Origin of the sequence: Pseudokineococcus basanitobsidens, assembly GCF_037482545.1 — a bacterium.
GTDB classification, from domain to species: Bacteria; Actinomycetota; Actinomycetes; order Actinomycetales; family Quadrisphaeraceae; genus Pseudokineococcus; species Pseudokineococcus basanitobsidens.
The window spans coordinates 37418-145580 of sequence record NZ_JBBIAA010000006.1; the positions used below are offsets into that span (position 1 = coordinate 37418).

General features: G+C 76.5%; 90 protein-coding genes, 8 tRNA genes and 1 pseudogene. 42 read left to right on the top strand and 57 right to left on the bottom strand.

Annotated features, from left to right (window positions below; translation table 11 throughout):
- The 6 genes from WDZ17_RS07745 to WDZ17_RS07770 form a co-directional block, all read right to left on the bottom strand.
- Positions 1-1188, bottom strand: a 1188-nt coding sequence (locus WDZ17_RS07745; protein WP_339574572.1) for an ABC transporter ATP-binding protein, incomplete at its 3' end; no start/stop codon positions are given.
- Positions 1185-2396, bottom strand: a complete 1212-nt coding sequence (locus WDZ17_RS07750) for an ABC transporter ATP-binding protein (protein ID WP_339574573.1) — start codon at positions 2394-2396, stop codon at positions 1185-1187. The genes WDZ17_RS07750 and WDZ17_RS07745, both read right to left, overlap by 4 nt.
- A complete protein-coding gene (locus WDZ17_RS07755; RefSeq protein ID WP_422631892.1) occupies positions 2396-3247 on the bottom strand; it encodes a carbohydrate ABC transporter permease in 852 nt (283 codons plus the stop codon). Before WDZ17_RS07755 ends, WDZ17_RS07750 begins: the two co-directional genes overlap by 1 nt.
- 16 nt (positions 3248-3263) lie before the next feature.
- Positions 3264-4214: a carbohydrate ABC transporter permease gene (locus WDZ17_RS07760; RefSeq protein WP_339574575.1), complete on the bottom strand. Its 951-nt coding sequence runs from the start codon at positions 4212-4214 to the stop codon at positions 3264-3266.
- 4 nt (positions 4215-4218) lie between these two features.
- The gene (locus WDZ17_RS07765) at positions 4219-5661 is read right to left on the bottom strand and encodes an ABC transporter substrate-binding protein (protein WP_339574576.1); all 1443 of its coding nucleotides are present in this window, start codon (positions 5659-5661) and stop codon (positions 4219-4221) included.
- Between the two features lie 192 nt (positions 5662-5853).
- Positions 5854-6933, bottom strand: coding sequence for an alcohol dehydrogenase catalytic domain-containing protein (locus tag WDZ17_RS07770; RefSeq protein WP_339574664.1), 1080 nt, complete (start codon positions 6931-6933; stop codon positions 5854-5856).
- 299 nt (positions 6934-7232) lie between these two features.
- Here WDZ17_RS07770 and WDZ17_RS07775 point away from each other — a divergent pair, with 299 nt between their 5' ends.
- The 3 genes from WDZ17_RS07775 (at position 7233) to WDZ17_RS07785 (ending at position 11934) form a co-directional block, all read left to right on the top strand.
- Entirely contained in the window at positions 7233-8240 is a 1008-nt protein-coding gene (locus tag WDZ17_RS07775) for a sugar-binding transcriptional regulator (protein ID WP_339574577.1), read from the top strand.
- 34 nt (positions 8241-8274) lie between these two features.
- Entirely contained in the window at positions 8275-10911 is a 2637-nt protein-coding gene (gene valS / locus WDZ17_RS07780; protein WP_339574578.1) for a valine--tRNA ligase, read from the top strand.
- A 150-nt stretch (positions 10912-11061) separates the two neighbouring features.
- Positions 11062-11934 carry an alpha/beta fold hydrolase gene (locus WDZ17_RS07785; protein WP_339574579.1) on the top strand — a complete coding sequence of 291 codons (873 nt, stop codon included), beginning with the start codon at positions 11062-11064 and terminating at the stop codon, positions 11932-11934.
- Positions 11935-11976: 42 nt separating this feature from the next.
- Here the strand turns inward: WDZ17_RS07785 and clpX are convergent, their stop codons facing one another.
- From clpX to WDZ17_RS07810, 5 genes are all read right to left on the bottom strand, one after another.
- On the bottom strand, positions 11977-13263 hold the full coding sequence (gene clpX / locus WDZ17_RS07790; RefSeq protein WP_339574580.1) for an ATP-dependent Clp protease ATP-binding subunit ClpX: 1287 nt from the start codon (positions 13261-13263) through the stop codon (positions 11977-11979).
- A 184-nt stretch (positions 13264-13447) separates the two neighbouring features.
- Entirely contained in the window at positions 13448-14137 is a 690-nt protein-coding gene (locus tag WDZ17_RS07795) for an ATP-dependent Clp protease proteolytic subunit (RefSeq protein WP_339574581.1), read from the bottom strand.
- 13 nt (positions 14138-14150) lie between these two features.
- Positions 14151-14789 (bottom strand): ATP-dependent Clp protease proteolytic subunit, encoded by a 639-nt coding sequence (locus WDZ17_RS07800; RefSeq protein WP_422631893.1) that lies wholly within the window; start codon positions 14787-14789, stop codon positions 14151-14153.
- A 274-nt stretch (positions 14790-15063) separates the two neighbouring features.
- Complete coding sequence (tig, locus tag WDZ17_RS07805; protein WP_339574582.1) at positions 15064-16455, bottom strand: trigger factor; 1392 nt, start codon at positions 16453-16455, stop codon at positions 15064-15066.
- A 199-nt stretch (positions 16456-16654) separates the two neighbouring features.
- Positions 16655-16728, bottom strand: a tRNA-Pro gene (locus tag WDZ17_RS07810).
- A 147-nt stretch (positions 16729-16875) separates the two neighbouring features.
- Between WDZ17_RS07810 and WDZ17_RS07815 the strand changes: the two genes are divergently transcribed.
- A tRNA-Gly gene (locus WDZ17_RS07815) sits at positions 16876-16946 on the top strand.
- 63 nt (positions 16947-17009) lie between these two features.
- Here WDZ17_RS07815 and WDZ17_RS07820 read toward each other — a convergent pair.
- The 5 genes from WDZ17_RS07820 to WDZ17_RS07840 all read right to left on the bottom strand — a co-directional run bounded on the left by WDZ17_RS07820 (position 17010) and on the right by WDZ17_RS07840 (position 20586).
- Complete coding sequence (locus WDZ17_RS07820; RefSeq protein WP_339574583.1) at positions 17010-17216, bottom strand: hypothetical protein; 207 nt, start codon at positions 17214-17216, stop codon at positions 17010-17012.
- A gap of 137 nt (positions 17217-17353) precedes the next feature.
- Positions 17354-17662 (bottom strand): hypothetical protein, encoded by a 309-nt coding sequence (locus WDZ17_RS07825; protein ID WP_339574584.1) that lies wholly within the window; start codon positions 17660-17662, stop codon positions 17354-17356.
- 92 nt (positions 17663-17754) lie between these two features.
- The gene (locus tag WDZ17_RS07830; protein WP_339574585.1) at positions 17755-19056 is read right to left on the bottom strand and encodes a PP2C family protein-serine/threonine phosphatase; all 1302 of its coding nucleotides are present in this window, start codon (positions 19054-19056) and stop codon (positions 17755-17757) included.
- Between the two features lie 104 nt (positions 19057-19160).
- Positions 19161-20078: an Fpg/Nei family DNA glycosylase gene (locus WDZ17_RS07835; RefSeq protein WP_339574586.1), complete on the bottom strand. Its 918-nt coding sequence runs from the start codon at positions 20076-20078 to the stop codon at positions 19161-19163.
- Position 20079: 1 nt separating this feature from the next.
- Positions 20080-20586 carry a ribose-5-phosphate isomerase gene (locus WDZ17_RS07840; protein WP_339574587.1) on the bottom strand — a complete coding sequence of 169 codons (507 nt, stop codon included), beginning with the start codon at positions 20584-20586 and terminating at the stop codon, positions 20080-20082.
- A gap of 61 nt (positions 20587-20647) precedes the next feature.
- On the opposite strand from WDZ17_RS07840, the gene WDZ17_RS07845 reads away from it, so the two are divergent.
- Positions 20648-21406 carry a DUF429 domain-containing protein gene (locus tag WDZ17_RS07845; RefSeq protein ID WP_339574588.1) on the top strand — a complete coding sequence of 253 codons (759 nt, stop codon included), beginning with the start codon at positions 20648-20650 and terminating at the stop codon, positions 21404-21406.
- Positions 21407-21435: 29 nt separating this feature from the next.
- On the opposite strand, the gene WDZ17_RS07850 is transcribed toward WDZ17_RS07845, so the two are convergent.
- Positions 21436-25053: an ATP-binding cassette domain-containing protein gene (locus tag WDZ17_RS07850; protein WP_339574589.1), complete on the bottom strand. Its 3618-nt coding sequence runs from the start codon at positions 25051-25053 to the stop codon at positions 21436-21438.
- A 247-nt stretch (positions 25054-25300) separates the two neighbouring features.
- Positions 25301-25951: a mycothiol-dependent nitroreductase Rv2466c family protein gene (locus tag WDZ17_RS07855; RefSeq protein WP_339574590.1), complete on the bottom strand. Its 651-nt coding sequence runs from the start codon at positions 25949-25951 to the stop codon at positions 25301-25303.
- Positions 25952-26091: 140 nt separating this feature from the next.
- Here WDZ17_RS07855 and pepN point away from each other — a divergent pair, with 140 nt between their 5' ends.
- Entirely contained in the window at positions 26092-28647 is a 2556-nt protein-coding gene (pepN, locus tag WDZ17_RS07860) for an aminopeptidase N (protein ID WP_339574591.1), read from the top strand.
- Positions 28648-28753: 106 nt separating this feature from the next.
- Here pepN and WDZ17_RS07865 read toward each other — a convergent pair whose 3' ends face one another.
- Positions 28754-29266, bottom strand: a complete 513-nt coding sequence (locus WDZ17_RS07865) for a GNAT family N-acetyltransferase (protein ID WP_339574592.1) — start codon at positions 29264-29266, stop codon at positions 28754-28756.
- A gap of 79 nt (positions 29267-29345) precedes the next feature.
- Positions 29346-31499, bottom strand: a complete 2154-nt coding sequence (gene malQ / locus WDZ17_RS07870; RefSeq protein WP_339574593.1) for a 4-alpha-glucanotransferase — start codon at positions 31497-31499, stop codon at positions 29346-29348.
- Positions 31500-31747: 248 nt separating this feature from the next.
- Between malQ and WDZ17_RS07875 the strand changes: the two genes are divergently transcribed.
- The 7 genes from WDZ17_RS07875 (at position 31748) to WDZ17_RS07905 (ending at position 41499) form a co-directional block, all read left to right on the top strand.
- Positions 31748-33157 carry a sensor histidine kinase gene (locus WDZ17_RS07875; protein WP_339574594.1) on the top strand — a complete coding sequence of 470 codons (1410 nt, stop codon included), beginning with the start codon at positions 31748-31750 and terminating at the stop codon, positions 33155-33157.
- Positions 33158-33234: 77 nt separating this feature from the next.
- A complete protein-coding gene (locus WDZ17_RS07880; RefSeq protein ID WP_422631894.1) occupies positions 33235-33915 on the top strand; it encodes a response regulator in 681 nt (226 codons plus the stop codon).
- 227 nt (positions 33916-34142) lie between these two features.
- Positions 34143-34991, top strand: coding sequence for an ABC transporter ATP-binding protein (locus tag WDZ17_RS07885; RefSeq protein ID WP_339574596.1), 849 nt, complete (start codon positions 34143-34145; stop codon positions 34989-34991).
- Positions 34992-34994: 3 nt separating this feature from the next.
- The gene (locus WDZ17_RS07890; protein WP_339574597.1) at positions 34995-37550 is read left to right on the top strand and encodes an FtsX-like permease family protein; all 2556 of its coding nucleotides are present in this window, start codon (positions 34995-34997) and stop codon (positions 37548-37550) included.
- A gap of 88 nt (positions 37551-37638) precedes the next feature.
- On the top strand, positions 37639-38412 hold the full coding sequence (locus WDZ17_RS07895; RefSeq protein ID WP_339574598.1) for a GNAT family N-acetyltransferase: 774 nt from the start codon (positions 37639-37641) through the stop codon (positions 38410-38412).
- A 56-nt stretch (positions 38413-38468) separates the two neighbouring features.
- Complete coding sequence (locus tag WDZ17_RS07900) at positions 38469-39122, top strand: pyridoxamine 5'-phosphate oxidase family protein (RefSeq protein ID WP_422631886.1); 654 nt, start codon at positions 38469-38471, stop codon at positions 39120-39122.
- A 148-nt stretch (positions 39123-39270) separates the two neighbouring features.
- Positions 39271-41499, top strand: coding sequence for a prolyl oligopeptidase family serine peptidase (locus tag WDZ17_RS07905; protein ID WP_339574600.1), 2229 nt, complete (start codon positions 39271-39273; stop codon positions 41497-41499).
- Between the two features lie 14 nt (positions 41500-41513).
- Here the strand turns inward: WDZ17_RS07905 and WDZ17_RS07910 are convergent, their stop codons facing one another.
- The gene (locus WDZ17_RS07910; protein WP_339574601.1) at positions 41514-42017 is read right to left on the bottom strand and encodes a hypothetical protein; all 504 of its coding nucleotides are present in this window, start codon (positions 42015-42017) and stop codon (positions 41514-41516) included.
- A complete protein-coding gene (locus tag WDZ17_RS07915; RefSeq protein ID WP_339574602.1) occupies positions 42014-42499 on the bottom strand; it encodes a hypothetical protein in 486 nt (161 codons plus the stop codon). Before WDZ17_RS07915 ends, WDZ17_RS07910 begins: the two co-directional genes overlap by 4 nt.
- Before the next feature lie 115 nt (positions 42500-42614).
- On the opposite strand from WDZ17_RS07915, the gene WDZ17_RS07920 reads away from it, so the two are divergent.
- The 4 genes from WDZ17_RS07920 to WDZ17_RS07935 all read left to right on the top strand — a co-directional run bounded on the left by WDZ17_RS07920 (position 42615) and on the right by WDZ17_RS07935 (position 48043).
- On the top strand, positions 42615-44351 hold the full coding sequence (locus WDZ17_RS07920) for an SDR family oxidoreductase (protein ID WP_339574603.1): 1737 nt from the start codon (positions 42615-42617) through the stop codon (positions 44349-44351).
- A gap of 117 nt (positions 44352-44468) precedes the next feature.
- Positions 44469-44870, top strand: coding sequence for a globin (locus WDZ17_RS07925; RefSeq protein WP_339574604.1), 402 nt, complete (start codon positions 44469-44471; stop codon positions 44868-44870).
- Between the two features lie 78 nt (positions 44871-44948).
- Positions 44949-46745: a glycoside hydrolase family 13 protein gene (locus WDZ17_RS07930; protein WP_339574605.1), complete on the top strand. Its 1797-nt coding sequence runs from the start codon at positions 44949-44951 to the stop codon at positions 46743-46745.
- A gap of 182 nt (positions 46746-46927) precedes the next feature.
- Positions 46928-48043 (top strand): sugar-binding domain-containing protein, encoded by a 1116-nt coding sequence (locus tag WDZ17_RS07935; protein ID WP_339574606.1) that lies wholly within the window; start codon positions 46928-46930, stop codon positions 48041-48043.
- Between the two features lie 9 nt (positions 48044-48052).
- Here the strand turns inward: WDZ17_RS07935 and WDZ17_RS07940 are convergent, their stop codons facing one another.
- The gene (locus WDZ17_RS07940) at positions 48053-48553 is read right to left on the bottom strand and encodes an acyl-CoA thioesterase (protein ID WP_339574607.1); all 501 of its coding nucleotides are present in this window, start codon (positions 48551-48553) and stop codon (positions 48053-48055) included.
- Between the two features lie 55 nt (positions 48554-48608).
- On the opposite strand from WDZ17_RS07940, the gene WDZ17_RS07945 reads away from it, so the two are divergent.
- A complete protein-coding gene (locus tag WDZ17_RS07945; protein WP_339574608.1) occupies positions 48609-49634 on the top strand; it encodes an acyl-CoA thioesterase in 1026 nt (341 codons plus the stop codon).
- A 67-nt stretch (positions 49635-49701) separates the two neighbouring features.
- Here the strand turns inward: WDZ17_RS07945 and ettA are convergent, their stop codons facing one another.
- The 6 genes from ettA to WDZ17_RS07975 form a co-directional block, all read right to left on the bottom strand.
- Positions 49702-51384 carry an energy-dependent translational throttle protein EttA gene (gene ettA / locus WDZ17_RS07950; RefSeq protein ID WP_339574609.1) on the bottom strand — a complete coding sequence of 561 codons (1683 nt, stop codon included), beginning with the start codon at positions 51382-51384 and terminating at the stop codon, positions 49702-49704.
- Positions 51385-51394: 10 nt separating this feature from the next.
- Complete coding sequence (locus WDZ17_RS07955; protein WP_339574610.1) at positions 51395-53188, bottom strand: GTPase; 1794 nt, start codon at positions 53186-53188, stop codon at positions 51395-51397.
- Positions 53185-54948 (bottom strand): GTPase domain-containing protein, encoded by a 1764-nt coding sequence (locus WDZ17_RS07960; RefSeq protein WP_339574611.1) that lies wholly within the window; start codon positions 54946-54948, stop codon positions 53185-53187. Before WDZ17_RS07960 ends, WDZ17_RS07955 begins: the two co-directional genes overlap by 4 nt.
- Positions 54949-54976: 28 nt before the next feature.
- A tRNA-Arg gene (locus WDZ17_RS07965) sits at positions 54977-55049 on the bottom strand.
- Between the two features lie 74 nt (positions 55050-55123).
- Positions 55124-56344 carry a Na+/H+ antiporter NhaA gene (nhaA, locus tag WDZ17_RS07970; RefSeq protein ID WP_339574612.1) on the bottom strand — a complete coding sequence of 407 codons (1221 nt, stop codon included), beginning with the start codon at positions 56342-56344 and terminating at the stop codon, positions 55124-55126.
- The gene (locus WDZ17_RS07975; RefSeq protein ID WP_339574613.1) at positions 56341-57648 is read right to left on the bottom strand and encodes a PrsW family intramembrane metalloprotease; all 1308 of its coding nucleotides are present in this window, start codon (positions 57646-57648) and stop codon (positions 56341-56343) included. The genes nhaA and WDZ17_RS07975 overlap by 4 nt, the downstream gene beginning before the upstream one ends.
- A 100-nt stretch (positions 57649-57748) precedes the next feature.
- Here WDZ17_RS07975 and orn point away from each other — a divergent pair, with 100 nt between their 5' ends.
- The 7 genes and pseudogenes from orn to WDZ17_RS17465 form a co-directional block, all read left to right on the top strand.
- Entirely contained in the window at positions 57749-58360 is a 612-nt protein-coding gene (gene orn, locus WDZ17_RS07980) for an oligoribonuclease (RefSeq protein ID WP_339574614.1), read from the top strand.
- Between the two features lie 70 nt (positions 58361-58430).
- A tRNA-His gene (locus WDZ17_RS07985) sits at positions 58431-58503 on the top strand.
- A 168-nt stretch (positions 58504-58671) separates the two neighbouring features.
- Entirely contained in the window at positions 58672-58935 is a 264-nt protein-coding gene (locus WDZ17_RS07990) for a hypothetical protein (protein WP_339574615.1), read from the top strand.
- A gap of 56 nt (positions 58936-58991) precedes the next feature.
- Positions 58992-59067, top strand: a tRNA-Lys gene (locus WDZ17_RS07995).
- 386 nt (positions 59068-59453) lie between these two features.
- Positions 59454-59582, top strand: a complete 129-nt coding sequence (locus WDZ17_RS08000; protein WP_339574616.1) for a hypothetical protein — start codon at positions 59454-59456, stop codon at positions 59580-59582.
- 521 nt (positions 59583-60103) lie between these two features.
- On the top strand, positions 60104-60265 hold the full coding sequence (locus WDZ17_RS08005) for a hypothetical protein (RefSeq protein ID WP_339574617.1): 162 nt from the start codon (positions 60104-60106) through the stop codon (positions 60263-60265).
- Between the two features lie 121 nt (positions 60266-60386).
- Positions 60387-60455: pseudogene (locus tag WDZ17_RS17465) on the top strand (hypothetical protein); the annotation flags it as partial.
- 84 nt (positions 60456-60539) lie between these two features.
- Here the strand turns inward: WDZ17_RS17465 and WDZ17_RS08010 are convergent.
- Positions 60540-61082 (bottom strand): Ltp family lipoprotein, encoded by a 543-nt coding sequence (locus tag WDZ17_RS08010; protein ID WP_339574618.1) that lies wholly within the window; start codon positions 61080-61082, stop codon positions 60540-60542.
- A 949-nt stretch (positions 61083-62031) separates the two neighbouring features.
- Here WDZ17_RS08010 and WDZ17_RS08015 point away from each other — a divergent pair.
- Together WDZ17_RS08015 and WDZ17_RS08020 are read left to right on the top strand one after the other, a co-directional pair.
- Positions 62032-62343: a hypothetical protein gene (locus WDZ17_RS08015; protein WP_339574619.1), complete on the top strand. Its 312-nt coding sequence runs from the start codon at positions 62032-62034 to the stop codon at positions 62341-62343.
- 73 nt (positions 62344-62416) lie between these two features.
- The gene (locus WDZ17_RS08020; RefSeq protein ID WP_339574620.1) at positions 62417-63064 is read left to right on the top strand and encodes a hypothetical protein; all 648 of its coding nucleotides are present in this window, start codon (positions 62417-62419) and stop codon (positions 63062-63064) included.
- 79 nt (positions 63065-63143) lie between these two features.
- On the opposite strand, the gene WDZ17_RS08025 is transcribed toward WDZ17_RS08020, so the two are convergent.
- The 3 genes from WDZ17_RS08025 to WDZ17_RS08035 form a co-directional block, all read right to left on the bottom strand.
- A complete protein-coding gene (locus tag WDZ17_RS08025; protein WP_339574666.1) occupies positions 63144-64580 on the bottom strand; it encodes a cytochrome P450 in 1437 nt (478 codons plus the stop codon).
- Entirely contained in the window at positions 64577-64951 is a 375-nt protein-coding gene (locus WDZ17_RS08030) for a GroES family chaperonin (protein ID WP_339574621.1), read from the bottom strand. Before WDZ17_RS08030 ends, WDZ17_RS08025 begins: the two co-directional genes overlap by 4 nt.
- 71 nt (positions 64952-65022) lie before the next feature.
- Complete coding sequence (locus WDZ17_RS08035; protein ID WP_339574622.1) at positions 65023-65427, bottom strand: DUF3618 domain-containing protein; 405 nt, start codon at positions 65425-65427, stop codon at positions 65023-65025.
- Between the two features lie 177 nt (positions 65428-65604).
- Here WDZ17_RS08035 and WDZ17_RS08040 point away from each other — a divergent pair, with 177 nt between their 5' ends.
- Complete coding sequence (locus WDZ17_RS08040) at positions 65605-66117, top strand: peroxiredoxin (RefSeq protein ID WP_339574623.1); 513 nt, start codon at positions 65605-65607, stop codon at positions 66115-66117.
- Between the two features lie 69 nt (positions 66118-66186).
- Positions 66187-66270 (top strand) — tRNA-Leu (locus WDZ17_RS08045).
- Positions 66271-66360: 90 nt separating this feature from the next.
- On the opposite strand, the gene WDZ17_RS08050 is transcribed toward WDZ17_RS08045, so the two are convergent.
- The 8 genes from WDZ17_RS08050 to clpS form a co-directional block, all read right to left on the bottom strand.
- A complete protein-coding gene (locus WDZ17_RS08050) occupies positions 66361-67089 on the bottom strand; it encodes a fasciclin domain-containing protein (protein ID WP_339574624.1) in 729 nt (242 codons plus the stop codon).
- 269 nt (positions 67090-67358) lie between these two features.
- Positions 67359-68945, bottom strand: a complete 1587-nt coding sequence (locus WDZ17_RS08055) for a molybdopterin-dependent oxidoreductase (protein WP_339574625.1) — start codon at positions 68943-68945, stop codon at positions 67359-67361.
- 131 nt (positions 68946-69076) lie between these two features.
- Entirely contained in the window at positions 69077-69730 is a 654-nt protein-coding gene (gene rdgB, locus WDZ17_RS08060; RefSeq protein WP_339574626.1) for an RdgB/HAM1 family non-canonical purine NTP pyrophosphatase, read from the bottom strand.
- Positions 69727-70539: a ribonuclease PH gene (rph, locus tag WDZ17_RS08065; protein WP_339574627.1), complete on the bottom strand. Its 813-nt coding sequence runs from the start codon at positions 70537-70539 to the stop codon at positions 69727-69729. The genes rdgB and rph overlap by 4 nt, the downstream gene beginning before the upstream one ends.
- Before the next feature lie 53 nt (positions 70540-70592).
- A complete protein-coding gene (locus WDZ17_RS08070) occupies positions 70593-71390 on the bottom strand; it encodes an MBL fold metallo-hydrolase (protein WP_339574628.1) in 798 nt (265 codons plus the stop codon).
- Positions 71391-71434: 44 nt separating this feature from the next.
- Entirely contained in the window at positions 71435-72277 is an 843-nt protein-coding gene (gene murI / locus WDZ17_RS08075; protein ID WP_339574629.1) for a glutamate racemase, read from the bottom strand.
- 34 nt (positions 72278-72311) lie between these two features.
- Positions 72312-72935: a DUF2017 domain-containing protein gene (locus WDZ17_RS08080; protein ID WP_339574630.1), complete on the bottom strand. Its 624-nt coding sequence runs from the start codon at positions 72933-72935 to the stop codon at positions 72312-72314.
- Between the two features lie 91 nt (positions 72936-73026).
- Positions 73027-73365: an ATP-dependent Clp protease adapter ClpS gene (clpS, locus tag WDZ17_RS08085; protein ID WP_339574631.1), complete on the bottom strand. Its 339-nt coding sequence runs from the start codon at positions 73363-73365 to the stop codon at positions 73027-73029.
- A 100-nt stretch (positions 73366-73465) separates the two neighbouring features.
- Here clpS and WDZ17_RS08090 point away from each other — a divergent pair, with 100 nt between their 5' ends.
- Complete coding sequence (locus WDZ17_RS08090) at positions 73466-74740, top strand: nicotinate phosphoribosyltransferase (RefSeq protein ID WP_422631895.1); 1275 nt, start codon at positions 73466-73468, stop codon at positions 74738-74740.
- Positions 74741-74844: 104 nt separating this feature from the next.
- The gene (locus tag WDZ17_RS08095) at positions 74845-75471 is read left to right on the top strand and encodes an isochorismatase family protein (RefSeq protein ID WP_339574633.1); all 627 of its coding nucleotides are present in this window, start codon (positions 74845-74847) and stop codon (positions 75469-75471) included.
- Positions 75472-75522: 51 nt separating this feature from the next.
- Here the strand turns inward: WDZ17_RS08095 and WDZ17_RS08100 are convergent, their stop codons facing one another.
- The 5 genes from WDZ17_RS08100 to WDZ17_RS08120 form a co-directional block, all read right to left on the bottom strand.
- Positions 75523-77892 carry a HelD family protein gene (locus WDZ17_RS08100; RefSeq protein ID WP_339574634.1) on the bottom strand — a complete coding sequence of 790 codons (2370 nt, stop codon included), beginning with the start codon at positions 77890-77892 and terminating at the stop codon, positions 75523-75525.
- Between the two features lie 94 nt (positions 77893-77986).
- Positions 77987-79405 carry a diaminopimelate decarboxylase gene (gene lysA / locus WDZ17_RS08105; RefSeq protein ID WP_422631896.1) on the bottom strand — a complete coding sequence of 473 codons (1419 nt, stop codon included), beginning with the start codon at positions 79403-79405 and terminating at the stop codon, positions 77987-77989.
- An 8-nt stretch (positions 79406-79413) separates the two neighbouring features.
- Entirely contained in the window at positions 79414-81096 is a 1683-nt protein-coding gene (gene argS / locus WDZ17_RS08110) for an arginine--tRNA ligase (RefSeq protein ID WP_339574636.1), read from the bottom strand.
- A gap of 277 nt (positions 81097-81373) precedes the next feature.
- Positions 81374-81445 (bottom strand) — tRNA-Arg (locus tag WDZ17_RS08115).
- A 55-nt stretch (positions 81446-81500) separates the two neighbouring features.
- A complete protein-coding gene (locus tag WDZ17_RS08120; RefSeq protein WP_339574637.1) occupies positions 81501-82952 on the bottom strand; it encodes a GuaB1 family IMP dehydrogenase-related protein in 1452 nt (483 codons plus the stop codon).
- A gap of 181 nt (positions 82953-83133) precedes the next feature.
- Between WDZ17_RS08120 and WDZ17_RS08125 the strand changes: the two genes are divergently transcribed.
- On the top strand, positions 83134-87054 hold the full coding sequence (locus WDZ17_RS08125; protein WP_422631897.1) for a multifunctional oxoglutarate decarboxylase/oxoglutarate dehydrogenase thiamine pyrophosphate-binding subunit/dihydrolipoyllysine-residue succinyltransferase subunit: 3921 nt from the start codon (positions 83134-83136) through the stop codon (positions 87052-87054).
- A 140-nt stretch (positions 87055-87194) separates the two neighbouring features.
- Positions 87195-87842, top strand: a complete 648-nt coding sequence (locus WDZ17_RS08130; protein ID WP_339574639.1) for a GDSL-type esterase/lipase family protein — start codon at positions 87195-87197, stop codon at positions 87840-87842.
- A 55-nt stretch (positions 87843-87897) separates the two neighbouring features.
- Here the strand turns inward: WDZ17_RS08130 and WDZ17_RS08135 are convergent, their stop codons facing one another.
- Entirely contained in the window at positions 87898-88869 is a 972-nt protein-coding gene (locus tag WDZ17_RS08135; protein WP_339574640.1) for a zinc-binding dehydrogenase, read from the bottom strand.
- Between the two features lie 71 nt (positions 88870-88940).
- Positions 88941-89327, bottom strand: coding sequence for a hypothetical protein (locus WDZ17_RS08140; protein WP_339574641.1), 387 nt, complete (start codon positions 89325-89327; stop codon positions 88941-88943).
- 265 nt (positions 89328-89592) lie between these two features.
- Between WDZ17_RS08140 and WDZ17_RS08145 the strand changes: the two genes are divergently transcribed.
- Complete coding sequence (locus tag WDZ17_RS08145; protein WP_339574642.1) at positions 89593-90519, top strand: glycerophosphodiester phosphodiesterase; 927 nt, start codon at positions 89593-89595, stop codon at positions 90517-90519.
- A gap of 30 nt (positions 90520-90549) precedes the next feature.
- On the opposite strand, the gene WDZ17_RS08150 is transcribed toward WDZ17_RS08145, so the two are convergent.
- From WDZ17_RS08150 to WDZ17_RS08160, 3 genes are all read right to left on the bottom strand, one after another.
- Entirely contained in the window at positions 90550-91686 is a 1137-nt protein-coding gene (locus WDZ17_RS08150) for a YhjD/YihY/BrkB family envelope integrity protein (RefSeq protein ID WP_339574643.1), read from the bottom strand.
- A 61-nt stretch (positions 91687-91747) separates the two neighbouring features.
- Positions 91748-92863 (bottom strand): type IV pilus twitching motility protein PilT, encoded by a 1116-nt coding sequence (locus tag WDZ17_RS08155; RefSeq protein ID WP_339574644.1) that lies wholly within the window; start codon positions 92861-92863, stop codon positions 91748-91750.
- Positions 92864-92929: 66 nt separating this feature from the next.
- Positions 92930-93157: a biotin/lipoyl-binding carrier protein gene (locus tag WDZ17_RS08160; protein ID WP_422631898.1), complete on the bottom strand. Its 228-nt coding sequence runs from the start codon at positions 93155-93157 to the stop codon at positions 92930-92932.
- Between the two features lie 187 nt (positions 93158-93344).
- Here WDZ17_RS08160 and WDZ17_RS17470 point away from each other — a divergent pair, with 187 nt between their 5' ends.
- The gene (locus tag WDZ17_RS17470; protein ID WP_422631899.1) at positions 93345-93419 is read left to right on the top strand and encodes a 50S ribosomal protein bL37; all 75 of its coding nucleotides are present in this window, start codon (positions 93345-93347) and stop codon (positions 93417-93419) included.
- 123 nt (positions 93420-93542) lie between these two features.
- On the opposite strand, the gene rsrA is transcribed toward WDZ17_RS17470, so the two are convergent.
- Positions 93543-93818 (bottom strand): mycothiol system anti-sigma-R factor, encoded by a 276-nt coding sequence (rsrA, locus tag WDZ17_RS08165; RefSeq protein WP_339574646.1) that lies wholly within the window; start codon positions 93816-93818, stop codon positions 93543-93545.
- Complete coding sequence (locus WDZ17_RS08170; RefSeq protein ID WP_422631887.1) at positions 93815-94630, bottom strand: sigma-70 family RNA polymerase sigma factor; 816 nt, start codon at positions 94628-94630, stop codon at positions 93815-93817. The genes rsrA and WDZ17_RS08170 overlap by 4 nt, the downstream gene beginning before the upstream one ends.
- Positions 94631-94937: 307 nt before the next feature.
- Between WDZ17_RS08170 and WDZ17_RS08175 the strand changes: the two genes are divergently transcribed.
- From WDZ17_RS08175 to WDZ17_RS08195, 5 genes are all read left to right on the top strand, one after another.
- Positions 94938-95498, top strand: a complete 561-nt coding sequence (locus tag WDZ17_RS08175) for a hypothetical protein (protein ID WP_339574648.1) — start codon at positions 94938-94940, stop codon at positions 95496-95498.
- A 124-nt stretch (positions 95499-95622) separates the two neighbouring features.
- Positions 95623-96945 (top strand): 3-phosphoshikimate 1-carboxyvinyltransferase, encoded by a 1323-nt coding sequence (aroA, locus tag WDZ17_RS08180; RefSeq protein WP_339574649.1) that lies wholly within the window; start codon positions 95623-95625, stop codon positions 96943-96945.
- A complete protein-coding gene (gene rsgA / locus WDZ17_RS08185) occupies positions 96942-98087 on the top strand; it encodes a ribosome small subunit-dependent GTPase A (protein WP_339574650.1) in 1146 nt (381 codons plus the stop codon). The genes aroA and rsgA overlap by 4 nt, the downstream gene beginning before the upstream one ends.
- Before the next feature lie 29 nt (positions 98088-98116).
- Positions 98117-98938: a histidinol-phosphatase gene (hisN, locus tag WDZ17_RS08190; RefSeq protein ID WP_339574651.1), complete on the top strand. Its 822-nt coding sequence runs from the start codon at positions 98117-98119 to the stop codon at positions 98936-98938.
- Between the two features lie 79 nt (positions 98939-99017).
- Positions 99018-99248, top strand: coding sequence for a DUF6480 family protein (locus WDZ17_RS08195; RefSeq protein ID WP_339574652.1), 231 nt, complete (start codon positions 99018-99020; stop codon positions 99246-99248).
- Positions 99249-99369: 121 nt separating this feature from the next.
- Here the strand turns inward: WDZ17_RS08195 and WDZ17_RS08200 are convergent, their stop codons facing one another.
- The 3 genes from WDZ17_RS08200 to WDZ17_RS08210 form a co-directional block, all read right to left on the bottom strand.
- Positions 99370-100905: a glucose-6-phosphate dehydrogenase gene (locus WDZ17_RS08200; protein ID WP_339574653.1), complete on the bottom strand. Its 1536-nt coding sequence runs from the start codon at positions 100903-100905 to the stop codon at positions 99370-99372.
- Between the two features lie 142 nt (positions 100906-101047).
- Positions 101048-101121 (bottom strand) — tRNA-Met (locus tag WDZ17_RS08205).
- A gap of 82 nt (positions 101122-101203) precedes the next feature.
- Positions 101204-104308, bottom strand: coding sequence for a UPF0182 family membrane protein (locus tag WDZ17_RS08210; protein ID WP_339574654.1), 3105 nt, complete (start codon positions 104306-104308; stop codon positions 101204-101206).
- A 227-nt stretch (positions 104309-104535) separates the two neighbouring features.
- Here WDZ17_RS08210 and WDZ17_RS08215 point away from each other — a divergent pair, with 227 nt between their 5' ends.
- Positions 104536-105120, top strand: coding sequence for a PPA1309 family protein (locus WDZ17_RS08215; RefSeq protein WP_339574655.1), 585 nt, complete (start codon positions 104536-104538; stop codon positions 105118-105120).
- Between the two features lie 91 nt (positions 105121-105211).
- Here WDZ17_RS08215 and WDZ17_RS08220 read toward each other — a convergent pair whose 3' ends face one another.
- Complete coding sequence (locus WDZ17_RS08220; protein WP_339574656.1) at positions 105212-106336, bottom strand: YlbL family protein; 1125 nt, start codon at positions 106334-106336, stop codon at positions 105212-105214.
- A 261-nt stretch (positions 106337-106597) separates the two neighbouring features.
- Between WDZ17_RS08220 and WDZ17_RS08225 the strand changes: the two genes are divergently transcribed.
- A complete protein-coding gene (locus WDZ17_RS08225) occupies positions 106598-108049 on the top strand; it encodes a zinc-dependent metalloprotease (RefSeq protein WP_339574657.1) in 1452 nt (483 codons plus the stop codon).
- Positions 108050-108163 lie beyond the last annotated feature (114 nt).

Below are 108163 nucleotides of genomic sequence, written 5' to 3' on the forward strand. Positions count from 1 at the left end.
CAGCCGTCGACCCGACGACGGGTCGAAGAGGTGCACCCGGTCGGCCCGGGCGGAGACGAGGACCCGCTCCCCTCGCCCGTACTGCTGGTCGGGGTCGGTCTGCACGACGACACCGCCGTCCACGCCCGGGACGTCGAGCGTGGCCAGCCCGAACTCGAGGAGGTGCTCGAAGACCCGTACCCGGGCCTCGACCCCGCCGGCGCCGGCCCCACGGCCCTCCCCCGCGCCCTCGCCGGGGCCCCGGTCGTCGACCCGCTCGAGGCGAGCGTCCTGCGGGCGCAGCCCCACCGTGACGCGGTCGCCGTCCGCCACGTCGGCGGCCACGGTCGGGAGCCGGCCCGTGCGCGAGGACCCCGCCTCGCCGAGCACCACCTCCGCGGCCGACCCGCTGCCGACGACCACGCCCTCCACGAGGTTGATCTTCGGCTCGCCGACGAAGTCGGCCACGAAGAGGTTGGCGGGGTCGTCGTAGACCTCGTCCGGCGTCCCGAGCTGCTGGATGACGCCGCCGTCCATGACCGCCATCCGGTCGGCGAGGCTGAGGGCCTCGAGCTGGTCATGCGTGACGACGATGGTGGTGTAGCCCGACTCCCGCTGGAGCAGCTTGAGCTCGCGCCGGACGCGCTGACGCTGGGCGGCGTCGAGGTGCGACAGCGGCTCGTCCAGCAGCAGCACCGGTGGGTTGCGCACCAGCGCCCGGGCGAGGGCCACGCGCTGCTTCTGCCCGCTGGACAGCCCGGCCGGACGCAGGTCGAGCAGGTCCGTCATCTCCAGCCGCTCGGCGATCGCCTCGACGCGGGCGACCGCGTCCTTCGCCTTGCGGGCCTTCAACCCGTACGCCAGGTTCTCGCGGACGTTCAGCGGAGGGTACAGCGCGTAGCTCTCGAAGCCGACGCCGACGTCCCGCTTGCCCGGGGGCAGGTCGGCGATCGAGCGGTCCCCGACGAGGATCTCGCCCGACGTGACCGTCTCGAGCCCGGCGACCATCCGCAGGGTCGTGGTCTTCCCGCAGCCCGAGGGCCCGAGGAGGGCGACCAGCTCGCCGGGGCGGATCTCCATGTCCAGGCCCTTGACCGCCTCGAAGGGCTCGCGCCCGCGCGCCGAGTACACCTTGCGGAGCGACCTCAGGGTGAGGCCCTTCGGCTCCGCCGCACCGGTGGCCCGCGGGCGGGTGTCGGTCTGGCTCATCGCTGCTCCTCCTTGCCGATGCCGGCGCCGGCCGGGACCGCACCGACCGCCGTCGTCCCCAGGGCGGGGGTGTCCTCGTCCGGGGCGCCGGCCGCGAAGACGTGGACCCGCCGCCGCGGGATGGCCAGGCGTACGGCGTCCCCCTCGGCGAGGGGCGCCTCCGACTCGTCCACGGCGATGAGGTGGTGCCCCCCGCCGAGGTCGACCTCGAGCTCCACGGCCCGACCCAGCCGCTCGGCCAGGCGGACCCTGCCCTCCACCTGGAGGACCTCGACGTCGGCGGACTCCTGCAGCACCAGCTGGCCGCGGTCGAGGCTCTCCCCGGCGACGTCCTCGCCGGGGACGAGGGTGAGGTCCCTCGGGCGCAGACCCAGCCGTGCCCGGTCGCCCGCCCGCAGGTCGAGCCCGCGCGGCACCGGGAGACGCACGCCGCCGCCCGCCGCCACAAGGTCGCCGTCGTCGACGACGGCCTCGAGGAGGTTGATCTCCGGCTGACCGAGCGCCTTGGCCACGAACGAGTCCACCGGGTGGTGCCACACCTCCTCGGGGGTCCCGACCTGGACCAGGCGCCCCTCGCGGAGCACCGCGATGCGATCGCCCAGCGCCAACGCCTCCTGGTAGTCGTGCGTGACGTACAGCGACGTCGTGTTGGACATGGACCCGAGCTGCTTGAGCTCGGCGCGCATCGCCGCGCGGAGCTTGGCGTCCAGGTGGGACAGCGGTTCGTCCAGCAGGTAGGCGTCCGCCGGACGCACGAGCACCCGGCCGAGGGCCACGCGCTGGCGCTGGCCGTTGGACAGCTCCCGGGGGAAACGCTCGAGCAGGTGGTTGATGCCCAGCGTCGTCGTCACCGCCTCGATCCGCGTCTGCTGCTCGCCGGCCGAGTAGGTGCCCGTCCGCCCCGAGCGCAGGGGCGACGCGAGGTTCTCCGAGACCGTGCGCTGCGGGTAGAGGGCGTAGCTCTCGAAGGCCATGGCCACCCTGCGGTGGTAGGGCTGGACGCCCGCCATGTCCCTCCCGCCGATGGACACGGAGCCGCCGTCGATCTCCACGAGCCCCGCCACCGCCTTCAGGGTGGTCGTCTTGCCCGCGCCGGACGGCCCGAGCACGACGAAGAACTCGCCGTCGGCGACGTCGAGGCTGAGGTCCACGACACCGCGCTTCTTCCCGTAGGCCTTGGTGACCCCCGTGACCGTGACGCCGGCCATCAGCTCTTCACCGCCCCGAAGGAGAGCCCGCGGACGAGGTAGCGCTGGATCGTGAGGGCCAGCACGAGGGGCGGCAGCGCCCCGATGAGGGCCGCCGCGGCGGTGAGGTTGTAGTACGCCTGCCCCCCGCCGCCGAGGTAGCGGGCGACGGCGACCGTGATCGTGCCGTTGGTCCCTCCGGTGAGGATCAGCGGGAAGATGTAGCTGTTCCAGGCGAAGATGAAGGCGAGCAGCGCGGCCGCGGCGATGCCGGGGCGCACCAGCGGCAGCGCCACCATCACGAAGGCCCGTCGCCGCGTGTAGCCGTCGAGCAGCGCGGCCTGCTCGAGGTCCTCGGGGAGGTCCTCGAAGTAGGAGCGCAGGATCCAGATCACCAGCGGCATCGTCACCAGCTGCAGGACCCAGATGAGGCCCAGCTTCGTGTCGAAGAGCCCGATCTGGTTGTAGATGACGAAGAGCGGCACGATGACCATGAGCTCGGGCGCGAAGCGGAAGGACAAGATCGTGAACATCAGGTCGTCCGACCCGCGGAACCGCCAGCGCCCGGCGGCGTACGCCGCGGGGATCCCGATGACGAGCGAGACGAGGACGGCTCCCCCGCAGGACAGCACGCTGGAGAGCAGCGCCGACAGGAAGTTGACGCTGGTCAGCCGCGTGCCCTCGTCCGAGAGCACGGTCGCGAAGTTCTCGAGCGTCGGGGAGAACGCGAAGTAGGTGCTGGTCTGCTGCGCGCTCGTCTTCAGCGACAGCAGCACCAGCCACAGCAGCGGGAAGAGCGAGAAGACGAACCAGAGCACCAGCAGCACGTCTGCGCCGACCGCCGTAGGGGTCAGCCGTCGCTGGCCCGGCATGAGCTCGCTGGCCACGTCAGTCCTCCGCTCCCGCAGCACGTCGCTGCGCCTTGCCGAGCACGCTCACGAGGTAGCGCGCGGTGATGAAGACCAGGGCCCAGAGCAAGAACATGTACGTCGCACCCAGGGAGTAGTTCGAGAAGACGATCGAGTTCTGGAAGGCCGCGATCTGCAGCGTGGTGGTGGTCGTGCCCGGGCCGCCCGCCGTGAGCACGTACACGTGGTCGAAGATCTTCAGGCAGTCCATGAAGCGGAAGATCACCGCGACGAGGATGTACGGCCACATCATGGGGAGCATCAGCCGCCGGAACATGTAGAACCACCCGGCGCCGTCCACGGCGGAGGCCTCGAACGGCTCCCGCGGCAGGGAGCGGACGCCCGCGAGCACGAGGATGGCCACGAAGGGGGTGAAGATCCAGACGTCGACGAGGATCACCGAGAACAGGGCCGTCGAGCTCCCCAGCCAGTCGAAGGACCCGAGCCCGAGCAGGTAGTTGAGGACGCCGAACTGCGAGTTGAACATCAGCCGCCACAGGACGCCGGCGATGGCCGGCGCGATCATCAGCGGGAGGATCAGCACCTTCTCGAAGATCGAGCCGATGCGGCTCGCCCGGTACAGCAGCAGGGCGATGCCGACCCCGAGGACGGTCTCCACCGCCGTCGTGACGACCGCGTAGATCGCGGTGGTCCGCACCGCGCCCCAGAAGGTGGCGCTGGTCAGCACCTGCTGGAAGTTCTGCAGGCCCACGACGCTGACGTTGCCCGTGTTGCGCGCCGCGTAGTCCAGGAGCGTGTACCAGGCGGACAGCACGAAGGGGTAGAGGATGAAGACGGTGACGAGCAGGGCGGGGACGGCGAGGAAGTAGGGCCACAGCCGCCGGCGCCAGGCGGGGACCGCCGGGAGGTCGCCCGGAGGACGTCCGGGCTGGTCCTGCCTCGTCGTCCGCTCGGTCGTCGTGGTCGCCACGGGGTCAGCCCCCCTGGTTCACGGCGGTCGTGCTGCGGTCCGCCAGCGCGTCCATCTCGCTCTGGGCGTCGGCCCCGTTGTAGATGTTCTGCAGCGAGGTGGCCCAGTCCTCCGTGGTCTGGAAGAAGGCCTGCTGCGGCGTGAACTGGATGGTGGTCGAGTCGATGACTTTCTCGAAGGTCTCCTGGTAGCCCGGGAAGGTGTCGAGCGTCTGCACGAACGAGTCGTTGAAGACGGACTGGCGCACCGGGTCGGCGAAGGCGCCCTGCTGCACGGCCTTGTTCATCGCCTCCTTGCCGGTGGCCCACTGCATGAACAGCCAGGCCGCGAGCTTCTTCTTCGACGCGGAGTTCATGCCCCACGACCACGTCCACAGGTTCGTGGCGTAGCTGCCGTCGGGGCCTGCGGGCCCGGGGTGCCAGGCGAGGTTGCCGGCCTCCGCGCTCGCGCCCGGCTGGTTCTGCGGGTACGTCGCCGAGTCCGCGTCGAAGACCATCGCCGCGCTCCCGTTCCCGAGGTCGCGGGTGCAGTCCGGGTACTCGTACGAGGTCCAGTTGGCCGGTCCCGCGTTCTTGGCCAGGTCCGCCCACTTCTGCGTGAAGGCGACAGCCTCCGGGCTGTTCATGGCCGCCGTCAGCTCGCCGCCCGACGAGGTGTAGTCCTTCGCCCCCTCGCGCGTGTACTGGGTCATGTACCCGGGATGGATGGTCGCCCAGGACTTCGACCCGCGGAAGGCGATGCCGTAGCGGCCGGAGCTGCGGTCGGTGAGGTCGGTGGCCAGCTGGACCAGCTCGTCGAAGGTCTCCGCCGGCTGCACGCCACGCTCGTCGAAGAGCCGCTTGTTGTAGGCGATGACGTTGGTCTCGAAGCCCCACGGCAGCGCCCACTGACCGCCGGTGCCGATCGGGCTCCCGGTCGTGAAGTCCCACTGCGTGGCCTTGCGCAGCCCCTCGTAGATGTCCTCGAAGTCGTAGTCGCCGTTGGTGGCGGACTCGTTCTGGATCCAGGGGCCGAGGTCCTCCATCCATCCGGGCGGGCCGTAGGTCCAGATGAAGTAGGCCCCCGTCATGAAGACGTCGTAGTTGCCGCCCTGGCCCTGCAGCTCGGTGTTCAGCCGGGTGAAGTAGTCCGCCTCGGGCACGAGCTCGGGCTTGACCTCGATGCCCGTGAGCTCGGTGAACTCCCCGAGCAGCGGCTGGAAGCTCTGCTGGTACGGGTGGGGCGTCTGGAGGACGTTGATCGTCGTCCCGGAGGCCTTCTTCCAGTCGAAGGCACCGCTCACCTCGTCGGCCGCGCTCCCGGCCGTCGTGCTCGAGGTGCCGGTCCCGGTGCCGACGCCGCAGGCGCCCAGCAACGGGACGCTGCCGATCCCGGCACCGGCGAGGCCGAGCGACTTGAGGATGCTGCGGCGGCTGTGGTCGCGGCCGTGGGAGGAGCTGGCGTTCATCAGCAGACCCTTCTGGGTACGGGTGGCACCGGGGTGGGCGGTGGGAGGAGCCCGGGGTGGGCGGTGGGAGGAGCCCGGGGTGGGCGGTGGGAGGCCCGGGGTGGGCGGTGGGGAGGGGCACGCGGCGCGCCGGCGCGCCGCGTGCTGAGGACGTCGGGGGAGGCGACGGGTGGGACGAGGAGCCCCGCAGGCTCAGGCCTGCGCGGGGCCGTCCGGCAGCAGGCTGACCTTGACCGAGCGCGAGGAGTCGGCGACGAGGTCGAGGCCCTGCTGGAACTTCGAGATCGGGAGCTGGTGCGAGCAGATCTCGTCCATGGGCAGCACCCCGGACTCGATCATCGAGATGGCCGCGGGCCAGGTGTACGGCCCGAGGTGGGCGCCGAGGACGTCGAGCTCCTTGTCGTCGCTGATGATCGACCAGTCGACGGCGACGGCCTCCTTGAAGACCGAGTACTCGACGTAGGTCCCGCACTTGCGCAGCAGGTTGAGGCCCTGCCCCACGGCGGAGGGGTGGCCCGTGCCCTCGATGTACACGTCGGCGCCGTAGCCGTCGGTCAGGCCGCGCACGACCTCGAGAGGGTCCTCCTCCGCGATGTTGACCACGACGTCGGCGCCGCACCGCTTCGCGAGGTCCAGCTTGGCCGGCACCGCGTCGAGCGCCACCACGTGCGCGGGCGACTTCGCCCGGGCCCCGGCGACCATCCCGAGCCCGATCGGCCCGCACCCGGCGACGACGACGACGTCCCCGAACTGGATGCCCGCCCGCTCCACGGCGTGCAGCGAGCACGCGAGCGGCTCGGCGAAGGCCGCGTGCTGGGGCGGGATGGACGGGTCCACCTTGTGGACCCGGGCGTTCGCGGGGAAGACCATGTACTCGGCCATCGCCCCGGGGGTCGCGCGCTTGAAGCCGAACATCACGTGCGGCGCGCACATGTTGTACTGCCCGCGGAGGCAGTACCGGCACGTGCCGCAGGGGACGATCTGCTCGGCGACGACGCGGTCGCCGACCTCGACGCCCCACCGGGCGGAGGCCTCCTCGTCGATCTCGGTCACCTCGCCGACGAACTCGTGACCGGGGACGACCTCCGTCTCGGCCCAGGCGGGCCTGTCGTCGTCGCCCCAGAACTTCGCGGCGCCGTGGTAGCACTTGAGGTCGCTCGCGCAGATGCCGACGGCCTGGACCCGGACGAGCGCCTCCCCGGGCCCCGCGGTCGGGACGGGCAGCTCCGTGAGCCGGTAGTCCTCGGGGCCGTGGCACACGACCGCCTGCATGGTCTTCTCGCTCACCGTGGGCTCCTCACCGCGTCGCTGCGTCGTCGCCGGCCCGCCGTGCGGACCCGTCGGCTCCGGGGCCGACGGGACGACGCTAGGACAGCGCAGCACGCTTGTCCAGCACACGTGTGCAGCGAAGCGTCTCCGCGCGGCCCCGCTAGTCTCGGCGACATCCTGCCGGGGCACGGCCGCACAGGCCGGGCGCTACGGCGGGGCCCGGCCGGGCTCCGCCCGCCGCGGAGCACCGGACCGACGGCAGCCTGCGGTGCTTCCCACGCCCGCGGCGGGAAGGTGGACCGATGAGCAGCGACGTCGACCCCGCGCCCGCACCGCTGTCCCCCCGCGACGACGGCGCCTCGAGCCGCTTCTCCCCCGACCTCATGTACGCCGCGGCGCAGATGTACTACCTGCAGGACGCGACACAGGCGCAGGTCTCCGCACGGCTCGGGACGAGCCGGGCGACGGTCAGCCGGCTGCTCTCCGAGGCGCGGCGCCAGGGCATCGTCCGCATCGAGGTCGTGCCGCCGGCCACGGCCGACGACGGCGACGTCGCAGCGCGCCTGGCCGCGGCGCTCGGCCTCCGGGGGGTCCACCTGGGCTCGGACAGCCGTGGCGAGCGGGGACCCGACCTCGGGGTGACGCTCGGCCCGGTGGTCGCCCGCGTCCTCGCGAGCACAGGCCTCCAGCCGGGCGACGTCCTGCTCGTCTCCTCCGGCCGCAGCACCTACGAGGTGTCGCAGGCCGAGCTCCCGCACCTGCCCGGCGTGCGGGTCGCGCCGACCGTGGGCGGGACCGACCAGGTCGACGCCTGGTACCAGACCAACGAGGCGACGCGCCGGGTGGCCGAGCGGCTCGGCGCCACGCCGCTCTTCCTCTTCGCCCCCGCCCTGCCGGGTCAGGGCCTCTACGAGGAGCTCCTCGACGACCCGGGCACCCGCCGCGTCCTCACCGCCTGGGACGAGGCCCGCGTCGCGATCGTGGGCGTCGGAGCCCCTCCGCGGACGCGGACATCCCTCGCCTCCTTCGTCGACCGCGGCGACCCCGTCCTCATGGGGGCGTCCGGGGACGTCTGCAACCGGTTCTTCGACGAGGAGGGGCGACCGGTCCCCTTCCGCGGGGCCGAACGCCTGGTGGCCACGACGTTGGAGCACCTGCGCCGGCTGGAGCGCTGCATCGCCGTGGCGGTGGGCTCGGAGAAGGTGCCGAGCCTGCTCGCGGCCGCCCGGGCAGGCCTTATCACGGACCTCGTCACGGACCCCCCCACCGCTCGCGCGCTCCTCGCCGCCGCGCACGCGTCGTCGGGCTGAGCCGGCGGACCTGCGCGTCTGGGAAGATCGGTCCATGCCCGACGCGCGCGCCCCGCAGGTCCCCGACAAGCCCTCCCTCGACGGACTCGAGGAGCGCTGGGCGTCCGTCTGGGAGGCTCAGGGGACCTACCGCTTCGCCCCGGACGGCCGGACGCCGGCCCGCGAGGACGTCTTCTCGATCGACACCCCGCCCCCGACGGCGTCGGGCTCGCTGCACGTCGGGCACGTCTTCTCCTACACGCACACCGACCTCGTCGCCCGCTTCCGGCGGATGCGGGGCGACCAGGTCTTCTACCCCATCGGATGGGACGACAACGGCCTGCCGACCGAGCGCCGGGTGCAGAACTACTTCGGGGTGCGCTGCGACCCCTCGCTCCCCCACGACCCCGACTTCGAGCCGCCCCAGCGGGGCGGCGAGGGCAGGAGCGTGCGGGCCGCCGACCAGGTGCCCGTCGACCGCCGCACCTTCACCCGGCTGTGCGGGGAGCTGACGGCCGAGGACGAGAAGGCCTTCGAGGCCCTCTTCCGTCGCCTCGGGCTCTCCGTGGACTGGACGCAGCAGTACACGACGATCGGGGACCGCGCCCGCGCCGTCTCCCAGCAGGCCTTCCTGGAGAGCCTCGAGCGCGGGGAGGCCTACCAGGCGCAGGCGCCGGGCCTGTGGGACGTCACCTTCCAGACCGCCGTGGCGCAGGCCGAGCTCGAGGCGCGCGACTACCCGGGCGCCTACCACCGGGTCGCCTTCTCGCGCACCGACTCCGGAGAGCCGCTGGTCGTCGAGACGACCCGCCCCGAGCTGGTCCCCGCCGTCGTGGCGCTCGTCGCCCACCCCGACGACGAGCGCTACCAGCCGCTGTTCGGCACCACCGTGCGCTCACCGCTGTTCGACGTCGAGGTGCCCGTCCTCGCCCACCCGGCCGCGGAGCCGGACAAGGGCGCCGGCATCGCCATGTGCTGCACCTTCGGCGACCTCACCGACGTGCAGTGGTGGCGCGACCTGCGGCTGCCCACCCGCCCGGTCGTGGGCCGCGACGGCCGCCTGCTGCGGGAGACGCCGTCGTGGCTCGCCACCGACGCCGGTCGCGCCGTCTACGCCGACCTCGCGGGGAAGACGGCGTTCTCGGCGCGCGAGGCGGTCGTGGCGGCACTGCGCCGCTCCGGCGACCTCGACGGCGAGCCCGTCCCGACCCAGCGCAAGGCCAACTTCTTCGAGAAGGGCGACAAGCCGCTCGAGATCGTCACGAGCCGGCAGTGGTACCTGCGCAACGGCGGCCGCGACGCCGACCTGCGGCAGGCGCTGCTGGACCGCGGTGCCGAGCTCGACTTCCACCCGTCGTTCATGCGGGTGCGCTACGAGAACTGGGTGGGCGGTCTGACCGGCGACTGGCTGATCAGCCGCCAGCGCTCCTACGGCGTCCCCCTCCCCGTCTGGTACCCGCTCGGCGAGGACGGCGAGCCCCGTCACGACGCGCCGATCACCCCCGACGTCGCCGACCTGCCCGTCGACCCGTCGTCCGACGCGCCGGCCGGCTACGAGGAGTCCCGGCGGGGCGCGCCGGGCGGGTTCGTCGGCGAGACCGACGTCATGGACACGTGGGCGACGTCGTCGCTGAGCCCGCAGATCGCCGGCGGCTGGGGCCACCACGGCGGCGACGCCGACCTCTGGGCGGGGGTGGCGCCCTACGACCTGCGCCCGCAGGGGCAGGACATCATCCGCACCTGGCTGTTCTCCACGGTCGTGCGTGCCCACCTGCAGGACGACGCGCTGCCGTGGCGGGACGCCGCCATCAGCGGCTGGATCCTGGACCCCGACCGCAAGAAGATGAGCAAGTCCAAGGGCAACGTCGTCACGCCCGTGGACCTGCTCGAGAAGCACGGCAGCGACGCCGTCCGGTACTGGGCGGCCTCGGCGCGGCTGGGCTCGGACGCCACCTTCGACGAGGCCCAGATGAAGGTCGGCCGTCGCCTCGCGATCAAGGTGCTCAACGCGAGCAGGTTCGTCCTCGGGTTCGGCGCGGCACCGGTCGACGACGTGGCCGAGCCGCTGGACCGGGCAATGCTCGCAGGGCTCGCGGACGTCGTCGAGGAGGCCACCGCCGCGCTCGAGGCGTACGACCACCAGCGCGCGCTCGCCGTCACGGAGACCTTCTTCTGGCGCTTCTGCGACGACTACCTCGAGCTCGTCAAGGACCGCGCCTACGCGGGCGGCGAGGCGGACGCCGGGGCGGGCGCCCGCTCGGCGCGGGCCGCGCTGTCGAGCGCGCTCGACGTGCTCCTGCGCCTGCTCGCGCCGTTCCTGCCGTTCGCCACGGAGGAGGTGTGGTCCTGGTCGCACGACCCCGCCGACGGGGGGGACGGCCGCTCGGTGCACCGCGCCACCTGGCCGGACGCCGCACCGCTGCGCGCCGTCGCGGGCGACGCGGACCCCCGCGTGCTCGCCGTCGTCGCGGGCGCCCTCGCCGGCGTCCGCAAGGCCAAGTCGCAGGCCAAGGTCTCGCAGCGCACCGAGGCCGTGCGGGCCCTGGTCACGGCCCCGTCGGCCGACCTGGCGCTCCTGCGGCCGGCGGCCGACGACCTGCGCGGTGCCGGACGCGTCGGCGACCTCGACCTCGCCGAGGGCGGCGACGAGCTCGTCGTCTCCGACGTGGAGCTCGCCACCGCCGACGCCTGAGCGTCGCCGGCTTCGGCGACGTCCGCGACGGCCCGCTCCAGCGGCACGACGGGGCCGTCGTCGCGCCGCCACGCCGTGCTCACCGCCCTGCTGCGACGCACGCGGACCGGGACCGCACGGGCGGCCCGGTGGACGGACGGAGGAGATGCGGTGCTCGAGGGGTTCACCGACGAGCGGGTCGAGGTCGCGGACGGCGTCGTCCTCCGGGTCCGGGTCGGTGGCGAGGGACCGCCCGTCGTGCTCCTGCACGGCCACCCGCGCACGCACGCCACCTGGTACCGGGTCGCGCCGCTGCTCGTGGCCGCCGGCTCCCGGGTGGTGTTGCCCGACCTGCGGGGCTACGGGGCGTCGACGGCGCCCGCGCCGCGGGCCGACCACGCCCAGGCGTCGAAGCGGGCGATGGCGGCGGACGTCGTGGCGCTCCTGCGCTCCCTCGGCCACGAGAGCTTCGCCGTCGTCGGGCACGACCGCGGCTCCTACGTCGCCCTGCGCTGCGCCCTCGACCACCCCGGGGCCGTGGCCCGCCTCACGGTGGTGGACGGCGTCCCGATCGGCGAGGCCCTGCGTCGCGCCGACGCGAGGTTCGCCGAGGCGTGGTGGCACTGGTTCTTCTACGCCCGCCCGGACCTGCCGGAGCGGGCGATCGACGCGGACGTCGACGCCTGGTACCGGCTCGACGGACGGGCCCGCGCGCAGATGGGCGAGGCCTTCGACGACGTCCGTGCGGCGCTGCACCGGCCGGAGGTCGTCCGGGCGATGCTCGAGGACTACCGCGCCGGCCTCGGGGTCGACCGTGCGCACGACGACGCCGACCGCAGCGCCGGCCGCACGGTGGCGTGCCCCGTCCAGGTGCTGTGGTCGGCGCGCGACGACCTGGTGGACCTGTACGGCGACGTCCTCGCGGTCTGGCGCCCCTGGGTGTCGGGCGCCCTCACGGGTGCCCCCGTCGAGAGCGGGCACCACGTGGCGGAGGAGGCCCCGGAGGAGCTCGCCCGGCTCCTGCTCGAGCACCTGCGGGGCTGAGGACCGCCCGCAGGCCGGGCGCCGGGCTCCTCGGGCTCGGGCTCAGGCGCTCTTCTCGCGCCGTTCGCGCTTGCGGGGCACCGCCGCGCCGCTGCGCGGGACGAGGGTCGGCAGCACGTTCTCGCGCACGACCTCGTGGGTGATGACGACGCGGGCGACGTCCTCGCGGGAGGGGATGTCGAACATCACCGGCATCAGCACCTCCTCCATGATGGCGCGCAGCCCACGGGCGCCCGTGCCGCGCAGGATCGCCTGCTCGGCGACCGCGCGGACGGCGTCCTCCGTGAACTCGAGCTCCACGCCGTCGATGTCGAACATCCGCTGGTACTGGCGGACCAGCGCGTTGCGCGGCTCGGTGAGGATCTTCACGAGGGCGTCGGCGTCGAGCTTGCTCACCGTCGTGATGACCGGCAGGCGCCCGATGAACTCGGGGATCAGCCCGAACTTGGTGAGGTCCTCGGGCATGACCTGCCCGAAGACGTCGACGTCCTCGTTCTTCGTGTGCAGCTGCGCGCCGAAGCCCACCCCGCCCCGGCCGACGCGCCCGGCGATGATCTCCTCGAGGCCCGCGAACGCGCCGCCGACGACGAACAGCACGTTGGACGTGTCGATCTGGATGAACTCCTGGTGCGGGTGCTTGCGGCCGCCCTGCGGCGGCACCGACGCCGTCGTGCCCTCGAGGATCTTCAGCAGCGCCTGCTGCACGCCCTCGCCGGAGACGTCGCGCGTGATCGACGGGTTCTCGCTCTTGCGGGCGATCTTGTCGACCTCGTCGATGTAGATGATCCCCTGCTCGGCCTTCTTGACGTCGTAGTCCGCCGCCTGGATGAGCTTCAGCAGGATGTTCTCGACGTCCTCGCCGACGTAGCCGGCCTCGGTGAGCGCGGTGGCGTCCGCGATCGCGAAGGGGACGTTCAGCATCCGCGCCAGCGTCTGGGCCAGGTACGTCTTGCCGGTGCCGGTGGGGCCGATGAGGAGGATGTTCGACTTCGCGAGCTCGACCGCGTCGTCGCGGGAGCTGCCGGCCGGGGGCGCGGCCTGCACGCGCTTGTAGTGGTTGTAGACCGCCACCGACAACGCCTTCTTGGCGCCGTCCTGGCCGACGATGAACTCCTCGAGGAAGTCGAAGATCTCCCGCGGCTTGGGCAGCTCGACCAGCCCGAGCTCGCTGGCCTCCGCGAGCTCCTCCTCGATGATCTCGTTGCAGAGGTCGATGCACTCGTCGCAGATGTAGACGCCGGGACCGGCGATGAGCTTCTTGACCTGCTTCTGGCTCTTCCCGCAGAAGGAGCACTTCAGCAGGTCGCCACCGTCCCCGATGCGCGCCACGGCCCTGCTCCCTCCAGCTCGCCCGCCGGCGTCCGCCGGGGGCTTGTCCATCACACACCACGCAGGTGCCCCTGTCAGGGCCGACGCACCGCGGTCGCGCCCGTGAGGCGTCCCCCACCGTGCCAGCCGGCGGCGGGACGCCGCCGCCCGGGTCCCTCGGGGGCACCCGGGCGGCGGAGCCGGCTCAGGCCGGGATCTGCACGTTCCCCTTGCGGCTGGGCAGGATCTGGTCCACGAGGCCGTAGTCCAGCGCCTGCGGCGCCGTGAGGATCTTGTCGCGTTCGATGTCGAGCCGGACCTGCTCGACGTCGCGCTTGCTGTGGAAGGCCGTCGTCTCCTCCAGCCAGGTCCGCATGCGCAGCGCCTCGGCCGCGTGGATCTCGATGTCCGAGGCCTGCGCGTAGTCACCGCTGGAGAGCGCGGGCTGGTGGATGAGGACCCGCGCGTTCGGCAGCGCCAGGCGCTTGCCCGGTGCCCCGGCCGCGAGGATCACGGCCGCCGCCGAGGCCGCCTGCCCGAGGCAGACGGTCTGGATGTCCGGCTTGACGTACTGCATCGTGTCGTAGATCGCCGTCAGCGCCGTGAAGGAGCCGCCCGGCGAGTTGATGTACATGACGATGTCCCGGTCCGGGTCCATGGACTCGAGCACGAGGATCTGCGCCATGACGTCGTCGGCGGACGCGTCGTCCACCTGCACCCCGAGGAAGATGACGCGGTCCTCGAAGAGCTTGTTGTAGGGGTCCTGCCGCTTGAAGCCGTAGGCCGTGCGCTCCTCGAACTGCGGGAGGATGTACCGGCTGCTCGGTCCCTGGGGGGCCAGGCCGCCGACGCGCTGGGCGTGGCCGCCCGGTGCCTGCGTCTGCTGCTCGCTCATGGGGTGGGCCTCCTCAGCTCGTGCCGCCGCCGCCGCGGACGTCCGCGGCGTGGGCCTCGACGTGGTCGATGAAGCCGTACTCGAGCGCCTCGGCGGCGGTGAACCAGCGGTCGCGGTCGTTGTCGAGGTTGATCTGCTCGACCGACTTGCCCGTCTGCTCCGCCGTCAGCTCGCTCAGCGTGCGCTTCATGTTGTTGATGAGCTCGGCCTGGATGCGGATGTCGCTCACCGTGCCGCCGAAGCCGCCGGAGGGCTGGTGCATCATGATCCGCGCGTGCGGCGTCGCGTAGCGCTTGCCCTTCGCCCCCGAGGAGAGCAGGAACTGCCCCATCGAGGCGGCGAGGCCCATGCCGTACGTCGCCACGTCGGGGTTGACGAACTGCATGGTGTCGTAGATCGCCATGCCGGCCGTCACCGAGCCGCCCGGCGAGTTGATGTAGAGGTGGATGTCCTTGTCCGGGTCCTCGGCCGCCAGCAGCAGCATCTGCGCGCAGATGGCGTTGGCGTTGTCGTCGCGGACGTCGGAGCCCAGCCAGATGATCCGCTCGCGCAGCAGCCGCTGGTAGATGTGCTCGTCGAGGCCGACGCTGCCGCTCGGCCCCCGTGCCGTGACGACGTCCGTGCCGCCGTCGGCCCGCCCTGGTGTCTGCACCACGCCTGTCGCTCCGTCCTCGCCGGGCACCGGTCGCTCGCGCGGCCGGCGCCTCGGTCGTGTCTTCCGGTGGTCTCGTCCGCCGGCCGCGACGCCGACGACGGTGTCGTCGGGGTGCTCGGCCTGCGGCGTCGGGGCGTCCCCTGAGGTCTGCCAGCGACCCTAACCCTCCGCCCCGGGCGGCCCTTCCGGTGCGCGCCGCGTGTTCGCCGTGGGCGCACCGGGCCCACCCGCACGCACGCCCGAGGGCTCCCACGACGGCGCCGGGAGAGGGTCAGTCGCGGGTCGTGCCGTCCGCGTCGGAGGCGTCGGTCGAGGCGGCCGGCGAGTCCTGCGCGGGGTCGTCCTGGACCACCTCGGAGGCCTCGTCGAGGTCGGTGCGCTCGGGGGCCTGCGACCCGTCGTCCTCCTCCTCGGAGAGGTCCACGCGGTGGCCGGAGGCGTCGGTGATCGTCGCGCCCTCCAGCACGACGGCGAGGCCCTTGCGGCGGGCGACCTCGGAGACCATGGCCTGGACCTGGCCGGCCTCCTGGACGGCCTGGGCGAAGGCGCTGGGCTCCATGCCCATCTGGGGGGCCGTCTGCACGAGGTACTCGACGAGCTCCTCCTGCGAGACCTGCACCTGCTCGGCCTCCACGACGGCGTCCAGCAGCAGCTGCGTGCGCAGCGCCTGGCGGGTCTGGTCGGTCACCTCGGCGCGGTGCTCGTCGTCCTCGAGCCGCCCCTCGCTCTCGAGGTGGCGGTGCACCTCGGCCTCGACGAGGCCCTCGGGCACCGGGACCTCGACCTGCTCGCGCAGGGCGTCCAGGACCTTGTCGCGCGCCTGAACGCCCTGCTCGAGGACCGCGGCCCGGCGGGCCTGCTCGCGCAGGTCCTCGCGGAGCTCCTCGGCGGTGTCGAACTCGGACGCCATCTGCGCGAAGTCGTCGTCGACCTCGGGGAGCTGGCGCTCCTTGACCGACTGCACCGTGACGGTGACCTGCGCCTCCTGGCCGGCGCGGTCCCCGCCCGCCAGCGCCGAGGCGTAGGTCGCCGACTCCCCGGCCTGCAGGCCGGTGACGGCCTCGTCGGTGCCGTCGAGCATCGTCCCGGAGCCGACCTCGTAGCTGATGCCCTCGGCGGTGTCGATCTCCTCGCCGTCGATCTCGGCACGGATGTCGACGGACAGGTGGTCGCCGTCGCGGACCGGGCGGTCGACCCCGGTCAGCGTGCCGAAGCGCGCGCGCAGCGCGTCCAGGCGCGTCGTCACGTCCTCCTCGGAGACCTCGACGTCGTCGACGGAGACCTCGATGGACGCGTACTCCGGCAGCGAGATCTCCGGACGGACGTCGACCTCGGCGGTGAACGCCAGCTGGGTGTCGGCGTCGACGGGGATCTCCGTCACCTCGACCTGCGGCTGGCCGAGCACGCGCAGCTCCTGCTCCTGGGCCGCCCGGCTGTACAGCTGCGGGATGGCGTCGTTGACGGCCTCCTGGAGCACCGCGCCGCGGCCGACACGCTGGTCGATGATGCGGGGCGGGACCTTGCCGCGGCGGAAGCCGGGGACGGTCACCTGCTGCCCGATCTCGCGGTAGGCCTTGTCGAGGCTCGGCTGCAGCTCGGCCAGGGGGACCTCGACGGTCAGCTTGACCCGGGTCGGCGTAAGGGTCTCGACGGCGCTCTTCACTGCGCGGGCTCCGATGCGTTGTGGGCGTGGGTGCGCCTCCGCCCCGCGAGGAGCGGGGTCACCCACCGGGTGGCGGGTGGGGCGCGGGCCAGCGGCCCACCGTAGCCGTCGGCGCGGGCACGGCCGAACCGGCGCCGGCCTGCTCGCGGCCGTGACCGGGCTGCGCCGGGCCCGTGCGCCCGGCGGCCGACGCACCACGTCGGGGTACCCGGATTCGAACCGGGGGCCTTCCGCTCCCAAAGCGGACGCGCTACCAAGCTGCGCCACACCCCGCGGACCGCCGCGCTCCGGCCGCCCGGACCGGAGCGTAGCCGCGGGGGCCCGTCGTCGGCCCCGCCTCGGCGCCGGGGTGCGCACCGGCCTCCGGGGTACCGGCTCCCGGGTGGGTACCCTCACCCCGTCGACGTCCTCGTCGGCGCTGCGGGTGTAGCTCAATGGTAGAGCCCCAGTCTTCCAAACTGGCTACGCGGGTTCGATTCCCGTCACCCGCTCCGCCTCGGCGGCCGGCTCCTCGCGTCGTCGGCCGCACCCGCGGGCGCACCCCCGCGCGAGGCTCAGGCGGCCAGGTCGTGGTCGTCCGGGTGCCCGGCCTCCTGGCTCCGCGCCCGCTCGAGCAGCACGGGCGCCCGGCCGTACGCCGTGCGCGGCGGCGCGACGACGTCGGCGGGCACGGCGCGTCCCAGCCGGGGGGCGAGCGCGGCCGCGAGCAGGACGAGCGTCCCGGTGACGACGAGCACGGCGGTGGCGACGGCGACGAGCATGTCGGCCTCCTCAGGAGCACCGCCGGCTGGTCCGGCGGCGTTCCCACGAGGGTGCTCCTGCGCACCTCCCCCGTCGTCGGCCGACGGTCGGGTCCCCGGCGGCCCGGGGGTCCACCCGCGGCACGACCCGCGGGCCCTCACGGTCGGACGAGGCGCCCGAGCGCCAGGCGCGCGGGCAGGGCGTAGGCCAGGACGACGACGGGGTGGCCGGTCAGGACGAGCGACGTCACCGCTCCCCCCGCCGCTCCTGCCCTGCCCGCCACGGCGTGCTCCAGGTGCAGGGCCACCCGCGGCAGGGCCGGGCGCGCCAGGCGCACCGTCCAGGACCAGGACCGCCCGTCGTGGTCCACGTGCCCGACCTGCGCGTGGACGCGGACCCCGAGCGGGCCGGACACCTCGCCACGGGCGCCGGGGACGAGGACCTCCGGCAGCGAGGTGGCGCGCACCTGCGGCGACCAGGTCGCCCACCGCGCGGTCCGCGCGTAGCGGTCCCAGGCCTCGTCCGCGCCCGCCCCGCCACGGGCCCGCAGCCGGAGCCTCAGGGCGCCGCCGTCCGCGAGGACGGGGAGACGTGGTCGGCACGGCCCCGCCGGCCGGCTGCGGGACCGACGGGGGCGGGGTCGGCGGGCCGCAGAGCGGGCGCCCGCCAGAGGACGACGACCGAGCGGTCGTCGTCCTCGGCGGCGACCGCGTCCACGAGGCGGCGCGCGCTGCCGACGAGCCCGGGGCCCGCCGTCAGCTCGCCCGCCGCGCCGGCGAGCAGGTCGATGCCCTCGGCGAGGTCGCGTCCGGGCGCCTCGACGACCCCGTCGGTGTAGAGCAGCAGGGCGTCGCCGGGCTCCAGCACCCCCTGCGCCGAGGGGAAGTCGACGTCGGGCAGCAGACCGAGCGCGGGACCGCCCTCCACCTCGGTGACCACCCACCGGCCCCCTCCGGCCGGACCGCCGCGGTGGCGCAGCAGCGGCGGGTGGCCGGCGCTGGCCGCCTCGAAGGCGCCGGTCCGCAGGTCGAGCGTCACGTGCAGCGCCGTCGCGAACCCCTCGGTCCAGCGCTGCTCGAGCAGGTAGTCGTTGGCCGCGGGCAGGAGCCGGTCGGAGGGCAGGGCCCCGACGAGCCCGCCGTACGCGCCGGCCAGGAGCAGCGCCCGCGTCCCCGCCGCCGTGCCCTTGCCGGAGACGTCGACGAGCAGGACGTCCAGGCGCTCCTCGCCCGAGCGCCGGGCGAGGACGAAGTCCCCCGCGAAGCCGTCGCCGTAGGCGGAGCGGATCGCGTGCTCGAGGTGCCAGGGCTCGGGCAACGAGGTCACCCGGCTCTGCGCGCGCAGGCGGTCCCGGAGCTCGACGAGCATCGACTCGCCCTGCGCCCCGTGGACACCCAGCCGCTCGCGGCTGCGGGCGATGAGGACGACGACCCCGGCCACCGCGGCCAGCACCCACAGGACGGTCGGGTTGATCGTCGTCGCGAGGGCCGTCGCCACCTCCGGGTCGACGCCGCGCGGCCGGTCGCCGTTGCGGCGCGGCACCACGTAGGCGAGGGCCGTCGCGACGAGGAAGAGCAGCATGGCGAGCTGCCGCAGCCGCAGGAAGTAGCCGCCGAGGACGACGACGACGGACAGCGCAGACGCGGGCGCCCACGAGGGCACGGCGAGGGCGAGGACGACCCAGAGGACGACGAGCGCGGTCGCCACGGACAGCCGGAAGGTCTGCGACGGCAGCAGGCGCAGCTGGAGGAACCAGACGAGCCGTCGGCGCCGCTCGTCCAGCCAGCCGGCGACGCCGCTGGGGACCCACGTCGGCGCGCCCGCGCGCCCGCCGGGAGCGGTGCGGCTGTCGGTGGGCACGTCGGGAGGGTATCGACCGCTCCCCCGCCTCCGCGGCTGGTCGAGGAGGCGGCTGGTCGGAGGGACCCCCGAGGCCGCGGCGCCCGCGCCGCCGCGGGGCGCCGCTACAGAGCGGCGCGCGCCCCGTCGCGGGCGCCCCCCTGGGCGGACGCCGCGTCGGCGGGTGCCTCGGCGAGGTCCACGGGCGCCGGCGCGACGTCGGGCAGGCCCGCCTGGCACACCGGGCACCAGAAGAGGTTGCGGCCGACCAGCTCGCGGGTCAGCACGGTCGCCCCGCACACCCGGCACGGCAGGCCGTCGCGGCGGTACACGTAGTGCGCGTCCTCGCGCCGGACCCGGCCGCGCCGCCGGCCCTCCGGACGGTCCGCGGGCAGCGTCGTGACGATCGCCCCCCGCCGGACGCCGTCGCGGAGCAGGACGACGAGGTCGTCCCAGAGCGCCCGCGCCCGCTCGGCGCCGACCTCGGTGCCGGGCGCGAAGGGGTCCAGGCGCACGCGGAAGAGCACCTCCGCCCGGTACACGTTCCCGACGCCGGCGACGACCTTCTGGTCCATCAGCTGGGCGGCGACGGAGGTCCGGCTGCGGGCCAGCCGGGCGGCGAAGGCGTCACCGTCACCATCGCGCCGCAGCGGGTCCGGTCCGAGGCGCGCCCGGGCCTCCTCCTTCTCGGCCGTCGTCACGACCTCGCAGGCGGTCGGTCCGCGCAGGTCCGCCCAGACGCCCTCGCCGTCGTCGCCGGGCCCCGTCACCCGCACCCGCAGGGCGCCGCGGGGCTCGGGCGGCTCGCCGGTGCCGAACGTCCACCTCCCGTAGAGGCCGAGGTGCACGCGCAGCCACCGCCCGCCGGCGAAGCCGAGGAACATCTGCTTGCCGTGCGCCTCCGTGCGCTGCAGCGCCGTGCCGTCGAGGAGGGCGGCCCCGTCGGCGAAGCGGCCCTGCGGGCTGGCGACGTGCAGCACCTGGCCGGCGAAGTCGCGCCGGAAGACGTCGGCCAGCCGGCGGACGGTGTGCCCCTCGGGCACCTCAGGCGCCGGTCCCGCTGCCGGAGCCGGCGGCGGGACGGGGGGTCGGCGCCGGCGCGCGCCCGTCCCGCTCGTAGGCGCCGACCTGCGCGATGCGGCGCACGTGCCGCTCCTGCTGCGAGAACGGCTCGGCGAGGAAGGCGTCGACGATGGCCGTGGCCTCCTCGACGGAGTGCTGGCGGGCGCCGACGGCCACGACGTTGGCGTCGTTGTGCTGGCGGGCCAGGCGGGCCGTCTCGAGGTTCCACGCCAGCGCCGCCCGCACGCCCACCACCTTGTTCGCCGAGATCTGCTCGCCGTTGCCGCTGCCGCCCACGACGACGCCGAGACTGCCCGGGTCGGCCACCACCGCCTCCCCCGCCGCGATGCAGAACGCCGGGTAGTCGTCCTCGGCGTCGAGGTGGTCCGGCCCGTGGTCGACGACCTCGTACCCCTCCGCCCGCAGGTGGTCCGCGAGGTCGTGCACGAACTCGTACCCGGCGTGGTCGGTGGCGACGTGGACGCGCATGGGCGCGATCACAGCACACGCGGGGCTCGCACCGGCGGGCGAGGCGCGCCAGTCTCCGTCCGTGACCGTGGTGATGGGCGTGGACGGGGCGCGCGGCGCCTGGGCGGCGTGCACGTGGGCGGGGCCGGGCGAGCCGCCCGTCCTGGCGGTCCTCGCGGACCCGGAGGCCGTGCTGGTGGCGGCGCGGGCCGCCGGGGCGGCGACGGTCGGCCTGGACCTGCCGCTGGGGCTCGCGGCCCGCGGTCACCGCGGGGCGGACGTCGCCGCCCGCGCGCACCTCGTCGCCGCGGCGCGCCGGAGCCCGGCGCAGGACGCGCGCGCCGCCGGGTCGCGCCTGTTCATGACCCCCGTCCGGGAGGTCGTCGAGGCGGGCGGCACCTACGCCGACGCCCGGGCGCTCGCCCGGCGGCTGGGCTCACCGACCCCGAGCGCGCAGGCCTTCGCCCTCCTGGGGCACGTGCGCCGCTGGGACGCCCACCTGCCGCGGTGGTCGGGGCCGGACGCCCCCGTCCTCGTCGAGGTCCACCCCGAGCTGTCCTTCACGCGGGCCGCGGGGCCCGTGCCGGCCCCCAAGCGCAGCGCCCGCGGCGCGTGCCAGCGCCTCGACGTCCTCGCCGGCCCGACCGGGCTGGCCTGCGGCCGACGGGCGCTGGACGACGCGCTGCTCGCCGCCCCGACGGACCTCGCGCTCGACGACGCCCTCGACGCCGCCGCGGCCGCCTGGACGGCCTGGCGGGTGGCGGCCGACGACCCCGACGTCCTGCGGCTGCCCGAGCACGAGGAGCGCGACGGCGACCGGCTCGTCCGCATCCTCGTGTGAGGGCGGCCCGGCCAGGTCACCCGGCCAGGTCACCCGGCCAGGTGGCCCCAGCGGCCCTCGAGCTCGGCCCAGGTGCCCGTGGCGGCGAGCCGGCCGCCCTCGAGCACGACGACGCGGTCCGCCCGCGCCAGCGCGGACCGCTTCGACGTCGAGCCGACGACCGTCGTGCCGCGGCTGCGCAGCGCCTCCCACAGCTCCACCTCGGTGCGCGCGTCCAGGGCCGAGGAGACGTCGTCCGCCACGAGCAGCTCGGCCTCCGTCGCGAGAGCGCGCGCGAGGGCGAGGCGCTGCACCTGACCGCCGGACAGGCGGACGCCGCGGTGGCCGACGAGGGCGGAGTGCCCGCCGGCGCGCTCGACGTCCGGTCCCATGCGGGCGTCGGCGAGCGCCCCGTCGGCGGCGCGTGCGTGGTCGAGCACGACGTTGTCGGCGAACGTCCCGGACAGGACCCGCGGCACCTGACCGACCCAGGCCACCTGGCCCGGGCGCAGGAAGACCTGCGGGTCGTCGACGTCGGAGCCGTTCCACAGCAGCCGGCCCTCGTGGTCGACGAGCCCCGCCAGGGCGCCGAGCAGGCTCGACTTGCCGGCACCGACCCGGCCCACGAGCAGCACGAGCTCGCCCGAGGCGAGCTCGAGGTCGACGCCGGCGACGCCGACCGTGCCGTCCTCGTGGACGGCGGACAGGCCCTCCAGCCTCAGCCGGCGCAGCGGCGTGCGGGGCACCTCGGGCGGCGCCGGCGCGGAGCCCGCGACGAGGTCGACGCCGGCGGGGAGGGTCACGAGGTCGCCGCGGCCGGCGAGGGCCGAGGCGGCCCGCAGCCAGCGGCGGGCGACGGGGATCTCCGTGATGGCCGCCCCGGCGACCGTGCCGAACCACGCCGAGCCCGTGACCGCCGTCGTCACGAGCACGGCGGTCGACAGGTCGAAGACGCCGACCAGGTAGAGGACCCACCCGGCGACGACGCCCACCTGCACGAGGACGACCGGGACGCCCTCCAGCAGCGCCTTGAGCCGGTTCTCGTGCACCGAGGCGCGGACCCGGACGTGGTCCACGCCGGCGAGGTGCCGGCGGACGGGGCCGACGGCGGCGGCGAGCTTGACGGTGCGCACGGCGTCCAGCGCCGAGACGAGCGACGAGCCGAAGACGGTGCGCTGGTCGCCCGCGACCCGGGCGGCGCGGCCGACGGCGGGCGCCCCCAGCGCCGACACCAGCGCCGAGCCGACGAGCACGCCCGCGACGACCGACCCGGCGAGAAGGCTCTCCTGCGCGGCCAGCGACGTGACGACGACGACGAGGACGCCGATCGTCACGTCCACCCACCGGTCCGCGTAGATCATCAGCCGGTCGCTGTCGAGGGCGCGGGCGGTCACCTCGCCCGGCGTGGTGCGGGCGAGGCGGCGCTGCTCGGTCTGCCCGCGCAGCACCGCCATCCGCAGGCGCAGCGAGACGGCCACCCACCACAGCGGGTAGACGCGGAAGGCGACCACGAGGCACAGGGGCGAGAGCAGGACGGCGAGCAGCAGCGGCGGCACGAGGGGCCAGGGCGGCCTCCCGGCCTCCAGCGCGGCCACGACGTCCCCCCAGAGCCACCCGGTGACCGCGCCGGCCGCCCCCAGCAGCGACAGCCCGAGGAAGCCCAGCGTCCCCGTCAGCCCCCAGCGCCGGTGCGTGAGCAGGACCCGCAGGACCGTGCGCGGCAGCGAGGTGCGCGGCTCCGGCCCGGACGGCCTCGGGCTCCGGCGGGGTGCCCGGTGGGCCGGCGCGTCCGCCGGCGCGCCCGGCCCTGCGCCCGGGCCCGCCCCCGCGCCCGGTCCCACCTCCGGTCCCGCTTCCGGTCCCGCCTCCGGTCCGGGCTCGCCGGAGGCGCGCAGCAGGTCCCGGAAGGGTCCCGGCTCCCGCGCCAGCACCGCGCGGGGGCCGTGCTGGACCAGCCGGCCGGCCTCCAGGACGGCCACCGCGTCGCAGCGCCGCGTCGTCGAGAGGCGGTGGGCGATGACGACGCCGGTGCGGCCGGAGAGCAGCCGCTCGGACGCGGCGGTGACGAGCGCCTCGGTCTGCGGGTCCATCCGCGCGGTCGCCTCGTCGAGGACGACGAGCGACACGTCGCGCACGAGCAGCCGCGCGAAGGCGACGAGCTGCTCCTCCCCGGCGGACAGGGTCGTCCCGCCGGTGCCGAGCCGCGTGGAGAGGCCGTCGGGCAGCGCGTCCACCCACGCCTGCAGGCCCAGGGCCCGGACGGCGCCCTCGACGGCGCCGTCCGGCACGTCGGCGAAGAGGGTGATGTTGTCGGCGAGGCTCGCGGCGAGCAGCTCGGTGCGCTGGGTGACGACCCCGACCGCGCGGCGCAGCTGCTCGACGTCCGCCCGCACCACGTCGACACCGCCCACGAGCACGCTCCCGGGCGCGGGCTCGACCGCGCGCGAGAGCGCCTTGGCCAGCGTCGACTTGCCCGAGCCGCTGCGCCCGACGAGCGCGCACGTCGTCCCGGCCTCGACGACCAGGTCGACGCCGTCGAGCGCGAAGCCCCCCTCGTAGCCGACCGACAGGCCGCGGAGCTCGACCCGGGCGGGGCCGGCCGGCAGCGGGGCGCCGCCCACCGGCTCCTGGTCCGTCGACAGCAGCTGGCGGATGCGAGCGAGGGCACCGAGCCCCTCCTGGATGTCCGGGAGGTTGTTGCTCACCTGCGCGAGCTGCGCGACGAAGCCGGACACCAGGACCCACAGCGCGAAGAGCCGGGCGAGGTCGAGGTCACCACCGCCCACGAGGGCGACACCGACGACGACGAGGGCCCCGAGCATCGCATGCAGGACGAGGCCCGCCCGCGCCGCGAGGCCGGCCGCCACCCGGCTCGTGGCCCGGACCCGGTCCAGCAGCTCCCGGCCGCGCCGCGCGTACTGGCGGAGGACGTGCGGCTGCCCGAGCGACGTCCGGACGTCGTCCCGCCCGGCGACGGACTCCTCCAGGTGCGAGGAGTGCTCGGACCAGGCGACCTCCTCGAGGACCTTCAGCCGGGCGACCTCCGGCGCGCGCCGGCGGACGGCGAGCCACGCGAGGGCGGCGACGAGCGGGAAGGCGACGAAGGCCGGCCACCACAGGAGCCCGGCCGCGACCCACGAGGCCACGCTGCGCAGCGCCGCGCGCCCGGTGCCCCACCCGACCGTCCGCAGCAGCGACGACAGCTGCCAGGCGTCGTCGTCGACGCGGTCGAAGAGCTCGCCGACCCCCTGCTCCTCGAGCGCGGCGACGGGCTGCCCGAGGACGCGGTCGACGAGGTCTCCCCGCAGGCGGCCCTCGGCGCGGCCGACGACCCCGGAGAACAGGGTGCGCCCCGCCGTGTCCAGCAGGCCGGCGCCCACGAGCACGGCGCCCAGGGCGACGACCAGGGCCGTGGTCGGGCCCTCGGCGGCCCGGCCGGCGAGCACGGCACCGACGGTCTCGGCCACGGCGGCGACGACCGCCGCCCCCAGCGCCAGCCACGAGCTGCGCCCGGCGAGGCGCCGGCCGTCGAGGGGCGCGGGCCCCACGGCCGCGGGCGGGTGCGCGGACGGGGCCGCGGCCCGGGGCAGCCGGTGCCGGTCGTGGGGCGCGGTGGTCGCGGGGCTCCGGTCGGACGCGGCGACCTCCTCGGCACCGGCGCTGCGCACGGCTGTCCCCTCCTCGCCCGCGGACGACCGGCGGCGGCGCCCCGCGGGCGCCCGTCCGGACCGGTCGCGCCACGCTAGCCCGGGGCACCGACGACGGCCGAGGAGTTTTCCCGGGGTCGACGGCCGGGCCCGCCCGGCGTCCGTGACGCAGCAGGGCCCCGGACCTGCCCGGTCCGGGGCCCTGCACGGGGGGCCGGCGCGGCTGCCGCGGCGACCCCTCGCCCGCGCCGCCGAGGGGAGGGCGCCGTCAGTCGAAGACGGGCCCGGAGTCGCGCGTGCGCTTCAGCTCGTAGAAGCCGGGGGTGGAGGCGACGGCGACGACGCCGTCCCACAGCTGCCCGGCGGCCTCGCCCTTCGGGGCGGGGGTGACCACGGGCCCGAAGAAGGCGGTCCCCGCCACCGCCACGACCGGGGTGCCGACGTCCTGGCCGACCCGGTCGATGCCCTCGGCGTGGCTGGCCCGCAGCGCCTCGTCGTAGCGGTCCGTGTCCGCCGCCTCCAGCAGCGACGCCGGGAGCCCGACCTCGGCGAGGGCCTCGGCGACGACCTCGCGGTAGTCCGTGCGGCCACCGGGGTGCACGCGGGTGCCGATGGCGTCGTAGAGCGGCTTGACGTGCTCGCTGCCGTGCTCGACGGCGGCGGCGGTGACGACGCGGACGGGGGTCCACGCGCGGTCCATCATCGTCCGGTACTCCTCGGGCAGGTCGCTGCCCTCGTTGAGCACCGAGAGGCTCATCACCTTCCAGGTGACGTCGACGGGGCGCGCCCGCTCCACCTCCATCATCCAGCGGGACGTCATCCACGCCCACGGGCACACGGGGTCGAACCAGAACTCGGCCTGCTGCCGCCCTTCGTCGGACGACCGGCCGGGGGCCTGCTGCGGGGTCTGCTCGCTCATGCCGGGCTGAGCGCACGGCGGCGTGGCAGCATTCCGACGCGCTGCTGCACCGCGCGCGCACCGGGCCGGGGGCGCGCCGCCGCGGCAGCCGACCAGCCGTGGGCCTCGCGCCCGCACCGACGACCCGCAGGGAGCCCGCCGTGCCCGGCACCAACCTCACCCGGGACGAGGCGCGCGAGCGCGCCGCGCTCGTCGCCGTCGACACCTACGAGGTCGCGCTGGACCTCACCCGGGGCGCCGAGGTCTTCACGTCGACGACGACCGTGCGGTTCTCCGCCCGCGAGGGCGCCGCGACGTGGCTCGACCTGATCGCGCCGGCCGTCACCGAGGTCGAGGTCAACGGGGAGCGGCGCGAGCCCGCGGACGTCGTCGCCGACGGGCGCGTGCGGCTCGACGGCCTCGCCGAGCAGAACGTCGTCCGCGTCGTCGCGGACTGCGCGTACATGACGACGGGCGAGGGCCTGCACCGGTTCACCGACCCCGTCGACGACGAGGTGTACCTCTACAGCCAGTTCGAGGTGGCCGACTCCCGCCGCGTCTTCGCCGTCTTCGAGCAGCCCGACCTGAAGGCGTCCTTCACCTTCACGGTCACGGCGCCCGACCACTGGACGGTGGTGTCGGTCTCCCCGACGCCCGAGCCCTCGACGGCGGGCCCCGGTCGGGCGACGTGGTCCTTCGAGCCGACGCCCCGCCTCGCCTCCTACGTCACGGCCGTCGTCGCCGGCCCGTACCACCGGGTGGACGGCGAGCTCACCAGCCGCGACGGGCGGACCGTCCCCCTCGGCGTCCTGTGCCGGCGCTCGCTGGCGGAGCACCTCGACGCCGCGGAGCTCATGGACCTCACCCGCCGGGGCTTCGCCCACTACGAGGACCTCTTCGACCTCGCCTACCCCTTCGCGAAGTACGACCAGCTCTTCGTGCCCGAGTTCAACGCCGGGGCGATGGAGAACGCGGGCGCCGTCACCTTCCTCGAGGACTACGTCTTCCGCAGCCGGGTGACCGAGGCGATGGTCGAGCGCCGCGCCGTCACGGTCCTGCACGAGCTGGCGCACATGTGGTTCGGCGACCTCGTGACGATGCGATGGTGGGACGACCTGTGGCTCAACGAGTCCTTCGCCGAGTACGCCTCCACCCTCGCCACCGCGGAGGCCACCCGGTGGTCGTCGGCCTGGACCACGTTCTCGATGATGGAGAAGTCCTGGGCCTACCGGCAGGACCAGCTGCCCTCGACCCACCCCGTCGTCGCCGACATCCGCGACCTCGAGGACGTCGAGGTGAACTTCGACGGCATCACCTACGCCAAGGGCGCGAGCGTGCTCAAGCAGCTCGTCGCCTGGGTGGGTCGCGAGCACTTCGACGAGGGCGTGCGCCGCTACTTCCGCGCCCACGCCCACGGGAGCACGGAGCTCGGCGACCTCCTCGTCGAGCTCGAGGCGACCTCGGGCCGCGACCTGCGCTCGTGGTCCTCGCTGTGGCTGGAGCAGGCCGGCGTCACGACGCTGCGCCCCGAGCTCGAGGTCGACGACGACGGGGTCATGACGTCCGTCGCCGTGCTGCAGGAGGCCCCGGCGGAGCACCCCGTCCTGCGCCCGCACCGTCTCGCGGTCGGGTGCTACGAGCTGGAGGGCGGCCGGCTGCGCCGCACCCACCGGGTCGAGCTCGACGTCGACGGCGGGCGCACCGAGGTGCCCGACCTGGTCGGGCACCGACGGCCCGCGCTGCTCCTGCTCAACGACGACGACCTGGCCTACGCCAAGGTGCGCCTGGACCCGCAGTCCCTGCGCACCGCGGTGGAGCACCTGCCGCAGCTGGACGAGGGGCTGGCGCGGACGCTCGTCTGGTCCTCCGTGTGGGACATGGCGCGCGACGCCGAGACCCCCGTCGGCGACTTCGTGGCGCTGGCCCTGCGCGGCGTCGCGTCCGAGACGGACTCCTCGGTGGTGCTCGTGCTGCTGCGCCAGCTCGCGACCGCGCTGCGCCTCTACACGGCGCCGGAGCACCGCGCCGCGCTGCGGGCCGACGTCGCCGGGCGCCTGCTGGAGGCCACCCGGGGCGCGCAGCCGGGCAGCGACCTGCAGCTGCAGCTGCTGAAGGCCGCTGCGTCGCACGCCAGCACGCCCGACCAGCTGTCGGCGGTGCGCGGCGTCCTGGACGGGCGCGCGCCGCTGCCCGGCCTCGACGTCGACGTCGACCTGGCGTGGGAGCTGCTGACCGACCTCGTCGCCGCGGGCGACGCGGACCTCGCCGAGGTGGACGCCATGGCCGGGCGCGACCGGACCGCCCGGGGCGGGCGGCTCGCCGTCACCGCCCGCGCCGCCCGCCCCGACCCCGCGGTCAAGGAGGAGGTCTGGGCCTCCGTCGTGGACCGCGGGGAGGCGACCGTCGCGCTCCAGGCGGCGGCGATCGACGGCTTCTCGCGCGGGCACGACCCCGAGCTGCTCGCGCCCTTCGTCGACCGCTACTTCTCCTCCGTCGCCCGCGTGTGGGACGAGCGCACCAACGAGACCGCGCAGCAGGTCGTCCTGGGCCTGTTCCCCGACCAGGCCGACGGCGCGGACCTCGTGCGGCGCACGACGGCCTGGCTGGAGGCGAACCCGCAGGCGCCCTCGGGCCTGCGCCGGCTCACCGCCGAGAACCGGGACGGGGTCGAGCGCGCCCGCCGCGCGCAGGAGCTGGACCGCCGCTCCCGGGGCTGACACGTCGGCTCGTCCCCTACCTGCACCCCGGTCTGCGGCCACGTCGGGGCTGCGGGCGCACCCTGACCGGGGCGGACGTCGTCGCGGGAGGACGCAGCCCGGCGACCTACGCGCCGGAGGCGGACGACCCGGCGGGTGGGCGGTCGGTGCGCAGGACGGCGAGGAGCGCGACGTCGCGGTACTCACCCCGACGCCACCGGGCGCCGCGGACGACGCCTTCGGGTGCGAGGCCGGCCGTCTCGCAGGTCCTCCGTCCGGCCGCGTCGGCGGCGTCGACGTGCGCCTCCACGCGGTGGGCGGTGGTGTGCTGCCACAGGAGCTCCACGAGGGCCTCCAGGGCGACGGCCCCCGTCCCCCGGCCCCGCGCGTCCGGGCGCAGCCAGACGCCGACGACCGGGCAGCCCGAGGCGGTGCCCGGACCCCAGCGGCGGGTGTCCCAGCGCCAGGTCACCTCACCGGCCACGGCGCCGGCGTCGTCGAGGACGGTGAGCACGCCGGCGGTCCCCAGGTCGCAGGGGCCCGGCTCGACGCGCGGCGACGTCGGGCCGACGTCGTAGGGGCGGGACGAGCCGAGGAGCAGGGGGAGGTCGTCGGGGCGCTGGGGACGCAGCTGGACCATGGGCCGAGTGTGGCGGCGCGGTGGGGACGGGCGTGCCAGGTCAGCGCGTCGGGTCACCGCGTCGGGTCACCGCGTCGGGTCACTGCTCGGGGGCGTCGCCCAGCAGCGCCTCCAGCACCGAGCGCACGCGGGGGTTGCGTGGCAGGTCCTCGAGCAGGACCGGGTCGCCGGCGCCGTCCCCGAGGGGCACGCGCCAGTTGGGGTACTGGTCGTAGGTGCCGGGCTGGTTCTGGGTCCGCCTCTCCCCCACCATGTCCGGCAGCGAGACGCCGAGCAGACGGCTCGGCGAGGCGCGCAGCAGCCGGTGCAGGCCGTCGACGAGCTGCCGCTCGGTCGGGTCCTCCGGCACGAGCCCGCGCTCGGCCAGCTGGGCCAGGACGGAGGCGCGGTCGGCCTCGTCGACACGACGCTCCTCCTCCACCGGACGGGTGAGCAGACCCAGCCGGTCGCGCAGGTCGACGTGCTCGCCGGCGAGGTAGCCGGCCGTCGGCGGCAGGTCGTGCGTCGTCACGGTCGCCATGCACAGCTCGCGCCAGCGCTCCGGCGGCAGCGGCGAGCCGTCGTCCGTGCGTTCGAACCACAGCACCGACGTCCCGAGCACCCCGCGCTCGCGCAGGTGGTCGCGCACCCACGGCTCCACGACGCCGAGGTCCTCGCCCACGACGACGGCACCGGCGCGCTGCGCCTCCAGGGCGAGGATCCCGACCATCGCCTCGTGGTCGTAGCGGACGTACGTCCCGGCCTCGGGGCCGAGCCCCGCGGGGACCCACCACAGCCGGAAGAGCCCCATCACGTGGTCGACGCGGACGCCGCCCGCGTGCCGCATGACGGTGCGCACCATGTCGCGGTACGGCGCGTAGCCCAGCCGGGCCAGCCCGTCGGGCCGCCACGGCGGCTGGCTCCAGTCCTGGCCCTGCTGGTTGAAGGCGTCCGGCGGCGCGCCCACGGTGATCCCCCGCGCCAGGGCCGGTCCGAGCGTCCACGTGTCCGCGCCGAGCGGGTGCACCCCCACGGCGAGGTCGTGGACGACGCCGAGCGCCATGCCGGCCCGGGATGCCGTCCGCTGGGCGGCCTCGAGCTGCTCGTCGACGACCCACTGCAGCCACTCGTGGAAGCGGGCGTCGTCGGCCACGTCCGCGCGCAGCCGGGCGTGCGCGGGCGTGCCGTGCTCGTGCGCCTCCGCCGGCCACCGCGAGGACGGCAGGCCGAAGCGGTCGGCGAGCGCGCACCACGTCGCGTAGTCGCCGAGCCCCTGGCCCTCGCGCGCGCGGAACGCGGCGAAGGCGGCCTCGCGCGCGGCGGTGCGCCCGGCGTCGAAGACGGTCCGCAGCGCCGAGCGCTTCGCGGCCCAGACGGCGTCCCGGTCGACGAGCGCGCCGGCGGCCGACGCCGACCTCTGCTCCTCGGCCGCCCACTCCAGCAGCGCGCGGTCGGTGGACGGCAGGTAGGCCGTCTCGCGGACGTCCTCGACCCGGACGTACATCGGGTTGACGAAGCGGCGCGTCGTCGGCAGGTACGGCGAGGGCTCCATCGGCGCCACCGGCTCGGCGGCGTGCAACGGGTTGACGAGCACGAAGTCGGCGCCGTGCTCGCCGCCGCTCCAGCTCGCCAGCTCGGCGAGGTCGGCGAGGTCGCCGAGCCCCCACGACAGGCGCGAGCGCACCGAGTACAGCTGCACCATGAGGCCCCAGTGCTGCCCGTCGCGCACGCCCTCCGGCAGCTCCAGGCGGGACGGCGTGATGACGAGCGGGGCCGTGGCCGTGGGCTCGCCGCCGCGGTCGGCGCCGACGCGCACGCGCACCTCGTGCCAGCCCAGCGGCGTGTCGGCCGGCACGGCGAACGTCGCCCGCCCGACGGGCGCGCCGTCGACCTCGCGCGGTCCGCCCCAGCGGTCGAGCTGGGACAGCGGGACGGTGCGGCCCTCCTCGAGGACGAGCTCGCAGTCGACCGGCTCCCCGTGCGGCACGTGGACGCGCACCTCGCCGACGCGCCCGTCGCGCAGGACGACGACGGGCGGCAGGGTGGCCCGCCACGGCGCCTCGTCGTGCGCCACGAGCGCTGCCTCGACGGCGTCGTCCCCGTCCGCGTCGACGTCGAGCGCGGCGAGGACGGCGACGACCGTGCTGGCGGGGACGTCGACGTGACGGCCCTGCCAGTCGTCGTACTCGACGGCGACCCCGTACCGCTCTGCGAGCTCGACGAGCCGGGTCGAGGGGGTGGCGTCGTCGGGCACGGTGCTCCATCCGTCGGGGTGCTCAGGTCGTCGGGGTGCTCAGGTCGTCGGCTGCCCGCGCCGCAGGGCGACCGCCGAGGGCGGTGAGGCGCGTCGATCGTGCCAGAGGCGGGCGGGGTGGACCCTGCGCGGGCTCTTCGTACCTGCGGTGGGGGCGCCCGCGACGACGGCCCGGCGCACCGGCGCCCCGTCGCACCTCCGACCGCGGTCTGACGCCGGGGCCGGGTGCCCGCTCCTACAGTCGCGGCGTGGACGGCGTCGACGGTCGTGGGGGCCGGTACGAGGGCCTGGCACCCGCGCGCCGGGAGCGGGCCCGCCCCGGCCCCCGGAGCTCGCAGCGGGTCGACCCGCAGCCGGTCGGCCCGCGGCGGGTCCGTCCGCGGCGGGTCGACCGGGACGGCCGTCGCCGCCCCCCGGAGCCGGAGGCGGCCTTCGACCGCACCGCCGCGTGGCTGCGGGCCCACCCGTTCGCGGTGGACGCGACGGCGGCCGGGGCGCTGCTGCTGCTGCTCGTGCTCCTGGTCGCCGGGCAGGTCTCGGCCGGCCCCGTCCCGCTCGTCGTCCAGCAGGTGCTGCTCGTGGTGCCGCTGGCCTGGCGACGGGTGGCGCCCCGCCTCACGTTCGTCCTGGTCGTCGCCGCCGGCCTCGTCGTGCTCGTCGGCGGGGACCTGTTCAACCCCGGTCTCGTCGCCGTGCTCGTGACCGTGCACGCCGTCACCGCCCGCGGCACCCGCCGGGACGGCCGTCTCGTCCTCGCCGTCGGCCTCGCGGCGGCGGTCGCCGCGGGGATGCGCTTCCTCGGCGGCCTGCCGGTGGGCGGCTCGTCGGCAGGCAGCCAACCGGCCGGGCTGTTCGCCGCCGCGGCGATGGCGCTCCTGGTCCTCGCCGCGTGGTCCGTCGGCCAGCTGAGCCGCACGCGCGTCAGCCACGAGGCCGCCCTGGCCGAGCGGGCGCGGCTGCTCGAGGCCGAGCGTGACCAGCAGGCCGTCATCGCGGCGTCCGCCGAGCGGGCGCGCATCGCCCGCGAGATGCACGACGTCGTCGCGCACTCCCTCTCCGTGGTCGTCGCCCAGGCGGACGGGGGTCGCTACGCGGCCCGGGTGGACCCGGCGGCGGCCGTCACCGCGCTCGAGACGATCGCCGGGACAGGCCGGCAGGCGCTCGCCGACATGCGGGGCCTCCTCGGCGTCCTGCGGCACGACGAGGGCGCGCGACGGACGCCGCAGCCCGGCTCCGGCGACCTCGGCGACCTCGTCGAGGCGGTGCGCGACGGCGGGCTCGACGTCGTCCTGGACGAGCAGGGCGAGCGACGGCCGCTGCCGCCCAGCCCCGGGCTGGCCGTCTACCGGATCACGCAGGAGGCCCTGACCAACGTCCTCAAGCACGCGGGGCCGCGCGCCCGGGCGCAGGTCCGGTTGCGGTGGCTCGACGGCGTCGTCGAGGTCGAGGTCCTCGACGACGGTCGTGGGGCCGGGGCCCCGCCGGGACCCCCCGGCGGGCAGGGGCTCGTCGGCATGCGCGAGCGAGCCGCTCTCGTGGGCGGCCGCGTCGACGCCGGCCCGGCGCGGGGCGGCGGCTGGCGCGTCCGCGCGCTGCTGCCCGACGACGCCCCGCCGGTGGCGCCGCCCGCCACCACCGCCCCCGAGGTGGCCCGGTGACGGGCGGGGACGAGCCCGGTGAGGCGGTCCGCGTCGTCCTCGTCGACGACCAGCCCCTCGTCCGCACCGGCTTCGCCATGGTCATCGACAGCCAGCCGGACCTCGTCGTCGTCGGGGCGGCCGGGGACGGCGCCGCCGCGCTGGAGCTCCTCGCCGACGTCGACGCCGACGTGGTGCTCATGGACGTCCGCATGCCCCGGATGGACGGCCTCGAGGCCACCCGGCGGCTCACGGCGCGGCCGGATGCGCCGAAGGTCGTCGTCCTGACGACCTTCGACCTCGACGAGTACGTCGTCGCGGCCATCGGGGCGGGGGCCAGCGGCTTCCTGCTCAAGGACGCCGAGCCGGAGGAGCTGCTGCGCGCCGTCCGGACCGTCCACGCCGGCGACGCCGTCATCGCCGCCCGGGCGACCCGGGCCCTCCTGCAGCACGTCGGCCCGCTGCTGGCGGGAGGTCGCACCGGCGCCGAGGACGCCGGCGGGACGGCCGCGACCGCGGCGTCCTCCCCCCTGGCGGCGGACGCCGCCGCGCTCGCGGCGCTCACGCCCCGCGAGCGGGAGGTGCTGGAGCTCATGGCGCGGGGCGCCAGCAACGCCGACCTCATGGCCCGGCTCTTCGTCTCCGAGGCCACCGTCAAGACGCACGTCGGCCGGGTCCTGGCCAAGACGGGCTCGCGCGACCGGGTCCAGGCCGTCGTCCTCGCCTACCGCTGCGGCCTGGTCCGCCCCGAGGACCTCCTGCGCGACGCCGCCGACTGACCCGCCCGTCCGGCGTCCGTGCCGGCTCGGGGCTCCGACCGGGGTCCTACCAGGGTCTGACCCCCGGGGCGTCCCGCGGAGCCGGCCGTGCGACCTCAGGAGCACGAGAGCTGCTGCCGGGGAGCAGACCTGAGGGCGACGCGGTGGGACGGCGGCGTCCCTAGCGTCGGAGGCGTCCGCTGCGGCTCCCGGCGAGGGGGTCGCCCGCACCGACCCGGAGGTCTCCCGTGCCACCCGCCCCGCCCCTCCCGACCGACGCCGGCACGGCGCCGGACGGGCGCCCCCGGACGACCACCACGTCGACGACCACGTCGGCCACCGGGAGGACGACCGAGACGACCCCCGAGACGACCACGGCCGCGGTCCGCGCCGAGGACCTCCGGAAGGTGCACGGGCGCGGGGACGCCGCCGTCACCGCGCTCGACGGGGTGGACGTCTGCGTGGCCCGGGGGTCGTTCACCGCCGTCATGGGGCCCTCGGGCTCCGGCAAGTCCACGCTGCTGCACTGCCTCGCCGGCCTCGACACGGTGACGTCCGGCCGGGTCTGGGTGGGCCCGACCGACATCACGCGCCTGCGCGAGAAGCAGCTCACCCGTCTGCGACGGGACCGCGTCGGCTTCGTCTTCCAGGCGTTCAACCTCCTGCCCGTGCTCAGCGCCGGCGAGAACGTCCTCCTGCCGCTGGCGCTCGCCGGGCGCTCCCCCGACCCGGCGTGGCACGACGAGGTCGTCGGGCGCCTGGGGCTGCGCGACCGGCTGGGCCACCGCCCCGCCGAGCTCTCCGGCGGCCAGCAGCAGCGCGTCGCCGTCGCGCGGGCGCTGCTGCCGCGCCCGGACGTCGTCTTCGCCGACGAGCCGACCGGCAACCTCGACTCCCGCGCGGGGGCGGAGGTCCTGTCGCTGCTGCGCAGCGCGGCGCGCGAGACCGGCCAGACCGTCGTCATGGTCACCCACGACCCGGTCGCCGCGTCGTACGCCGACCGCGTGGTCCTGCTCGCCGACGGCCGCCTCGCCGGCGAGGTCCGGGACCCGACCACCGAGTCCGTGCTCGCCGCGCTCGCGGCGCTGGGGGGCTGAGCCGTGCTGCGCGTCAGCCTGGCCCAGCTGCACCACCACGCCGGTCGGCTCCTGGCCGGCGCCACGGCGGTCGTCATCGCCGTGGCCTTCGTCGTCGTGACGCTCGTGGGCGGCGCGACGGCGAGCGCGAGCGTCCGCGCCGCCCTGGCCGCGCCGTACACGGCCGCCGCCGTCGTCGTGAGCGCCCCGACGCAGGTGCGGCCCGAGGACTCGGACGACGAGCTCGCGCAGCCGCCGTCGCTGGCCGGCGCGGTGGACGCGGTACGCGCCGTCGACGGCGTCGCCGCCGTCGCGCCGGACCCCGACGTGTCCGCCGAGCTCGCCGCCGGGGACGGGGGTGGGGCCACGTACGTCGACGTCCGGGCCGTGGAGCCGCCGGGCTCGCCGCTGCGCTGGCAGCGGGTCCTCGCCGGCCGCCTGCCCGAGCGCCCCGGCGAGGTCGCCGTGTCCGAACGCGTGGACGCCGCGCCGGGCGACGTCGTGACCCTCACCCCTCCCGCCCCGTCGACCACCGACGGCGCGGCGCCTGCGGAGGCCCCCGCGGAGGAGCTCGACGTCGTCGGCGTGCTCGACCCGGCGGGGGACCCGCAGGCGGGCGTCACCCCGCTCGTCGCCGTCACCGCGGAGCAGGCGGCGACGTGGGCGGTGTGGCCGCCGTCGGAGCTGCGCGTCGCCGCCACGCCGGGGACGGACCCGGCGGCGCTGGCGGAGGCGGTCGGACGCGCCGCGGGTGACGCCCTCGACGTCCCGGTGACCGCGGAGACGGGGGCCGCCTTCACCGACCGCCTCGTCGACGACCAGACCGGCGGTGCCCTGCAGCTGGTGACGGTGCTGCTCGCCTTCGCCGTCGTGTCGGTGCTCGTGGCGGGGCTCGTCATCGCCAACACCTTCGCGGTGCTGCTGGCGCAGCGGACGCGCGAGCTCGCGCTGCTGCGGTGCGTGGGCGCGCTGACGGGCCAGGTCCGCCGCGGCGTCCTCCTCGAGGCGCTCGTGACGGGGGTGGCCGCGTCCGCGCTCGGCACCGCCCTCGGGGTGGGCCTCGCCGCGGCGGGCTCGGCCGTCGCCGGACGCCTCGGCAGCCCGATCCCCCTCCAGGGCCTCGCCGTGCCGTGGTGGTCGGTCGCGGCCGGCCTCGCCGTGGGCACGCTCGTGACGGTCGTGGCGGCGACCAGCCCGGCGCGCGCGGCGACGCGGGTCGCCCCCCTCGCCGCGCTGCGGCCCCTCGACCCGGCCCCGCTGCGCTCCCGCGGCGGTGTCCTGCGGCTCGTGGTCGGCCTCGCCCTCCTCCTGCCGGGCGCCGCGGTGCTCGTCCTGGCCTCGGTGCACGGCGAGCTGCTCCTGGGCCTGGCCGGCGGGGTCCCGACCTTCCTCGGCGTCGTCCTGCTGTGCCAGCGCGCCGTGCCCGCGGCCGTCGGCCTGGCGGGCCGGCTCCTCGCCCGTGCCGGCGGCGTCCCGGGCCGCCTCGCGGCGCGGAACGCGGTGCGCGTGCCCCGCCGGACCGCGGCGACCGCGACGGCGCTGCTCGTCGGCGTCACGCTCGTCAGCACCTTCCTCGTCGGCGCGGCGTCCACCCGGGCGACGACGACGGCCGAGCTGGAGGCCCAGTACCCGGCCGACGTGCAGGTCGTGGACGACGAGGCCCTCTTCGGCGGGGGCGGCGGGCTGCCCGGCGGCCTGGCGCGGGAGGTCGCCGCGGCCCCGGGCGTCAGCGGCGCGGTCGCCGTGACCGGCGGGCAGGTGGACCTCGGCGGGACCGGCGGCCAGGCCGTGCTCGGCCTGGGCGGCGACGCGGACGACGTCGTGCGGTCGGCGACCGCGCGGGCGCCCGCCGACGGGGAGGTCCGGGTCGGCCCCGGCTACGCCGAGGTGAACGGGCTCGCGGACGGCGACGTGGTGATCGCCGGTGGTGCGGACGGCTCGGCCGACCTCGTCGTCCGGGTCGGGGGGCGCAGCGACCTGCCCGTGGTGAGCGCCGCGCAGCTGTCCGCGCTGGTGGGCGCGCCGCCGGTGGTGCAGGTCTGGGCGTCGGTGGCGCAGCCGGACGGGTCCGCCGCCGGCGACGCGGTCGACGCCGTCACCGACGTCGCGGCGGAGGCCGCGCCCGGCGCCTACGTCGCGGGCGCGGTGCTGGCCCGGCAGGGGCTGGACCAGGTCCTCGACGTCCTGCTGCTCGTCGTCACCGCCCTGCTCGGCGTGGCCGTCGTCATCGCCCTCGTGGGCGTCGGCAACACCCTCGCGCTGTCGGTCGTGGAGCGCCGCCAGGAGCTCGGGCTGCTGCGGGCGCTCGGCCAGCCGGCGAGCGGCGTCCGCCGGACGCTGCTGTGGGAGGCCGGCCTGGTCGCCGGCGTCGCCTCGGTCCTCGGGGTCGCGCTCGGGGTCGTCTTCGGGGTCGCGGGCACGGCCTCCGCCCTGGCGGCGCAGGCGCCGGTCGTCGTCGACGTCCCGTGGCTGCGGGTGCTCGCGGTGGTGGCGCTCGCCACGCTCGCCGGCATGGCGGCCTCGGTGCTCCCGGCCCGCCGGGCCGCGCGGGTCCCGCCGGTCGCGGCGATGGCCGCCTGAGGCAGGGGCGCCCGCCGCCCGGGCGGCAGGCGGCGGGCGGTGCGGCGCAGGGGGCCGCACCGCCGCCGTCCGCCCTACGGTCGGGCCCGTGGCCCCCGACGACCTGCCCGCCGGCCTGCGCACGACGACCCTGGCGGAGCGTCCCGACCTGCTCGCCGCGCAGTGGGCGCTGCCGACGCCGTGGCCGACGTTCATGGAGCGTGATCCCGTCGGGGAGAGGCTCTTCGGGCGCGCGCTGGAGCGCTCGCCCGAGCTGCAGGTCCTCCTGCTCGACGCCGACGGCGCGGTCCTGGGCCGGCTCGTCGCGACGCCGTTCGCCTGGTCCGGCGCGGACGAGGACCTGCCGGCCCGCGGCTGGGACGCCGTGCAGGAGAGGTCCGAGGACGACGCCCGGGCCGGGACGGCCCTGACGGCCGTCTCGCTGCTGGAGGCCCGGCTGCACCCGGACCACCGCGGGCGCGGGCTGTCCGCGCACCTGCTGCGCGCCGGGCGGGACGTGGTGCGCCGGTGCGGCTTCCGTGACCTCGTCGCGCCGGTCCGCCCCACCGGCACGGCCGACCCCCTCCTGCCGCTGGCCGATCACGTCGCCCGCCGCCGCCCCGACGGGCTGCCCGAGGACCCGTGGCTGCGCGTCCACGTCCGCGCCGGCGCCCGCGTCGTCGGGGTCTGCCCGGCGTCGATGACCGTGCCGGGCACGCTGGCGCAGTGGCGTTCCTGGACGGGCCTGCCCCTCGACGCCTCGGGCGACGTCGCCGTCCCCGGTGCGCTCGCCCCGCTGCACGTCAGCGTGGAGCACGACCACGCCGTCTACGTCGAGCCGAACGTCTGGGTGCACCATCGGCTGGCGGCCGAGGAGCCCTGAGCGGCTCTCGCGCGCGCCGTCGAGGAGCGACCGCCGCGCACGCCGTCCGGAGGAGGATGACCGCCGTGGACGAGCGGGAGCACGGGCGGGACGTCGTCGAGGTCGCCGACGAGGCCGAGCTGCGGACGCTGGTGGGCGAGCCGTCGGCGGGCGCCGTCCGCAAGGAGCGGGACCGCCTGCACGACCTCGACCGGCGGTGGCTGGCGGCCTCGCCGTTCTGGCTGCTCTCCACCGCCGGCGCCGACGGGACGTGCGACGTCTCGCCGAAGGGCGACCCGGCGGGCTCGGTGCTCGTCCTGGACGACCGCACCCTCGCCCTGGCCGAGCGGCCGGGCAACCGCCGCGTCGACGGCTTCCGCAACGTGCTGGCCAACCCGCACGTCGGCCTGCTCTTCCTCGTGCCGGGCCGCGGGGACACGCTGCGCGTCAACGGTCGCGCGCGGCTCGTCCGCGAGGCGCCGTGGTTCGGCGAGCTCGTGGTGCGCGGCCACCGGCCCTCGCTGGCGCTGCTCGTCGAGGTCGAGCAGGTCTTCCACCACTGCGCCAAGGCGTTCCTGCGCTCGAGGCTGTGGGAGCCGGAGAGCTGGGAGCCCGACGCCGTCCCGGCGAGGCCGCAGATCGCGCGCGAGCTCGAGCGCCCCGAGGCCACGCCGGACGAGCTGGAGCGCTACTACGGCCCGTCGTACGCCGAGGGCCTCTACCGCGCGTGACCCGGCGCCCTCGGGTCGGGCTCCGCCCGGCGGCGAGGCGACCTGCAGAAGGTCCTCCCGCGGCGCACCAGAGGGCTCTGACCTGCGGGGACGTGGAGCGACCGGTACTTCTGCAGGTCGCCTCGCGGCGCTCGCCTACCGTGCGGCCGTGACCACCCCCGGCGACCTCCCCCGGCACGGCGCCCAGGCGTCCACGACCCCGCAGCCGTACCCGACGGCCCGGCGCGACGACCTCGTCGAGGCGCTGCCGACGGCCGACCCCGTGGCACGGGTCACCGACCCCTACCGCTGGCTGGAGGACGCCGGCACGGACGAGACCCGCGCGTGGTCGGCGGCGCAGGACGCGCTGCTCGCCGAGCACCGGACGGGGTGGACGGGCCGGGACAAGGTGCAGCAGCGGCTCCATGAACTGCTCGGCGCCGGCGCGGTCGGCGTCCCGGTCTGGCGCGGCGCGCGTCGCTTCTCCACCCGGCGCGAGCCCGGCGCCGAGCACGGCGTCCTGCTCGTCCGCGAGCCCGTCGACGCGCACGACCCGGACGGCGAGCAGGTCGAGCGGGTCCTCGTCGACCCCGTGGCGCTCGACGCGAGCGGGTTGACGACGCTCGACGCCTGGCAGCCGAGCGTCGAGGGGGACCTGCTCGCCTACCAGCTCTCCGAGGGCGGCTCGGAGGAGAGCGTGCTGCGCGTGCTCGACGTCGCGAGCGGCGAGGTCGTCGACGGGCCGCTCGACCGCGCCCGCTACTCCCCCGTCGCGTGGCTGCCGGGCGGGGGTGCCTTCTACTGCGTGCGCCGCCTCGCGCCCGACCTCGTCCCCGACGGCGAGGAGCAGTTCCACCGCCGCGTCGTGCTGCACACGGTCGGCGCGCCGGAGTCCGAGGAGGTCGAGGTCTTCGGCGCCGGCCAGGACCTGCGGACGTACTTCGGCGTCTCGGTCTCCCGCGACGGCCGCTGGCTCTCCGTGACGGCGTCCGTCGGCACCGACCCGCGCAGCGACGTCTGGCTCGCCGACCTCGGCGAGGGCTCCGCCGCGGCCACCGCTCCCCCGCTGCACGAGGTCGTCATCGGGGCGGACGCGAGCACGTCGGCACGGGTGAGCCGTGACGGCCGGCTCTACGTGAGCACCGACCTCGGGGCACCGCGGGGCCGCCTCGCCGTCGCCGACCCGCACGCTCCGACGCCCGAGCACTGGCGGGACCTCCTGCCCGAGCGCGACGACGCCGTCCTCGAGGGCTGGACCGTCCTCGACGGCCCCGAGCTCGGGGAGGCCCCCGTCCTGCTCGCGGCGTGGACGACGCACGCCGTCAGCCGCGTCACGGTGCACGACCTGGCCGACGGCACCCAGCGCGCCGAGGTCGCGCTGCCCGGGACCGGCAGCGTCGGGGGCCTGGTGTCACGGCCCGAGGGCGGGCACGAGGCGTGGCTGACGTTCACCGACCCGACGACCCTGCCGCACGTCCACCGCTACGACGCGCGCACCGGGTCCCTCGAGCTCGTCGAGGGCCCGCCCGGGGCAGCCGACGGAGGCGCCGACGACCCCGACGTGCCGACGACCACGCAGCAGCTCGAGGTGACGAGCACCGACGGCACGACGGTGCGCGTGCTCGTCACCGCGCGCACCGACGCGCTCGACGCCGAGGGGGACCCGCGCGCGAGCGCCCCGCTCGTGCTCTACGGGTACGGCGGCTTCGGCATCTCGCTGCGCCCGTCCTGGTCGGCGACGACCCTCGCCTGGGTGCGCTCCGGCGGGGTGTGGGCCGAGGCCGGGCTGCGTGGCGGCGGCGAGGAGGGCGAGGACTGGCACCGCGCCGGCATGGGCCCGCACAAGCCGCGCGTCTACGAGGACCTCGAGGCCGCCGCCGACGCGCTCGTCGACCGCGGCTGGACGACGACGGAGAGCCTCGGGATCTACGGCGGCTCCAACGGCGGCCTGCTCGTCGGCGCCGCGCTGACCCGCCGGCCGGCGGCGTACGCCGCGGTGGTGTGCTCGGCGCCGCTGCTGGACATGGTCCGCTACCAGCTCCACGGGCTCGGGCGGACGTGGGCCGGCGAGTACGGCGACGCCGAGGACCCGGAGCAGCTCCGCTGGCTGCTCGCCCACTCGCCGTACCACCACGTCCGCGCCGACGAGCCGTACCCGGCGGTGCTCTTCACCGTCTTCGACGGCGACAGCCGGGTCGACCCGCTGCACGCCCGCAAGACGTGCGCGGCGCTGCAGGCGGCGACGGCCCGGCCCGTCGAGGAGGCCCCGGTCCTCCTGCGCCGCGAGGCGGACGTCGGCCACGGCGCCCGGTCGATCAGCCGGTCGACGGGCCTGACCGCGGACGTCCTCGCCTTCCTCGGCGACCGCCTGGGGCTGAACGTCGCGCGGGTGCCCTGAGGCGCCGGAGAGCCTCAGGAACCGCAGCCGTCCGCGGCGGGACGGGCGCCGGCGCCCTCCCGTGCGGCGACGAGGCGGCGCTGCAGCTCGCGGGCGTCGTCCGCCGAGAGGCCGGGGAGGTCGGTCGTCTCGGCGAAGCGGCCGCCCGGGAACCGCAGGTGCGACGACGGGTGGAAGGTGTCCGGCGGCCGCACCTCGGCGACGGCGGACCACGGCGTGAGCCGCCCGCGGCCCAGGGCGCTGACCTGGCGCGCACCCTCAGGTGTCAGCGCGAGATGGGCGCGCGGCAGAAGCACGAGCCCCAGGACGCCGAAGACCAGGTAGCCGGTCCCGAGCCCCAGCCAGACGACCCGCGGTTCCATGAAGAGCAGAGCCAGCAGTCCGTAGGCCACGCCGAGGCCGACGTTGCCCCACGCCAAGCGCCGCTGGCCCTTCGTCGTCGGTACCTCGAGACGCTCGGGCAGCCCGTCGACGTCCACGAGCAGCGGGGTGCCCGGACCTGCGGCCCCGTCCGTCACGCCCCCTGCCCCACGCGCGCCCGGGCCTCGAGGAGGCGGCGCTGCAGGTCCGTCGCCTGCTCCGCCGTCATCCCGACGAGGGCGACCGGGACGTCCGCCCCGCGGGTGCCCCGGATCTCGGCGTGCTTCGTCCACGGGCCCGGCGGGCGGACCTCGGCGACACGCGACCACGGGCGCAGGCGTCCTCCCGTCGGGGTGCTCCCGACGCGGAAGCCCGTCGCGCCGAGCCGCACGGCCGAGCTCCTGCCGACCGCGACGCCCACCAGGCCCAGGACCAGCTGGAACACGTAGAGCAGGAGGCGCGTCACGTCGAGGTCTCCGTCGTCGGTCACCACCAGCAGCACCTGGAGGGCGGCGAGGCCGGCGTAGGAACCCCACACCCACGGCATCCACCGCGCCTGCGAGGTCCGCCACGTCGTCGGCAGCCCCTCGAGGTCGAGCACGACGGACGACCCGTCGTCGTCCCTCCCGCCCCGCGCCACGACGCGATCATCTCGGGCGACCGCCGGGGCACCAGGCCGAGGAGCGGAACCCACCCGACCGGGTGACGCCCGCACCGCCGCGCGTGCTCACCCGGTCGGAGCGACCATGGGCGGCATGGCGAGCGCGGAGCAGACCGGCACGAGCACCGACCGTCCCGTCCACGGCCCCGGCGACGGGGACCTCGGGGGCAGCGAGACCCGCGGCGGCGACGTCCCGCACGACGCGACCGCGGTCGACGACGCCGTCGTCGCGACGCCCGGCCCGGACGGGCAGCCGCCGCTCGTCCTCGTCACGGGCGTCACGGGGTACATCGGCGGGCGGCTCGTGCCCCAGCTGCTGAGCGCCGGGTACCGGGTCCGGGCCATGGCCCGCCGGCCGGAGCGCCTGCGCGACCGCCCCTGGTACGACGACGTCGAGCTCGTCGACGCGGACGCGAACGACCTCGAGCAGGTCCGGTCGGCGCTGCGCGGCGTCGACGTCGCGTACTACCTCATCCACTCCCTGGGCTCCGGCAAGGACTTCGAGCACCTCGACCGCTACACGGCGCGCACCTTCGTCACGGCGGCGCGGGACGAGCACGTCGGCCGCGTCGTCTACCTCGGCGGGCTCTACCCCGAGGGCGTCGCGCTGTCCGACCACCTCAGCTCGCGCAAGGAGGTCGGCGACATCTTCCTGGCCTCCGGCGTCCCGTCGGTGGTCCTCAAGGCGGCCGTCATCATCGGCTCGGGCTCGGCGTCGTTCGAGATGATGCGCAACCTCACGGACATGCTCCCGGCGATGGTGACGCCGAAGTGGGTCCGGTCCTGGATCCAGCCGATCGCCGTCCGCGACGTCCTGCGGTACCTCATCGGGGCGATCAAGCTCCCCGAGGGCACCAACCGCGGCTTCGACATCGGCGGCCCCGACGTCCTCACCTACCGCGACATGATGCAGCGCTACGCCGCCGCCGCCGGGCTCCGGCCGCGCGTCATCGTGCCGCTACCGGTGCTCACGCCGGGGCTCGCCTCCCACTGGACCGGCATCGTCACGCCCGTCCCGAAGAACATCGCGAAGCCGCTCATCGGCAGCCTGGTCCACGACGTCGTCTGCAAGGAGGACGACATCAAGGAGTGGGTACCGGACCCCGAGGAGGGGCTCATCGGCTTCGAGCAGTCGGTGCGCCTGGCGCTGACCCGCATCCGCGACTACGAGGTCGAGACGACGTGGCGGTCCGCGAGCCTGCGGGGCGCCCCGAGCGACCCGCTGCCGACCGACCCCGACTGGGCCGGCGGGGCCCTCTACACCGACGACCGCAGCACGACCGTCGACGCCCCGGCCCAGCACCTGTGGGCGGTCCTGCAGGGCATCGGCGGGACGAACGGCTGGTACTCCTTCCAGCTGGGCTGGTGGACCCGCGGGGTCATGGACCAGGTCTTCGGCGGCCCGGGGCTGCGGCGGGGCCGCCGGGACCCGCTGCACCTGTCGGTCGGGGACGCCCTCGACTGGTGGCGCGTCGAGGCGATCGAGCCCGGTCGGCTCGTGCGCCTGCGGGCGGAGATGCGGCTGCCGGGGCTGGCGTGGCTCGACCTGTCCGTCGAGACGGGCGCCGAGGCCAAGGAGGCGGGGCGCCTCGGGCCGGGGACGGCGGACGACGCCGTCGTCTTCCACCAGCGGGCCCTCTTCCACCCGCAGGGGCTGCCCGGCCGGCTCTACTGGATCGGGATCGTCCCCTTCCACGCCGTCGTGTTCGGCGGTATGCAGCGCAACGTCGCCAAGGCGGCCGAGGACGCCTACCGGAGCAACCCGGACGCGCAGGCGCTCCTGCGCGACCAGGCCGCCGCGGAGGGGCGCAGCACGGCCGACGCGGCCTGAGCCGGGCCGGCCTCGCGGCTGGTCCCCCGGGCTCGTCCCTCAGGCTCGTCCCCCAGGGGGCCGCACGCCCGCGCCGGGCCGCTCGGGGCGGTCGTGTGCCTGGGCGAGACTGGGACGGTGCGCATCCAGGGCCCCGGCGGGCAGCAGACGTTCTACGACGCCGTCGGCGGGCACGAGACGTTCGTCCGTCTCGTCGACCGCTTCTACGACGGCGTCGCGACCGACGACGTCCTGCGTCCCCTGTACCCGGAGGAGGACCTCGGCCCGGCTCGCGAGCGGCTGCGGATGTTCCTCGAGCAGTACTGGGGCGGCCCGACGACCTACTCCGACACCCGCGGGCACCCGCGGCTGCGGATGCGGCACGCCGGCTTCGCCGTCGGGCCCGTGGCGCGCGACCGCTGGATCCACCACATGCGCGAGGCGGTCGACTCCCTCGACCTGCCGCCGCTGCTGCACGCCGAGCTGTGGGACTACCTCGAGCGCGCGGCGCACAGCCTGCTCAACACCTTCGACGGCTGACCCCGTCCGGGGCGTCCCGGCGCCCGGTCGGCGGACGGCGCACCGGGGGCGCACGAGGCGCCGGTAGCGTCGTCGCCGATGTCGACGACCTCCGCCCCCGGCCAGACGACCACCGACCAGACCGGCGGCGCCCGGCCGCCGACGCCGCGCGCGGCCCCGGTCGAGCAGACCTCCGGCGCCTCCGCCGGCGACCAGTGGTGGCGCTCCGCCGTGATCTACCAGGTCTACCCCCGCTCCTTCGCCGACGCGGACGGCGACGGGATGGGCGACCTGCCCGGGATCACGGCGCGGCTGCCGCACCTCGTCGAGCTCGGCGTGGACGCCCTCTGGCTCTCGCCCTTCTACACCTCCCCCCAGCACGACGCGGGCTACGACGTCGCCGACTACCGCGCCGTGGACCCCCGCTTCGGGACCCTCGCGGACGCCGACGCGCTGCTCGCGCGGGCCCACGAGCTCGGGCTGCGGGTCGTCGTCGACCTCGTGCCGAACCACACGTCCTGGGACCACGCCTGGTTCAGCGAGGCCCTCGCCGCGGCACCGGGCAGCCGTGAGCGGGCCCGCTACCTCTTCCGCGACGGCCGCGGCGAGCACGGCGAGCTGCCGCCCACGAGCTGGCGGTCGGTCTTCGGCGGCTCGGCCTGGGAGCGGATCACCGAGGCCGACGGCACGCCCGGCCAGTGGTACCTGCACCTCTTCGACGTCTCCCAGCCCGACCTCGACTGGAGCAACCCCGAGGTCCGCGAGGAGTTCCACGACGTCCTGCGCTTCTGGCTGGACCGCGGGGTCGACGGCTTCCGCGTCGACGTCGCCCACGGCCTCGTCAAGGCCGAGGGCCTGCCCGAGTGGGACGCCGAGCTCGAGATGATCAGCGGCACGCTCGCCGGGCAGCACGGCGAGGCGCGCACGCCGCCGCCGATGTGGGACCAGGAGGGCGTCCACGACGTCTACCGCGGCTGGCGCCGGGTGCTCGACGAGTACGAGGGCGACCGCATGCTCGTCGCCGAGGCCTGGGTCGAGCCGCTCGACCGCCTCGCCCGCTACGTCCGGCCCGACGAGATGCAGCAGGCCTTCAACTTCGCCTACCTCGTCTCCCCGCTGCGCGCGGCGGACCTGCGCGACGCCGTCGACGCGACGGCCGAGGCGATGGACGCCGTCGGCGCGCCGCCGACCTGGGTGCTGAGCAACCACGACGTCGTCCGGCACACGACCCGGTTCGGCCTGAGCACCGACGGCGGGAACCCGGACGGGCTGGACGCCTCCGCGGCGGCGCCGGACGCCGAGGTCGGGCTGCGCCGCGCCCGCGCGGCGACTCTCCTCATGCTCGCCCTCCCGGGCAGCGCCTACGTGTACCAGGGCGAGGAGCTGGGGCTGCCCGACGTCGCCGTCCCCGACGACGCGCGCCAGGACCCGACGTGGGAGCGCTCCGGGCACGCGGTGCGCGGCCGCGACGGCTGCCGCGTGCCCCTGCCGTGGGAGGGCGACGCCCCCTCCTTCGGCTTCGGGCCGACGTCGGCCTCGTGGCTCCCGCAGCCCTCCGCCTACGGCGAGCTCGCGCTCGACCGGCAGCGCGACGTGCCCGGCTCCACGTACGAGATGTACCGCGCCGCCCTGCGGCTGCGCCGGGAGCTGGCGCTCGGGTCCTCCCCGTCCCTGACGTGGACGGACGCCGACGGCCTGGCGCGGGTCGAGGACGGCGTCCTGGCGCTGCGGACCGGCGGTGCCCTCGTGGTGGCCAACCTCGGCGACACCCCGGTGCGGCTGCCCGACGGCGCCGAGGTGCTCCTCGTGAGCGGCGACCTCGCCCACGGCGGGGACGGCCGCAGCCTGCCGCCGACGACGACCGCCTGGCTCCGGGACCCGTCCCCGGAGGTCTGACGCCCGCCGCCTCCGGGCTCTCCCCCGCGGTCCGGGCCCCGCGCTCCGGGCCCCGCGCTCCGGGCCCCGCGCTCCGGGCCCCGCGCTCCGGGCCCCGCGCTCCGGGCCCCGCGCTCCTGGCCTCGGCGGTGGTCGGCGCGGTACGGTCAGCGCCCGCTCACCTGAGCGGAGACGACTCACGGATGAGAACCGCGGTGACCCTCGACGACGACGTCAGCACCTCCGTCCGACCGGACGCGCCGCCGCGCGCCGGCACCAGCACCACGCCGGCCGCCCGGGGGCACGAGCACCCGCCGGGACCGACCGGGCTGGTGCTCCTCGGCGAGGTGGCGCGCCGCTTCCACGTCCTCGGCCACAGCAAGGTCCAGATCGCCGCGGCGATGGGGGTCAGCCGCTTCAAGGTGGCGAGGCTCCTGGAGGAGGCCGCCGAGCGCGGCGTCGTCCGGGTCACCGTCGTCGTCCCGGGGGGCGCCGACCCCGCACGCTCGGTGGAGCTCGCCGCGGCGCTGGGTCTCGAGCGGGCCGTGGTCGTCGAGGTGCCGGCCGGGGACGACGTGGCCGTCCGCCGCCACGTCGGCGGAGCGGTGGCCGCCCTGCTCGAGGAGCTGCTCGTCGAGGGGGAGGTGCTCGGGCTCACGTGGAGCCGCACGCTCGCCCACGCCGCCACGGTGCTGGAGCGACTGCCGCCCTGCACCGTGGTGCAGCTCGCCGGGGCGCTGCACGACGGGCGCGCCGGCACCGTCGAGATCGTCCGGCAGGTCGCCGCCGTCGCCGGCGGGCGCTCGCTGCCGGTCTACGCGCCCCTCGTGACGGCCGACGTCGAGACCGCGACGGCGCTGCGTCGTGACCCCGGCGTCGCCGGCGCGCTGGGCCGGGTGCGGGACCTCACGACGGCCGTCGTCGCGATCGGCGGGTGGCGGGAGGACGCCTCGACGATCTGGCCCGCCGTCACGCCCGAGGAGCGCGCCGCCGGTCTGCGCGACGGGGCGGTCGCGGAGATCAGCGGGCGGCTGCTGGACGCGGCCGGGCGCCGGGTGCCGAGCACCTTCGACGGGCGGGTCGTGGCGCTCGACCTCGAGCACCTGGCCGGCGTCCCGGAGGTCGTCGCCGTCGCCTACGGCGCGCGGCGGGCGGCCGCGGTCCTCGCGGCCGTGCGCACGGGGTGGCTCACGACCCTCGTGGCGGACGCCGAGCTCGCCGACGCGCTGCTCGCGCTGCCTCCGGACCAGCTGCCCGGGTCCCTGGGGAACGAGGACGGGGACGAGGACGGCGTCGAGGCGCCGCGCGCACCGGCGTGAGACGCGGCGTCAGCCCCTCGCGGCGCGCTCGCGGGCCCGGCGCCGCAGCTCCACGGGCGGGCCGTCCAGCGCGGCGAACATCTCGCTCTCGGCGGGCGTGAGGCGGCGCGGCCGACCGGTGTCGAGGTCCACGAGGACGACCGTCGACTCGGCCCGCGCGTAGACGACCCAGCCCTCGGCGTCCGCGCGGAGGCCGTCGTCCGGGGCGTCCTGGGCCCGCCCGCGCACCTCGTACCCGAGGTCGAAGCTGGCGCCGGAGTGGCGGCTGATCCACAGGCGCACCGTCACGGGCTCGTGCTGGAACTTCAGCGGCACGAGGTACTCGACCTCGTTGCGCGCCACGATCGTCCCCGAGCGCACCGGCGAGTCCGACGTCGCCTCCCCCGACCAGGTGCGGAAGGCGGAGATGCGCGCCTCCTCCAGCAGCCGGAGGTGCTGGACGTTGTTGACGTGGCCGTAGGCGTCCATGTCGGACCAGCGCAGCGGGACGGGGACCTCACGAGCGGGCATGGCGGCATCGTCGCAGCCCGCCGGGAGGCGTCGGTCACGCCGGTACGGTCGCGGGATGCCGGACGCCGACGGACCGCCGACACCTCCCGACGGCCGGGAGGCACCACCGCCCGGGGAGTCGCTCCGGCGGCTGCTCGCCGTCCTGGACCTGTCGTCGGAGGGCCTCGACGACCGCGGGCAGGACCTCTTCTCCGGCGGGAGCCTCCCCCAGCCGCACGGGCGGGTCTTCGGCGGCCAGGTGCTCGCCCAGTCGGTCGTCGCGGCGTCGCGGACCATCGGCGACGAGCCGGCCGGCGGCGACGAGAGAGCCGACGGGCAGGGCGCCGTCGGGCCCGAGAGCCGGCCGCTGCACTCGCTGCACGGCTACTTCCTGCGGGCCGGGGACTCCTCGCGGCCCATCACCTTCGCCGTCGAGCGGCTGCGCGACGGCCGGTCCTTCAGTGCCCGTCGCGTGCACGCGCTGCAGGCCGACCGGCCGATCCTGTCGATGATCGCGTCCTTCCAGGCACCCGCCGACGGGGCCGACCGGCAGGACGCGGCGCCCGACGTCCCCGGGCCGGAGGACCTCCCGGCGACCGCGGACGTGCTCGGCACCGACGACGCCCCCGCGGCCTGGCGGGCGCCGGACGGCACGCCCGGCGACGCCTCCGGCGCAGACCTGCGCGCCTGGGCGAGGTCGTGGGTGCGCTCGCGCCCGGTGGAGCTGCGCCACGTCCCGGTCGACGCGCTGCCGCCCGGCGACGGCCAGGCCGTGTGGCTGCGCGCGGGCGAGCGCCTGCCCGACGACCCCGTGCTGCACCGGGCCGTGCTCGCCTTCGCGAGCGACGACTCGCTGCTGGAGCCGGTGCTCACGGGCCAGGGCCTCACGTGGGCCTCCCGCGGCGTCCGCGTCGCGAGCCTCGACCACGCGATGTGGTGGCACCGGCCGGCGCGCGCCGACGAGTGGCTGCTCTACCGGCAGCGCTCCCCCAGCGCCTCGAGCGACCGGGGGCTCGCGACCGGCTCGCTCTTCCGTCGTGACGGCGTCCTGGCCGCCACGGTGGCGCAGGAGGGCATGGTCCGCGTCCCGCGCCGTCGCTGACGCCGACGGCCCCTCCCGCCGCGGCGGGAGGGGCCGTCGTCGTCGCGGACGTCGTCCGCGGCGGGCGTCAGTCGCGGGTGAGGCGCCGGTAGGTGACGCGGTGCGGGCGGGTGGCGTCGGGGCCCATCCGCTCGACCTTGTTCTTCTCGTACGCGTCGAAGTTCCCCTCGAACCAGTACCAGCTGGACGGGTTCTCGGGGGTGCCCTCGTAGGCGAGGATGTGCGTGCACACCCGGTCGAGGAACCACCGGTCGTGGGAGATCACCACGGCGCAGCCCGGGAACTCCAGCAGCGCGTTCTCCAGGCTCCCGAGCGTCTCGACGTCGAGGTCGTTCGTCGGCTCGTCGAGGAGCAGCAGGTTGCCGCCCTCCTTGAGGGTCATCGCCAGGTTGAGCCGGTTGCGCTCCCCCCCGGACAGGACGTCGGCGGGCTTCTGCTGGTCGGGGCCCTTGAAGCCGAAGGCCGAGACGTAGGCGCGCGACGGCATCTCGACGTTGCCGACCTGGATGTAGTCGAGACCTTCGGACACGGTCTCCCACAGCGTCTTCCCGTGGTCGAGCCCGGTGCGGCCCTGGTCGACGTACGACATCTTCACGGTGTCGCCGACCTTGACGTCGCCGCCGTCCGCGTCCTCGAGACCGACGATCGTCTTGAACAGCGTCGTCTTGCCGACGCCGTTCGGGCCGATGACGCCGACGATGCCGTTGCGCGGCAGCGTGAACGACAGGTCGTCGATGAGGACGCGGTCACCGAAGCCCTTGCGCAGGTTCGAGACCTCGATGACCTGGCTGCCCAGGCGGGGACCCGGCGGGATCTGGATCTCCTCGAAGTCGAGCTTGCGCGTGCGCTCGGCCTCGGCCGCCATCTCCTCGTAGCGCGCGAGGCGGGCCTTGGACTTCGTCTGGCGGCCCTTGGCGTTGGAGCGCACCCACTCGAGCTCGTCCGCCAGGCGCTTGGCCATCTTGACGTCCTTCTTGCCCTGCACCTGCAGCCGGGCCTGCTTCTTCTCCAGGTAGGTGGAGTAGTTGCCCTCGTAGGGGTACAGCCGGCCGCGGTCGACCTCCGCGATCCACTGGGCGACGTTGTCGAGGAAGTACCGGTCGTGCGTCACGGCGAGGACGGCGCCGGGGTACGCGGCGAGGTGCTGCTCCAGCCACGTCACGCTCTCGGCGTCGAGGTGGTTGGTCGGCTCGTCGAGCAGGAGCAGGTCGGGCTTGGACAGCAGGAGCTTGCACAGCGCCACCCGACGCTTCTCCCCGCCGGACAGGACGGTGACGTCGGCCTCGCCCGGCGGGCAGCGCAGGGCGTCCATCGCCTGCTCGAGCTGGGAGTCGAGGTCCCAGGCGTCGGCCGTGTCGATCTCCTCCTGCAACGCGCCCATCTCGGTCATGAGGGCGTCGAAGTCCGCGTCGGGCTCGGCCATCTCGACGCCGATGGCGTCGAAACGCTCCTTCTTGCGGACGATGTCGCCGAGCCCGTCCTTGACGTTGCCGAGGACGTCCTTGGACTCGTCGAGCTGCGGCTCCTGCTCGAGGATGCCGACGCTGTAGCCGGCCGAGAGGCGGGCCTCGCCGTTGGACGGCTGGTCGAGCCCGGCCATGATCTTGAGAATCGTCGACTTCCCGGCGCCGTTGGGGCCGACGACCCCGATCTTCGCGCCCGGGAAGAACGACATGCTGACGTCGTCGAGGATGACCTTGTCGCCGTGCGCCTTGCGCGCCTTGGTCATGGTGTAGATGAACTCGGCCATGCGCCCCAGGCTAGTGGCCGCGGCGCTCGTCCCCCGCCGCGCTCGCGGCGGCCCCGGCCCGCCGTCGCGCCGTCCTCCGCGGCGCGTCCCTCCGAGGCGTGGTCGCCGGCGGCGCCAGCGACGACCGGACGTGCTCGTGCTCGGCGAGGACCCGGGCCACGGGCCCGAGGACGGCGTCCGCCGCGACCGTGCGCACGGCCGCCTCGAGGCGCTCGGCGGCGCGGCGCCGCTCCCGACGGGCCCCGGCCGCGGCCACGCGGCGGGACACCGCGGCGAGGAGCGCGCCGAGCACCAGCCCCCCGACGGCCAGGGCGGTCGGCAGGGGCAGCACCCGGGTGCCGTCCTCGCGGGCCGGGCCGACCGCGGGCACGGCGGCGTCGGGGAGCTGGAGCCAGGCGGCGACGCCGAGCCCCGCCAGCCACACGAGACCCACGACCGCGGCGACCGCCAGCACCACCTGCGCCGCCCCGGCCACCGCCCACCACCGCGGCGACGTGCGGGGCAGCTCGACGCCGACGACGGCGCGGTCGAGGGCGTCGGCCACCTCGGGGCCGGGGGGCGCGGCGGCCTCGCGGACGGCGGCGGCCCACCGCGGGGGCAGCCCCTGCGAGCACCCCGCGCCGACGCGACGGCCGGCGAGCTCGACGGCGGCGCGCTGGGAGGGGGTCGGGGCGGGGACCGAGCTGACGACGAGCTCGGGCGCCTCGCCGTCCCCGCTCGCACGGCGTCCCTCGAGGCCCAGCCGTCGCAGCGGCTCCCGGCGCAGCCGCGCCGTCCAGCGCAGCGGCGGCCACCCGGTCCGACGGGCCGCCCGGCGGCGGTGGTCGCCCTCCACGGCGTCGACGACGGCGGGCACGCCGGCGGCGCCGGCGAGGGCGCCGACGAGCTGGTCGGCGCCGGGCAGGTCCTCGGCGGCGGGCACGGGCACCACGTCGGCGGCGACCCCGCGCGCCAGCGACGCCCGGACGTCCTCGAGGTCGGCCTCGGTGCGGCGCAGCGCCAGCGCCCGCGCGGCGACCGCGTCGGCGAGCCGCCCGCGCAGCGCCGCGACGCCGGCGCCCGTGCGCGCCGACGTCGTCAGGACGTCGGCGCGGGCCAGGCCGTCCTCGGCGAGCAGCCGGCGCAGGTCCTCCTGCGTGGCGTCCGCGTCGGCGGGTGCGAGCCGGTCCACCTGGTTGAGCACGAGCAGGACCACGTCGTCGTGCCCGGCGAGGCGGCGCAGGTACCGGGCGTGCAGCGCGTCGTCGGCGTACTTCTGCGGGTCGACGACCCACACGAGCAGGTCCACGAGGCGCACGAGCCGGTCCACCTCGAGCCGGTGCGCGAGCGTCGTCGAGTCGTGGTCCGGCAGGTCGAGCAGCACGAGGCCGTGCAGGTCCACCTGGTCGCCGGCGTCGAGGGCGCTCTCGCGATCCGACCGGTGCCGTCGCGGCACCTCGAGCCAGTCCAGCAGCTCCTCCGCGGGCTCGGGGCCCCACACGCACGCCGTCGGGGACGCCGTCGTGGGGCGTCGGGCGCCCGTCTGCGCGAGCGGCAGCCCGGCGAGGGCGTTGAACAGGCTCGACTTGCCGCTGCCGGTGGCCCCGGCGAGCGCCACGACCGTGCGCCCGGTCCCGAGCCCCAGCCGCTCCTCGGCCCGCCGCAGCACCGGCTCGGCGGCGGCGACGGCGTCCGTCTCGAGCCTGCCGCCCCCCGCGTCGACGGCCGCGCGCAGCGCCCCGACGCGCTCGACGAGCGCGCGCCCGTCCACGAGCCCGCCCGCGGGGCCGGACGCGGTGGCGGCCCGCCGGCCGAAGGGGCTCACGCGTCCGCCCGTCGCGCGGCGGCCACGTCGGCCAGCGCGGCGGCGAGCCGGTCGGCCGCGGCGTCGTCGACCCCGGCGGCGTCGAGGACCTCGTCGAGACGACGTCGGGGGACGTCGACGAGCTCGTCGACCCGGCGCAGCAGGTCGGCGCGGGCCCGCGCGGCGAGCGCCCGGACGGCGGCGTCGCCGAAGACGGCCTCGAGCAGGCGCTGCCCGACGGCCGCGGCGCCGAGCCCGACGCCGACCTCGGCGCCGGTGGGGATGAAGGCGGTGCTCGCGAAGACGACGACCATGAGCGCGACGCCGAGGGCGTTGACGCCGAAGGACAGGACGCGCGCGCGGGTGCGCCGGCCCTCCCCCTCGGCGCGCACGAGGTCGAGGACACCGCGCTGCCAGTCGCGGACCAGGCGGGCGACCCTCTCGTCGAAGCCGTCGGGCAGCTCCAGCGCCGGGCCCGCGAGGGCGAGCACCTGGGCGCCGGCCGGGCGGGACGCCCACCGGTCGCGCGTGCGGTCCAGCGCGCCGGCGCACCGGGCGCGGACGAGGTCGGCGACGCCGGAGCGCACGGCCGCGCCGACGGGCTCGGCCCCCGGGGCGGGTCGGCCGCGGACGAGGGCGCCGACCCGGTCGCGCAGCCGGCCGACCGCGGCGTCGAGGGAGCGGAAGAGCTCGCCGGTCCCGACGAACTCCTGCCAGCGGGCGAGGACCTCGCCGCGCAGCAGCGTGCCGTCGGTCAGCTCGGTCTCGAGCTCCTCGCGCCCCGTCGCGAAGGCGGCGACGACGTCGTCGTGCAGCAGGCCGGACGCCGACGCCTGCGCGGACGCAGCACCCGCGACCGGGGCGAGCCGCTCGGGCAGGGAGTCCAGCGCCCCGGTGAGCGTCCGTCGGACGACGAGCGAGCGGCGGCGCGCGTCGCCGGCGAGCCCGTCCAGCCACGACCGCAGCGGCGCGACGGCCGCCTCGGGCAGCAGGCCGTCGACGTCGCCGCCGTCGGCCTCGACCACGGTGAACAGCGGCGCCGCGCCGAGACCTCCGCGCGACAGCATCCCGGCGAGGTCGGCCCGCACCTCCCGCAGCACCGCGTCGTCCCCCGCACCGGCGGGCACCCGGTCGAGGACGACGGCGACGGAGGCCCCGCGGCGCGCCGCGCCGGCGAGCAGGTCCCACGGGACGGCGTCCGCGTAGCGCGCGGCCGTGGTGACGAAGACCCACAGGTCCGCGGCGGCGAGCAGCTGCGCCGCGAGCGCCCGGTTGGCGTCGACGACGGAGTCGACGTCCGGGGCGTCGATCAGCGCCAGGCCGGCGGGGACCGCGGGCGAGGAGACGAGCCGCAGGCCGCTCGCCGCCGGGCTGGTGGCGCCGGCCGGCCCCCCCGGCTCGTCGCCCCCGGTCGAGCGGGCGAGGGCGGGCAGCACCCGGTCGCCCGTGAACCACGGGGCGTCGTCGGGGTGGTGGGCCAGCACGGGCGAGCGGGTCGTCGGCCGCAGCGCGCCGGCGCGCGTCACGCGCTCCCGCAGGAGCGAGTTGACGAGCGTGGACTTGCCGGCGCCGGTGGAGCCGCCGACCACCGCGAGCAGCGGCGCGTCGATCTGCCGCAGGCGCGGGAGCAGGTAGTCGTCCAGCTGGTCGCGGACCGCGGCGGCACCGGCGCGACCCCGTCCGGCGTCCGGCAGGTCGAGCGGCAGCCGGAGACCGTCGAGCTCGGTGCGCAGACGCTCCAGGGAGGCCAGGAGCTGCCCGCCGTCGCCCGCCTCGCTCACGGGGAGCAGCCTGCCAGGTGGGGAGGGGCGCCCCCGGCAGGGATCGAACCTGCGACCGTCAGATTAGAAGTCTGCTGCTCTGTCCGCTGAGCTACGGGGGCCGAGGGCGGCTGCGCCCTGCCGCCGAGGGTAGCCGTGGGGCCCCGGCCGGCGCCCCGGCCCGACCGCCCCGCCGTCAGCCGATGGCGTCGGCGCGGGCGGGGTCGCGGCCGATGCGGCGCTTCTGCAGCTGCAGGGCGACGACGCCGAGGACGGCCGCGAGCGTCGACGAGCACAGGACGGCGACCTTGGCGGCCTCCCGCAGCTCGCCGGGGGGGAACGCCAGCTCGCACACGAGGAGCGACACGGTGAAGCCGATCCCGGCGAGGACGGCGACGCCGCCCAGGTCGCGGGGCGCCTGGTCCTCGGCGAGGCGCAGGCTCGTGAACCGCTCCAGCAGGTTGACGGTGAGCATGATCCCGAGCGGCTTGCCGCCGACGAGCCCCAGCGCGACGCCGACCGCCACGGGGTGGGCGAGGACCTGCCCCAGCCCTCCCGTGCCCGCGACGGTGACCCCCGCCGCGAAGAAGGCGAAGATCGGCAGCGCGACCCCCGAGGACAGCGGGTTGACGACGTGGTCGACGCGGTCGCCGACCGAGGTCTGCTCGCCGGAGCGCCGGACGGCCGGCACGGCGGCACCGAGCAGGACGCCGGCGACGGTGGCGTGGACCCCCGAGCTGTGCACGAGCACCCAGGTCAGGACGCCGAGGACCACGGCGCCGGCAACGAGGGCGCGGTGCGCCCCCTGCGTGGTCGGCCGGCGGCGCACCAGCCAGGCGAAGGCCGCCAGCGGGACGAGCGCGGCGGCGAACCAGCCCAGCGCGAGGTCGTCGGTGTAGAAGACCGCGATCACGGTGATGGCGAGCAGGTCGTCGACGACCGCGAGGGTCAGCAGGAACGTCCGGACGCTGGCCGGGAGCCCCCGGCCCGCGACGACGAGCACGGCGACGGCGAAGGCGATGTCCGTCGCCGTCGGGACCGCCCAGCCGCGCAGCCCTTCCCCGTCCAGCTGCGTCACCGCGAGGACGTACAGCAGCGCCGGCGCCGCCATCCCGCCGACCGCGGCCAGCGCCGGCAGCGCGGCGCGGCGCGGGTCGCGCAGGCTGCCGACCCGTACCTCGCGGGTGATCTCGAGGCCGACGACGAAGAAGAACAGGGCCAGGACCCCGTCCGAGGCCCACGCCGCGAGGTCGAGGTCGAGCCCGACCGCCGCGGGGCCGACGGTGAGCCCGGAGAACGCGGTGTAGACGTCCCGCCAGGGCGAGTTGGCCCAGACGACGGCGACGACGGCACCGGCGAGCAGCAGCAGCCCGCTCGTCCGCTCGTCCGACAGCCGGGCACGCAGACGGTCGCTCACGCGGGCACCGCCGCTCGAGGGGCCCCTGCGTCGGCGGGGGCGTCGGCGGGGGCGCCGGGCGCCGTGGCCCCGGCCACGGCGCCGACCAGGAAGCGCTCGCGCAGCCGCCAGAGGTCGGCGAGCGCACGTCGCTCCTCCTCGCGCGCCGCGGCCGCGGCGGTCCCCCGGCGCAGGCGCTCGCGCAGGAAGGCCAGCTCGCAGGCCCCGTGCTGGAAGTCGGCCATGGCCTCCCCGGCGTCCGGGCCCAGGCCGGCCGCCCAGCGCCGGGCCCGGCGGCGCTCGGGCAGGGAGGCGACCATGGCCGCCTCCGACCACGTCAGCCAGCCGGCGCGGGCGTAGACGTCCAGGTGCTCGCGCAGGAGGCGGCGCTCCCGGCGCCGGGCCACCACGGCGAGGACGACCGCCGCGGTGAAGACCGGGACCTGGAGGAGGACGTAGACGACGGGGAAGCCGCCCGGCAGGAAGGTGGAGGCGTTCCACAGGCCGTGCAGCGCCACCGCCACGACGAGGCCGGCGAGCGGCAGCAGCCACCGGGCGCGCGAGCGCCGGCCGACGGCGACACCCAGGCCCACGCCGACGGCCATGGTGAACAGCGGGTGCGCGAAGGGGGCGACGACGGCGCGCAGCACGAAGGTGACGGCGAGCTGCGCCGTCCCCCCCTGCACGAGCGCGGCGCTGAAGTAGAGGACGTTCTCGACGAGGGCGAAGCCGATCCCGACCATCCCCGCGTAGACGATCCCGTCGACCACGCCGTCGAACTCGCGGCGGCGCAGCAGGAGCACGGCGACGACGCCCAGCCCCTTCGCGACCTCCTCCGTCAGCGGCGCGACGACCGCGAGCGTGAGGAGGCCCGGCGGTCCCCCGTCGTCGAGGGCGACGTTGGCGCGGCCGTTGACGGCGAGGGCGACCGTCGTCGCGACGCCGGCCCCCCAGCCCAGGGCCAGGACCAGCAGCGCAGCCGGCTCCGCCTCGTACCGGTCGAGCCACAGGAAGACGGCGAGGACGAGGAGCACGGGCAGGAGGGCGAGCGCGACGCCCACGACGAGCGCCTGCGGGCCGTCCTCGAGAAGCACGAGAGCGAGGACCCGCAGCACACCGGCCGTGATGACGCCCGCGAGGACGGCGGCGACGAGCGCCCGGCGGACGGTCCGCCACCCGCCCGCCCCCGGACGACCGACCGCGACCGCGCCCGTCGTCGGGAGCACCCCGACGTCCCCCGGCCGCGGTGGTGGTGGTGCGTCGTCCGACGCCGTGGGGACCACCGGGGACCCCTCGCCTCGCCCGGGCGGGCCCTCGGTCGTCATGCGCCGCACGCTAGCCCGGGGCACCGGGCCCCGGCGTCCCCGCCGCCGGCGGCGGTCGCCGCCCGGGACGCGCGCCGGCGGCTCCGCCTACAGTCCGCGGGTGTCCTCCTCCCTCTCCGCCCAGCGCATCGTGTGGATCGACTGCGAGATGACGGGCCTGGACCTCGTGGCCGACGCGCTCGTCGAGGTCGCCGTGCTCGTCACGGACTCCGACCTCCAGGTCGTCGGCGAGGGGCTCGACGTCGTCATCGCCCCGCCCGCCGAGGCGCTGGAGCAGATGCGCGACGTCGTCCGCGAGATGCACACCTCCTCGGGCCTGCTGGAGGAGCTCGCCGCCGGGACGACGCTGGAGGACGCCCAGCGTCGCGTGCTCGACCACGTGCGCGAGCTCGTCCCGGAGGCCCGCAAGGCCCCGCTCGCGGGCAACTCCGTGGGCACCGACCGCGGCTTCCTCGCCCGGGACATGCCCGACCTGGTCGACCACCTCCACTACCGGATCGTCGACGTGTCCTCCGTCAAGGAGCTCGCCCGGCGCTGGTACCCGCGCGCCTACTTCGCCTCGCCGGAGAAGAAGGGCGGGCACCGGGCCCTCGCCGACATCCGCGAGAGCATCCAGGAGCTCCGCTACTACCGGGAGGCCGTCTTCGTCGCGCCGCCGGGGCCCGACACGGCGACGGCCCGCGCGGCGGCCGCACGGGTCACAGGCAGCTGACGCCGGCGGGTATGCTGCTCGCGCCCGAAGGCCCCCGACGCACCGCGTCGTGGGCGCCGTGCGGGCGATGGTGGGTGTAGCTCAGCTGGTAGAGCACCGCGTTGTGGTCGCGGTGGCCGCGGGTTCAAGTCCCGTCACTCACCCCGATCGCCGGGGGCGGCCCGAGCCGGCCGCTCCCGGCAGACCTCCCCGGACGTCCCGGCACCCGAACGGGCGACCTCATCGGCCTCGACCGGCGCTGCGGGGTGGCCGTTCTGCCACACTCCCCCCGTCGCTCTCGGGACCGGGGGGCGAGCGCACGAGGAGGCCCGATGACGTCCCAGGACCCGACGCCCGCCGAGGACCGCGACGCCGCGACGCCCGGCGGCGCGGACGACAGCACCAGCGGCAGCGACCACGTGATGGACATGCTCGGCGAGCACGTCCCCCTGTCCCTGCTCATGGACCTCACCTCCCCCGCCGGGCCCGACAGCGAGACCATCTCCGCGGACGAGGGGCTGCCGGAGGACTCCTGGTGGGACGAGGGCGGCGAGAGCGCCGACGGCTCGCAGGAGCAGCCGGCCCAGGACTCCTGACCGACGCGCTCGATTTCACCCACCGGCGGGGCCGCGTGTAGCGTTGCCCCCGGCACGCGCTGCTAGCTCAATTGGCAGAGCAACTGACTCTTAATCAGTGGGTTCTGGGTTCGAGTCCCAGGCGGCGCACCACGTGGCGGCCCCCGTCCCGACCCTGTCGGACGGGGGCCGTCGTCCGTCCGACCCCAAAGCGCGCCCATGACGACGACGCGACTGCCACAGTGCCCCCCATGAGCGCACCCGAGCCCGTCGACGACACAGCGGGCACCCGCGGGGCCGGATAGCAGCCCGCAGGACAGCGCCGCCTCATTCGCGTTCCGTCGTCATCGGCTCCGACGACCTGACCGCCGCGTGGCTGCCAGGCGTCGGCTACCCCGTCGCCGCCGCGTGGAAGGTCACCGATACGCCCGCGACCGTCGTCGGCGGCACGCATGCGCCCCCCGTCGTCTCCGACATCCGTTCCGGCCGGTCGGAGTACCGCCTGATCCGACGGGCGACCTGACCGTGCCCCACGCCACGTGCTCGAGCGGGTGCGCCTATCGCTGCTGCACGTGCGCCTGGTCACCAACAAGCACGCTGCCGGCTACGCCATGACCGAGACCGTCAGGCCCGACGTCCGCGACGCCGCGGACGAGCACCTCGGCTGACCGCCTCGCCATGGCCGGCGGCCTGCACCCCAAGCGCGGCCCCGGGGTGCCGCTCGGTCAGCGTCCGGCGGGCGACGCAGTCGGCCCGCCGCCCGAGCTGCCGCCGTCGTCGCGGACCTTCGACCGGCTGATGGGCCGTCAGTCCCCGCCGATGCGGTGCGGTCACGTCGACGTGGTCGCCGAGCGGGTCCTTGGGGACGACGACGTCGACGGGCCCCTGCTCGGCCCGTCGCGGGGAGGTCGACGGCGACCTCCTCCGCGTGGTCCGCGCCACCGGGGACGAGGGCGGCTCCCTCGTCGAGTCGCGGCTGCGCGAAGACCAGGTCGGCCAGCTCGCCGGACGACCGCCGTCCGCTGGGCGGCGGACCGTGGCCTCATGACGAGACCGTAGGCCCGCAGCAGTCCAACGGCTTCGCGATCGCCGTCCGGCCGTTGCCGAGTGCAGCGACCAGGTGATGTGCCCGGCGCACCGACGGTCCTGGCGCGGGTCCGGCACTGTGGTGCGGGTAACCCGTCAGCCCGTGAGCGCCCGTCGGCGCGCCGCACAGCTCGCCCTGTCATGGGGCTTCCCGCTCGGGGTGGTCGGCGCCTGCTACGGCTTCGGCGTGCAGGACTGGTGGGGTGCCCGGACGGCCGCCGCGGCGTGGATGGCCGGGCAGATTGCCGTCGCCGCGGGGGGCTGATTGCGGTCGTGCCCTACTCCGGCCGGCCGGTCCTGCGGCCCCTGCCCCCTTCGCGGGTACCGCCGGCCGCGGCGAACGGGCCCGCGCCGGCGCCTACGCCGACGACGGCCTCGTCATCTTCGTGCTCGAGCAGTACGCCGCGGGCCGCTCGCTGCGGGCGATCGCCGAGCTCACCCACCGGTCGCACTCCGCGGTCCGGAACCTGCTCGACCGTCGCGGCGTCCTCCGCCGCGGCCGCGGTGCGCCCGCAGGAAGTGACGACCACGGGCAGGAGTCACAGGCCGGTCTGACTGACCCCGTACTCGGCCTGCTCGGTGGTGAAGCCCTCGTACTCCAGCTGCTCGATCAGCCCGGAGCGAGAGAAGGACGAGTACTCGAGGTAGTTCTTCGCCGACTTGGCGGCCTGCTCGTTCCAGCTGACGGTGATGGCGGTGACCGCGGCCTCGGCGTCCTCCGCGGAGAAGCCCTCGTACTCGAGCTGCTCCAGCAGCCCGGACCGTGAGAAGGACGAGAACTCGAGGTAGCTGTTGGCCGAGCTGATCGCGTTCTGCACGGACACGGAGCCGCCGCTCTCGTCGGCGGCAGGCTCCGGCTCTTGCTCGACGACGGGCTCCGGCTCGGGCACCGCGACTGGCTCAGGCTCGTCCTGGACGACGGGCTCGGGTTCGACGGTCTCGACGACTGCCGGCTCGGCGTCGACGCTGTTGTCCTCGAAGAGGTACGCGTCGTCGTGGTCCCCGGCGGACTCGTCCTCGCCGGTCGGCTCGGGGTCCGGCGCCGGGGCCGTCACCGTGACGGTGGGTGCAGGGGCGGTCACGGTGACGGTCGGCACCGCGGCGGTGGTCGCGCCGCTGCTTCCGCAGCCGGCGAGGGCTGCTGCCGCGACTGCAGCAGTGGCGGTGACGAGTAGTGAGCGGCGCATGGCGGGACCCCCGTGGTCGTGATGTGCGGTGGACAGATCGTGCGCGCCGGGACGGAGCGTGCGCAGCGATGTGACCGGGCCGTGATCTGGACCACCCAATCGAGTCACGCCGCGGTCGGCCACGTCGTGCTCGACGTCGACCAGCGGGTGCCGCCGCGCCCGGCAATGGTCCCGGCGCCAGCTGCTGCCAGGCGGCGGGCGTCGTCGAGACGAGCGTGCAGACCCGCGTGGTCGTGACCTGGGCGTGCCCGTGGAGCTCCCGCCACCGCTCGTAGGTCCCGCTCGATGGAGTACGTCAGGAGGCGCATCGGTGCTGCAACGTGTGCGCCGTCCACCCGGACCCGGTGGCCTCGGACGTGAGCCGCGACACCGCCGGCGGCGGCCAGCCACTCGTCCCAGGCGTCGAGCTGCTGCTGCCACGTCGTCGTGACGGTCAGTCCCCCAAGGGCGCGACGCGAACACCCGTTCGCATCACGGCGCCAGACCTTGAGCCGGCAACCACCCGACGGTGCGCGTGGCGACGTCTCGGTCCCGCATCGTCTCCCCCACCTACCCCGTCCCCCGGCGCCGCGGCGCCGCGGCGCGCGCCGCTCACGCGACGGCTGCGTTCACGCCGCAGCGCCCGTCGGCGCGAGCTCGCGCTCGCCAGGGGGCACGGCGCTCGGCCGCACGGCGGATCGGCGTGACGGTCGCCTCGCTGGGCCAGAACCAGTGGGTTCTGGGTTCGAGTCCCAGGCGGCGCACCACGTGGCGGCCCCCGTCCCGACCCTGTCGGACGGGGGCCGTCGTCCGTCCGACCCCGAACCGTGGCCACGACGACGACGTGACTGCCACAGTGCCCCCCATGAGCGCACCCGAGCCCGTCGGGGACACGGCGGGCATCCGCGGGGCCGGACGGTACGCCGGTGACTCGGCCGACGACCTGACGCTCGGACTCGTCCTGCTCGTGCTCGGCGCCTTCCTCGTCGGTGCGGCCTGGGCCGGCCCGGGAGCTCGCGCCCTGCTCGTGATCGGCGTCGTCCTGGCCGGCGTGGGGGTCGTCCTGCTCGTCCGGGGCGTCCACCGCCTGGCGACGAACCTCGACCGGGTGCTGCGGTCGCGGCTCACGGTCCCCGCGGACGACGAGGGGTCGGCGCCGCGACCGCCGGGCTCGTGATCCGCGCACCGCGCGGCGGGGTCCCTGCGCCCGTAGCGTGCTCGCCGACCCCTCCCCGCTGATCGGAGCCGCCGTGCGCCCCCGCCCCGCCCTGCTCGCGTCCCCCGTCGTGCTCGCCGTGGTGCTCACCGGGTGCTCGGGCGGCGTCACCGACCGCGGCGACGGCATCCCGATGGTCCCCTACCGCGACCGGGTGGCCGCGGGAGGCAGCCAGGGCGACCGGGCGGACGCGGTCGAGGACGCCCGTGAGGACCTCGAGGAGTGCGGCGACCCCGACGACAGCCGGACCTTCGAGGTCTCCGCCTCGGGCGCGCAGGTCGAGCTGCACGTGCCCGCCGACGCCGACGACGACCCGGTGGAGGAGCTCGAGGACTACCGCGGGGACGTCGGCGCGAGCCCGGTCTGCTGGGTCGTCGCCGAGGTGGACGACTCGGACGGCGACCAGGTCGTCGACCTCCCCCGCGTCGAGGTGGTCACCTCCGACGGGCAGGCCGTGACGCTGCAGCGCGCGTCCGACGTCGTCCGCGGGTGGGCCGACCTCCGGCCCGACGACGAGGACCTCGCCGCGCGCGGCGTCGAGCTCATCACCCGGACGGGCGGCGTCGTGGGCCCCGGCGAGGAAGGTGAGGTCGTCCTCGTGGCCGACGTCGACCTGGACGACGCGCGCGCGGCGTCGGTGCAGCTCACCGAGGGCGGCGCCCTCGTCGACGCCCACGACTGACGGGCTCAGCACCGACGGGCCCGGGACCGAGGGCCCAGCAGCCCAGCACCGGTAGCGCCTGCGCCGGAGGGCGGTCCGGTCAGCGCGGGTCGACGCGCAGACGCAGGCCGCCGCGCGGACGCATGGTCACGAGGGCGTCGACGTGCACCCGCTCCCCCGGCGCCGGCCGCACCGTCGACCCGCGCAGCAGCTCGGCGACCAGCAGGGTGGTCTCGACCAGCGCGAAGTCGCGCCCGATGCACAGGCGTGGCCCGGCGCCGAAGGGCAGGTAGGCCGCACGGGCCGCGCGGTCCAGGCCGACCTCGAAGCGCTCGGGGCGGTACGCCTCCGGCTCGGGGAACAGCTCGGGTCGGCGGTGCAGGAGCCAGGGGCTGATGACCGCCGTCGTCCCGGCGGGCACGGTGACGCCGTCGAGGACGTCCTCCGCCAGGGCGCGCCGGCTGACCACCCAGGCGGGCGGGAAGAGCCGCAGCGACTCCTCGACGGCGGCGCGGGTCCGCACGAGCGAGCGCAGGTCGCCCCAGGCGGGCGACCTGCCGCCGCGGTCGTCGGGGCCCCCCAGGACCTCGTCGAGCTCCTCGGCGACGCGGGCCTGGGCCGAGGGGTTCCCCGCGAGCAGGTGCAACGTCCACGTCAGGGCCGAGGCGACGGTCTCGTGCCCGGCGATGACCATCGTGACCAGCTCGTCGCGCAGGCCGTGCGGCGCGAGGTCGCCGGCGTCCACGGCGCGCAGCAGCAGCGCCAGGAGGTCCTCGTCGTCGGGCGACGTCCCGCGTGCACGGCGGCGGGCCACCAGCGCGGCCGACGCCTCGTCGAGCTCCTGGACGGCCCGGCGCAGCCGACGGCGGGCCGGGGTGGGCAGCCACGCCGGCAGGGGCGTCCGCACCCGGCCGACGACGACCTCCAGGGCCTCCAGCACTGCGGTGACCAGCCGCTCGCCGTCCTGCGCCACGTCGGCGCCGAAGAGCGTGCGCCCGACGACCTCCAGGGTCGCCTGCAGGCCGCCCGCGTCCACGTCCACCACGCCGCCCCACGTGGGCCACGCGGCACGCATCCGGCGGGCGGCGGCGACCGACTCGTCGGCGACGGACTCCAGGCCGCGCGGGTGGAAGGCCGGCTGCGCGGTGCGGCGGCGCTCGCGCCAGACCTCGCCGTCGCTCGTGAGCAGCCCCGAGCCCGTCACCGCCGACAGCGCCCCGTACTGGGCCGTCCGCTTGGACCAGCCGCGGTGGTTGTCCACCAGCACGCGTCGGGCCGCCGTCGGCGAGCTGACGAGCACGACCGGGAGCCGGGGCATGGGGAAGGCCGCGAGGTCCCCGTGGCGCGCCTGGACCGACGCGAGGAAGGCCAGCGGGTCGGCGCGGATGCGCGGGACGGCGGCGACCATCTGGTGCGGCAGCGGGCCGTCGGCGTCGACGGGCGTGTAGCGGGCGTTGCGCCGCGGTGGTCGCTCCTCAGGAGCGACGTCGGAGGGCTGCGGTCTGCCGGGGGACCCCGGGGTCGTCGAGGTGCTCAGAGGTACAGCCCCGTCCGGCCGCCGCGCTCGTCGGCCTGGGCGACGGCGTGCAGGTCCCGCTCGCGCAGGAGCAGGTACTCGCGGCCGTCGAGCTCCACCTCCCCGCGGGCCTCCGGGTCGAACAGCACCCGGTCGCCGAGCCGGACCTGGCGCACGTGCTGGCCGACCGCCATGACGACGGCCCAGACCAGACGCCTGCCCACCGAGGCGGTGGCGGGGATGACGATGCCCGCCGACGAGCGCCGCTCGCCGCCGGCGCCCTCGGTGGAGACGAGGACCCGGTCGTGCAGCATCCGGACGCCGAGCGCGCCCGGCTCCGGTCGGCCGGCAGGGGCGGCGCCCCGGGATCCCCCGTCCTCGCTGGTGCTCACCCCTGCGACGCTACACAGCACGGCGCCCGCCCCGGCGACGCCGGGACGGGCGGACGGACGCGAGGACGACGTCAGTCGTCGGCGCGCTTGCGACCGCGCTTCGCCGCCTTCTCCACCTCTCGCCGGCCGCGCCGGCGGCGCTTGCGCGCACCGTTGAGCACGAGGAGGGCGACGAGGCCTGCGGCGCCGGCACCGACGGCGGCCAGGCGCTCGACGCGCGGCTCCCCGCTCGGGGTGAGCACGGCGGCGCGGCCACGCTCCTTGAGGTCCGCGACCGTCCGCTGCGCGACGTTCTTCGGCGAGACCTTGTCGACGAGGGCGGTGACGCTGGAGGCCAGCTGGTTCTGCTGGCCCCGGATGAGGCGCTCGAGCTCGGCGGGGTCCGTGGGCAGGGGCGGCGGGTTCTGGCCACCGGGGTGCTGCGTCCCGGCGCTCTGGCCCCGGTTCCGGGCGGGCGGGCTCGCGGCGGTGCTCATGGGTCCTCCAGGGGTCACGCGGTCACCGGGCAGCCGGCGCAGGTCAGCGGCGGCGACGCTATCGCGACGAGCCCGGGCCAGCAGGTCGGTGCCCCAGGTCGGAGCCGCGCCCGGGTCCGCGGGAGCGGACCCCCGCGCGGCGACCGGAGGACGGCGAGGCCTCGCTAGCCTCCGGCCATGACCGACAGCGGCACCCCCGCCCCCACGACGACGTCCACCGGCCGCCGGCTCGAGGTCGGGGACGTCGCCCCGGACTTCACCCTCCCGACGGCCGACGGCGGGCAGGTGTCCCTGTCCTCCTACCGCGGGCGCTCCGTGGTCGTCTACTTCTACCCGGCGGCCATGACGCCGGGGTGCACGACCCAGGCGACGGACTTCAACGACAGCCTCGACCCCCTGCGCGGGGCCGGCTTCGACGTCGTGGGCGTCTCCCCCGACGAGCCGGCCCGGCTCGCGGAGTTCGCCGCGCGCGAGGGCCTGGCCTTCCCGCTCGCCTCGGACCCCGGCCACGGCGTCCTCGAGGCCTGGGGCGCGTGGGGGGAGAAGAGCACCTACGGACGGCTGTCGCTCGGGGTGATCCGCTCGACCGTCGTCGTGGGCGCCGACGGACGGGTCGTGCACGCCGCCTACGGCGTCCGGGCCAAGGACCACGTCGAGCGTCTCCGGCGGACGCTCGGTGTCGACGCCTGACCCTCCACGGCGCCCGGTCCCGCTCCCGCCGGCGCCCTACGCTGGCGACGGCCGGCCGCGCCGGCCCCCGCGGACGTGGTGGAACCGGCAGACACGCGAGGTTTAGGTCCTCGTGCCCGCGAGGGCGTGCGGGTTCGAGTCCCGCCGTCCGCACGCACGACGAGAGGCGCCGTCCTGGCGGACGGCGCCTCTCGCTGCGTCCGGCCGCTCGTCGCGGACGGTTGCCGGGTCAGAGCCCGACGATCAGTCCTCGGCCGGGGGCATGAGGATCGAGTCGATGAGGTAGACCGTCGCGTTCGCGGTCTGGACGCCGCCGCAGATGACCGACGCCGGGGCGTCGCTGTCGGCGTTGACCATGATGTCGTCACCGGAGCCGGAGACGGTCAGGTCGTCGCCCTCGAGCGTCGTGTACTCGCCCTCGGGCGCGGTCGGGTCCACCGGCTCGGTGACCACGTGGTAGGTGAGGATGCTCGTCAGCGTCTCGGCGCCCTCGGGGCTGGACAGGGTGTCGACCGTGGCCTGGTCGAGGGCGGCGAAGGCCTCGTCCACCGGGGCGAAGACGGTGATGTCCTGCGCGCCGTTCAGGTCGTCCACGAGGTTGACATCGGGGTTCAGCTGTCCGGACACGGCCGCGGTGAGCTGCGTGAGGAGCGGGTTGTTGCTCGCCGCCGTCGCGACCGGGTCCTGCGCCATGCCCGAGACCGAGCCGGCGCCGTCGGGGACCTGCTCGGCGTAGGCCGCGCAGCCCGGGCCGACGAGGTTGGCGGCCGGGTCCATGCCCATGCTCTCGCTGGGCGTCGACATGCCGCCGTCCATGTCCTCGCTCTCCGTGGGGCTCGCCATGGGCGAGCTCATCGAGGAGTCCGGGGTCTCGTCGGCCGTGCCGCCGACGGGCTCGTCGCTGCCGCACGCGGACAGGGACAGGGCGAAGGCCGCGGCACCGGCCGTGACGAGGATCCTGCTGCGCTTCATGGTGGTCTCCTCCAGGAGGGTCTGACGTCTGTGCGGGCGCCGGTCGCGGCGCCCTGCGGTGTCGTGCGCTGTCGGGGGTCCTTCGGCCCGAGCCGGTCCGGCGGATTGCCCTGCGGCAGATCGTGACCCGCCCGTGACGGCGCTGGCCGGCCGCCCCCAGGGGCTGCCGGTGACGCTGCGGCACAGAGCGTCCGGCCGCACCTCGACGGACGTCGAGGTGCGGCCGGACGGGTGACGGCGGGTCCCGCGGGGCCGCCGGCGCTGGCCGGTCAGGCCTCGCTGGTGCCGGTCACGGTGATCGAGTGCCAGCCCTCGGCGCCGTCGGGGATCGGGTCGACCCGCTCCTCGCGCTGCGTCATGCCCGTGCTGTCGGTCGCCCGCACCGTGAGCGAGTGCGACCCCTCGGTGAGCTGGTAGCCGAACCGCCACTGGACCCACGTCTGGTCGTTGTACGAGGCGGCGAGCTCGGCCTCCTGCCACTCGCCGTCGTCCACCTGCACCTCGACCTTCGCGATGCCGCGGCCCTGCGCCCACGCGGTGCCGGCGGCGACGGCGTCCCCGACGGGCTGCCGCTCGAGCGGGGTGGGCACCTCGATCCGGCTCGCCGTCTTGATGGGCCCGCGCTCGGACCAGCCGCGGTCGGTCCAGTAGGCCGTCTTCGCGGCGTAGGTGGTCACCTCGAGGTCCACGACCCACTTGGTCGCGGAGACGAAGCCGTAGAGCCCGGGCACGACCATGCGCACGGGGAAGCCGTGCTCGGTCGGCAGCGGCTCGCCGTTCATCTGCACCGCGAGGATCGCGTCGACGTCGTCGTCCGTGAGCGCCTCGAGCGGCGTGGAGGCGGTCCACCCGTCGGCGCTCGTCGAGAGCACCATGTCGGCGCCGCCCGTGGGGCGCGCCCGCGCGAGCAGCTCACGGATCGGCAGGCCCACCCAGCGGGCGTTGCTGATGAGCCGGCCGCCGACCTGGTTGGAGACGCACGTCAGCGTCACCCAGGTCTCCAGCAGCTCGCCCGAGGTCAGCTCGGCGAAGTCGATCTCCACCTCCTCCTCGACCATCCCGTGGATCTTCAACGTCCACGTCGACGGGTCCACCTGGGGGACGGTGAGCGCCGTGTCGATCCGGTAGAACTCCTCGTTCGGCGTCTGCCAGGGCTCGACGCCGTCGACGCCGACGTCGACGGCCTCGGGGACGGGCGGCGCCGTCGTCGCGGGCGCCGGGACGCGCAGCGCCGACCGGGCGGAGGCGACCCCCCGGCTGGCGGCACCGAGGGCGCGACCGCCGACGAAGGAGGCGACGGCGGCCACGCCGGTGATCCCCGCCGCCGTGAGGAAGCCACGACGGGAGGAGCCCTGGGGCCCACGGGCACCACGGGCGGGCAGGCGGTCCAGCAGCAGGTGCAGGGCGACGAGGCCGGCGACGGCGCCGAGCAGGCTCGGCAGCGGGGCGAGGGCCCCGGCGTCGGGCCGGGTGCCGGCGGCGACGGCACCGACCCCGCCGAGGACGATGACGACGGCGTCGCCGAGACGGCGCTGCACCCGGCCCAGGACCCCGGCCGCGACCGCGAGGACCGCGAGGACGAGTCCGATCCCGACGAGGAGCGCCGTCTTGTCGTTGGTCCCGAAGGTGTCGATCGCGAAGTCCTTGAGCCACCCGGGCGTCAGGTCGACGAAGGCATCGCCCACGGCGATCACGGGTGCGGCCGTCGGCGCGAGCAGGGCGGCGAGGACCTGCGCCACGCCGAGGGTCAGGGCGGCGGCGAGGACGCCGGCGAGCGCGGCGAGCGCGACGTCGCCCCGGGACGCGCGGCGACCCTCGGGGCGGGCACCGGGCTGGGCTGGAGCGGACGTGGTCATGCCCCATGTTCGGCCCCACCGCCCCGCCGGATGCCACCCGAGGGCGGCGGCGGCCCCGGACGGCCCACCCCGGCGGCCCACCCCGGCGACCACCCGGCGACCCGGGGTCGCCTCCGCGGGGCGGCCGGAGCTCAGCGCAGCAGGTCCGGGAGCTGCCGGGCCAGGGTGGCGAAGGCGCGGGCGCGGTGGGAGACGGCGTCCTTCTCGTCGGCGCTCATCTCGCCGAGCGTCCGGTCCTCGCCCGCGGGGCGGAAGGCCGGGTCGTAGCCGAAACCGCCGCTGCCACGGGCGGCCCCGGCGAGGACGCCGTCGAGCCGGCCGTGATGGACCACCTCGCGGCCGTCGGGCAGGACGAGGGCTGCGGCGCAGACGAAGGCGGCTCCGCGCTCCTCGACCGGGACGTCGGCGAGCTGCGCCAGCAGCAGGGCGAGGTTCGCGCCGTCGTCGCCGTGCCGCCCGCTCCACCGGGCGCTGAAGACGCCGGGGGCCCCGCCGAGGACGTCGACGGCGATCCCGGAGTCGTCGGCCAGCGCGGGCAGGCCGGTGGCCGCGGCGGCGGCCCGCGCCTTGAGCAGCGCGTTGGCCGCGAAGGTGGTGCCGCTCTCGACGACCTCTCCCGTCGCGGGCAGCGACGGGTCGTCCAGGGCGAGGAGCTGCAGGTGCGGCACGGACCGGCGCAGCATCCCCTGGATCTCGACGGCCTTGTGCGGGTTCCGGGTGGCGAGGACCGCCCGGACGGCGCCGTCGCCGGCGGGAGGGCCGACGGCGCCCGTCGGGCTGCTCACGCGCCGTCCTGCAGGTCGGCGAGCCGGACGGTCGTGCCGGGCGCGGCCGAAAGCGCCGCCTGCTGCAGGCGGGCGAGGTCGACGCACCCGCCGAGCGCGAGGTCGAGCAGGGCGTCGAGCTCGGACCGGCTGAAGGGCTCGCCCTCGGCCGTGCCCTGCACCTCGACGAGACGGCCGTCGGCGGTGGCGACGACGTTGAGGTCCGTGCCCGCCGCCGAGTCCTCGACGTAGTCGAGGTCGAGCACCGCGGCGCCGTCGGACAGGCCCACGCTGACGGCGGACACGCTGCCGCGCAGGGGGTCCCGCTTGACGAGCCCCTCCCCGCGGGCCCACGCGACGGCCTCGGCGAGCGCCGTCCACGCGCCCGTCACGGCGGCCGTGCGGGTGCCGCCGTCGGCCTGCAGCACGTCGCAGTCCAGGACGAGGGTGTTCTCCCCCAGCGCCCGCGTGTCGACGACGGCGCGCAGCGAGCGCCCCACGAGGCGAGAGATCTCGTGCGTGCGCCCACCGACCTTGCCGCGCACCGACTCCCGGTCGCTGCGGGTGCTCGTCGCGCGCGGCAGCATGGCGTACTCGGCCGTCACCCACCCCTGCCCCGAGCCCTTGCGCCAGCGCGGCACGCCCTCGGTGAGCGAGGCCGTGCAGAGCACCCGGGTGCGGCCGTACTCGACGAGGACGCTGCCCTCGCCGGCGTCCTGCCAGCGCCGGGTGACCCGGACGTCGCGGAGCGCGTCGGGGGCCCGGCCGTCGTGCCGTCGGCCCCCGCGGGAGGGGCCGTCGGGAGCGGTGGTGGCAGCGGGGGGCGTCATGGCCGCGACCCTACGAGGGCCCCGCGGCGGACGCGCCCGACGGCCGGCGGGGCTCAGACCTCGACGACGAGCCCCGGCCGCGCCAGCGCGACCGGACCCCCGTAGCCGCCGGCGGCGGCGTCGGCGAGCACGACGTCGGGGTCGTTCCACGGGGGCAGGTGCGTCAGCAGGAGCCGGCCGACGCCCGCACCGTCGGCCAGCTCGGCCGCGCGCCGCCCCGTGAGGTGCACGCCGCGGGCCGCGTCCCTGCCCTCCTGGAACGCCGCCTCGGCGAGCAGCAGGTCGGCGCCGCGGGCGAGCACGTCCACCGCGGGGCAGGAGTCGGTGTCCCCCGTGTAGACGAGCACCCGCCCGGTGGCGACCTCGCGCACCCGCAGCGCGTAGGCCTCCCCGGGGTGGCGCGCCGGGGCCACCTCGACGGCCAGCGGGCCCAGGCGCACGACCTCCCCCGTGCGCCACGGGCGGACGTCGAGGCTCGCGGCGATCCCCGCGGCCTCGCCCGCGCCGTAGGCAGCAGCCAGCTGCTCGCCCGTGGCCGCGGGCCCGTGCACCGGCAGCGGCCGCCCGGTGCCGCGCGGGCGGCGGGGGTCGTAGGTGCGGGCGACGTGCAGGCCGCAGAGGTCGAGGCAGTGGTCCGGGTGCAGGTGCGACAGGAGGACGGCGTCGAGCTCGTCGAGGTCGACGCAGCGCTGCAGGGGGCCGAGGGCACCGCTGCCGAGGTCGAGCAGGACGTGCCACGTACGCGCCGGGCCGCCGTCGTCGGCCGCCCCGTCCGCCTCGACCAGGTAGCAGGACGCCGCGGAGGACGGCCCCGGCAGGGACCCGGAGCAGCCGACGACGGTCAGGCGCACGAGGAGCCCCCGTCCGTCCCGTGCCCGCGTGCCACGGCTCGTCCTCAGCGGCGCGCCGGCGCGCCCAGCACGCCCCCGGCGGTCGGCGTGAGCAGGCCCGCGCTCTCCGCGAGCGCCACCTCGGGTCCGAGGAAGCGGCGTGCGAGCGCCGTGAAGGTCTCCGGGTCACCGGTCGTGAGGAATCGGTGCTCGGGCGGCGCGCCGCCCGGGGGCCGCTCGAGGCCGGCCTCCACGAGGGTGCGGTAGACCTCCTGGGCCGTCTCCTCGGCGCTGCTCACCAGGCTCACGCCCGGGCCCATGACGAGCGAGAGCACGCCGGTGAGGAGCGGGTAGTGCGTGCAGCCGAGCACGAGCACGTCGACGTCCGCCTCCTGCAGCGGCGCCAGGGCGCGGCGGGCCTCGGCCAGGAGCTCCGGGCCGGTCGTCGTCCCGGCCTCGACGAACTCCACGAAGCGCGGGACGGCGCGCGTGGTCACGCGCAGGAGCGGCGCGGCGGCGAAGGCGTCCTCGTAGGCGCGCGACGTCGCGGTCGCCTGGGTGCAGATCACCCCGACGCGCCCGGAGCGCGTCGTCGCCGACGCCCGGCGGACGGCCGGTCGGATCACCTCGACGACGGGGACGCCGTAGCGCTCCCGGGCGTCGTGCAGGACGGCGGCGCTGGCGCTGTTGCAGGCGATGACGAGGAGCTTGACGCCCCGGTCGACCATCTCGTCGAGGCACTCGAGGGCGTAGCGGCGGACCTCGGCGATCGGACGCGGTCCGTAGGGCTGGCGGGCGGTGTCCCCGACGTAGAGGACCGGCTCGTCGGGGAGCTGGTCGAGCACGGCGCGGGCGACGGTCAGGCCGCCGAACCCCGAGTCGAAGATGCCGATCGGGTCGTCCACCACCCCTGCAGGGTAGGCCCGGCCGGCCGGGCCCGCCTCAACGCCGGGCCGGGCCGCCGCCCGCGGGCAGGTCGCGCAGCAGCACGTCGGCGAGCCCCTCCTGGAGCCACGTGAGGAAGTCGTAGAGCGCCGCCGCGTGGGCGGCCGGGTCGTCCTCGGCGGCCTGCGCCGCGCGCAGCGCGACGAGGGCCGCGTCGTCGTCGGTCTCCAGGCCGAGACGCTGGGCCAGGACGAGGCGCACGTCCGTCAGGGCCGTCAGCCAGGCGCGGGCCTCGTCGTCGTCGAGGAGCAGCGGGGCCGGGCGGCGCAGCGTCGCGACGGCGCGCTCCAGGGCCGACCGCTTGCGGGCCGCGATGCCCCGCTGGGCGAAGCGCCGGAAGTCCGCGGCGGCCTCGTCGTCGTCCCGGCTCCCCGGCGGCAGCAGCCGCGCCAGCGCAGGGTCGTCCGGGACGCGGCCGTCCCCGCCCTCGAGGTCGCGGGCCAGCGCGGCGAGCGGGTCCTCCTCGGCGTCGGACGCCACCTCGTCGGAGGGTCCGGTCGCCGCCTCCTGCGAGCGCAGCATCTGCGCGACCTCGGCCAGCAGGTCGGCGAGCAGCCCGGCCTCCTCCGGCTCCAGGCCGGCCGTGATGCCGCGGCGGGTGCGGCGGAAGCGCCGGGCCATGCGTGCCTCCTCGCGGGTCTGCGGGCCCACCCGGGGGCTCGGCCCCGGCGGGTCGCCGCGCGGGCCGGCCGGTCGCCGGCGGGCAGGTCGGTCAGGTGTCGTGGGAGAACGTGGCCCACAGGCCGAAGCCGTGCATCGCCTCGACGTCGCGCTCCATCTCCTCCAGCGACCCCGTCGAGACGACCGCCCGGCCGGCCTCGTGCACGTCGTGCATGAGCTCCTCCGCCTTCGCCCGCGAGTAGCCGAAGTAGCTCTGGAACACGTACGTGACGTACGACATGAGGTTGACCGGGTCGTTCCACACGATGGTGACCCAGGGCCGCTGCGTCGCCACCTCCTCGGCGGCGGCCGGCGCCTCCGCCTCGGCGGGGGCGGCGGTGGCCCGCCAGGCCGGCGCCGCGGGCGAGGACGCCGTCAGCCGTGCGCTCACGGGGCCCACTGTAGGTCCGTGCCGCCGCCCCGCGGCGCCCCGCCGCTAGGGTCGCCCGGTGGCGACCGCAGCGCTGCTCACCGACCGCTACGAGCTGACGATGCTCCAGGCGGCGCTCGCCGACGGGACGGCGTCGCGCCGCAGCGTCTTCGAGGTCTTCGCCCGCCGGCTGCCCGACGGACGTCGTTACGGCGTCGTGGCCGGGACCGGCCGGCTGCTGGAGCTGCTGCCCGACCTCCGCTTCGACGACGAGGCGCTCGGGTGGCTCGCCCGCGAGGGCGTCGTCGACGAGCGGACCTGCGAGCACCTCGCCGGCTGGCGCTTCACCGGGGACGTCGACGGCTACCCGGAGGGCGAGGTCTACGTCCCCGGCTCGCCGCTGCTCACGGTGCGGGGCACCTTCGCCGAGGCCGTCGTCCTGGAGACGCTCGTCCTGTCGGTCCTCAACCACGACAGCGCCGTGGCCGCCGCGGCCTCCCGCATGACGTCCGCGGCCGACGGGCGGCCCTGCCTGGAGATGGGGTCCCGGCGCACGCACGAGGAGGCGGCCGTGGCCGCCGCCCGCGCCGCGGCCGTCGCGGGCTTCGCCGGGACGTCGAACCTCGAGGCGGGACGCCGCTACGGCCTGCCGACGATCGGCACCTCCGCGCACGCCTTCACCCTCCTGCACGACGACGAGGACGCCGCCTTCGCCGCCCAGGTCGCCGCGCTCGGGCCCTCGACGACCCTGCTCGTCGACACCTACGACGTGGCGGCGGCGGTCGAGCGGGCCGTCGCCCTCGCCGGGCCCGGGCTGGGCGCCGTGCGCCTGGACTCGGGCGACCTCGGCGAGCTGGCGCACGACACCCGGCGGCAGCTGGACCGGCTCGGCGCCACCGGCACGCGGATCACCGTGACGAGCGACCTCGACGAGCACGCCATCGCGGCGCTCGGCACGGCGCCGGTGGACAGCTACGGCGTCGGCACGAGCCTCGTCACGGGCAGCGGCGCGCCGACGGCGGGGCTCGTCTACAAGATGGTGGCCCGCGAGGACGCGGGCGGCGACCTGCGCGGCGTCGCCAAGGCGAGCCGGCACAAGGAGGGCGTCGCGGGCGCCAAGCGCGCCTGGCGCGAGGTCTCCGGGGGCGTGGCGAGCGCCGAGGTCCTCGTCGTCGAGGGCGACGGCGGCGCCCCCGAGGTGCCGGGGGCGCGCCCCGTCCAGGTGGCGCTCGTGCGCGGCGGCGAGGTCGTCGCCGAGGGCGCCACGGGCCCGCAGGGCGTGCGCCGCGCCGCCGCGCGGCACGGCGAGGCCCGCGCGGAGCTCCCGGCCGACGCCCGCCGGCTGCAGCGCGGCGAGCCGTGCCTGCCGACGCACGTCCTCGGCGCCCGGGCCTGACCCCCGCCCGCCGCGGGTGGTCGCCGCCGTCGCCCGGGGGGAACCTGGCCCCGGCACCGGCACCGGCCCCCCTCGACCCCGAGGGCCCCGCCCGAGGAGGACCCATGGACGCGACCACCGACCCGACGAGCCCCGCGGCGGCACCGGCGACGGGCGCGGCCCCCGCCGCCCGCGCCCGGGCGCTCGTCGTCGTGGACGTGCAGGTCGACTTCTGCGAGGGCGGGGCCCTCGCCGTCGAGGGCGGGTCGGCCGTGGCGGCTGCCGTCACCCGGCACGTCCGCGAGCACGCCGACGACTACGCCGCCGTCGTCGCGACGCAGGACTGGCACGTCGACCCGGGCGCCCACTTCAGCGACCGGCCCGACTTCGTGCGCAGCTGGCCGGTGCACTGCGTCGCCGGCACCGAGGGCGCCCGCGCCCACCCCGCCCTCGACCTCTCGCTCGCGCAGGAGGTCTTCCGCAAGGGCCGCTACGACGACGGCTACTCGGGCTTCGAGGGCGAGGGGTCGGACGGGCGCGACCTGGCCACGTGGCTGCGCAGCCACGCGGTCACGGAGGTGGACGTCGTCGGCCTCGCCACGGACCACTGCGTGCGGGCGACGGCCCTGTCCGCCGCGGCGGAGGGCTTCGGCACGCGGGTGCTGCTGCCCCTGACGGCCGGGGTGTCCCCGGCGACGACCGACGCCGCCCTGGCGGACCTGCGCGCCGCCGGGGTCGAGCTCGTCGGCTGACGCGGCGGGCCTCCTCGCCGGCCGGGGCGGCGGCCCCGCGTGGGCGCCGGCTCAGGCGGCGCCCGTGATCGCCCCCGCGAGGTCGGCGTCCAGGCCGGCCGGCGCGAGGACGTGCAGCCGCTGCGTGGGACGCGTCATCGCGACGTAGAGGTCGTGCGCCCCCGCACGGGGGTCCTCGGCGTCCGGCCCGCCGAGGACGCCCGCCGGGTCGAGGAGGACGACGGCGTCGAACTCGAGCCCCTTGGACTCGGCCACGGTCATCACCGCCACCGGCCGGTCCAGCGCCCCGGCCCCGGTCGCGACCGGCAGCGGGGTGCCGTCGGGCCCGGCGACCGCCTCCCCCAGCGCCCCGGCGGCCTCGGCCAGGCGCCCCGGCGGGACGAGGACGGCGAGCCGCCCTCCCGCGGTGCGTGCCGCCTCGTCCTCCACGACGGCGCGCAGCAGCGTCGCGCGCTCCGCGGCGGCGTCCGGCAGCGTCGTCAGGACGGGCGGCCCCTCGCCCTCCCGGACCGACGTCGGCGTGCGGCCGGGGGCCCCGGTGACGGCGAGCACCGCCGCGGCGGCGTCCATCACCTGCCGCGGCGTGCGGTAGTTGACGGTCAGCTCCTCCAGGCGCCAGCGGCCCGCCGCGAAGGGGTCGAGCACCTCGCCCCAGGTCGAGGCGCCCGCGGCGGAGCGCGTCTGGGCGAGGTCGCCGACGACCGTCATCGAGCGGCTCGGGCACCGGCGCACGAGCAGCCGCCACATCATCGGGGACAGCTCCTGCGCCTCGTCGACGACGACGTGCCCGAACGTCCACGTGCGGTCCTGCGCGGCGCGCTCGGCCACCGTCAGCGCCGGGCCGCCGAGGTCGCTCTGGCGGGCGGCCAGGTCCTCGGCCGAGGCGGTGAAGCCCTCGACCGAGGTCTCCCCCGCCCCCGAGTCCAGCACCTCCCGCGCGAGCGAGAGGGCCTCCTCGCGCCGGCGGTCGTCCGCCCGCGCCGCCGCGGCGCTCGCCCCCGTCTCGTCGTCGCCGAGGACCTCGGCGGCCTCGTCGAGCAGCGGCACGTCGTCGACGGTCCACGGGTCGCCGGGCTCCCGGAGCAGCAGCGCCTGCTCCGGCGCCGACAGGAGGCCCTCGGCGGCCTCCGCGAGACGGTGCGGGCGGGTGAGCAGGTCGCCGACGAGCTTCTGCGGGGACATCGGCATCCACGCGAGGTTGAGCGCGACGCGGACGTCGCGCGAGGCCCGCAGGTCCGCGACGACGCCCGGCCGGTCCTCGGGCTCCAGCCGGTTGCCCTGCGCCCGGGCCACGCCGTCCGCGAGGTGCAGCAGCAGGTCGCGGACGAAGCCCGTCCGCGCCTCGTTGTGCGGCTGGCCCGAGCCGCGGGCCCGCTCGCGCGCCCGCGCCACCGCCCGCGGCGTCAGCGTGACGGCCGTGCCCTCCACGTCGAGGCGCTGCGGGCGGTCGGGCACGCGCTGGCGTGCCGCCACCGCGCGCCGCAGCACCTCCAGCCAGCGGTCGTCCCCCTTCAGGCGGGCCACGGCCGGGCGGTCGGACCCGCGCGCGTCGACGCCGGGGAACAGCTGGCCCGCGGTCGAGGTGAGCACGCCGTTCTCCCCGAGGGAGGGCAGCACCTGCTCGATGTAGCGCAGGAAGACCGGGCTCGGCCCGACGACGAGGACGCCGCTGCGCGCCAGGCGCTCCCGGTGGGCGTAGAGCAGGAAGGCCGCGCGGTGCAGGGCGACGGCGGTCTTGCCCGTCCCCGGGCCGCCCTGGACGACGAGGACGCCGTCCGCGGGCGAGCGGATGACGGCGTCCTGCTCGGCCTGGATGGTCGCGACGATGTCGCCCATCCGGCCCGTGCGCTGGGCGCCGAGCGCACTCATCAGCGCGCCCTCGCCGCCGAGGGCCTCGAGCCCGAGGTCGTCGAGGCCCTCGGCGTCGAGCACGTCGTCCTCCAGGCCGGCCACGGAGCGCCCGCGCAGGGACAGGTGCCGGCGCCGGACGACGCCGCCGGGGCGGGCCGCCGTCGCCTGGTAGAAGGGCTCGGAGGCGGGCGCGCGCCAGTCCACGAGCAGGCGCTGCTGCGCGGTGTCGGCCAGGCCGAGGCGGCCGACGTAGCGGCGCTCGCCGCCGGCCAGGTCGAGCCGCCCGAACACGAGCCGCTCCTCGACGGCGTCGAGCTGCGCGAGGCGCCCCTCGTGCAGCGCGGCGAACGAGTCGCGCTCCGAGCGGTTCTGGTGGGTGCCCGTGGTCTCCGAGCGCCGGACGGCGACGAGCTCTGCCCTCGTGCGACGGCGGAGGTCGTCCAGCCGGGCGTAGCGCTCCTCGACGGCCTCCTGCTCGCGCCCCCTCTCGCGCTCGCGGGCGACGTCGCGCCCGGACCGGTCGTCGTCCTGGCCGGTGGGGCCGCTCTCGGGTCCGGCGGTGGCGGTCATGGCGGGGAGCTCCTGGTCCGGTGGCGGGCGCGGTGGTGCCCGGGCGGGCACGGCGTGGTGGTGCCGGGGCGCCGCAGGCCCCCCGGCCTCGTCGTCAGCCCACGTCGAGGGCGAGCAGGTCCTCCTCGGTCTCGCGGCGCAGGAGCACGCGCGAGGCGCCCCCCGCCACGGCGACGACCGGGGGACGGGGCACGTGGTTGTACTGGCTGGCCAGGCTGCGGCAGTACGCGCCCGTCCCGGGCACCGCCACCAGGTCGCCGGGCCCGAGGTCGGCGGGCAGGAACTCGTCGAGGACGACGACGTCCCCGCTCTCGCAGTGCTTCCCGACGACCCGGGACAGCAGCGGGGCGGCGTCCGAGCGCCGGGACGCGAGCGTCGCCGAGTAGTCCGCGCTGTAGAGCGCGGCCCGCACGTTGTCGCTCATGCCGCCGTCCACCGCCACGTAGCGCCGCGAGGCGCCGCCGTCGAGCGCGACGTCCTTCGTCGTCCCGGCCGTGTAGAGCGTGAAGGTGCTGGGGCCGACGACGGCGCGGCCGGGCTCGACCGAGACGCGCGGGACGTCGACCCCCTCGGCGGCGCAGGCCGCGGCGACGACGCGCGCCATCCCGGCGGCGAGCTCGCGGGCCGGCAGCGGCTGGTGCTGGGTCGTGTAGGCCATCCCGAAGCCGCCGCCGAGGTCGACCTCGGGCAGGCGGACGCCGTGCTCGCGCTGGACCTGCGCGTGCAGGCGCAGCAGCCGGCGCGCGGCGACCTCGAAGCCCTCGACGTCGAAGATCTGCGACCCGATATGGGAGTGCAGCCCCCGCAGCTCGAGCTCGGGCCGGGCGAGGACGGCCGCGGCCGCCGCCGCCGCCTCGCCGCCCGCCAGCGGGACGCCGAACTTCTGGTCCTCGTGCGCCGTCGCGATGTAGGAGTGCGTGTGCGCCTCGACGCCGACGGTCACGCGCAGCAGCACGGGCGCCCGGACCCCGAGGCGGCCCGCGATCCCGGCGACCCGGTCGACCTCCTGGCGGGAGTCGAGGACCACTCGTCCCACGCCCGCGGCGAGCGCCCGCTCGACCTCGGCGTCGGACTTGTTGTTGCCGTGCAGCGCCATCCGCGCGGGGTCGGTGCCGGCGCGCAGGCCCACGGCCAGCTCGCCCCCCGTGCACGTCTCCAGCAGCATCCCCTCCTCGGCGACCCAGCGGGCGACCGCCGTGCACAGGAAGGCCTTGCCGGCGTAGTAGACGTCGGCGCCGCCGCAGAGGCCGGCGAAGGCGTCGTCGAAGGCGCTCACCCACTCCCGGGCCCGGGCGCGCAGGTCCTCCTCGTCGACGACGTAGGCGGGCGTGCCGTGCTCGGCGGCCAGCGCCGTCACCGGCACGCCGCCGACCTGCAGCGCACCGTCCGGCCCGCGGCGCACCGTGCGCGCCCACAGCCCGTCGACCAGGGCGTTGACGTCTCCCGGCACCGCGAGCCAGCCCGGCCCGCCGTAGCCCTCGGCGTGCAGGGCGCCGGCCTCGTGCGCGCGCAGGGGCGGGCTCACATCCGCTCCGGCGCGCCGACGCCGAGCAGGCCCAGCCCCGAGGCGAGGACCGTGCGCACCGCCTCGGCCAGCCACAGCCGGGTGCGGTGGAGGTCGGTGACCTCCTCCTCCCCCTGCGGGGCGACCCGGCACTCGTCGTACCACTTGTGGAACGCGCCGGCGAGGACCTCGAGGTGCCGCGCGACGCGGTGCGGCTCCCGCAGCTCGGCGGCCTGCTCGACCACCCGGGGGTGCTCGCCGAGGGCCGCCAGCACGGCCTGCTCCGTGGGGTGGGTCAGCAGCGACGGGTCGAAGCCGTCCTCGCGCCGCACCCCGGACGCCTCGGCGTTGCGGGCGACGCCGCACGTACGGGCGTGCGCGTACTGCACGTAGAACACGGGGTTCTCGGTGGTCCGGCGGGTGAGGACGTCGAGGTCGATGTCGATCGTCTGGTCGACCGAGCTGCGGGACAGCGCGTAGCGCGCGGCGTCGACGCCGACCGCCTCGACGAGGTCCTCCAGCGTGACGACCGTGCCGTTGCGCTTGCTCATCCGCACCGGCTCCCCGTCGCGGACGAGGCTGACCATCTGCCCGATGAGCACCTCGACGACCGCCGGGTCGTCGCCGAAGGCCGCGGCGGCCGCCTTGAGCCGGCTGACGTACCCGTGGTGGTCGGCCCCGAGCATGTAGATGCAGAGGTCGGCGCCGCGCGCGCGCTTGTCCCGCAGGTAGGCCAGGTCGCCCGCGACGTAGGCGGGCTGCCCGTCGGACTTGATGACGACGCGGTCCTTGTCGTCGCCGTGGTCGGTCGAGCGCAGCCACCACGCGCCGTCCGCCTCGTACAGGCTGCCCGAGGCCTTGAGCTGCTCCACCGCCCGCTCGACGGCTCCCGAGGAGTGCAGCGAGTCCTCGTGGAACCACACGTCGAAGTCGACGCCGAAGTCGTGCAGGTCCCGCTTGATCTCGGCGAACATGAGGTCGACGCCGTCGCGGCGGAAGACCTCCTGCGCCTGCTCCTCGGGCATCGCGAGGAGGTCCTGGCCCCGGGCGGACGCCGCCGCGACGACGTGGTCCGCGATGTCGCCGACGTAGGCGCCGCCGTACCCGTCCTCGGGCGCCGGGCGCCCGTGCGCCCGGGCCAGCAGCGACCGCGCGAAGCGGTCGATCTGCGCGCCGTGGTCGTTGAAGTAGTACTCGCGCACGACGTCCGCCCCCGTGGCGGCGAGCACGCGCGCCAGGGCGTCGCCGACGGCGCCCCACCGGGCCCCGCCGAGGTGCACCGGGCCGGTGGGGTTGGCGGAGATGAACTCGAGGTTGATGCACGTGCCCGCGCGCACCGTGCTCGTGCCGTAGGTAGCACCCGCCTCCACGACGGCCCGGGCCAGCACGCCGGCGGCGGAGGCGGACAGCACGACGTTGAGGAAGCCCGGCCCGGCGACGTCGACGCCCTCGACGCCCTCCACGGCGGCGAGGCGGGCCGCGAGCGCCCCGGCGAGGTCGCGCGGCGCGACGCCACCGCGCCTCGCCAGCTGCAGGGCGACGTTCGTCGCCCAGTCCCCGTGCTCGCGGCTGCGGGGGCGCTCGACACGCACCTGCTCGGGGACGTCGCCGGCGGTCAGCGACCCCACGGCGGGGTCACGCTCCTCGACCGCCCGGAGCAGGCAGGTGCGGACCGCGGCGGAGAGCTGGTCGGGAGTCACGGCGCTCGAGTCTAGGAGGCCGACGAGGGGGCCCCGACGAGCAGCAGGCCCCGACGGGCCGACGACGAGCAGGCCCCCGACGAGCAGGCCCGCGACGAGCAGCGGGGGGGGGGGGGGGGGGGGGGGGGGGGGGGGGGGGGGGGGGGGGGGGGGGGGGGGGGGGGGGGGGGGGGGGGGGGGGGGGGGGGGGGGGGGGGGGGNCCGACGAGCAGGCCCGCGACGAGCAGCGGCGCGGGTGCCGGTCCTCGTCAGGACCGCCACCCGCGCCGCACGCGCGTGCCCCCGGCAGGATTCGAACCTGCGCCCCCGCCTCCGGAGGGCGGTGCTCTATCCCCTGAGCTACGGGGGCTCGGGGACGGCGCGACACTACCCCACCCGACCCGGTGCGACGGCGCGGCAGGCGCTCACCAGCCCGTCGGCAGCGGCCGGCCCTCCTCGTACCCGGAGGGCGACTGGACGCCGACGACGGCGCGCTCGCGCAGCTCGGCGAGGGTGCGGGCGCCCGCGTAGGTGCAGGCGCTGCGCACCCCGGCGGTGATCTGGTCGAGCAGGTCCTCCACGCCCGGGCGGGCGGGGTCGAGCAGCATCCGCGAGCTGGAGATGCCCTCCTCGAAGAGGGCCTTGCGCGCCCGGCCGAGCGCCGACTCCTCCCGGGTGCGGTGGGCGACCGCGCGCGAGGAGGCCATGCCGAAGCTCTCCTTGTAGCTGCGGCCCCGCTCGTCGACGAGCAGGTCCCCCGGGCTCTCGTGGGTGCCGGCGAACCACGACCCGACCATCACCGACGACGCCCCGGCGGCGAGCGCGAGCGCGACGTCCCGGGGGTGGCGCACGCCGCCGTCGGCCCACACGCCGGCCCCCAGCTCGCGGGCCGCGGCGGCGCACTCCAGGACGGCGGAGAACTGCGGCCGCCCGACGCCGGTCATCATCCGCGTCGTGCACATGGCGCCGGGGCCGACCCCGACCTTGACGACGTCGGCCCCGGCCCCGACGAGGTCGCGCACGCCCTCGGCGGTGACGACGTTGCCCGCGACGACCGGGACACCGGGGTCGAGCGCCCGGACGGCCCGCAGCGCGTCGAGCATCTTGTCCTGGTGGCCGTGCGCGGTGTCGACGACCAGCACGTCCGCGCCGGCGTGCAGCAGCGCCGAGGCGCTGCCGGCGACGTCACCGTTGACGCCGAGCGCCGCCCCGACCCGCAGCCGGCCGGCGGCGTCGACCGCGGGCGCGTAGAGGGCCGAGCGGATGCACCCCAGCCGGGTCATGGCGCCGGCGAGCACGCCGCCGGAGACCACGGGGGCGAAGGACCGCCGGGCGGCGTCGAGGACGGCGAAGGCCCGGTCCAGGCCGCCGGGGCCCTGGACGTCCTCGGCGTCGAGGACGAGCGGGTCGCGCGTCATCACCTGGTCCAGGGAGGTGAAGCGGTCCACGCCCTCGCAGTCCGACGCCGTGACGACACCGACCGGCCGCCGCCCCGCGTCCACGACGACGAGGGCGCCGTGCGCCCGCTTGGGCAGCAGGTGGAGGGCGTCGACGACGCGGTCCGACGGGGTGGCGACGATGGGGGTCTCCAGCACCGTCCCCCGGGCCTTGACCCACGCGACGACGTCGGCGACGACGTCCAGCGGCACGTCCTGGGGCACGACCGCCAGCCCGCCGCGACGGGCGACGGTCTCGGCCATCCGCCGGCCCGAGACGGCCGTCATGTTCGCGACGACGAGCGGGACGGTCGTGCCGACGCCGTCGTCGGTCGACAGGTCCACCTCCGTGCGGGAGGCGACGGACGAGCGCCCCGGGACGAGGAACACGTCGTTGTAGGTGAGGTCGTGGCCGGGGGCCGAGCCGTCGAGGAAGCGCACGGCGCGCCAGCGTAGGGGCGGGTCCCGACGTCGGCCGCGGGCCGGGGGCCAGGCACTACGCTGGCCCGGCCGGCGCCGGCGCAGCGCACCCGATCCGTGGAAGAGGGCGATCCCCACCGTGTCCCAGCAGGAGACCACCAGCGCAGGACCCAGCGCGGGAGGGGGCGACGAGCTGGGCCCGGTGCCCGGCAGCGCCTCCGGCTTCGGTCCCAACGCCTGGCTCGTGGACGAGCTGCACGAGCGCTACCTCGAGGACCACGACTCGGTGGACCCGGCCTGGCGCGACTTCTTCGAGGACTACACCCCCGGCGCCGGGGGCGGCCCCGAGCAGGCCCCTGCGGGCGACGACCCGGACGCCACGGCCGACACCGCCCCCCGGCAGGACGGCGACGCCGGCACGGCCGCCGCCGAGGGCACGGGCAGCGCCGCGGACGGGGCCGACGCCGAGGGCGCCGGGCCCTCCTCCGCCCCCGCGCCGGAGGCCTCGCACGCGCCGTCCGCGGCGCAGGAGGCCGCCGGGGCGGACGCCCCCGCACCGGCGCCCGCGACCGCGGGGGCCTCCGCCGCGGGGCAGACGCCCCCGCGCGACCGGGACCCGCAGGACGCCCGGTCGGAGAAGCAGTCGGAGAAGGGGTCGGCGAAGGGGTCGGCGAAGGGGTCGACCGGCAGCAGGGCGCCGGAGCAGCGGCGGTCGCCCGAGCAGGCGCCGACCCCGCAGGAGCGCCAGGACGAGACCACGCGGCTGCGCGGTCCCGCCGCGCGGGTCGTCACCAACATGGAGGCGAGCCTGGAGGTCCCGACCGCCACGAGCGTGCGCGCCGTGCCGGCCAAGGCCCTCGTCGACAACCGCATCGTCATCAACTCCAACCTCGCCCGGGCCCGGGGCGGCAAGGTGTCCTTCACCCACCTCATCGGCTACGCCCTCGTCGAGGCCCTGGCCGAGATGCCGTCGATGAACACCGCCTACACGGTGCAGGACGGCAAGCCGGCGGTCGTGCAGCCCGCGCACGTCGGGCTCGGGATCGCCATCGACCTGGCGAAGGACGACGGCACCCGCCAGCTCCTCGTCCCCGCGGTGAAGCCGGCGGAGACGATGGACTTCGCCCAGTTCTGGGCCGCCTACGAGGACGTGGTCAGGCGCGCCCGCACCGGGAAGCTCGGTGTCGCCGACTTCTCCGGCGTGACGATGTCCCTGACCAACCCGGGCACCATCGGCACCGTCCACTCCGTCCCCCGGCTGGTCAAGGGGCAGGGCGCGATCATCGGCGTCGGCGCCATGGACTACCCCGCCGAGTACCAGGGGGCGTCCGAGGACACCATCGCGAGGCTCGGCGTCAGCAAGGTCATGACGCTGACGTCCACGTACGACCACCGGATCATCCAGGGCGCCCAGTCGGGGGAGTTCCTGCGCGTCGTCCACCAGAAGCTGCTCGGCCTGGACGGCTTCTACGACCGCGTCTTCTCCGCCCTGCACATCCCCTACGAGCCGGTGCGCTGGGTGCAGGACACGAGCATCCGCGACCAGGTCGACGTGGGGCGGGTCAGCCGGGTCGTCGAGCTCATCCACGCCTACCGCGTGCGCGGCCACCTGATGGCGGACACCGACCCCCTGGAGTACCGGCAGCGGCGGCACCCGGACCTCGACGTCCAGACGCACGGGCTCACGCTGTGGGACCTCGACCGGGAGTTCCCGACCGGGGGCTTCGGCGACGGCCGCCTCATGAAGCTCCGGGACATCCTCGGCGTGCTGCGCGACTCCTACTGCCGCACCACGGGCATCGAGTACATGCACATCCAGGACCCGGAGCAGCGCGCCTGGGTGCAGGAGCACGTCGAGGGGCCCTACACCAAGCCGGACCGCTCCGAGCAGCTGCGGATCCTCGGCCGCCTCAACGCGGCCGAGGCCTTCGAGACCTTCCTGCAGACCAAGTTCGTCGGGCAGAAGCGCTTCAGCCTCGAGGGCGGGGAGTCGGTGATCCCGCTGCTCGACGCGCTGCTGTCCGAGGCCGCCGAGGCCGGGCACCCCGAGGTGTGCGTCGGCATGGCGCACCGTGGTCGCCTCAACGTGCTGACGAACATCGCGGGCAAGAGCTACGGGCAGGTCTTCCGCGAGTTCGAGGGCAGCGCCGTGCCGGGCAGCGTGCAGGGCTCCGGCGACGTGAAGTACCACCTCGGCACCGAGGGGCGCTTCACGTCCGCGACGGGGGCCTCGACCAAGGTGTACCTCGCGGCCAACCCCTCCCACCTGGAGGCCGTCGACCCGGTCCTCGAGGGCGTCGCCCGGGCCAAGCAGGACCGGATCGACCTCGGCGGCACGGCGTTCCCCGTCCTGCCGGTGCTGCTGCACGGGGACGCGGCGTTCGCCGGCCAGGGGGTCGTGGCGGAGACGCTCAACCTCTCGCAGCTGCGCGGCTACCGCACCGGCGGCACCGTCCACGTCGTCATCAACAACCAGGTGGGCTTCACGACGGCGCCCGCCAGCTCCCGCTCGTCGTACTACTCGACGGACGTCGGACGGATGATCCAGGCGCCGATCCTGCACGTGAACGGCGACGACCCCGAGGCGTGCGTGCGCGCGGCCCGGCTGGCGTTCGCCTTCCGGGAGCGGTTCGAGAAGGACGTCGTCATCGACCTCGTGTGCTACCGGCGCCGCGGTCACAACGAGGGCGACGACCCCTCGATGACCCAGCCGCTCATGTACGGCCTCATCGAGGCCAAGCGGAGCGTGCGCAAGCTCTACACCGAGGCGCTCATCGGCCGGGGCGACATCACCGTCGAGGAGGCGGAGCAGGCGCTGCGGGACTACCAGGGCGAGCTGGAGCGCGCGTTCGCGGAGACGAAGGAGACCCCGGCCGAGGGGGGCAGCCGCTCGGACGACGGCCCCGACGGCCCCGGGGGGCTCGAGCGCCCGTCCGCGCAGCAGGACGACCGCGTGGTGCGCACCGGCGCCACGGGCGTCGACGCCGCGGTCCTGGAGCGCATCGGCACGGCGCACACCAGCCCGCCCGAGGGGTTCACCGTCCACCCCAAGCTCCAGGCGCTCCTCGAGCGGCGCGAGCAGATGTCCCGTGAGGGCGGGGTCGACTGGGGGTACGGCGAGCTGCTCGCGTTCGGCTCCCTGCTGATGGAGGGCGTGCCCGTCCGGCTCGCCGGCCAGGACTCGCGCCGGGGCACCTTCACCCAGCGCCACGCGGTCCTGCACGACCGCGAGACCGGCCAGGAGTGGACCCCCCTGCGCTCGCTGTCCTCGGACCAGGGACGTTTCTGGGTCTACGACTCGCTGCTCAGCGAGTTCGCGGCGATGGGCTTCGAGTACGGCTACTCGGTGGAGCGCCCGGACGCCCTGGTGCTGTGGGAGGCGCAGTTCGGCGACTTCGCCAACGGGGCGCAGTCGGTCGTCGACGAGTTCATCTCCTGCTCGGAGCAGAAGTGGGGCCAGCGCTCGTCGGTCGTGCTCCTGCTGCCGCACGGCTACGAGGGCCAGGGCCCGGACCACTCCTCCGGACGCATCGAGCGGTTCCTGCAGATGTGCGCCGAGGACAACATGACGGTGGCGATGCCCTCGACGCCGGCGTCCTACTTCCACCTGCTGCGCCGCCAGGCCTACGCCCGGCCGCGCCGCCCGCTCGTCGTCTTCACGCCGAAGTCGATGCTGCGCCTCAAGGCCGCCGCGAGCGCGGTGGAGGACTTCACGTCGGGCGCCTTCCGGCCCGTCGTCGGCGACGAACGGCTGCCGGGGCCGGCCGACGGCGTCGACCGGGTGCTGCTGTGCAGCGGGAAGGTCTCCTGGGACCTGGAGGCCGCCCGGGCCAAGCGCGAGGACGTGCGCACCGCCGTCGTGCGGGTCGAGCAGATGTACCCGGTGGACCTCGACGGGTACCGCGCGGCCCTGGAGCCCTACGGCGACGCCGAGCTCGTCTGGGTCCAGGAGGAGCCCGCGAACCAGGGGTCCTGGCCGTTCGTGGCCCTCGAGGTCGCCCCGCGGCTCGGCCGCAGCATCCGCCCGGTGACCCGGCCGGCGTCGGCGGCGCCCGCCACCGGCTCCAGCCGCAAGCACGCGGCCGAGCAGGCCGACCTCGTGGAGCGCGCCTTCGCCCGCTGAGCGGTGGCCCGCCGGCGGTCCGGGGCGACGCTCCCCCGGGCCCCGGCACGAGACCTCTCGACGCCGCGGGGCGACCGCCGCACGACCGCACCCCGGTACCACCCGGCACCAATCACCGACGACGACGACAGCGAGGACGCGTGAGCACTGCGACCCCCGACCACCTGGACGCCTTCCCGGGGCGCCGCGTCTGCGTGCTCGGGGACGCCCTGGTCGCCGGGGTCGGCGACCCGCGGGCGATGGGCTGGACGGGCCGCGTCGCCGCCCGCACCCCCGACGACGACGGACCGACGACGGTCTTCCCCCTCGGCGTGCCCGGTGAGGGCACGGCGGGGCTGCTGGAGCGGTGGGTCCCCGAGACCTCCCGCCGTTTCGCGCCGGGGGCGGAGAACCGCCTCGTCGTCGGGCTCGGGGGCGCCGACCTGGACGCCGGCTTGACGCTCGCCCGCAGCCGCCTCAACCTCGCCAACGTCCTCGACGAGGCCGCGTCCAGGGGATTGCCCGTGCTCGTCGTCGGCCCCGCCCCCGGGGCCGAGCCGGGGCACGGCGCCGGCCACTCGCGCAACGACGACCTGGCGGAGCTCGCCGACGCCTTCGCCGACGTCTGCGCGCGGCGGGCGGTCCGCTACGTGGACTGCTTCGACCCGCTGGTGCAGCACGAGCAGTGGCACGCGGACCTCGCCGCGGGCGACGGCGTGCACCCCGGGCAGGCCGGCTACGGGCTCCTCGCGTGGCTGGTCCTGCACGGCGGCTGGCGCCCCTGGCTCGGCCTGCCCGACGAGGCCTGAGGTCCGGCCGGCGCCGCGCCCGCGCGCCCGGCGCCGGCCGGGCCGGCTGCTCCGCTCAGCCGCCGGGCCGCAGCACGACCTTGCCGAAGAGGTCGCCGGCCGCCATCGCGGCGAAGCCCTCCGCCGCGCGGTCCAGCGGCAGCTCGCGGTCGATGACCGGTCGCGCGCCCGTGGTGACGAGCAGGTCGAGGAGCCGGACGAGCTCGTCCCGGGTACCCATCGTCGAGCCGACGACCCGGAGCCCGAGGAAGAAGACCCGCTGCAGCTCGGCGCTCGGCGCCGGGCCCGACGTCGCCCCCGCGACGACCACCGTGCCACCGGGTCGCAGCGAGCGCAGCGAGTGGGCCCAGGTCGCCTCCCCGACCGTCTCCATGACGGCGTCGACCTTGTGCGGCAGCCGCTCCCCCGGGGCGAAGGCCGCGTCCGCGCCCAGCGCCTGCGCGCGCTCCCGCTTGCTCCCGCTGCGGCTCGTGACCCAGACCCGGTACCCGGTCGCCCGCCCGAGCACGACGAGGGCGGTGGCGACACCGCCTCCCGCCCCCTGGACGAGCACCGTGGAGCCGGGCGCCGCGCCGGACTGCGTCACGAGCATCCGGTAGGCGGTCAGCCACGCCGTCGGCAGGCACGCCGCCTCGGCGGCCGTGAGCCCCGGCGGCCGGGGCACGACGTTGCGCGCCGGCACGACGACCTCCTCGGCGAGGGTCCCGGCGTACCGCTCGGACAGCAGCGAGCGCCCCGGGTCGAGGGTGTCGTCGCCGGTCCAGCCGGGGCTGGTGACCACGGCGTGGACGACGACGTCGCGTCCCTGCTCGTCGGTACCGGCGCCGTCGCAGCCGAGGACCATCGGCAGCCGGTCGTCGGGCAGGCCGACGCCGCGCAGGCTCCAGAGGTCGTGGTGGTTGAGCGACGCCGCCTCGAGCCGCACGCGCACCCAGCCGTCCGGCACCTCGGGGGCGGGGCGCTGCCCCACCTCCAGCGCGGAGAGCGGGTCGGTGGCGGACGTCCGGACGGCGGAGGCGGCGAGCACCTCGCCACGCTAGGGCGCCGGGGCCGCCGCCGCAGGGTCACGCGGCCGCGGGCCGCCCGGCGGCGGCGGGGTCAGACGTCCTCGCCGCGGGCGGCGGCGAGGTCGACGGCGGCGACGTCGAGGGCGGCCTCGGCGGCGCGCACGTCCGCCGCCGCCCCGTCCCAGGCGTCGCTGCGGGCCGCGGCACGCAGCGCGGCGGAGACGGCGCCGGCGAGGGCCGCCGTGTCCGGCGCCGGGGGCCGCCGAGCCCGCGAGCGCAGGGCGCGCGAGAGCGCCTCCGCCTCCTGCGCGACCAGGTCCAGCGCCGCGTCCTGCGCGCCGGGGGCGGCCGCCGCACGGGCCTCGGCCCGGGAGGCCGCGGCGAGCGCGGCCGCGGCGACCCGCAGCTCCTGCCGGGCGAGCGCGAGGGCACCCTCCTGGGCCGAGACGTCCTCGCGGTCCGCTCGTGGGCTGCTCACGGCTCCTCCAGGGTGGGTGACGGCGCGGGCGGCGACCCGGCTGCAGGTCGTCGGCCGACATCCTGGCCCGCCCTCGCCGCGGCCGGGACGGTGGCCCCCGTCCCGGTGGACGGTGACGGGCCGGTGCCGCGGGTGTGGACGGACGGTGACGTGTCGACGAGGACTCGCCGACACACCCCTCCCGACGGGGACCTGCGGCGGTGCGGCGCCTACGGTCGTCCCGACAGCGCCCGGGACGCCCGGGCGACCCCGGCCGGGAGCCACCATGACGACGGAACGTCGCGACCGCCCCGCACCAGCCGTCCCCACCCCCCGCCCGCCGTCCCGCGCGGCAGCGCCGCCCGGCACCCGGTCGGCGCCCGGCCGTCCGGGCCGCCGGCCGCTGCCGCTGCTGCGGCGGGCCCCGGGGGCGCCGCCCGCCGTCGTCGCCCACCGGGGGAGCTCCTCGACCGCCCCGGAGAACACCCTCCCGGCGCTGGAGGCCGCGCGCCGGGGCGGGGCGTCGTGGGTCGAGACCGACCTGCGCCGCACCCGGGACGGCGTCCCCGTGCTCCTCCACGACCCGCGGCTGGAGCGCACCACCGACGGCGCGGGAGAGCTGGCGGGCACGAGCGCGGCCGACCTCCACCGCCTCGACGCCGGCTCGTGGTTCTCCCCCGCGCACGCCGGCGCGAGGGTGCCGCGGCTCGACGACCTCGTGACCTGGGCGACCGAGCACCCGGAGATGCACCTGCTCCTGGAGCTCAAGGGTGACTGGGCCCCCGCGGACGTGGTCCCCGTCGTCGAGGCCGTACGGGCGGCGTCGCTCGGCCCGCGCTCGGTGCTGCAGTCCTTCGAGCCGACGACGGTCGCGGCGCTCGCCACCGCCGCCCCGGACCTCGCCCGCGGCCTGCTCGTGCGGACGGGGGGGCCGGTCGACGTGGGCCGCCCGAGCGAGGTGGAGGACCTCGTGGCGACCCACGACCTGGTCGCGGTCAACCCCGGTGACCGCCTCGTGGCCGCCGACCCCGGGCTGCCGGCGAGGCTGCACCACCTCGACGTCGCCGTGTGGGTCTGGACCGTCGACGACGAGGACCGCTGGGCCGACCTCGACGCCGCGGGCGTCGACGGCGTGATCACCAACTGCCCGGCGCGGATGCTGGCCCACCTCGCCGAGGGACCTGCCGCCCCGTCCCCGGCCGTCGCCGCCTGAGTCCGCGCCCGGGCTCAGCGCCCCCCGGGCTCAGCGCCCCCGGCGCAGCGCCACGGCGCTCAGCGTGGCGGCGAAGCCGACGAGCACCACGACGTGCAGCAGCCACAGCCACAGGAGCCCCGCCACGACGCCGCCGACGGCGGCCGAGCCGCCGAAGGGCGCGCCGACGTCCACGGGGAGGGCGACGAACAGGACGATCCCCTGGACGAAGCCGGCGACGAAGGCCCCCGTCGCGAACCCGCCGACGAGCGCGGCCCGCCACGACAGGTCCTGGGGGGCCACGGCGCGGAAGGACCACGCGAGCGGCAGCGAGATGACGACCCAGTCGACGTTGAGGCTCAGGTAGACCGCCAGCGCCGAGCCGTCGAGCCCGCGGGCGAAGAGGTCGGCGACGAGGGGTGTGATCCCCAGCACGACGAGCAGCAGCACCGGTGCCGCCGCGAGCACGGGCAGCAGGGCGCCGCGCGCCCGCCAGCCGGAGCCGAACCTGGCGAGCAGACGCCGCACCCGGCTGCCCCCGGCCCCGGTCCGGTCGGTCGGGCGCCCCCCGTCGTCCGCACCGCCGCCCGGGCCGCCGTCGTCCGGCCCCCCGTCGTCCGCACCGCCGCCCGGGCCGCCGTCGCCCGGGCCGCCGTCGTCCGGGCCGCCGTCGTCCGGGCCGAGCGCCCCTGCGGCGGTCTCCCGCCTCCCGTCGCCGAGGGCCGCGTAGGCGCGGCGCAGGCCCTCGCCGTAGAGGCTCGCGGGGAAGAGGCTGAACACCACCACGGGCCACGTCACGCCGAGGCCGTAGACCACCGCGGCGCGCGCGACCGCGTCGACGCCCATGGTGGAGGGCAGCGCGGCCTCGAGGCTGCCGCCCAGGGCGAGCATCCGGTCGTCGCCCACCAGCCAGCCCGCGACGCGCACGGCGATGAGGACGGAGGGGACGGCGGCCAGCGCGCCGTAGAAGGTGAGACCGGCGGCCGTCAGGGGCAGCTCGTGGCGGCGCAGGAGACCGCGCGTGCGGGCGGGCAGGCGGCGCAGCACGGCACGACGGCGCAGCGCCGGCGCTCGCCGGGCCTCGTCGTGGTCACGGCGTCGACCCGCACCGGCGTCCTGCCGCGTCGGTCCCCGCTGCGCCACGGGCACGCCGCCGTCGTGGACGGCGGCGTCGTGGGCGGGGGGCACGGCACGAGGTTCGCACGGCCGGCCGCTCCCCGCGGACGCCGGCGCGGGGACGGCGGCGGCCTCAGGCCACGAGGCCGAGGCGGCGCAGCTCCACGGTGAGGTCGTGCGGACGGGTGGCGACGGCGAGGGCGTCGTCGAGCGTCACCACGCCGTCCCGGTACAGCTGCACCAGGTGCTGGTCGAACGTCTGCATGCCGTAGTAACCGCCGTCGGCGACGAGCTCGGCGATCGTGCTGGTCCGTTCCGGGTCCGCCACCGCGTCGGCCACCCGACCCGTGCCGACGCAGACCTCGACGACCACGGCCCGTCCGCCGCCGTCGGCGCGCGGCACGAGCCGCTGGCAGACGACGCCCCGCAGCGACCCCGCGAGCGACAGCCGCACCTGCTGCTGCTCGTGGTGGGGGAAGAAGTCGATGATCCGCGCGACGGTCTCGGTGGCGTCCGTCGTGTGCAGCGTCGACAGGACCAGGTGCCCGGTCTCCGCGGCCGCGAGCGCCGCGCGGACGGTGTCCGGGTCGCGCATCTCGCCGATGAGGACGACGTCCGGGTCCTGGCGCATGGCGGCCCGCAGCGCGGTGGCGAACGTCGCCGTGTCGAGGCCGAGCTCGCGCTGGTTGATCATCGCGAGCTTGTCCTGGTGCAGGACCTCGATCGGGTCCTCCACCGTCAGCAGGTGCACCTCGCGGTGGGTGTTGATGTGGTCGACCATCCCCGCGAGCGTCGTCGTCTTGCCCGAGCCGGTGGGGCCGGTGACGAGGACGAGGCCCCGCGGCTCGAGCGCGAGGCCGGCCACGACGTCCGGGACCCCGAGCTCGTGCAGCGGCGCGGCGCCGACCGCGACCCGGCGGACGACGAGGCCGACGGAGCCGCGCGCGCGGAAGGCGTTGACGCGGAACCGGCCCAGGCCCGGCACCGAGTGCGCGAAGTCCGCCTCGGCGGTCTGGGCGAAGCGCTCGAGCGCGTCGTCGCGCAGGACCTGCCGCAGCAGCCCCTCCATGTCGGCGAACGTGAGGTCGCGGAACTGCAGCCGTCGCAGACGGCCGTCGATGCGCACGCGCGGCGGCGAGCCGACCTTGAGGTGCAGGTCCGAGCCCGCGAGGTCGCACAGGGCGCGCAGGAAGGGGCCGACGGAGAGGTCCTCGGCGGCCGGCTCGGCGTCGGGCGGGGCGGTCGTCACGCCCGGTGCATCGGGGCGTCCGGCGTGCGCCTTGAGGACCACGGCCCCGCGGCCGGCGCCGGCGGGTCAGGCGCCGTCGAGCACGACGAGGAGGTCGCCCTCCTGCACCACGTCCCCGGGGGAGACCACGACCCGGGAGACCCGTCCGCGGCCCTCGGGGACGACGGGGATCTCCATCTTCATCGACTCCAGCAGCAGCAGGGTCTGACCGGCCTCGACGACCTCGCCGACCTCCACCGCGAGGCTGAGGACCCCCGCCACCATCTCCGCCCGGACGCTCTCCACGGCGCCGATCGAACCACGTCGCGGCCGGACGCACGTCCGGGTCGCCGCTGCGGCCCGCCGCTCCCGTGCTGCCCCGCCCTGGTACGACGTCGGCGGTCGCGCCGGGCGGGCCGGCGACTGTGGGACCCTGGGGCCGACCTGCGGGCCGGCCTCCGGGGCGCCCCGCACGAGCACCGACCCGCGGAGGAGGACGGCCATGAGCAAGCGCGCCCGCAAGCGCCGCTCGCGCAAGACCAGCAGCGCGAACCACGGCAACCGCCCCAACAGCTGAGGGGCCGCGCCTCGCCGCCAGGCACGCGAGACGCGACAGGGCCCGTCACCACCGAGGTGGTGACGGGCCCTGTGCTCGGTTCTCTGTGCTCGTCGCGGTGCCGGGCGCCCGGTGGGCGTCGCGTCAGGCGCGGACCTGCGTGATCTGGGTGATGATCCGCACCCGCAGCGCCTCCGGCGCGCAGTCGCTGGCGCACGCACGACGGACCACCTCGCGCACGACCACCTCGACGTCACGCTGGGCCAGGCACGGCGCGCACTCGTCCAGGTGCCGCTGGATCCGACCGACGTCCACCTCGTCCTCGGAGGACAGCTCCTGGTCGAGGAAGGCGTACAGACGGTCGACGACCTCGTCGCAGTCGGTCTCCCGGCGGCCGCGGGGTGCCGGCTCGGCGCTCATGCGTCGACCCCCTGCGGCGTCGTCTCCCGGGCGGCCGGCTGGGCCGCGCTGACGCCGCGGTCACGGGCGTAGTCGGACAGCAGGTCGCGCAGCTGACGGCGACCCCGGTGGAGGCGGGACATCACGGTGCCGATGGGCGTGCCCATGATCCCCGCGATCTCCTTGTAGGCGAAGCCCTCGACGTCGGCGAGGTACACGGCGATCCGGAAGTCCTCCGGGATCTGCTGGAGCGCCTGCTTGACGTCGGAGTCCGGCAGGTGGTCCAGCGCGTCCGTCTCCGCCGAGCGCAGACCGCTCGAGGAGTGCGACTCCGCCCGCGCGAGCTGCCAGTCCTCGACGTCCTCGGAGTGCGACTGCTGGGGCTGACGCTGCTTCTTGCGGTAGGTGTTGATGTAGGTGTTCGTCAGGATCCGGTACAGCCAGGCCTTGAGGTTCGTGCCCGGCCGGTACTGGTGGAACGACGCGAACGCCTTCGTGAAGGCCTCCTGCACCAGGTCCTCGGCGTCCGCCGGGTTGCGCGTCATCCGCATCGCGGCCGAGTACAGCTGGTCCAGGTGCTGCAGCGCCTCGGCCTCGAAGCGGGCGACGCGCTGGGCCTGCGTCTCCTCGGCGGGAGCCCGCTCGGTGTCCTCCCCGACCTCGATCGGCGCCACCGGCTCGGCGGCGGTCGTGCCGGACGCGGACCCGGGGGCGGGTGCGGTGCTGTTCTCTGCCATCGACGCCGAGGGTAGTCCTCGGCGCGCGGCGGCGCCCGCGGCAGCCGCCCTCAGCGGCGTCTCGCGGTCGGCTCGGGGGTCGAGGACGACCAGCATGCTCCTCCTCCTCGGTGCTGCGGACCGCCGGTCGGCGCGTCCCGGCGGACCGGGCCTGCACCCCCCGCACGAGCGGCGGGACCGGCGGCGTTCTGAGCTGCGTCAACGCCGTCACGGCGCCGCGGTGTTCCCCGGGCCCTCGCCGTGGTGCGCCCACCTCCCGGCCCGCCCGTCGGGTTCCCCACCACCGGGCCCACCACCGGATCCACCACCGGGCCCACCACCGGGCCACCACCGGGCCCACCACCGGGCCCACCACCGGGCTCCCCGCCGTGCCCCGACGGCCCCGATGCGGTAGACCACCGGCATGACGATCATGCGACGCCTCGCCCGACCGCTGCTGGCCGCCGCCTTCGTGGACCAGGGCGTCCAGCTCGCCCGCCGTCCCGGCGAGCACGCGGAGGCCTGGACCCCGGTGGTCGAGCGGGTCCGCCAGCCCCTGGGCCTGGGCGACCGGGAGGTGTCCTCGCTGGTCCGCGTCGACGGGGCGGCCATGGCCGCCTCCGCCCTGCTCTTCGGCCTGGGCCGGCTCCCGCGGGCCTCCGCCCTCGTCATGGCCGCCTCGCTCGCGCCCGCCGCCGCCTCCGAGCACGCGTTCTGGCGCGCCGACGGCGTCGACGAGCGCAAGCGCCAGCGCACGCTCTTCCTCAAGGACCTGGGCCTGGTGGGGGCCGCGCTCGTCTCGGTCGTCGACACCGAGGGCCGGCCCGGGCTCGGCTGGCGCAGCCGCCGGGCCGCCAAGGACGCCGGTCGCGCGTCCAAGGCCGCCGGCAGGCTCGCCCGGCGCGAGGCCCGGCACGCCGCGCACACCGCCGGGCGCGAGGTCCGCCTCGCCGGCCACCGCGCGGGCGACAAGGTCGGCCTCTGACCCGACCGCCCCCGGCGGGACGACCCGCGACCACGACGACCCGGCACCCGGCGAGGTGCCGGGTCGTCCTGCGTCGGCGGTCGTCCGTCGCCGCGGCGGCGGCCCGCTGCCTACCCTGACGCGCATGGAGCTCCCGCGCTGGTCCGCCCCGACGGCGCCCGGGCCGGTCGACGCCGTCGTCACGCTGCCCGGGTCGAAGTCCCTGACCAACCGCTACCTCGTCGTCGCCGCCCTCGCCGACAGGCCGTCGCGGGTGCGCGGCCCGCTGCGCTCCCGCGACACGGCGCTGATGGCCGCGGCGCTCGAGGCCCTCGGGGCCCGGGTCGAGGACGTCGACGGCGGCGGGCCCGAGCCGGACTGGCTCGTGACGCCCGCGGAGCGTCTCACCGGTGGTCGCGTCGACGTGGGCCTGGCCGGCACCGTCATGCGCTTCGTGCCGCCGCTCGCCGCCCTCGCCGCCGGCGACGTCGCCCTGGACGGCGACCCGCGGGCGCGCGAGCGCCCCATGGCCCCCGTCGTGGACGCCCTGCGCGCCCTCGGGGTCGACGTCGAGGACGGCGGCCGCGGGGCGCTGCCGCTCCTCGTCCACGGCCGCGGCTCCGTCGGCGGGGGGGAGGTGACCCTCGACGCCGGGGCCTCCAGCCAGTTCGTCTCCGGCCTGCTGCTGGCCGCGGCCCGCTACGACCGCGGCCTCGTCGTCCGCCACGTCGGGCCGCCGCTGCCGAGCGAGCCGCACGTGGCGATGACCGTCGAGACGCTGCGGGACGTCGGCGTCGTCGTCGACGACTCCGAGCCCGACGTCTGGTCGGTCCGCCCCGGCCCGGTCGCCGGGCTCGACGTCCAGGTCGAGCCGGACCTGTCGAGCGCCGCCCCGTTCCTCGCCGCCGCCGCGGTGACGGGGGGGCGCGTCCGCGTCCAGGGGTGGCCGCAGCACACCACCCAGGCGGGCGACGCGCTGCGGGACCTCCTCGACGAGATGGGCGCCGAGGTCTCGCTCGACCGCGACGGCCTCGAGGTGCGCGGCGGAGACCTCTACGGCGTCGACGCGGACCTCCACGAGGCCGGCGAGCTGGTGCCCGTGGTCGTGGCCCTCGCGGCGCTCGCCTCCACCCCGACCCGCCTGCGCGGCGTCGCGCACCTGCGCGGCCACGAGACCGACCGCCTGGCCGCGCTGGCGACCGAGGTCACCCGCCTCGGCGGCTCCGTCGAGGAGACCGACGACGGCCTCGTGGTGCGTCCCGCGCCCCTGCGGGGCGGCCTCGTGCGCACCTACGCCGACCACCGGATCGCCCAGGCCGCCGCGGTGCTCGGGCTGCGCGTGCCCGACCTGGAGGTCGAGGACGTGGGGACGACGGCGAAGACGCTGCCGGGCTTCGTCGGCCTCTGGGAGTCGATGCTCGCCGGTCCCGCTGCGCGTGCCGCGCCGGCGCGGGCCTCCCGGCCGTGAGCCCGAGGCCGCCGGACGAGGACGACGTCCGCGCGCGGCCCAACCCCCGCGGCTCGCGCCCGCGGACGAAGGAGCGCCCCCGCCACGAGCACGCCGTCCCGGGGCGCGTCCTGACGGTCGACCGGGGGCGCTCCACGGTCCTGGTCCGCGAGGGCACGCCCGAGGAGGCCGAGGTCGTCGCCGTCAAGGCGCGCGAGCTGGGCCGGGCCGGCGTCGTCGTCGGCGACCGCGTGCACCTCGTCGGCGACGTCTCGGGAGCCCCGGACACGCTGGCCCGGGTGGTGCGGGTCGACGAGCGCCGCACGGTGCTGCGGCGCTCGGCCGACGACGAGGACCCGGTGGAGCGGGTCGTCGTCGCGGGGGCCGACCAGCTGGCCGTCGTCGTGGCCGCCGCCGACCCGGCGCCGCGGACGGGGCTCGTCGACCGGTGCCTCGTCGCCGCCCTCGACGCGGGGATGGACACCCTGCTCGTCGTCACGAAGGGCGACCTCGCCGACCCCTCCCCGCTGCTGGACCAGTACGCGGCGCTCGACGTGCCGGCCGTCGTGCTGCGCCGGGCCGAGGCCCCGGGCGCGCCGGGAGCCGGCGACGTCCCCCGGCACGACGCCGCGGGCCTGGCGGACCTCCGGGCGCGCCTGCGCGGGCGGACGACCGTGCTCGTCGGCCACTCGGGCGTCGGGAAGTCGACCCTCGTCAACGCCCTCGTCCCGGGGGTGGACCGGGCCACCGGCCGCGTCAACGACGTCACGGGCCGCGGGCGGCACACCTCCTCCTCGGCGCTGGCCCTGCGGCTGCCCCCACCGGACGGCCCGGAAGACGGCCCGGAAGACGGCCCGGCGGACGGCCCGGCGGACGGCCCGGCGGACGGCTGGGTCGTCGACACCCCCGGGGTGCGCTCCTTCGGGCTGGCGCACGTGCGCCCGCAGTCCCTGCTGGCCGCCTTCCCCGACCTGGAGCCCGGCAGCGACGGGTGCCCCCGCGGCTGCTCGCACGACGAGCCCGAGTGCGGGCTCGACGCCTACGCCGCGTCGGGGGCCGCCGGTCCTGCCGGCCCGGCGCGGCTGGCCTCGCTGCGCCGCCTGCTGCGCAGCCGCAGCGGCGAGGAGTCCGCCGCGGGGGCCGCGCGCGACGCGGCACGGTGACCGCCCCGCGGGCGGTAGCGTCCGGCGCCGTGAGCCCCACCTCGGCCGAGAGCCTGCGCCGCGCGAGGGGGGTCGACGACGACCTGCGCCTCGCCCACGTCGTCGCCGACGCGGTCGACGGCCTGACGACCGCACGCTTCGGGGCCCAGGACCTCGCCGTCGAGACCAAGCCGGACCTCACGCCCGTCACCGACGCCGACCGCAGCGCCGAGGACCTCGTGCGGGCCCAGCTCGCCCGCACCCGGCCCCGCGACGCCGTGCTCGGCGAGGAGGGCGGGGTCGCCGGCACGGGCGCGCGGCAGTGGGTCGTCGACCCGATCGACGGGACGAAGAGCTTCGTCCGCGGCGTCCCCGTCTGGGCCACCCTGCTGGCGCTCCTCGTCGACGGCGAGCCCGTCCTCGGCGTCGTCTCGGCGCCCGCGCTCGGCCGCCGGTGGTGGGCCGGCACCGGCACGGGGGCGTGGACGGGCCGCTCGCTGTCGTCCGCGCGGGCGCTGCACGTCTCGGCGGTCGACGACCTCGCCGACGCGTCGCTGTCGTACTCGAGCCTCACGGGCTGGGAGGAACGGGACCTCCTCGACCCCTTCCTCGACCTGACGCGCAGCGTCTGGCGCACCCGGGCCTACGGCGACTTCTGGTCGCACGTCCTCGTCGCGGAGGGCGCCGTCGACGTGGCGTGCGAGCCCGAGCTGGCGCTGCACGACATGGCCGCGCTCGTGCCCGTCGTCACCGAGGCCGGGGGCCGCTTCACCTCGCTGGCGGGCGAGGACGGACCCCACGGCGGGAGCGCCGTGTGCACCAACGGGCTCCTGCACGAGCGGGTCCTCGCGGCGCTGGCGCCGCGCCCGTGACCGGCGGGCTGACCCCCGGGCTGACCCCCGGGCGGGGACCCGGCGCGCGGGACCTCGCGGCGGTGCGCAGACTGGCGCCGTGAGCACACCCAGCGCAGACCCGGACCCGGACGACTCCCCCGGCCTGGAGTCCGGCGGCGGCGTCCGCCCCGGCGACACCCCGCCCTCGGAGGCCGGCACCTCCGGCCTGTCCCACCACGAGGCGAAGGAGCCCTCGAAGGGGCTCAACCGCGCCATCCCCGTCGCCATCGTGGCGCTGGCGTTCCTCTTCGTCCTCTTCCTGCTCGTCCGCGTCGCGCTGCTCGACTGAGCCGCGCCGCTCGACCGGGGCACGCCGACCGTCCGGCAGACCCGCGAACGACGAACGCCCCACCGCCCGACGACGACGGCCCGGCCCCTCGGGGCCGGGCCGTCGTGGTGCGAGGGTGCGCTCAGGAGCGGCTGCCGCTCCCCTGCCCGGCGCCGTCGCCCCCGTCGCCTCCCTCGCCCCCGTCGCCGTCCCGGTCGTCGTCGCCGCGCCCGCCGAGCAGCCACCCACGGGGCCCCGGCAGCGTGTCGGCGGCCTGCGGCCCCCAGCTCCCGGGGGCGTAGGGCTGCACGTCCGGACGGTCCTCCAGGACCGGCTGCACCACCGACCAGGCGCTGGCGAGCCCGTCCGAGCTCGTGAACAGGGACCGGTCGCCGTGCAGGACGTCGTGCAGGAGCGCCACGTACGGCGGCAGCGGATCACCGCCGTCCACGTCGCTCAGGGACAGGTGCGCCGACGACGTCGTGAGCGCCAGCTCGGGCCCGGGCGTCTTCAGGACCATGCCGACCTCGAGCCCCCCGGCGCCCTTGAGGTCCACCGTGAGGACGTTGCCCTCCTCGGGGAGGTCGCCCAGCGGCGAGTCCTCCGGGCGGCGCAGGACCAGGCTCACGCGCTGGGCGTCGCCCGCGAGCCGCTTGCCGGTCCGGAGCAGGAACGGGACGCCGTGCCAGCGGTCGGTGTCCACCCACAGCCGTGCCGCGACGAACGTGTCGGTGGTCGAGTCGTCCGCCACCCCGTCGATGTCGGTGTAGCCGTCGAACTGCCCCAGGACGACGTCGTCGCGGGACAGCGGTCGCACGGCGGCGAGGACGGCCTCGCGGGCGGTCTGCAGGTCCTGCGGCGAGAAGGACGTCGGCGGCTCCATGGCCACCTCGGCCGTCACCTGCATCAGGTGGGTCACGAGCATGTCGAGGAGGGCGCCCGTCGCGTCGTAGAACTCGGCCCGGTCGGCGACGTCGAGCGGCTCCGGCACGTCGATCTGGACCTGCTCGACGACGTCGCGGCCCCACGCACGGCCGAAGAGCGTGTTGCCGAAGCGCAGGACGTGCAGGTCCTGGGTGCCCTCCTTGCCGAGGAAGTGGTCGATGCGGAAGACCTGCTCCTCGTCGAGGACCTCGTGGACGAGCTCGTCGAGCCCGCGGAAGTCGTCGGGCGAGGTGCCGAAGGGCTTCTCGTAGACGACGGTGGCCCCCTTCGCGAGGTCGTGCTCCCCCAGCGCCCGCGTGGTCTCGCGGAACGCCACGGGGGGGATGGCCAGGTAGTGGACCAGCTGGGCGCGCTGCCCGGTGTCGCCGTCCATCTCCGAGCGCGCGGAGGCGATGACGTCGAGGAGGCTGCCGGGGTCGTCGGTCTTGAACCCTCCGCCGGCGAACAGCAGCCGCTTCGAGAACTCCTCCCACGGGCCGTCGTCCGGGTGCGGCCCGAACTCCTCCAGGACGTCGTGCACGTGGCCGCGGAAGTCCTCGTGGGCGACGTCGCCGCGCCCGTTGCCGACGAGGCGCCAGTCCTCCGGCATGAGGCCCCGGCACGCGAGGTCGTAGAAGGCGGGGAGCACCATGCGGCGGGCGAGGTCGCCCGTGGCGCCGTACAGGACGAAGACGGTCGGGTCGGGGCGGGGCGGGCGCTGCTCGCCGCCCTGCTGCTGCGTCGTGGAGGCCATGCCTCGACGCTAGGGGCGCCGCCGCCGGAGCGCTCCCCGACGGGGGGCTGCCCGGCCCGGCGCCCACGCCCCGGCCGGCCGGCGAGCGCCCGCAGACGCGCGAAGGGCCCGGACCGTGTGGTCCGGGCCCTTCGGCACCGAGTAGCGGGGGCAGGATTTGAACCTGCGACCTCTGGGTTATGAGCCCAGCGAGCTACCGAACTGCTCCACCCCGCGTCGCGAGATGAACACTACGTCAGCGGGGCGCCGTCGCCAAATCGTCGCCGGGAGCGACGCCCGGCGCGGCCGGGCGTCGTCCTCAGCCGCCCGCGGCCGGCGCCGTGGCCTCGGCGGTCGGCGCGGCCGTGCTGCCGGCCGACGGCGCCGTCGTGGCGCCGTCGGTGGTCGCGGCGCCGCCGGCGGCGGCCTGGATCTCCTGCTGCAGCTCGACGGCCCGACCCACGGCGTCGGACAGCTGCTGCTGGGTCTGGCCGTAGGCGGCGAAGTCCCCCGAGGACAGCGCGTCCTGGCCCTGCGTGAGCGCCGCCTGGGCCTGCTGCAGCGCCTGGTCGAGCTGCGCCTGGAGCCCCTCGGGCACCGGGGCACCGCCGTCCCCGGCACCGCCCTGGTCCGCCGGCTGGTCACCGCCGTCCCCGCCCTCGCCCGCGTCCCCGGCCGTGGCCCCGGAGTCGCCGCCGAAGACCTGGTTGAGCGCCTCGTCGAGGCTCTCGGCGAAGCCGATCTCGTTGCCGAAGGACACCAGCGAGTACTGCAGCCGCGGGATCTGCGTGCCGCCGGAGCTCTGCACGTAGACGGGCTGCACGTAGAGCAGCCCCCCGCCCACCGGGAGCGTCAGCAGGTTGCCGAAGACCACGCCGGTGTTGTTCTGGCTCAGCAGGTTCAGCTCGGTGGAGATGGTCGGGTCGGCGTCGAAGTCGTTCTGCACCTGCCCGGGCCCGTTGATGACGAGGTTGCGCGGCAGCTGCAGCAGCCGCTTCTGCCCGTACCCGTCGGCGACCTCGCCCGCCTGGCCGGTGCCGGCGTCGCCGTCCACGGCGAGGAAGCCGGTGAGGATGTTGCTGGCCCCCTGCTGCGCGGAGTCGGGGATGTAGGTCGACGTCAGCGAGAACGCCGGCTCCTGCTGCCCGGGCATCTGCAGGGTCAGGTAGTACGCGGGCTGGTCCGGGCCGTCCTGGCCGTCCGGCACGTCGACCGTCGGGTCGGCCGGGACCTGCCAGCGGTCGCTGTTCTGGAAGAAGACCGCGGGGCTGGTCACGTGGTAGGCCCCGAGCACCGTGCGCTGGACCTTGAAGAGGTCGTCCGGGTAGCGCACGTGCTGCAGGAGGGTCGCGCTCATCTCCGACGAGGGGGTGAGCGCGCCCGGGAACACGGAGTCCCACGCCTGGAGCACGGGGTCCTCCTCGTCCCAGGCGTAGAGGACGACCTCGCCGGAGTAGGCGTCCACGGTCGCCTTGACGGAGTTCCGGATGTAGTTGACGTCCTCCGCGGGCAGCGTCGAGAGGGTCTGCGCCGCGGTGACGGGCGACCCGCCCCCGCCGGCCGCCTGCGCCGCGGCGCCGCCCTGACCGGCCGCCGGCGCGGTCTGCGAGTCCTGCGTCGCCGACTCGAGCGTCTGGCGGTCGGAGTAGGGGTACTCGTTGCTCGTCGTGTAGCCGTCGACGATCCACAGCACCCGCCCGTCCACGACGGCGGGGTAGGGGTCGCCGTCGAGGGTGAGGAAGGGGGCGACCTTGGCCACGCGCTCCCGGGGGTCGCGGTCGTAGAGGATCTGGCTCTCGGGGTTCAGGGCGTCCGAGAGCAGGATGTTCTGCTCCTGGAACTTCACGGCGTAGAGCAGCCGCTGCCACCAGGAGCCGACGGAGGGACCGCCGTCGCCGCCGTAGGTGTTGTTGGCGACGCCGTCGCCGCCCTCCTCGTCGGTGGGGTAGTCGACCTCGCGCGGGTCCGTGCCCTCGGGGGCGCCGACGATCGAGTAGTCCGGGGAGTTCTGCCCGAAGTAGATCCGCGGCTCGAAGTCGCCGAGCGCGCCCTCGGCGTTGATGCCGGACTGGAAGTAGTCCGGGAGGCCGCCCACACCGCGCTGGTTGCCGTACGCGGCCACGACCCCGTAGCCGTGGGTGAAGATCGTCCGCTCGTTGACCCAGCTGCGCTGGCCCCCGGACAGGCCGTCGAGGTCCAGCTCGCGGACCCCGATGACCGCGTCCTCCGTCTGCCCGTCGATGTCGTACCGGTCGACGTCCAGCGGGTCGGAGAAGGTGTAGTACTGGCGCTGCCGCTGGTCCTGCTGGAACGCCGGCTGGACGATCGCCGGGTCGAGGACCCGGATGTTCGCCGTCGTCTCGGCGTCGTCGCGCAGCGCCCCGGGCTCGGCCTGCGTGCTCGCGTTGTAGTCGGTGACCTCGGTGGTGTCGACGTCGTAGGCCGCCCTGGTCGCGTCGATGTTGTGCTGCAGGTACGGCGACTCGCGCGTCAGCGCGCTCGGCTCGACCTGGAAGCGCTGGACGACGTAGGGGTAGATCGCCCCCACGACGATCGCCGAGACGAGCATGACGACGACGCCGAGCGCCGGCAGCCGCCAGGACCCGCGGAAGGCCGTGACGAAGAAGAGCACGGCGACGAGCAGGGCGATGACCGCGAGGATCGACCGGCCCGGGATCTCCGCGTTGACGCCGGTGTACGTGGCGCCGAGGAAGCGGCCCGAGTCGTCGGTGAGGGTCGCGTACCGGTCGAGGACGTACGAGCCCGCCTGGAGCAGGACGAGCAGCCCCGCCGTGACGGACAGCTGGACCCGGGCGGTCCGCGTGGTGCGCGGTCCCTGTCCCTGGAGCCGCAGCCCGCCGTACAGGTAGTGCACGAGCGCGCCGCCGATGCCCGCGAGCAGGACGACGGCCGTGAGGAAGGACACGAGGAAGCCCAGGAAGGGCAGGGTGAACACCCAGAAGCCGACGTCCATGCCGAAGACCGGGTCGTCGGTGCCGAACGGCTGGGCGTTGAGGAAGAGCAGCACCTGCTCCCACCGGCCCGCGGCGGCCGAGCCGGCGAAGAGCCCGAGGACGACGGGGACGGCCACGCCGAGGAGGCGGCGCAGCGGCTCCAGCGACTCGCGGTAGCGGTCGAGGTTGGCCGACTCGGCGTCGACCGGGGCGTAGACCGGTCGCGAGCGGTACGCCAGCCGCAGGCTCGCCGTGACGACGAGCGCCATGAGCACGCCCCCGCCCACGAACAGGGCCGCCTGCGTCAGCAGCCGCGTCGTGTACACCTCGGCGAAGCCCAGCTGGTCGAACCAGAAGACCTCGGTGAGCACCTGGCTCGCGACGACGACGACCGCCACGAGGGCGACCACGACGACGACGGCGGGCAGGAGCGCGCCGCGACGGCGCGGGGGGGTTGCGGTGGAGCTCACGTCGTGGGCACCTCTCGGGTCGTCGGCGACGGCCTGGTCGTGGCGGGCGGTGTGCTGGTCGGTCGTGCGGTGGGTCCGGTCCGTGGGGCCCGGCCGCCGGGCGGCGGCGAGGGGGGACCCGGGGTCCCAGGGTCCCACGGCCCGCCCGCACCCTCCCGGGAGGTCGGGGGCCGGGGACGTGCCGCCGGCGTCGCCACCGCGGGTGACGCTCGGGCACCATCGCCCGCGTGGACGACGCCGCAGCTCCCTCCCCCGACGACGAGCGCCGCACCGGCGCGGTTCCCGAGCCCCCGCTGGAGCCGCTCGAGCGGGTCGCCCTGGACGTCGAGCGGCACGTGGCCGCCGACGGGTGGGACGCCCCGCCACGCCTGTTCGCCCTGGTGCGCACGGCCGACGCCGTCGCGGCGGACCCGTCCCTGGCCTCCCGGCTGCCGGGGGACGTGGTGGCGGAGGCGGTCGCCGACCCCCGGCACCTCACGTCCGTCGAGCAGGACGACCTGCCCGACGCCCCCGACCTGGAGCGGCTCCTCGCCTCGATCGGCTGGCCGCCCGCCGTCGCCGGGGCGGCGCTCGTCGTCGAGCAGGTCGTGGTGCCCCCGACCGCGGACCTCCCCGAGGACCCGCGGGAGGCCGTCGCCGCCCTCGAGGAGCACCCCGACCGCCAGGAGGTGCGGATCGCGGTCGCCGTCCTGCGCGGGGGCGGCACGGGCAGCGCCCTGCGGCGACGCACGGACGACGAGGACCTGCGCGTGGTCGTCGGCGAGGACCTCGTCCCCGGCCTCGCCGCGGCGCTGCGGGCGACGCTCGCCTGAGCCCGCACCGCGCGGGGCCGCTCCTGGGCCCCCTTCCGGAGCCACCCCTCCAGGGCCTCCCCTCCCGGGCCACCGACGGCGCCGGGCGCGCTCAGGACCGCGCGGCGGCCTCGACGACGTCGTCGCACCCGGGCAGGTCCTCGCCGTCGCCGTCGTCGAGGGACTCCAGCGCCGAGCGGGCCTCGCCCAGGGTGGCGACCGCGACCACCTGCATCCCGTCCGGGACCGACCCGACGACCTCGCCGCAATTGGCGACCGGGGCCAGGAAGACCGTGGCACCGGCACGGGAGGCGCCGACGAGCTTCTGCCGGATCCCGCCGATGGCCCCGACGGCGCCCTCGGCGGTCACGGTCCCGGTGCCGGCGACGTGCCGACCGCCCGTGAGCGACCCCGGCGTGAGCAGGTCGACGATGCCCAGGGCGAAGACCATCCCGGCGCTCGGGCCCCCGACGTCGTCGATGCGGATGTCGACCTGGAAGGGCACCTCCACCTCGGGGTCGAGGAGGACGCCGAGGACGGTGCGCCCCTGCTCCCCGGTCGTCGTCACCGGCACGACGAGGTCCTCGTCACCGCGGCGGACCCCCACCCGGGCGACGGCCCCGGGGTCGATCTCCTGCAGCCGCGCCCGCAGGGCGTCCGCGGTCTCGACGTCCTCGCCGTCGACGGCGGTGATGACGTCGCCGTCCTCCAGGCCCTCCGGCAGGTCGGCGTCGCCCGGGGCCCCGGAGACGCGCAGCCGGACGTCCACCGGCACGTCGAGCTCCCGCAGGGCCGCCGCGGTCGCCGCCTGCTGGGAGGAGGACATCTGCGCCTGCCGCGCCTCGTCGACGTCCTGCCGCGTCTGGGCGGGGTCGAAGACCTGCCCCACCGGCAGGGCGTCCTCGTCGGGGCTCAGCCACGCACGGACCACCTGCGCGAGGACGACGTCCCGCCCGGGGCCGCCGGAGGTGCTGACGGTCAGGAGGTCCAGCTGCCCCTGCGCGGGGTAGGTCTCGCGGCCGTCCACGCTGATGAGCGGCTCCCCCTCCGCGGTGTCCCCGAGGACGTCCAGGACCGGCCCCGGCGCCTCGACGGCGAAGGGTGTGCCGGTGGAGCCGACCAGCGCGAGCAGGAGCAGGGAGGCCGCGAAGGAGGCGGCCAGCGCGGCGGCCCCGCCGGTCCGCCGACGACCGCCCGGGTCCGCCGTGCCCGCCTGCGGCGCCTCGCCCTCGGTCATGCGTCCTCCTCGCTGCTCCCGCCCCGCGGCCGCGGGCGGCCGGCCGGCCCGCGAGCCGCGTCCGCTCTCGGCGCAGCGGCCGGGGCCGACGACGGGAGGGATCATCTCCCCTCGCTCGCTACCGTGAGGAGGTGGCCGTCGCCACAGCGCCCACGCCGCGGGGGCACGGACCACCGCGGAGGCACGGGCCGGGTCGTCTCGAGGTCGTCTCGAGGCGCCGGTGCCGGCGTGCCGGAGGCCAGAGGACCCGCAGGAGGAGCCGTGAGCCAGACACCCCCCGGACGACCGGGCGACGACGAGGGCGGCGAGCCCCGCAACCCCTTCGAGGAGCTGCTCCGGCAGATCATGGGCGGCGGCGCCGGGGGCGGCCCCTTCGCGGGCGTGGACCCCGCGGCGCTGCAGGCGGCGGGGCTACCGGCGGACCCGGCGGCCATGGGCGCGATGATGGCGCAGGTCCAGCAGATGATGGCCGGTGGCGGCGACGGGCCCGTGAACTGGGACCTCGCGCGCCAGGTGGCCCGCCAGCGCGCCGCCGCGGACGGCGACCCGAGCGTCGGTGACTCCGCCCGGCGCGCGACCGCCGAGGCCCTGCGGCTCGCGGACCTGTGGCTCGCCGAGCGCACCGAGCTGGGCGAGGGAGGGGCGAGCGGCGTGGCCTGGTCCCGCTCGGAGTGGGTCGAGGCGACGCTGCCGGTCTGGCGCCAGCTCGCGGAGCCGGTGGCCCACTCGGTCGGCGACGCGATGGCCGCGGCGATGGCCGAGCAGGCGCCCCCCGAGCTGCGGCCGATGATGGCGACCGCCGGCGGGGTCGTCCGGCAGGTCGGTGGCGCCGTGTTCGGCATGCAGGTGGGCCAGGCCGTGGGCGAGCTCGCGGGAGAGGTCGTGTCCGGCACCGACATCGGGCTCCCGCTGGTGCCCGCGGGCACGGCGGCCCTGCTGCCGGCGAACGTCGACGCCTTCGCCGAGGGTCTGGAGGTGCCGCTGGAGGACGTGCGGCTCTACCTCGCCCTGCGCGAGGTCGCGCACGTGCGGCTCTTCGGCGCACGGCCGTGGCTGCGCGCCCACGTCCTCGGCATCGTGGAGGCCTTCGCGCGGGGCATCCGCATCGACACCGGGCGCATCGAGGAGGCGGTCCGCTCCGTCGACCCGACGGACCCGGAGGCCCTGCAGCAGGCGCTGGGCTCCGGGATGCTCGAGCCGGAGCGCACCCCGGAGCAGGATGCCGCGCTGCTGCGTCTCGAGACGGTCCTGGCCCTCGTCGAGGGCTGGGTGGACCACGTCGTCGGCGCCGCCGCCGCGCCGCTGCCCAGCGCGGGCGCGCTGCGGGAGGTGGTGCGCAGGCGCCGCGCCGCCGGCGGTCCGGCGGAGCACACGCTGAGCAGCCTCGTCGGCCTCGAGCTGCGGCCCCGACGGCTCCGCGACGCCGCCGCGCTGTGGGCGGCCGTCGAGGCCGAGCACGGCGTGGACGGACGGGACCGGGCGTGGTCGCACCCCGACCTCCTGCCCACCGCCGAGGACCTGGACGACCCGTCGGGCTACGCCGCCCGCCGCTCCACCGCCGACTCCGAGAGCGCCGACGTCGACGCCGCGCTGGAGCAGCTGCTGGGCGGTGACCTCGGGGAGGCGCGCCGCGAGCGCACGGCCGACGAGCGTGTCGCCGACCCGGGCGACGAGGCCGGCGACGACGACGGGGCCGGGGCGGGGCCGCGCTGAGGCCCGCGCCGGCGGCCGCGGAGAGGGCAGCGGAGAGGGCAGCGGTCGAGGCCGTCAGCGACCTCCTCGTGCGCTGGCCCCGGGAGGTCGGCCCCCTGGCGGGGGGGGGGGGGG

Coding starts and splice junctions, on each gene's coding strand:
- aroA (WP_339574649.1), top strand. CDS start 95,623: ATGGAGCTCCCGCGCTGGTCCGCCCCGACGGCGCCCGGGCCGGTCGAC.
- WDZ17_RS07945 (WP_339574608.1), top strand. CDS start 48,609: ATGCCGGACGCCGACGGACCGCCGACACCTCCCGACGGCCGGGAGGCA.
- WDZ17_RS07935 (WP_339574606.1), top strand. CDS start 46,928: ATGAGAACCGCGGTGACCCTCGACGACGACGTCAGCACCTCCGTCCGA.
- WDZ17_RS07820 (WP_339574583.1), bottom strand. CDS start 17,216: ATGCTCGTCGCCGTCGCCACCGCCGTGCTCGTCGTCACCGGGACGCTC.
- WDZ17_RS08015 (WP_339574619.1), top strand. CDS start 62,032: ATGAGCGCACCCGAGCCCGTCGGGGACACGGCGGGCATCCGCGGGGCC.
- WDZ17_RS07795 (WP_339574581.1), bottom strand. CDS start 14,137: ATGAGCGAGCAGCAGACGCAGGCACCGGGCGGCCACGCCCAGCGCGTC.
- WDZ17_RS08080 (WP_339574630.1), bottom strand. CDS start 72,935: ATGGCCCGGCGCTTCCGCCGCACCCGCCGCGGCATCACGGCCGGCCTG.
- WDZ17_RS08050 (WP_339574624.1), bottom strand. CDS start 67,089: ATGAAGCGCAGCAGGATCCTCGTCACGGCCGGTGCCGCGGCCTTCGCC.
- WDZ17_RS07865 (WP_339574592.1), bottom strand. CDS start 29,266: ATGGTCCAGCTGCGTCCCCAGCGCCCCGACGACCTCCCCCTGCTCCTC.
- WDZ17_RS07940 (WP_339574607.1), bottom strand. CDS start 48,553: ATGCCCGCTCGTGAGGTCCCCGTCCCGCTGCGCTGGTCCGACATGGAC.
- WDZ17_RS08095 (WP_339574633.1), top strand. CDS start 74,845: ATGGACGCGACCACCGACCCGACGAGCCCCGCGGCGGCACCGGCGACG.
- WDZ17_RS07975 (WP_339574613.1), bottom strand. CDS start 57,648: ATGACGACCGAGGGCCCGCCCGGGCGAGGCGAGGGGTCCCCGGTGGTC.
- rph (WP_339574627.1), bottom strand. CDS start 70,539: ATGACGCCCCCCGCTGCCACCACCGCTCCCGACGGCCCCTCCCGCGGG.
- WDZ17_RS08035 (WP_339574622.1), bottom strand. CDS start 65,427: ATGAGCACCGCCGCGAGCCCGCCCGCCCGGAACCGGGGCCAGAGCGCC.
- WDZ17_RS07770 (WP_339574664.1), bottom strand. CDS start 6,933: ATGCAGGCGGTCGTGTGCCACGGCCCCGAGGACTACCGGCTCACGGAG.
- WDZ17_RS08040 (WP_339574623.1), top strand. CDS start 65,605: ATGACCGACAGCGGCACCCCCGCCCCCACGACGACGTCCACCGGCCGC.
- WDZ17_RS07900 (WP_422631886.1), top strand. CDS start 38,469: ATGACCGCCGTGGACGAGCGGGAGCACGGGCGGGACGTCGTCGAGGTC.
- WDZ17_RS07750 (WP_339574573.1), bottom strand. CDS start 2,396: ATGGCCGGCGTCACGGTCACGGGGGTCACCAAGGCCTACGGGAAGAAG.
- WDZ17_RS08175 (WP_339574648.1), top strand. CDS start 94,938: ATGACGATCATGCGACGCCTCGCCCGACCGCTGCTGGCCGCCGCCTTC.
- WDZ17_RS07920 (WP_339574603.1), top strand. CDS start 42,615: ATGGCGAGCGCGGAGCAGACCGGCACGAGCACCGACCGTCCCGTCCAC.
- WDZ17_RS07840 (WP_339574587.1), bottom strand. CDS start 20,586: ATGCGCGTCCACGTCGCCACCGACCACGCCGGGTACGAGTTCGTGCAC.
- WDZ17_RS08145 (WP_339574642.1), top strand. CDS start 89,593: ATGACGACGGAACGTCGCGACCGCCCCGCACCAGCCGTCCCCACCCCC.
- valS (WP_339574578.1), top strand. CDS start 8,275: ATGCCCGACGCGCGCGCCCCGCAGGTCCCCGACAAGCCCTCCCTCGAC.
- WDZ17_RS08170 (WP_422631887.1), bottom strand. CDS start 94,630: ATGCTGGTCGTCCTCGACCCCCGAGCCGACCGCGAGACGCCGCTGAGG.
- WDZ17_RS07930 (WP_339574605.1), top strand. CDS start 44,949: ATGTCGACGACCTCCGCCCCCGGCCAGACGACCACCGACCAGACCGGC.
- WDZ17_RS07755 (WP_422631892.1), bottom strand. CDS start 3,247: ATGCCGGGCCAGCGACGGCTGACCCCTACGGCGGTCGGCGCAGACGTG.
- WDZ17_RS08055 (WP_339574625.1), bottom strand. CDS start 68,945: ATGACCACGTCCGCTCCAGCCCAGCCCGGTGCCCGCCCCGAGGGTCGC.
- WDZ17_RS08100 (WP_339574634.1), bottom strand. CDS start 77,892: ATGACCGCCACCGCCGGACCCGAGAGCGGCCCCACCGGCCAGGACGAC.
- WDZ17_RS07990 (WP_339574615.1), top strand. CDS start 58,672: ATGACGTCCCAGGACCCGACGCCCGCCGAGGACCGCGACGCCGCGACG.
- WDZ17_RS07775 (WP_339574577.1), top strand. CDS start 7,233: ATGAGCAGCGACGTCGACCCCGCGCCCGCACCGCTGTCCCCCCGCGAC.
- rsrA (WP_339574646.1), bottom strand. CDS start 93,818: ATGAGCGCCGAGCCGGCACCCCGCGGCCGCCGGGAGACCGACTGCGAC.
- WDZ17_RS07880 (WP_422631894.1), top strand. CDS start 33,235: ATGGTCATCGACAGCCAGCCGGACCTCGTCGTCGTCGGGGCGGCCGGG.
- WDZ17_RS07855 (WP_339574590.1), bottom strand. CDS start 25,951: ATGAGCGAGCAGACCCCGCAGCAGGCCCCCGGCCGGTCGTCCGACGAA.
- ettA (WP_339574609.1), bottom strand. CDS start 51,384: ATGGCCGAGTTCATCTACACCATGACCAAGGCGCGCAAGGCGCACGGC.
- WDZ17_RS08090 (WP_422631895.1), top strand. CDS start 73,466: ATGCTCCAGGCGGCGCTCGCCGACGGGACGGCGTCGCGCCGCAGCGTC.
- WDZ17_RS08200 (WP_339574653.1), bottom strand. CDS start 100,905: ATGGCCTCCACGACGCAGCAGCAGGGCGGCGAGCAGCGCCCGCCCCGC.
- WDZ17_RS07765 (WP_339574576.1), bottom strand. CDS start 5,661: ATGAACGCCAGCTCCTCCCACGGCCGCGACCACAGCCGCCGCAGCATC.
- WDZ17_RS08220 (WP_339574656.1), bottom strand. CDS start 106,336: ATGACCGAGGGCGAGGCGCCGCAGGCGGGCACGGCGGACCCGGGCGGT.